General features: G+C 33.9%; 91 protein-coding genes, 2 tRNA genes and 1 pseudogene (2 of these 94 cut by a window edge). 57 read left to right on the top strand and 37 right to left on the bottom strand.

The genetic code is table 11. The features are described from left to right. The 13 genes from AC5ZCW_RS05915 to AC5ZCW_RS05855 all read left to right on the top strand — a co-directional run. Positions 1-156, top strand: partial view of an NADH-quinone oxidoreductase subunit D gene (locus tag AC5ZCW_RS05915; RefSeq protein ID WP_343540498.1) — the 3' end only. 1083 nt of this gene lie to the left of the window's left edge; the window shows 156 of its 1239 coding nt (coding positions 1084-1239); its start codon lies off the left edge, out of view; its stop codon occupies positions 154-156. 56 nt (positions 157-212) lie between these two features. Further along, positions 213-743 (top strand): complex I 24 kDa subunit family protein, encoded by a 531-nt coding sequence (locus tag AC5ZCW_RS05910; RefSeq protein WP_057115709.1) that lies wholly within the window; start codon positions 213-215, stop codon positions 741-743. A 1-nt stretch (position 744) separates the two neighbouring features. Then, on the top strand, positions 745-2115 hold the full coding sequence (gene nuoF, locus AC5ZCW_RS05905; protein WP_496118468.1) for an NADH-quinone oxidoreductase subunit NuoF: 1371 nt from the start codon (positions 745-747) through the stop codon (positions 2113-2115). Positions 2116-2208: 93 nt separating this feature from the next. Beyond that, positions 2209-3240 (top strand): NADH-quinone oxidoreductase subunit G, encoded by a 1032-nt coding sequence (locus AC5ZCW_RS05900; RefSeq protein WP_111378915.1) that lies wholly within the window; start codon positions 2209-2211, stop codon positions 3238-3240. A 3-nt stretch (positions 3241-3243) separates the two neighbouring features. After that, a complete protein-coding gene (gene nuoH, locus AC5ZCW_RS05895) occupies positions 3244-4296 on the top strand; it encodes an NADH-quinone oxidoreductase subunit NuoH (RefSeq protein ID WP_496118466.1) in 1053 nt (350 codons plus the stop codon). 86 nt (positions 4297-4382) lie between these two features. Next, the gene (locus AC5ZCW_RS05890) at positions 4383-4928 is read left to right on the top strand and encodes a NuoI/complex I 23 kDa subunit family protein (RefSeq protein ID WP_177211332.1); all 546 of its coding nucleotides are present in this window, start codon (positions 4383-4385) and stop codon (positions 4926-4928) included. Then, the gene (locus tag AC5ZCW_RS05885; protein WP_177211333.1) at positions 4929-5468 is read left to right on the top strand and encodes an NADH-quinone oxidoreductase subunit J family protein; all 540 of its coding nucleotides are present in this window, start codon (positions 4929-4931) and stop codon (positions 5466-5468) included. It begins immediately after the preceding gene. Beyond that, positions 5468-5788, top strand: coding sequence for an NADH-quinone oxidoreductase subunit NuoK (nuoK, locus tag AC5ZCW_RS05880; protein ID WP_008466103.1), 321 nt, complete (start codon positions 5468-5470; stop codon positions 5786-5788). Before AC5ZCW_RS05885 ends, nuoK begins: the two co-directional genes overlap by 1 nt. A 6-nt stretch (positions 5789-5794) precedes the next feature. Beyond that, positions 5795-7678, top strand: coding sequence for an NADH-quinone oxidoreductase subunit L (gene nuoL / locus AC5ZCW_RS05875; protein ID WP_496118463.1), 1884 nt, complete (start codon positions 5795-5797; stop codon positions 7676-7678). A gap of 10 nt (positions 7679-7688) precedes the next feature. Next, on the top strand, positions 7689-9128 hold the full coding sequence (locus tag AC5ZCW_RS05870) for a complex I subunit 4 family protein (protein WP_496118461.1): 1440 nt from the start codon (positions 7689-7691) through the stop codon (positions 9126-9128). 66 nt (positions 9129-9194) lie between these two features. Continuing rightward, entirely contained in the window at positions 9195-10586 is a 1392-nt protein-coding gene (locus AC5ZCW_RS05865) for an NADH-quinone oxidoreductase subunit N (protein ID WP_496118459.1), read from the top strand. A 161-nt stretch (positions 10587-10747) separates the two neighbouring features. After that, complete coding sequence (locus AC5ZCW_RS05860) at positions 10748-11518, top strand: Bax inhibitor-1/YccA family protein (RefSeq protein WP_496118457.1); 771 nt, start codon at positions 10748-10750, stop codon at positions 11516-11518. A gap of 478 nt (positions 11519-11996) precedes the next feature. Next, entirely contained in the window at positions 11997-14849 is a 2853-nt protein-coding gene (locus AC5ZCW_RS05855; RefSeq protein ID WP_496118455.1) for a pectate lyase family protein, read from the top strand. A gap of 64 nt (positions 14850-14913) precedes the next feature. Here the strand turns inward: AC5ZCW_RS05855 and amaB are convergent, their stop codons facing one another. Continuing rightward, a complete protein-coding gene (gene amaB / locus AC5ZCW_RS05850) occupies positions 14914-16467 on the bottom strand; it encodes an L-piperidine-6-carboxylate dehydrogenase (RefSeq protein WP_198854887.1) in 1554 nt (517 codons plus the stop codon). A gap of 180 nt (positions 16468-16647) precedes the next feature. Here amaB and AC5ZCW_RS05845 point away from each other — a divergent pair, with 180 nt between their 5' ends. Beyond that, entirely contained in the window at positions 16648-17604 is a 957-nt protein-coding gene (locus AC5ZCW_RS05845; RefSeq protein ID WP_496118452.1) for an MBL fold metallo-hydrolase, read from the top strand. Between the two features lie 131 nt (positions 17605-17735). Here the strand turns inward: AC5ZCW_RS05845 and AC5ZCW_RS05840 are convergent, their stop codons facing one another. Both AC5ZCW_RS05840 and AC5ZCW_RS05835 read right to left on the bottom strand, forming a co-directional pair. Next, positions 17736-18275 carry a 3-hydroxyanthranilate 3,4-dioxygenase gene (locus AC5ZCW_RS05840; protein ID WP_286971470.1) on the bottom strand — a complete coding sequence of 180 codons (540 nt, stop codon included), beginning with the start codon at positions 18273-18275 and terminating at the stop codon, positions 17736-17738. A 116-nt stretch (positions 18276-18391) separates the two neighbouring features. Next, positions 18392-19489, bottom strand: a complete 1098-nt coding sequence (locus AC5ZCW_RS05835) for an endonuclease/exonuclease/phosphatase family protein (protein WP_496118451.1) — start codon at positions 19487-19489, stop codon at positions 18392-18394. Between the two features lie 129 nt (positions 19490-19618). On the opposite strand from AC5ZCW_RS05835, the gene AC5ZCW_RS05830 reads away from it, so the two are divergent. The 12 genes from AC5ZCW_RS05830 (at position 19619) to AC5ZCW_RS05775 (ending at position 38847) form a co-directional block, all read left to right on the top strand. Next, positions 19619-20692, top strand: coding sequence for a serine hydrolase domain-containing protein (locus tag AC5ZCW_RS05830; RefSeq protein WP_496118449.1), 1074 nt, complete (start codon positions 19619-19621; stop codon positions 20690-20692). A gap of 154 nt (positions 20693-20846) precedes the next feature. Next, complete coding sequence (locus AC5ZCW_RS05825) at positions 20847-21746, top strand: S66 peptidase family protein (protein ID WP_343588664.1); 900 nt, start codon at positions 20847-20849, stop codon at positions 21744-21746. A gap of 173 nt (positions 21747-21919) precedes the next feature. Then, the gene (locus tag AC5ZCW_RS05820; RefSeq protein WP_496118447.1) at positions 21920-22291 is read left to right on the top strand and encodes a YraN family protein; all 372 of its coding nucleotides are present in this window, start codon (positions 21920-21922) and stop codon (positions 22289-22291) included. Between the two features lie 120 nt (positions 22292-22411). After that, positions 22412-23068: a hypothetical protein gene (locus tag AC5ZCW_RS05815; RefSeq protein WP_008466087.1), complete on the top strand. Its 657-nt coding sequence runs from the start codon at positions 22412-22414 to the stop codon at positions 23066-23068. A 379-nt stretch (positions 23069-23447) separates the two neighbouring features. Continuing rightward, complete coding sequence (locus AC5ZCW_RS05810; protein ID WP_496118444.1) at positions 23448-24011, top strand: RNA polymerase sigma factor; 564 nt, start codon at positions 23448-23450, stop codon at positions 24009-24011. A 426-nt stretch (positions 24012-24437) separates the two neighbouring features. Beyond that, positions 24438-25616 carry a FecR family protein gene (locus AC5ZCW_RS05805; RefSeq protein WP_496118442.1) on the top strand — a complete coding sequence of 393 codons (1179 nt, stop codon included), beginning with the start codon at positions 24438-24440 and terminating at the stop codon, positions 25614-25616. Between the two features lie 190 nt (positions 25617-25806). Beyond that, positions 25807-29028, top strand: coding sequence for a TonB-dependent receptor (locus AC5ZCW_RS05800; protein WP_343540514.1), 3222 nt, complete (start codon positions 25807-25809; stop codon positions 29026-29028). 8 nt (positions 29029-29036) lie between these two features. Next, positions 29037-30530: a RagB/SusD family nutrient uptake outer membrane protein gene (locus tag AC5ZCW_RS05795; protein WP_343540515.1), complete on the top strand. Its 1494-nt coding sequence runs from the start codon at positions 29037-29039 to the stop codon at positions 30528-30530. Positions 30531-30629: 99 nt separating this feature from the next. Further along, on the top strand, positions 30630-31709 hold the full coding sequence (locus tag AC5ZCW_RS05790; protein ID WP_343540516.1) for a SusE domain-containing protein: 1080 nt from the start codon (positions 30630-30632) through the stop codon (positions 31707-31709). Between the two features lie 119 nt (positions 31710-31828). After that, positions 31829-33226 (top strand): alpha-amylase family glycosyl hydrolase, encoded by a 1398-nt coding sequence (locus AC5ZCW_RS05785; protein ID WP_343540517.1) that lies wholly within the window; start codon positions 31829-31831, stop codon positions 33224-33226. A 39-nt stretch (positions 33227-33265) separates the two neighbouring features. Then, positions 33266-35446, top strand: a complete 2181-nt coding sequence (locus AC5ZCW_RS05780; RefSeq protein ID WP_496118439.1) for a glycoside hydrolase family 97 protein — start codon at positions 33266-33268, stop codon at positions 35444-35446. 284 nt (positions 35447-35730) lie between these two features. Then, positions 35731-38847 (top strand): Ig-like domain-containing protein, encoded by a 3117-nt coding sequence (locus AC5ZCW_RS05775; protein WP_496118437.1) that lies wholly within the window; start codon positions 35731-35733, stop codon positions 38845-38847. 215 nt (positions 38848-39062) lie between these two features. Here AC5ZCW_RS05775 and AC5ZCW_RS05770 read toward each other — a convergent pair. Then, positions 39063-39617: pseudogene (locus AC5ZCW_RS05770) on the bottom strand (DUF5683 domain-containing protein). Between the two features lie 181 nt (positions 39618-39798). On the opposite strand from AC5ZCW_RS05770, the gene AC5ZCW_RS05765 reads away from it, so the two are divergent. Further along, a complete protein-coding gene (locus AC5ZCW_RS05765; RefSeq protein WP_343540521.1) occupies positions 39799-39948 on the top strand; it encodes a hypothetical protein in 150 nt (49 codons plus the stop codon). Further along, positions 39932-40438: a DUF6169 family protein gene (locus AC5ZCW_RS05760; protein WP_343540522.1), complete on the top strand. Its 507-nt coding sequence runs from the start codon at positions 39932-39934 to the stop codon at positions 40436-40438. Before AC5ZCW_RS05765 ends, AC5ZCW_RS05760 begins: the two co-directional genes overlap by 17 nt. Positions 40439-40596: 158 nt before the next feature. Here AC5ZCW_RS05760 and mfd read toward each other — a convergent pair whose 3' ends face one another. Both mfd and AC5ZCW_RS05750 read right to left on the bottom strand, forming a co-directional pair. Next, positions 40597-43959 (bottom strand): transcription-repair coupling factor, encoded by a 3363-nt coding sequence (gene mfd / locus AC5ZCW_RS05755; RefSeq protein ID WP_496118434.1) that lies wholly within the window; start codon positions 43957-43959, stop codon positions 40597-40599. Then, entirely contained in the window at positions 43952-44560 is a 609-nt protein-coding gene (locus AC5ZCW_RS05750) for a hypothetical protein (RefSeq protein WP_281634491.1), read from the bottom strand. The genes mfd and AC5ZCW_RS05750 overlap by 8 nt, the downstream gene beginning before the upstream one ends. A gap of 323 nt (positions 44561-44883) precedes the next feature. Here AC5ZCW_RS05750 and AC5ZCW_RS05745 point away from each other — a divergent pair, with 323 nt between their 5' ends. Further along, positions 44884-45822: an L-threonine 3-dehydrogenase gene (locus AC5ZCW_RS05745; RefSeq protein WP_343540524.1), complete on the top strand. Its 939-nt coding sequence runs from the start codon at positions 44884-44886 to the stop codon at positions 45820-45822. A gap of 266 nt (positions 45823-46088) precedes the next feature. Here AC5ZCW_RS05745 and AC5ZCW_RS05740 read toward each other — a convergent pair whose 3' ends face one another. The 4 genes from AC5ZCW_RS05740 to AC5ZCW_RS05725 all read right to left on the bottom strand — a co-directional run bounded on the left by AC5ZCW_RS05740 (position 46089) and on the right by AC5ZCW_RS05725 (position 51540). Further along, complete coding sequence (locus AC5ZCW_RS05740) at positions 46089-47147, bottom strand: SDR family oxidoreductase (RefSeq protein ID WP_496118431.1); 1059 nt, start codon at positions 47145-47147, stop codon at positions 46089-46091. A 94-nt stretch (positions 47148-47241) separates the two neighbouring features. Further along, positions 47242-47826 (bottom strand): Crp/Fnr family transcriptional regulator, encoded by a 585-nt coding sequence (locus AC5ZCW_RS05735; RefSeq protein ID WP_496118429.1) that lies wholly within the window; start codon positions 47824-47826, stop codon positions 47242-47244. Between the two features lie 134 nt (positions 47827-47960). Further along, positions 47961-49841 (bottom strand): M1 family metallopeptidase, encoded by a 1881-nt coding sequence (locus tag AC5ZCW_RS05730; protein WP_496118427.1) that lies wholly within the window; start codon positions 49839-49841, stop codon positions 47961-47963. 64 nt (positions 49842-49905) lie between these two features. Beyond that, the gene (locus AC5ZCW_RS05725; RefSeq protein ID WP_496118425.1) at positions 49906-51540 is read right to left on the bottom strand and encodes a S8 family peptidase; all 1635 of its coding nucleotides are present in this window, start codon (positions 51538-51540) and stop codon (positions 49906-49908) included. A 303-nt stretch (positions 51541-51843) separates the two neighbouring features. On the opposite strand from AC5ZCW_RS05725, the gene AC5ZCW_RS05720 reads away from it, so the two are divergent. From AC5ZCW_RS05720 to AC5ZCW_RS05710, 3 genes are all read left to right on the top strand, one after another. Then, a complete protein-coding gene (locus tag AC5ZCW_RS05720) occupies positions 51844-58086 on the top strand; it encodes a T9SS type A sorting domain-containing protein (protein WP_496118423.1) in 6243 nt (2080 codons plus the stop codon). A 3-nt stretch (positions 58087-58089) separates the two neighbouring features. After that, positions 58090-58791, top strand: coding sequence for a glycoside hydrolase family 78 protein (locus tag AC5ZCW_RS05715; protein ID WP_496118421.1), 702 nt, complete (start codon positions 58090-58092; stop codon positions 58789-58791). 249 nt (positions 58792-59040) lie between these two features. Further along, positions 59041-64098 carry an RCC1 domain-containing protein gene (locus tag AC5ZCW_RS05710; protein WP_496118419.1) on the top strand — a complete coding sequence of 1686 codons (5058 nt, stop codon included), beginning with the start codon at positions 59041-59043 and terminating at the stop codon, positions 64096-64098. Positions 64099-64175: 77 nt separating this feature from the next. Here the strand turns inward: AC5ZCW_RS05710 and AC5ZCW_RS05705 are convergent, their stop codons facing one another. Both AC5ZCW_RS05705 and AC5ZCW_RS05700 read right to left on the bottom strand, forming a co-directional pair. After that, on the bottom strand, positions 64176-65033 hold the full coding sequence (locus AC5ZCW_RS05705; protein ID WP_496118417.1) for an MBL fold metallo-hydrolase: 858 nt from the start codon (positions 65031-65033) through the stop codon (positions 64176-64178). 81 nt (positions 65034-65114) lie between these two features. Next, entirely contained in the window at positions 65115-66035 is a 921-nt protein-coding gene (locus AC5ZCW_RS05700) for a DUF8428 domain-containing protein (RefSeq protein WP_496118415.1), read from the bottom strand. Between the two features lie 320 nt (positions 66036-66355). On the opposite strand from AC5ZCW_RS05700, the gene AC5ZCW_RS05695 reads away from it, so the two are divergent. From AC5ZCW_RS05695 to sufD, 5 genes are all read left to right on the top strand, one after another. Continuing rightward, the gene (locus tag AC5ZCW_RS05695) at positions 66356-66685 is read left to right on the top strand and encodes a HesB/IscA family protein (protein ID WP_012023267.1); all 330 of its coding nucleotides are present in this window, start codon (positions 66356-66358) and stop codon (positions 66683-66685) included. A gap of 85 nt (positions 66686-66770) precedes the next feature. Continuing rightward, on the top strand, positions 66771-68219 hold the full coding sequence (gene sufB, locus AC5ZCW_RS05690) for a Fe-S cluster assembly protein SufB (RefSeq protein WP_177211367.1): 1449 nt from the start codon (positions 66771-66773) through the stop codon (positions 68217-68219). A gap of 158 nt (positions 68220-68377) precedes the next feature. Next, on the top strand, positions 68378-69124 hold the full coding sequence (sufC, locus tag AC5ZCW_RS05685) for a Fe-S cluster assembly ATPase SufC (protein WP_008466070.1): 747 nt from the start codon (positions 68378-68380) through the stop codon (positions 69122-69124). Positions 69125-69174: 50 nt separating this feature from the next. Further along, positions 69175-69543 carry a four helix bundle protein gene (locus AC5ZCW_RS05680; protein WP_198854913.1) on the top strand — a complete coding sequence of 123 codons (369 nt, stop codon included), beginning with the start codon at positions 69175-69177 and terminating at the stop codon, positions 69541-69543. A gap of 118 nt (positions 69544-69661) precedes the next feature. Further along, positions 69662-70978 carry a Fe-S cluster assembly protein SufD gene (sufD, locus tag AC5ZCW_RS05675; protein ID WP_111368792.1) on the top strand — a complete coding sequence of 439 codons (1317 nt, stop codon included), beginning with the start codon at positions 69662-69664 and terminating at the stop codon, positions 70976-70978. A 103-nt stretch (positions 70979-71081) separates the two neighbouring features. Here sufD and AC5ZCW_RS05670 read toward each other — a convergent pair whose 3' ends face one another. Continuing rightward, a complete protein-coding gene (locus AC5ZCW_RS05670; protein ID WP_496118411.1) occupies positions 71082-72431 on the bottom strand; it encodes a serine hydrolase domain-containing protein in 1350 nt (449 codons plus the stop codon). Between the two features lie 220 nt (positions 72432-72651). Between AC5ZCW_RS05670 and AC5ZCW_RS05665 the strand changes: the two genes are divergently transcribed. The 7 genes from AC5ZCW_RS05665 (at position 72652) to AC5ZCW_RS05635 (ending at position 77434) form a co-directional block, all read left to right on the top strand. Beyond that, positions 72652-73866: an aminotransferase class V-fold PLP-dependent enzyme gene (locus tag AC5ZCW_RS05665; protein ID WP_343540538.1), complete on the top strand. Its 1215-nt coding sequence runs from the start codon at positions 72652-72654 to the stop codon at positions 73864-73866. Positions 73867-73878: 12 nt separating this feature from the next. Continuing rightward, positions 73879-74304, top strand: coding sequence for a hypothetical protein (locus tag AC5ZCW_RS05660; protein WP_496118409.1), 426 nt, complete (start codon positions 73879-73881; stop codon positions 74302-74304). A 2-nt stretch (positions 74305-74306) separates the two neighbouring features. Beyond that, complete coding sequence (locus AC5ZCW_RS05655) at positions 74307-74732, top strand: SufE family protein (protein ID WP_281634477.1); 426 nt, start codon at positions 74307-74309, stop codon at positions 74730-74732. 181 nt (positions 74733-74913) lie between these two features. Next, on the top strand, positions 74914-75324 hold the full coding sequence (locus AC5ZCW_RS05650; RefSeq protein WP_496118407.1) for a GxxExxY protein: 411 nt from the start codon (positions 74914-74916) through the stop codon (positions 75322-75324). A gap of 83 nt (positions 75325-75407) precedes the next feature. Then, positions 75408-75731, top strand: a complete 324-nt coding sequence (locus tag AC5ZCW_RS05645) for an SUF system Fe-S cluster assembly protein (protein WP_012023258.1) — start codon at positions 75408-75410, stop codon at positions 75729-75731. 164 nt (positions 75732-75895) lie between these two features. Continuing rightward, complete coding sequence (locus AC5ZCW_RS05640; RefSeq protein WP_177211372.1) at positions 75896-76405, top strand: DUF2480 family protein; 510 nt, start codon at positions 75896-75898, stop codon at positions 76403-76405. A 78-nt stretch (positions 76406-76483) separates the two neighbouring features. Beyond that, entirely contained in the window at positions 76484-77434 is a 951-nt protein-coding gene (locus AC5ZCW_RS05635) for a DUF3078 domain-containing protein (protein WP_281634476.1), read from the top strand. Between the two features lie 142 nt (positions 77435-77576). Here AC5ZCW_RS05635 and hflX read toward each other — a convergent pair whose 3' ends face one another. The 7 genes from hflX to AC5ZCW_RS05600 form a co-directional block, all read right to left on the bottom strand. Further along, entirely contained in the window at positions 77577-78809 is a 1233-nt protein-coding gene (gene hflX / locus AC5ZCW_RS05630; protein WP_343540544.1) for a GTPase HflX, read from the bottom strand. 165 nt (positions 78810-78974) lie between these two features. Then, positions 78975-79832, bottom strand: coding sequence for a hypothetical protein (locus AC5ZCW_RS05625; RefSeq protein ID WP_343540546.1), 858 nt, complete (start codon positions 79830-79832; stop codon positions 78975-78977). Between the two features lie 137 nt (positions 79833-79969). Beyond that, positions 79970-81304: a DUF5689 domain-containing protein gene (locus AC5ZCW_RS05620; protein WP_496118403.1), complete on the bottom strand. Its 1335-nt coding sequence runs from the start codon at positions 81302-81304 to the stop codon at positions 79970-79972. 17 nt (positions 81305-81321) lie between these two features. Beyond that, positions 81322-84141, bottom strand: coding sequence for a carboxypeptidase-like regulatory domain-containing protein (locus tag AC5ZCW_RS05615; RefSeq protein WP_496118401.1), 2820 nt, complete (start codon positions 84139-84141; stop codon positions 81322-81324). Between the two features lie 216 nt (positions 84142-84357). Beyond that, positions 84358-85578 carry an MFS transporter gene (locus AC5ZCW_RS05610; protein ID WP_177211378.1) on the bottom strand — a complete coding sequence of 407 codons (1221 nt, stop codon included), beginning with the start codon at positions 85576-85578 and terminating at the stop codon, positions 84358-84360. A gap of 611 nt (positions 85579-86189) precedes the next feature. Beyond that, positions 86190-87233, bottom strand: coding sequence for a Gfo/Idh/MocA family oxidoreductase (locus AC5ZCW_RS05605; RefSeq protein WP_496118398.1), 1044 nt, complete (start codon positions 87231-87233; stop codon positions 86190-86192). A gap of 80 nt (positions 87234-87313) precedes the next feature. After that, positions 87314-88384 carry an NADH:flavin oxidoreductase/NADH oxidase gene (locus AC5ZCW_RS05600; RefSeq protein WP_496118396.1) on the bottom strand — a complete coding sequence of 357 codons (1071 nt, stop codon included), beginning with the start codon at positions 88382-88384 and terminating at the stop codon, positions 87314-87316. A 200-nt stretch (positions 88385-88584) separates the two neighbouring features. On the opposite strand from AC5ZCW_RS05600, the gene rseP reads away from it, so the two are divergent. The 3 genes from rseP (at position 88585) to AC5ZCW_RS05585 (ending at position 90198) form a co-directional block, all read left to right on the top strand. Continuing rightward, positions 88585-89928: an RIP metalloprotease RseP gene (gene rseP, locus AC5ZCW_RS05595; protein WP_343589615.1), complete on the top strand. Its 1344-nt coding sequence runs from the start codon at positions 88585-88587 to the stop codon at positions 89926-89928. Between the two features lie 83 nt (positions 89929-90011). After that, positions 90012-90085: transfer RNA gene (locus AC5ZCW_RS05590), tRNA-Asn, on the top strand. A gap of 39 nt (positions 90086-90124) precedes the next feature. Then, positions 90125-90198, top strand: a tRNA-Asn gene (locus AC5ZCW_RS05585). Positions 90199-90787: 589 nt separating this feature from the next. Here the strand turns inward: AC5ZCW_RS05585 and AC5ZCW_RS05580 are convergent. Together AC5ZCW_RS05580 and AC5ZCW_RS05575 are read right to left on the bottom strand one after the other, a co-directional pair. Then, a complete protein-coding gene (locus tag AC5ZCW_RS05580; protein WP_343540555.1) occupies positions 90788-91468 on the bottom strand; it encodes a hypothetical protein in 681 nt (226 codons plus the stop codon). Between the two features lie 119 nt (positions 91469-91587). Then, complete coding sequence (locus tag AC5ZCW_RS05575; protein ID WP_496118394.1) at positions 91588-91866, bottom strand: hypothetical protein; 279 nt, start codon at positions 91864-91866, stop codon at positions 91588-91590. Positions 91867-92041: 175 nt separating this feature from the next. Here AC5ZCW_RS05575 and AC5ZCW_RS05570 point away from each other — a divergent pair, with 175 nt between their 5' ends. The 3 genes from AC5ZCW_RS05570 to AC5ZCW_RS05560 all read left to right on the top strand — a co-directional run bounded on the left by AC5ZCW_RS05570 (position 92042) and on the right by AC5ZCW_RS05560 (position 93604). After that, positions 92042-92440, top strand: coding sequence for a helix-turn-helix domain-containing protein (locus AC5ZCW_RS05570; protein ID WP_496118392.1), 399 nt, complete (start codon positions 92042-92044; stop codon positions 92438-92440). Positions 92441-92583: 143 nt separating this feature from the next. Further along, positions 92584-93165, top strand: a complete 582-nt coding sequence (locus tag AC5ZCW_RS05565; RefSeq protein WP_496118390.1) for a Panacea domain-containing protein — start codon at positions 92584-92586, stop codon at positions 93163-93165. Between the two features lies 1 nt (position 93166). Further along, positions 93167-93604 carry a hypothetical protein gene (locus tag AC5ZCW_RS05560; protein ID WP_496118388.1) on the top strand — a complete coding sequence of 146 codons (438 nt, stop codon included), beginning with the start codon at positions 93167-93169 and terminating at the stop codon, positions 93602-93604. Positions 93605-93696: 92 nt separating this feature from the next. Here AC5ZCW_RS05560 and AC5ZCW_RS05555 read toward each other — a convergent pair whose 3' ends face one another. From AC5ZCW_RS05555 to AC5ZCW_RS05490, 14 genes are all read right to left on the bottom strand, one after another. Beyond that, entirely contained in the window at positions 93697-94893 is a 1197-nt protein-coding gene (locus tag AC5ZCW_RS05555; RefSeq protein WP_343540561.1) for a C1 family peptidase, read from the bottom strand. Positions 94894-95114: 221 nt separating this feature from the next. Continuing rightward, on the bottom strand, positions 95115-96275 hold the full coding sequence (locus tag AC5ZCW_RS05550) for a BamA/TamA family outer membrane protein (protein WP_496118386.1): 1161 nt from the start codon (positions 96273-96275) through the stop codon (positions 95115-95117). A 79-nt stretch (positions 96276-96354) separates the two neighbouring features. After that, entirely contained in the window at positions 96355-97323 is a 969-nt protein-coding gene (locus AC5ZCW_RS05545; RefSeq protein ID WP_496118384.1) for a SphA family protein, read from the bottom strand. A 45-nt stretch (positions 97324-97368) separates the two neighbouring features. Further along, positions 97369-98544, bottom strand: a complete 1176-nt coding sequence (locus AC5ZCW_RS05540; RefSeq protein WP_343540565.1) for a helix-turn-helix domain-containing protein — start codon at positions 98542-98544, stop codon at positions 97369-97371. Positions 98545-98674: 130 nt separating this feature from the next. Continuing rightward, entirely contained in the window at positions 98675-99253 is a 579-nt protein-coding gene (locus tag AC5ZCW_RS05535) for a DUF4136 domain-containing protein (RefSeq protein ID WP_111422276.1), read from the bottom strand. A 298-nt stretch (positions 99254-99551) separates the two neighbouring features. Beyond that, positions 99552-100952 (bottom strand): DUF2252 domain-containing protein, encoded by a 1401-nt coding sequence (locus tag AC5ZCW_RS05530; protein ID WP_496118382.1) that lies wholly within the window; start codon positions 100950-100952, stop codon positions 99552-99554. Between the two features lie 41 nt (positions 100953-100993). Continuing rightward, positions 100994-101797, bottom strand: a complete 804-nt coding sequence (locus tag AC5ZCW_RS05525; protein WP_496118380.1) for a hypothetical protein — start codon at positions 101795-101797, stop codon at positions 100994-100996. A 65-nt stretch (positions 101798-101862) separates the two neighbouring features. After that, the gene (locus AC5ZCW_RS05520) at positions 101863-102876 is read right to left on the bottom strand and encodes an HAD family hydrolase (RefSeq protein ID WP_343540571.1); all 1014 of its coding nucleotides are present in this window, start codon (positions 102874-102876) and stop codon (positions 101863-101865) included. 61 nt (positions 102877-102937) lie between these two features. Continuing rightward, positions 102938-104617 carry an arylsulfatase gene (locus AC5ZCW_RS05515; RefSeq protein ID WP_343540572.1) on the bottom strand — a complete coding sequence of 560 codons (1680 nt, stop codon included), beginning with the start codon at positions 104615-104617 and terminating at the stop codon, positions 102938-102940. 609 nt (positions 104618-105226) lie between these two features. Next, positions 105227-106660: a pyruvate kinase gene (gene pyk, locus AC5ZCW_RS05510; RefSeq protein ID WP_343540574.1), complete on the bottom strand. Its 1434-nt coding sequence runs from the start codon at positions 106658-106660 to the stop codon at positions 105227-105229. 5 nt (positions 106661-106665) lie between these two features. Then, a complete protein-coding gene (locus AC5ZCW_RS05505; protein WP_095930692.1) occupies positions 106666-107154 on the bottom strand; it encodes an IPExxxVDY family protein in 489 nt (162 codons plus the stop codon). Positions 107155-107279: 125 nt separating this feature from the next. Further along, positions 107280-108020, bottom strand: coding sequence for a ribonuclease III (gene rnc / locus AC5ZCW_RS05500; RefSeq protein WP_177211413.1), 741 nt, complete (start codon positions 108018-108020; stop codon positions 107280-107282). Positions 108021-108029: 9 nt separating this feature from the next. Then, the gene (gene fabF / locus AC5ZCW_RS05495; protein WP_343540575.1) at positions 108030-109283 is read right to left on the bottom strand and encodes a beta-ketoacyl-ACP synthase II; all 1254 of its coding nucleotides are present in this window, start codon (positions 109281-109283) and stop codon (positions 108030-108032) included. A gap of 237 nt (positions 109284-109520) precedes the next feature. Further along, entirely contained in the window at positions 109521-109757 is a 237-nt protein-coding gene (locus AC5ZCW_RS05490; RefSeq protein ID WP_007137004.1) for an acyl carrier protein, read from the bottom strand. 175 nt (positions 109758-109932) lie between these two features. On the opposite strand from AC5ZCW_RS05490, the gene purN reads away from it, so the two are divergent. Both purN and rnhA read left to right on the top strand, forming a co-directional pair. Then, on the top strand, positions 109933-110496 hold the full coding sequence (gene purN / locus AC5ZCW_RS05485; protein ID WP_343540577.1) for a phosphoribosylglycinamide formyltransferase: 564 nt from the start codon (positions 109933-109935) through the stop codon (positions 110494-110496). 150 nt (positions 110497-110646) lie between these two features. Further along, the gene (gene rnhA / locus AC5ZCW_RS05480; RefSeq protein ID WP_281634457.1) at positions 110647-111123 is read left to right on the top strand and encodes a ribonuclease HI; all 477 of its coding nucleotides are present in this window, start codon (positions 110647-110649) and stop codon (positions 111121-111123) included. A 51-nt stretch (positions 111124-111174) separates the two neighbouring features. On the opposite strand, the gene AC5ZCW_RS05475 is transcribed toward rnhA, so the two are convergent. Further along, positions 111175-111522 (bottom strand): DUF6249 domain-containing protein, encoded by a 348-nt coding sequence (locus tag AC5ZCW_RS05475; protein ID WP_343540579.1) that lies wholly within the window; start codon positions 111520-111522, stop codon positions 111175-111177. Between the two features lie 328 nt (positions 111523-111850). Between AC5ZCW_RS05475 and AC5ZCW_RS05470 the strand changes: the two genes are divergently transcribed. The 5 genes from AC5ZCW_RS05470 to AC5ZCW_RS05450 all read left to right on the top strand — a co-directional run. Next, complete coding sequence (locus AC5ZCW_RS05470; protein ID WP_343540580.1) at positions 111851-112438, top strand: RNA polymerase sigma factor; 588 nt, start codon at positions 111851-111853, stop codon at positions 112436-112438. After that, complete coding sequence (locus AC5ZCW_RS05465; protein ID WP_496118375.1) at positions 112422-112826, top strand: hypothetical protein; 405 nt, start codon at positions 112422-112424, stop codon at positions 112824-112826. Before AC5ZCW_RS05470 ends, AC5ZCW_RS05465 begins: the two co-directional genes overlap by 17 nt. A gap of 8 nt (positions 112827-112834) precedes the next feature. Beyond that, complete coding sequence (locus tag AC5ZCW_RS05460; protein ID WP_496118373.1) at positions 112835-113737, top strand: alpha/beta hydrolase family protein; 903 nt, start codon at positions 112835-112837, stop codon at positions 113735-113737. A gap of 288 nt (positions 113738-114025) precedes the next feature. Beyond that, the gene (locus AC5ZCW_RS05455) at positions 114026-114949 is read left to right on the top strand and encodes a PfkB family carbohydrate kinase (RefSeq protein WP_177211420.1); all 924 of its coding nucleotides are present in this window, start codon (positions 114026-114028) and stop codon (positions 114947-114949) included. An 83-nt stretch (positions 114950-115032) separates the two neighbouring features. Then, positions 115033-115343, top strand: partial view of an amidophosphoribosyltransferase gene (locus AC5ZCW_RS05450; protein WP_496118371.1) — the beginning only. 1588 nt of this gene lie beyond the right edge of the window; only the first 311 of its 1899 coding nucleotides appear in the window; the start codon lies at positions 115033-115035; the stop codon falls past the right edge of the window.

Raw genomic sequence — 115343 nt, 5'->3', positions numbered from 1 at the left:
ACTGACGGAAGTAGAACTCCATATAGATTACATTTCAGAAGACCATGCTTTATCTATTATCAAGCATTCCCCGAAATGATTAAAGGTGCCATGCTTTCTGATGCAATTATCATTCTTTCAAGTTTGAACGTAATTGCAGGAGAATTAGACGCCTAAACAATTTAGATTAAAAAAATTGTGCCTTTGTGCCCTTGTGGCAAAACAAGAATAAAATGGAAAGAAAACATTACAAACAAGAAATAAATATGACTGAGGCATTGATGAATCGCATCAATGAATTAATCAGTCATTATCCTGAGGGCAAACAAAAATCGGCTTTATTGCCTGTTTTGCACGAAGTTCAGGATGCACACAACAACTGGCTTAGTATTGAACTGCAAGATAAAGTTGCTGAGATTCTTCAGATCAAACCAATCGAGGTTTATGAAGTGGTAACTTTCTACACAATGTTCAACCAAAAGCCAATTGGTAAATACATGTTTGAGTTCTGCCAAACTTCTTGTTGCTGCTTAAGAGGTGCCGAAGATTTGATGGATTATACTTCTGAAAAACTAGGCATTAAAATGGGAGAAACAACTCCAGATGGAATGTTTACCATTGCTGGTGTAGAATGTTTAGGCGCTTGCGGATACGCTCCGATGATGCAATTGGGAGATTTCTACAAAGAAAAACTGACAGAAGAAAAAATCGATCAGATCATTGCTGATTGTAGAGATGATAAAATAATATTACACGATAAATAAGATGTCACAAAAAATATTATTAGATAAAATCAATATTCCTGGAATTAAAACCTACGAAGTATATCGCCAAAATGGTGGTTATGCTTCTGTAGAAAAAGCTTTAAAAACACTTACTCCAGACGAAGTTACTGAAGAAGTAAAAAAATCAGGATTACGTGGTCGTGGTGGTGCAGGTTTCCCTGCGGGAATGAAATGGAGCTTTATTGACAAAAAATCAGGAAGACCAAGACACTTAGTTTGTAATGCCGACGAATCTGAGCCTGGAACATTCAAAGATCGATTCTTGATGGAGTATATTCCTCACTTATTGATTGAAGGAATGATTACTTCAAGCTACGCTTTGGGCGCTAACCTATCATATATCTACATTCGTGGAGAATATATGTGGGTTTTCAAAATTTTAGAAAGAGCAATTGCCGAAGCAAAAGCTGCCGGATGGTTAGGAAAAAATATATTAGGTACAGGCTATGATCTTGAACTTCACGTACACTGTGGAGCTGGAGCTTATATCTGTGGAGAAGAAACAGCATTAATCGAGTCATTGGAAGGTAAAAGAGGAAATCCTCGTATTAAACCACCTTTCCCAGCGGTTTCTGGCCTTTGGGCAAATCCAACTGTGGTAAACAATGTTGAAACAATTGCGACTGTGCCGTGGATTGTAAACAATTCTGGTGATGATTATGCAAAAATTGGAATTGGACGTTCTACTGGAACTAAATTAATTTCTGCTTCAGGACACATCAAAAATCCTGGGGTTTACGAAATTGAATTAGGCTTAAGTGTTGACGAATTCATGAATTCTGACGAATATTTAGGAGGAATGTCTTCTGATCGTCCATTAAAAGCATTTGTCCCAGGAGGTTCTTCTGTGCCAATCTTACCTGCTGACTTGATTTTCAAAACAGCAAATGGCGAAGATCGTTTAATGACTTACGAATCTTTAAGTGATGGTGGTTTTGCTACTGGATCGATGTTAGGTTCTGGAGGATTTATTGTTTACAACGACACTGCTTGTGTGGTTAGAAACACTTGGAACTTTGCTCGTTTCTATCACCACGAATCTTGCGGACAATGTACACCTTGCCGTGAAGGAACAGGATGGTTAGAAAAAATCTTATGGAGAATCGAAAACGGTCAAGGCCGTGAAGAAGATATCGAATTATTGTGGAGCATTCAAAGTAAAATTGAAGGAAACACAATCTGTCCGCTTGGTGACGCTGCTTCTTGGCCAGTAGCTGCAGCAATTCGTCACTTTAGAGATGAGTTTGAGTATCACGTTCGTTTCCCAGAAAAAATCAAAAATAGAGATCACTTTGTTGCCGAGCCTTTCTCACAAGTTAAGCATTTAGTTGGCGGTAAAGTAATCGTATAAATATAAAAAGCAGAAAGTTATAAAGTTCATAATGTTAAAAAGGACAGCAATTCTTTTCAATATTTCGACTTTCAACATTCAAATCATAAAGAGATGAAAGTAACCATAGACGGTCAAAGTATAGACGTAGAACCAGGAACAACAATCCTGCAGGCTGCACGTATGATTGGAGGGGATTTAGTACCGCCAGCCATGTGCTATTACTCAAAATTAAAAGGCAGCGGCGGTAAATGTCGTTGTTGTTTAGTTGAAGTTTCTAAAGGAAGTGAAGCTGACCCACGACCAATGCCAAAATTAATGGCATCTTGTGTAACAGGATGTATGGATGGTATGGAAGTAAACAGTAAATCGTCTGCAAGAGTAACTGAAGCCCGTAAATCTGTAACAGAATTTTTATTAATCAATCACCCTTTAGATTGTCCTATTTGCGATCAAGCTGGTGAATGTGATTTACAGAATTTAAGTTTCGAGCACGGAAATCCAAAATCACGTTACATTGAAGAGAAAAGAACATTTGAACCAGAAGATATTGGTCCAAATATTCAACTTCACATGAACCGTTGTATTTTATGTCAGAGATGCGTACAAGTTGCAGATCAATTGACAGACAATAGAGTTCATGGAGTATTAGATCGTGGTGATCACGCTAATATTTCAACTGGTATTTCTAAAGCAATCGACAATGAGTTCTCTGGAAATATGATTGACGTTTGTCCGGTTGGAGCTTTAACAGATAAAACTTTCCGTTTTAAATCAAGAGTTTGGTTTAATAAACCTTATAACGCACACAGAGAATGTACAACTCCGGGATGTTGTGGTAAAACTACAGTTTGGATGTTTGGTGGAGAAATCCAGCGTGTAACTGGTCGTAAAGATGAATACCATGAAGTGGAAGAATTCATCTGCAACAGCTGTCGTTTTGATCATAAAAACGTAAATGACTGGGTAATTGAAGGACCAAGAGAATTTGAAAAAGATTCTGTTATCAATCAAAACAACTACACTCAGAAATTAGAGAAAGTTGAAATCGATACTGAGAAAAATATCCTTTTAGGTAGAGATATTGACCGTAAAAAAATTAGTATGGCAGCAATTCCATTAACTGATAATGATAAAAAAGTTTAAGAAATGGAAAGTGCATTTATTATAGAAAAGAGTGTTGTAATTGTTGTCGTTTTTGCGGTAACAATGATCATGGCAATGTATTCTACTTGGGCAGAACGTAAAGTTGCTGCTTTCTTGCAAGACCGTGTTGGACCAAACCGTGCAGGATGGGGAGGTTTATTACAGCCTCTTGCAGATGGTATGAAATTATTCTCGAAAGAAGAATTCGAACCTAACACTCCTAATAGATTTTTATTCTTCGTAGGTCCAGCGATTGCAATGAGTACCGCTTTGATGACAAGTGCTGTTATTCCTTGGGGAGATCGTTTACACCTTTTTGGAAGAGACATCATTCTTCAAGCTACAGATGTTAACATAGCTATATTATACATTTTTGGAGTTCTTTCTGTTGGAGTTTACGGCATCATGATTGGTGGATGGGCTTCTAACAATAAATTCTCTTTGATGGGAGCTATCCGTGCTGCTTCTCAAATGGTTTCTTACGAGGTTGCAATGGGATTATCAATAATCGCTTTATTGATGATGACTGGAACAATGAGTTTAAAAGTAATTTCTGAACAGCAAGCTGGAATGAATTGGAATGTTTTCTATCAGCCATTATCATTCTTAATTTTCTTAATCTGTTCATTTGCAGAAACAAATAGAACTCCTTTCGATTTAGCAGAATGTGAAAACGAGTTAATTGGAGGTTACCACACAGAATATTCATCAATGAAAATGGGATTTTATCTATTTGCTGAATATGCAAGTATGTTTATATCGTCTACCATTATTTCTGTATTGTTCTTTGGTGGCTACAACTACCCAGGAATGCAATGGATGGTAGAAAATGTAGGTGTAAATACAGCTAACTTATTAGGAATTGCGGTATTATTTGTAAAAATATGTTTCTTCATATTCTTTTACATGTGGGTGCGTTGGACGATTCCAAGATTTAGATATGACCAATTAATGCATTTAGGCTGGAGAATTTTAATTCCGCTTTCGATCATTAATATCATGATTACGGGTGTTGTTATTTTAAGACACGAAATCTTAGTAGCTTTAGGATTCTAAGAGTCACATCAAGCTTCAAATAAAAAACAAAATAGATTTTGAATTTGATTCATTCAAATTATAAATCATAAACTATAATAGTAAAAATGTCAATAGAAACTATATCATTATCGGGTAGAAAAAAGGTGGTGTCAAATAAGGACATGTCTTTTGTTGAACGATTGTATCTTGTGGCGATTATAAAAGGTCTAGTTATTACTGTAAAACACCTTTTTAGAAAAAAAGTTACGATTCATTATCCTGAGCAAGTTCGTGAAATGAGCCCAGTTTATCGTGGTCAGCATATGCTGAAACGCGACGAACAAGGTAGAGAAAACTGTACTGCTTGCGGATTATGCGCTTTATCATGCCCTGCTGAAGCTATCACTATGAAAGCTGCAGAACGTAAGCCTGATGAAAAACATTTATATAGAGAAGAGAAATACGCTGAAATTTATGAAATCAATATGCTTCGTTGTATTTTCTGTGGTTTATGTGAAGAAGCTTGTCCAAAAGATGCTATTTATTTAACAGAATCTAAAGTATTGGTTCCTGCTAATTACAATAGAGAAGATTTCATTTTTGGGAAAGATAAATTAGTGATGCCTTTAGAAATGGCTATGAAAAATGCTCAACTTAAAAACGCTAACTAAATGATACATATTCCAGATTTTGCACACGCAACAACTATTCAAGTTATCTTTTGCTTTTTAGCGTTCATTACCGTTATTACTGCTTTCTTGACTATTTTCAGCAGAAACCCGATTCATAGTGCCATCTATTTGGTAATTTGTTTCTTTTCTATTGCTGGTCATTATTTACTATTAAATTCTCAGTTCTTAGCTGTTGTACATGTAATAGTCTACTCCGGAGCTATTATGATTCTGTTCCTGTTTACCATCATGTTGATGAACCTGAACGAACAGCGAGAAGTTCACCGTCCTAGAATTACGCGTTTAGGTGCTATTGTTTCTTTCTGTTTAATACTGATTGTTTTAATCACAATCTTTATCAACTCAAAACCAATTGTGGGTGAATACGATTCTACTGGAGAAGATTTCCAATCAATTAAAGTTTTAGGTAAAATATTATTGAACGAATATATGGTTCCGTTCGAATTTGCTTCAATCTTACTTTTGGTTGCTATGATTGGAACAGTTCTATTGTCTAAAAAAGAAAAATTAAATAAATAATGGGTAATATATTAAATCAAATAGGTATTGAAAACTACATCTTTTTGAGTGTTGTACTTTTCTGTATTGGAATTTTTGGTGTATTGTACAGACGAAATGCTATTATCGTTTTCATGTCTATCGAAATTATGTTGAATGCGGTAAACCTTTTATTTGTTGCTTTTTCAACTTATCATCAAGATGCACAAGGACAAGTTTTTGTGTTCTTCTCGATGGCGGTTGCTGCAGCCGAAGTTGCGGTAGGATTGGCCATTTTAGTTTCTATCTTTAGAAATATCGGATCAATCAGTATCGATAATTTAAAAAATTTAAAAGGATAATCAGAAATGGATACCAATTTAGCTTTAATTATAGTTTTAACTCCTTTACTAGGTTTTCTAGTAAATGTCTTTTTTGGAAAAAGCTTAGGCAAAACAGTTTCTGGTGCAATCGGAACTATTGCCGTAGCAATTTCTTTTGTTGTTTCTCTTTTACTTTTTAATCAAATAACTTCAACCGGAAAAGGAATCGAAGTTACTTTATTTGATTGGATTCAAATTAGCAACTTAAAAATCAATCTTGGATTTTTATTAGATCAATTATCTGTTCTTTGGTTACTTTTTGTAACGGGAATTGGTTCTTTGATTCACTTATACTCTATCAGTTACATGCATGATGATGAGAATATGCATAAGTTTTTTGCTTATTTAAATCTATTCGTATTCTTTATGATTACACTTGTAATTGGAAGTAACTTATTAGTTCTTTTCATTGGATGGGAAGGTGTTGGACTTTGTTCTTACCTATTAATTGGATTCTGGCATAAAAACCAAGATTACAATGATGCTGCAAAAAAAGCTTTCATCATGAACAGAATTGGAGATTTAGGTCTATTAATCGGAATGTTCATCATTGGATCAATGTTTTCAACATTAGATTATGCAACTTTAAAAACTGCAATTGCTGGAGCTACAAATTTAAATTTACCTTTACTTTCTTTAGCTGCTTTATGCTTGTTTATTGGAGCTTGTGGTAAATCTGCTCAAATTCCATTATACACTTGGTTACCTGATGCGATGGCTGGACCAACTCCAGTTTCTGCTTTAATCCACGCGGCTACGATGGTTACTGCTGGTATTTTTATGGTAACAAGATTAAACTTTGTTTTTGACCTTGCAACAGATGTTCAATCTGTAATTGCAATTATTGGAGCAATCACTTCATTAGTTGCGGCTACAATTGGATTAGTTCAAAACGATATCAAAAAAGTATTAGCTTACTCTACAGTTTCTCAATTAGGTTTAATGTTCTTGGCATTAGGATTTGGAGCTTATGAAGTAGCAGTTTTCCACGTAATCACTCACGCTTTCTTTAAAGCTTGTTTATTCTTAGGATCTGGATCTGTAATTCACGGATTACACGGAGAACAAGATATGCGTAAAATGGGAGGTTTGCGTAAAGCAATGCCAATTACATTCTGGACAATGTTAATTTCTTCATTAGCAATTTCTGGAGTTCCATTTTTCTCAGGATTCTTTTCTAAAGACGAAATCTTATTGACTGCTTTCCACCACAGTATTCCATTATATATTGTTGGATCAGTTGCTTCAATCATGACAGCTTTCTATATGTTCCGTTTGATGTTCTTAACTTTCTTCAAAGAATTTAGAGGAACTGAAGAGCAAAAACACCATTTACACGAAAGTGGTTCATTAATTACTATTCCGCTTATCATCTTAGCTATTTTGGCAACTTTTGGCGGACTAATTAGTTTACCTGGAAACAGTTGGTTAAATGGATATCTTGCTCCTCTTTTCACAAAAGTGGCTGGAGAAGAACATCATTTAGGCACAACTGAATATACTTTAATGGGTGTTGCCGTTCTAGGTGGATTATTAGGAATTTTAATTGCTTACGTAAAATACTTTAAACAAGATAATGTTCCAGAATCTGACGAAAATATTACTGGATTCAGCAAAGTGTTATACAACAAATACTATGTAGACGAAATTTACGACGCTGTATTTGTAGTACCAGTTAATAGTTTATCTAAATTCTTTAGAGATTATATCGAGACAGGATTGTCTGCTCTTGTTTTCGGATTAGGTAGAATAGCAAACGAGATTGCTTTCCAAGGAAAAAAATTACAAACCGGAAGTATAGGATTATATCTATTTGTATTTGTTTTAGGACTTTGTGCAATTGTTTCCTATATATTTTTAGCTCAATAATATTATTACTATGAACGTTTCTACTATATTAATTATACTTTTAATTGGTGCATTTGCCACTTATTTTTCTGGTGACAAACTAGCTTCAAAAGTTGCTTTACTTTTCAGTTTAGCCGCTTTAGGATGTTCAATTGTATTATTGAATAATTATAATGCAGGTGAAAATATCAGCGTAATCAACAGCTGGATTAATCAACCAAAAATTTCATTCGCTTTAAACGGTGATGGACTTGGACTTGCAATGGTTTTATTGACCGCAGCTTTAACTCCGATAATCATATTTTCTTCTTTCGGAAATGAATATAAAAATGCAAAAGGCTTCTATGCTCTAATCTTGTTTATGGCTTTTGCTATGACTGGAACTTTCTTAGCTGCTGATGGTCTTTTATATTATATTTTCTGGGAGTTAGCACTTATTCCAATCTACTTTATTGCTTTGATCTGGGGTAATGGCGATGCTGAAGAGCGCAGAAAAGCAGTGGTTAAATTCTTTATTTATACACTGGCAGGTTCGTTATTTATGTTAACTGCGTTTATTTATTTATACCAAAAAGCAGGTTCTTTCTTAATCGAAGATTTATACAAAGTAAACTTATCTGCTTGCGAGCAATTCTGGATTTTCTTGGCTTTCTTCTTAGCTTATGCTATCAAAATTCCAATTATTCCTTTCCATACTTGGCAGGCAAATGTGTACCAAAAAGCACCAACTGTTGGAACAATGCTTTTATCTGGTATCATGTTAAAAATGGGATTGTACAGCGTACTTCGTTGGCAATTGCCACTTGCGCCAGTTGCGGCTAAAGAATACATGTATATCTTTATTGGTTTAGGAATTGCAGGTGTAATCTACGGTTCAATCGTTGCATTGAGACAAAAAGATTTAAAGAAATTATTAGCTTATTCTTCTCTTGCCCACGTTGGATTAATCGCTGCAGGATCTTACACTTTGACTCTAGATGGTTTTAGAGGTGCTGTTATGCAAATGATTGCTCACGGTTTTGTTGTAGTGGGATTATTCTTTGCTGCTGAAGTAATTTTCAGAAGATTCGAAACTAGAGAAATTTCAGAAATGGGCGGTATCCGTACACAGTCTCCAAAATTCACTTCAATGTTTTTAATCTTAGTATTGGCTTCTGTTGCTTTACCAAGTACATTTAACTTTGTTGGAGAGTTTACAGTATTATACAGTTTGTCTCAAATCAATATCTGGTTCGCGATCCTTGGTGGAACAACAATCATTTTAGGAGCTTACTATATGTTAAGAATGTTCCAGCATGTAATGCTAGGAGAAACAAATGCAAAAACTTTTGCTGATGTTACACTTAACGAAGGAATTTCATTTGCCGTAATTATCGCTGTTTTATTATTCTTTGGTTTCTATCCAAAACCAATTACAGATTTGATTACACCAAGCTTGGAAAACATTTTACAAGTTATCAATAAGAACTAATATTTTAAACAAAAAATAAATTAGGATTGCATTTAAAAATTGAAATCCTAAATCAAAAAGATAAAAATGAATACATTAATAGCTATAACAGGATTGGGTATTTTCTGCCTATTGTTTGAAATTCTTAATTTAAGAAAGGCCATTATTCCTATTACCATTTTAGGTTTATTAGGTGTATTGGCACTTAATTATTGCGAATTTGGAACAGAACAAAGTTATTACAACAATATGATAGCAGTAAGCAAATTTTCTACAGCTTTTTCATCATTGTTTATCATTTTGACGATTTTCCTTGTAGCATTAAGTCATAATTTCTATCAAAATCATCAAGCAAAAATTTCAGACTTCGTTGCTATTAAAATATTTTTACTGGCTGGAGCTGTTGCAATGGTTTCTTTTGGAAACTTAGCGATGTTCTTTTTAGGAATTGAAATTTTATCTATTGCTTTATATGTACTTGCTGCTAGTGATCGTTTGAATATCAAAAGTAACGAAGCTGGTATGAAATACTTCTTAATGGGATCATTTGCTTCAGGAATTATCCTATTCGGAATCTGTTTGATTTACGGTGCAATGGGAAGTTTTGACATTAGTGAAATTCACGAAAGTGCTTTATCTGCAGAATTGCCAATCTGGTTTCCAATCGGAATGATTTTAATGGTTATTGGAATGTTATTTAAAGTAGCGGCAGTACCTTTTCATTTCTGGGCTCCAGATGTATACGAAGGTTCTCCAGCTTTAACAACTGCTTTAATGAGCACATTGGCAAAAGTTGTAGCAATTGCAACTTTATTTAAACTGATTGCTGGTATGAATTTCATTTCTTCACTAGATAATCAAGACCTATTGCATACTTTTGAAGTGATCGTTGTTATAATTTCAATTGCCTCAATGTCTGTTGGTAATATTATGGCGCTAAGACAAGTAAACGTAAAACGTATGCTTGCTTTCTCTGGAATCTCTCATGCTGGTTTTATGTTAATGACATTATTAACGGTTTCTGCTTCAGCTGGAGTTTTATTATATTACACTACTGCTTATGCATTAGCTGGAATCGCAGCTTTCAGTGTTATTTTATACGTTTGCAGAGATCGCGATAACGAAGACATTACAAATTTCCATGGTTTAGGAAAAACAAATCCGTTATTGGCAGCAATCCTTACCGCTTCATTATTATCAATGGCCGGAATTCCTATTTTCTCTGGATTCTTCGCTAAGTTATTCTTATTCAATCAAACTATTCAAGCAGGATATATTGGTTTAGTAATTGTTGCTGTGATTAACTCTATTATTAGTGTTGGATATTATTTCAAATTAATCATCGCTATGTATTCAAAAGAACCAAACGAGGAAAGAACAGGCAGACCATTCCTTATTTATGCAACGGCTGTAATATCAATTGTTCTAAACATTGCATTAGGTTTATTCCCATCATTAGTTTTAGATTTATTGAAATAATATAATCCTTTACCTAAAATACAAAATCCATCAAAAAACATATTTGATGGATTTTTTTTATGCTCTAAATTAAGAACAGAAATTCATGTTAAAAAATTCCATCCAACAATTGCACTTCAAAAAATCTCCATATATTTGAGTTCAATTAAATGTATTAAAATATGAACTTTAATTCAAAAAATCCATTTTTAAACAGTAAGCGTTTTTCATCAAATGCTGAGCCAAGAACAGAAGTACACCACGCCCAGATTATTGATTACAATCAAGAAATGACGGTGTCTGGAACAATCAACAAAACAGCAATCTTATTTCTTATTTTATGCGGTGCTGCTATGGTGACATGGTGGATGACTTTTAACGGAATAAACCCTATGCTGCCTACAATTGGGGGAGCAATTGTTGGTTTCATTTTAGTATTAGTTTCTTCATTCAAACCACAATTATCTCCTTATCTAGCACCAGGATATGCTTTATTTGAAGGATTATTTATAGGAGGTATTTCTGCAATATTTGAATTAAAATTTCCAGGAATCGTAATTAACGCAGTTGGAGCAACTCTTGTTACTTTCTTAGTCTGCCTTGGTTTATATAAATTTAAAATTGTTAGAGTTACTGAACAGTTCAAATCTGTTGTAGTGGCTGCAACATTGGCAATTGCGACTTATTATTTAATTTCTTGGGTTGTGTCAATGTTTTCAAGCTGGACACCTGTTCATTACGGAAATTCTATGATGAGTATTGGTATCAGCGTTTTTGTTATTATTATTGCTGCGCTTAACCTTTTCTTAGATTTTGATTTAATTGAAAAAGGAGCGAGAGAAAAAATGCCAAAATTTATGGAATGGTATGGAGCAATGGGATTAATGATTACATTAGTTTGGTTGTATATCGAATTTCTAAGACTTTTAACAAAAATTTCTAGTAGAGACTAACACGTTTTTTTAAATAACATAAGAGCCCTTTTGAGTAAAATCAAAAGGGCTTTTTTATTGCTGTAGATTAAATTTTGAATACCAAATCGATATTCTAATTAAATCTTCTAAGAATAATCTGTTAATCAAAACACAAAAATAGTCCATTTCCTACAAAAAAGTAAAATGTAATTTATGTAATAAAAAAAAATTACAGTCCCTTTTTATTCTTTTTGTTTAACGCTTTAAAATTTAAAAAAGCAAGAAAAATACGGCTTTCCGTACTCGACATGCGATGTGCAATAAATTACAATTAATGCAATTTATTACATTTTTATTATTTTAAAAGCAAAATATTTTAAGTATATTCTTTTTTTTAGCAAAAAAATTATAGTATTAAAAATTAATATATAATTTTGTGTAATCGATTACAATTAAACCACTTGGAATCGAAAGTAAAACCACTTACTTTTTTTATTAACTATCTTAAACAAACCTTATGAAAAAAAACCTACTTTTCATGGCTGTCTTCCTCATGACAGTTCAATTATGGGCCCAAACTATCCAAATTAACGAAGCTTCTGGCTGGCTGGAATCTGCTTTTGTAAAATGGCAGCCTGTCAGCGGTGCCCAAACGTACAATGTCTATTATACTGGTAATGGATTTACAGACAAAAAAATAGACGACCAGCTTATTAGAAGTTACGGATCTTACTATCGCGCCGACATTCCTGGCCTTAAAGCCGGAACATACACCGTAAAGGTAAAACCTGTAGTGAATGGCACAGAAGGAACGGGAGCCACAACTGGCACTCTAACCGTAAGCGCACAAGACAGAAATGGATTTGCTTTTGAAGGCGGTCGTGTTCCTGGAGGATACAAAGCAGACGGAACTCCGAAAGACAATGCCGTAATTCTGTACATTACCCAAAACACGAAAAACACCATTTCAATGAATATTACAGGTGCAAGTGCAAATCCTTGTATTGGCCTACAAAATATTCTTTATGCTATCAAGAAAGGGAAAGATACGCGTCCGTTTATTATTCGTTTAATTGGAAATATTACGGATATGACTGTTATGGAAGGTGGTGATGTTGTTATTGAAAATTCAAATAATGCTTCGAGTTATGTTACCATTGAAGGTGTTGGAGACGACGCTGTTGCAAATGGATGGGGAGTTCGATTAAAATCGGCTTCAAACATCGAAGTCAGCAATCTTGGATTTATGAACTGCGATAGTACGGCAGGCGATAACGTAGGAATGCAACAGGATAATGACCACGTTTGGGTTCACAACTGCGACTTGTTCTACGGAAATGCAGGAAGTGATGCTGACCAAATAAAAGGTGACGGAGCATTAGACAATAAAACTTCGACTTACATTACGATGTCTTACAACCACTTTTGGGATAATGGAAAAGCGAGTCTTCTAGGATTAAGCGAAGGGACAACTTCAGGTTTATATGTAACTTATCATCATAACTGGTTCGATCACTCAGATTCTCGTCATCCTCGTGTACGCTATTATTCAGCTCACATTTACAACAACTACTATGACGGAGTTTCAAAATACGGAGCAGGTTCTACTATGGGATCTTCACTTTTTGTTGAAGGAAACTATTATAGAAATAGTAAACATCCTATGTTAACATCTCTTCAAGGTTCTGATATTTGGGACGAAGCCAACCAAGTGAATAACGCGGGAACTATGGGAACTTTCTCTGGTGAAGCTGGAGGAAGCATTAAAGCATTCAATAATACTTTTGATGCCTCAAACGGAACAAACAATATGCGTTTTGTAGCCTATAATGATCCAAATCCGTTGTATAATATCTCTGGAAAAATAAGCTCTACAACCGATTTTGATGCTTATGTTGCAGCAACAAGAGGAGAAGTGGTAAGCAGTTCTGTAAAATCTAAATCTGGTGCTAATGTCTATAACAACTTCGATACAGATGCAAATTTGTATGTAAAAAATTTAACAATCGATACTCCGGCAGCGGCAAAAACAAAAACGACTCAATATGCAGGACGTGTTTCTGGAGGAGATTTAAAATGGACGTTTAATAATGCAACAGATGATACTTCTTCTTTAGTTATTACAGCATTAAAAACAGCACTTACAAATTATACTGGAACTTTAGTTGCCGTACAAGGAGAAGGGAATCCGCCTGCTGGAACACAGACTTTAACTTTAACTTCTGCTTCAAACAACAATCAAACGGTTGTAAGCGGAACAGCAATTTCTTCAATTGTATTTACATGGGGAGGAGATGCAACTGATGCAACTGTAACTGGATTGCCTGCTTCTGGATTAACTTTTGTAAAAAATACTACAGCTAAAACAATAACTATTTCAGGTACGCCAACTGCAACAGTTTCGTACTCCATTGCAACTTCTGGAACTAGTGGTTCCCCAGCTACTGGTTCTGGAACTGTAACAGTAACTCCAGCTGGAACGCAAACATTAACTTCATCTGGCAATAACAGCCAAACAGTTGCTTCTGGAACTGCTATTGCTTCGATTGTATTTGCTTGGGGCGGAAATGCTACAGATGCATCTGTAACTGGATTACCAGCTTCTGGATTGTCTTTTGTAAAAAATACAACTGCAAAAACTATAACTATCACCGGAACTCCAACTGCAAATGTTTCTTATACTGTAACCACTTCAGGAACAGCTGGAACACCAGTATCTGCATCAGGAACGATAACAGTTACTACAGGTTCAGATGGCGGATCTGAATTACATAATTTTACTACATCGGGTAAAACAAGTACATTCTACTCTATTACAGGAAATATGAATTCAACTCCAGGTTCTGTAACCTACAATGGACTAACACTTACTGAGCGTCTAAAAATCGAATCAAGCACATCAATAACGTATACCACAACGAGTGCATCAACTTTGACTTTGGTTTTTGATTCTACTTTTACAGGAAGCATTAAAGTAGACAATGTTTCTTATACTGCATCTGCTGGTATTGTAACAGTTTCTGTTGCCGCAGGTTCTCACTCTATCACTAAAAATTCTGTTGCCAATCTATTCTATATAAGCACAGTTTATGGTGGAGGCACACTAAAAACGGCTGCAGTTGCAGATTCAGCAATAACTACTGAATCAACAAAAATAGTTTTATACCCTAATCCTGTTTCAAGCACTTTATATTTAGCAGATCCTGAACAAAAAGTGCAAAAAGTACTTATCTATAATATATCTGGAAATCTTGTGATTAATTCTGGAAATTCTCAAAGCATTGATACAAGCAGCTTAATTCCTGGCACTTACCTAGCCAAAATTTATACTGTCGATGGATCATTTAACCAAACACTAATTAAAAAATAAAAACTAACTTAACTTAAAAAGGCTTCCAAAATTGGAAGCCTTTTTTAATTTCAAATATTATGAATTACAAATCAAATTTAATCCCCTGTGCCAACGGAAGATTTGTTGTGTAGTTGATTGTATTCGTTTGACGTCTCATGTAAATTTTCCACGCATCAGATCCTGACTCACGCCCTCCTCCGGTTTCTTTTTCACCTCCAAAAGCACCTCCAATTTCAGCCCCAGAAGTTCCTATGTTTACGTTTGCTATTCCACAGTCAGAACCTGTTGCAGATAAAAATCTTTCGGCTTCACGTAAGTTATTTGTCATAATTGCAGAAGATAATCCCTGTGCAACACCATTTTGAATTTCTATCGCATTTTCTACATCACCAGAATATTTAATTAAATATAAAACTGGAGCAAAAGTTTCATGCTGTACAATTTCAAATGAATTTTCAGCTTCGGCAATTGCTGGTTTAACATAACAGCCGCTTTCATAACCTTCACCAGACAATACTCCTCCTTCCACAAGGATTTTTCCACCTTCGGCAACTACTTTATTTAATGCTGCCGCGTACATTTCTACAGCATGAGTATCAATTAGCGGTCCAACATGATTCTTTTCGTCAAGCGGATTTCCGATTCTTAATTGTTTGTAAGCTGCAACCAAGGCATCTTTTACTTTATCATAAATACTTTCGTGAATAATTAGTCTTCTAGTAGAAGTACAACGTTGTCCAGCAGTTCCGACAGCGCCAAAAACAGCACCAATAACAGTCATTTTAATATCTGCGTCTGGAGTAACAATAATGGCGTTATTTCCACCTAATTCTAACAACGATTTACCTAATCGTCCTGCCACAGTTTGCGCTACAATTTTTCCCATTCTAGTTGATCCTGTTGCCGAAATAAGCGGAATACGAGTATCTGCAGTCAACAACTCTCCTATTTTATAATCTCCGTTTATTAAACACGAAATTCCTTCTGGAAGATTGTTTTCTTTTATAACTTGAGCAATTATATTTTGGCAGGCAATACCGCAAAGAGGTGTTTTCTCAGAAGGCTTCCAAACACAGACATCACCAGAAATCCACGCTAAAGCTGTGTTCCAAGACCAAACCGCAACTGGAAAATTAAATGCCGAAATAATCCCAACAATTCCTAACGGATGATATTGTTCGTACATTCTATGCCCTGGTCTTTCAGAATGCATTGTTAATCCGTGAAGTTGGCGTGATAAACCAACTGCAAAATCACAGATATCTATCATTTCCTGAACTTCACCATATCCTTCTTGCAATGATTTCCCCATTTCATAAGAAACCAACTTACCTAGAGCCTCTTTATTTTGTCTCAATTTTTCTCCAAACTGACGCACAATTTCACCACGCTGTGGCGCAGGAATTAATCTAAAGGTTTTAAAAGCTTCTGCTGCGGTTTGAATTGCTTTTTCGTAATCTGCTGCCGTTGACATTTTTACCGAAGCAATTAATTTTCCATCAACTGGTGAATAACTTTCTAAAATTTCTCCAGAAGAAAAATTATTAATTCCTGTTGATGTTCCTTCATTTATTGTCTTGATGCCCAATTTATCAAGAGCTTCCTTCATTCCAAATTGCGATGCTATTGTTGTCATTGTAACTTTTTTAGTTAAAATTGTTATATTTTTATGTAAAGATATTGTTTTAGAATTAATTTTTGATTGAAGTTAATTCATAAATGAACGTAAATTTAAGCTTATTTTATAGTATTAACAGAAACGAAACCTCAATATTGAATTTATTTAATGAAATTTGCAGTACTTAAAATTAAAAATATGACTCATTATTGTAGGCTTCTGCTTTGTTTTCTTTTAGTCTCAACAAATATATTTTCTCAAAAAGCAAAAAACTCTTTTTCTGTAGTTCCATTAGGTGTAATGGGCGGTATTGACGAAAAAAATCTTTCTGCTTATTTAATCGCTCCGGCCAACACAACTGATTATATCTCCCTTGACGCTGGAACCATAAACGCTGGAATTGAAAAAGCGATCGAAAAGAAAACTTTTAAAGTTTCTACAAGCGAAGTTTTACGAAAATACATCAAAGGGTATTTGATTTCTCATGCACATTTAGATCATGTTTCGGGTTTGATTATTAATTCTCCTGCCGATTCTTCGAAAACAGTTTATGCTACAAATAAGTGTATGGAAATGATGGAAAACCATTATTTCAACGATCAGACTTGGGCTAATTTTGGAGACGCAGGACCAGGATTTCCTTTAAAAAAATACCATTTTCAAACTTTAAATTTGGGAGAAGAAACTTCTTTGACGAATACCAAAATGACCGTTAAAGCATTTTCTCTTAGCCATGTTAATCCGTTTGAGAGTACTGCTTTCCTAATTAAAAACGACAATAATTATGCGTTATATTTAGGAGATACAGGACCAGATGAAGTAGAAAAAAGCAACAATCTTCGCGATTTATGGACCTCAATTGCTCCATTGGTTAAGGCCAAACAATTAAAAGGAATCTTTATTGAAGTTTCGTTTCCAAATGAACAGCCAGATAAATTTTTGTTTGGTCACTTAACTCCAAATTATTTAATGAAAGAACTTCATATTCTAGAGGATTTAGCTGGAAAAGGTTCTCTTGAAAACTTTAAAATTATCATCACACATTTGAAACCGCCTGCAAAGAATATTGCAAAAATTAAAGAGCAATTAAAAACTCAAAACGATTTAGGATTGAAGATTATTTATCCTGAACAGGGGAAAAAGTTTGAATTGTAGTTTTATTTTGCCACTCCCGATAGCTATCGGGATAAAAGGATTAAAAGGATTTATTTTAATTTCTAAATACAAAACATAATTAAACCCGACAGGTTTTTAAAAGCCTGTCGGGTTTTCTATTTCTATCAATATTATTTTTTAGCCGTGAATCTCGGATCAGTTTCCATAACAGTTCCGCAATTATCACAAGTTCTTAATTCTTCTGAATTGTAGAAGTGTTCAAAATGAGGAAGGAAATCTTTTTCGATATTATGAAGTTCAAAATACACTTCATACAATTTATGATTGCAATTATCACAATGCCAAAGCAAACCATCTGTAAAGCCTTGTCCTGCGCGTTTACGTTCTATTACAAGTCCGATAGAACCTTCTGAGCGAACAGGAGAATGTGGTACTTTTGCAGGATGGAGGTACATATCGCCCGCATTTAATTCCATTTCTTTACGCTGTCCATCTTCTTGAATGACAACCTTAATGCTTCCTTCTAATTGATAAAAAAGTTCTTCTGTTTCGTTATAATGGTAATCTTTTCGTGCATTTGGTCCCGCAACAATCATTACAATATAATCTCCAGAATCAACATATAAGTTTTTATTTCCAACAGGCGGTTTAAGTAAATGACGGTTTTCGTCAATCCATTGCGTCAGGTTAAAAGGTTTTGCTATAGCCATTTTTATTCAAAATTTATGAAAAGCTAAGGTAGTGAAAAGTATTCAGTCTCAATCGCGGTTTTCAGTTTTACTGATACTGATTACTATGGCTGAAAACTGCGACTGAGACTGAATACTTATTTAAATTCTTTTATCAAATAAATATAAACCGGAAGATGATCACTAAAACCTGCCTCGCTGAGTGTGTTTCGCAAGGGATAGCCTTTATAAGCTCCAGAATTTTGAATAAGATACGGTCTGTTGAAAATACCTGATTTCCAAAAATTAAAAGTCGAAAAATCAGATTTAACCAGAGAAGCTGTCATGATAATTTGATCAAATATGTTCCAAGAATCGCGATAAGCAATGGTTCCTAAACCTTTACTGGCAAGCTCTTCAAACGGATTAAAAACATCAAATTCAACAACTTCAGCTTTTGCACCCTTTGCTCCTAATTCTTCTTTTATGCTTTTATTAAATGGTCCATCGTTAAAATCTCCCATTGTCAATACTTTTGCTTGTGGATTAATTTGCTGTAATGAATCGATAATTTTTCGGTTTAATTTTCCTGCAGCTTCGCGAAATATTGTTGTTGCTTTTTCTCCACCAGATCTCGAAGGCCAATGATTTACAATAATATGTATTTCTTCATTCTCTAAAAATCCTGAAACCAAAAGCTGATCTCTGGTAAAAACCCGGTTTTTATTTTCTTTTTTAATTTCAACTTCATCATCTAAAACTTCTAATTGTTCCTCTTTTTTTGCAATTTCTTTTTTATAAATGATTAATGGAATATTAGAAAAAGAAGTTGGTCTGAAATATTTTTTCTGATAAAGCAAAGCGACATCGATACCTCGTTTGTCTGGTGAATCAAAATGAATGATTCCAAAATCCAAAGCTTGCAATGCTGGTTCTTTGATTAAATCTTCCAAAACGTTACGATTTTCGATTTCAGCTCCTCCAATTAAAGTTGGAGCGTTTGAATTTTCGGGTGTACCAATTTCAGCTATCACTCTAGCCAAATTTTTTAATTTCTGCTGGTATTTCTCTATTGTCCAATGCTGCGCTCCATTTGGCGTCCATTCATCATCATTTGTAAATTCATCATCTACAGTGTCGTAAAGATTTTCGAAATTGTAAAAGGCTACGGTGTGTATTTTGTATTTTTTGGGTTGGCTAAACAGAATAGTCAACGAAAAAAGAAAAATCAAACAGAATTTAGATTTCAATGGCATATAGAAGATTTTTAAAAAGTCAAATTTAATTATTTTGTAAGATTTTTACCTGAATAAAATTTAAAAATATTACATTTCGTTTCTAATAAAAGTCTTGTACCTTGCACAAAAACTCTGATAATTTATAACATGAAAAAAATACTGTTTTTTGCTTTTTTCTTAAGCTTTCTAAATACATTTTATGGGCAAAAAAACAGTTTCAGAGCAGAAGAAATCAGAAAACAATATAAAATTCCAGAATTGGCTTATGCCGTAGTTTCATCAGATTCTATACTTAAAATTGAGGCTTTAGGATTTCAACGTTACAAATCTTCTCATAAAGCAAAAATTAATGATATATTTCGTTTAGGATCTATCACAAAAACGATCACAAGCTATATAGCAGCGACGTTAGTTAAAGAAGGAAAAATAGAATGGAATACTAAATTTTTTGATTTATATCCTGAGTTAAAAGCAGCAAGTAATCCGGAAATTTACAATGTAACTTTGCAAGATTTCTTGACATTTCGAGCCCCAATTCCAACTTGGTCTTATGGAAATGAAACTCCAACGCGGAAAGAAATACAAGGAAATAGCCAAGAACAACGTTATCAATTTATTGCTTGGTTTTTTCAGCAAAATACAATTCCTGAAAAACAAGAAATCTATTTCTCAAATCCAAGTTTTGTTGCGGCAGGTTTAATGCTAGAAAAAGCAACTGGAAAAAGTTATGAAACTTTAGTACAAGAATTGGGTAAAAAGTTAAGCATTAACTTCGGTTTTGGACAGCCAAACGTTACTGATATGAACCAACCTTGGGGACATGATGAAAATTTAGAGCCTGAAAAACCATTTGTAAATTATAAATTAAATTGGCTTTCATCGGCAGGAAATATCAATGTAAATCTTCCTGATTTTTGCAAATTTACGCAGATGCAATTACAAGGTTTGTTAGGGAAATCAAAAGTATTGTCTGAAGAAGAATTTCATAAAATGCATTTTGGTTTTCCTGAATTTTCTTATGGATGGTATTCTGAAATAAATGAAAAATCAGGTCTAAAATATTCTTTTCACTACGGAAATCCAGGAACATTTTTAACCAAAGTGTATATTTGCAAAGATATCGATAAAGCTTTTATACTATTTGCAAATGTGCAATCTGAAGAAGCTGACAAAGGTTTAATGTTGCTTCTTGCTGAATTGCAAAAACAATATGGAGGTTAAATTATTAAACCTTAAAAATTAATTTTATAATTTTAAGCAAAAGAAAAAAATGAATAAAAACTGCTTTCACTATATAAAGAGACACTTTGTCTTTTGTAAACTCGCATTTCTTATTTTTGCTTTACAATCATTCAACTGTCAATCTCAACAAAACATGATAACACCGCCTTATTTACAAAAAGGAGATACTGTGGCACTTTTGGCAACAGCAAGAAAAAACATCGACGACAATTTAAAACCAACAATAGATTTATTGCACAGTTGGGGTTTAGAAGCCGTAATCGGATCAACAATTGGTTTAGATTATCATCAATTGGCTGGAACAGATGAACAGAGAGCTGCCGATTTTCAGAAACAAATGGACAACCCAAATATTAAAGCCATTTGGTGCGTTCGTGGCGGATATGGCACTGTTAGAATGTTAGATTTACTGGATTTTACCAAATTCAAACAGCATCCAAAATGGGTTATTGGTTTTAGTGATGTAACGGTTCTTCATAATCATTTGAATACGATGGGCTATAAATCTATTCATGGTATTATGCCAGTAACCGTTCCTAGAGCAACTCCAGATGCGGTAAGTTCATTAAAAGCTGCTTTGTTTAACGAACCTATTTCCTACTCTATCAGCCCAAGTCCGATGAATCGTTTGGGAAGTGCAACAGGAGAATTGGTTGGAGGTAACTTATCTATTTTATATAGTTTATTAGGATCTCCGTCTGCAATTGACTGCAAGGATAAAATTTTATTTATCGAAGATTTGGATGAATATCTGTATCACATCGACCGTATGATGATGAATCTAAGACGTAACGGATGCATCGAAAATTTAAAAGGAATTATCATTGGCGGAATGACAAGTATGAAAGACAATGAAGTGCCTTGGGGGAAAAATGCTTTAGAAATTATAGATGACGTAACCAAAAAATACAATATTCCAGTAATTTTTAATTTCCCAGCCGGCCATATTAGAGATAATAGAGCCTTAATTATGGGAAATACCGTTTCTATAGAAGTTACTGCTTCTGGAAGTACGGTTACTTTCAAAAAGTAATATCGCATTGCTTATGATATAAGCAAGTCCAACAATACCACATAAAATCTCGCAAAGACGCGAAGTCGCAAAGTTTTAATATTCTTTGTGGCTTCGCGTCTTTACTTGCAAAAAACATAAAACCATTATCCACTTTTCAACAACCTGAAACTTGAAACAAAAAAACAAATCTCATGGCAGAACACAACGACTTAGGAAAATTAGGTGAAGATCTCGCAGCTTCACATCTCGAAGAAAATGGATATTCAATTCTAGAACGAAACTTTGTTATCCAAAAAGCAGAAATAGATATAATTGCACAAAAAGATAATGTTTTGGCCATTGTCGAAGTTAAAACTCGTTCGAGTTTAGATTTTGGTTCTCCGCAAGATTTTGTGAAGCAAAAAAAGATTCAATTACTTATTAAAGCAGTAAATGCCTACATAAACGATAGGGAAAAGGATTTTCAGGAAGATTTAGAAATCCGTTTTGATATCGTTGCGGTCCATAAAAGCGGGGAATCATTTGCAATTGAACATCTTACCGACGCTTTTTATCACTTTTAACATAATTTTTCATTGTTATAATTGTAACAATTTGTTTTTTTATTTATATTTGCAAAGAATTATAACATCGCAATGTTAAATTAACAAACCAACTCAACTGTTACCAAAAAAAAAAGAATTATGAAAACTGTTTCTTCTATTGTAGAAAACTACATTAAAACAAAACCATTTTTATTAAATGCCCTGTCTCTCGGAATTATTAACCTAACATCACTTTCGCGAAATATTATGACCGAATTAGAAAGTGAGTTTGGTAAAGAAGTAAAACAAGGCGCTGTAGTAATGTCTTTAAAACGACTGACGGAAGAACTAGATTTTAAACTGAACCACAAAATCAATAAAGTAATTAAAAATATTGGTGAAATTACGGTTCGTTCTGAACTTACAGATTACACTTTCGCAGCATCTGAAACTGTCTTAAACAAACAAGCAGATTTGATCTCTGATATTAATGCTTTATCTGATATTTTTTATACCTCATCTCGTGGAGTAAATGAAACGAATATTGTCGTGAGCAGCAGTGTTAATCACTTGGTTGAAAAACACTTTATGAGAGAAAAATTAATCCAGAAATTGGATAATTTGGCTTCTATTACTGTAAAATTACCAAAAGAAAATATTGTTGTTCCTGGTATTTATTACTTCATCTTCCAGCGTTTGGCTTGGGAAGGAATCATCATCAACGAGGTAATTTCGACATCAAATGAATTTACTATTTTAGTTGGAGAAGATCAAGTAGATGTTGCTTTTAAAGTAATTAAAGACTTGAAAAACTAATTTAGAAAATAGATTCAAATTAAAGTTTATAAATAACAAAATCCTTTCGTCTTTATGTAAAGATGAAAGGATTTTTCTTTTGAAATAAATCGAAATAAGCCCCTCAATTCTATATTTCTTAAATAAGAATATTCTCAAAAGCCAAATTCACAATTAAATTTTATTTATCAATAGCGTCAAAATAACACTTACTAGTGCGACTGCGACTTAACAAGAGTTTTTATTTCTTTCTTTAAAAAACTAACAAAAAATCCGAATTAAGTTTTTTTATATATAATTTGTTGCGAATAATATTTTTATATATTTGCGAAGAAGTCAGACATCAGACCTCGCATTTTGATAGTTTAATACCACTGGAATTAAATAAACGCAATTTAAATTGTTAGAAGCTGCCAACCATAGTGAAAAGTTATTGGTAAGTGAACTCAAAAAAGGAAACGAAAAAGCCTTTCGCCAGCTTTTTGATTTATACCGCCAAGATATTTATGGATATAGCATTAGTCTTCTAAAATCAAAAGAAGCTGCTGAGGAAAATGTTCAGGATGTTTTTATGAAAGTCTGGCTCAATCGCGAAAGTTTAAATGTAGATCAATCTTTTAAAGCCTACATTTTTACCATTGCAAGAAATCAGGCTTTTAATGTTTTAAACAAGGCTGCAAATGAAATTTTATTAAAAGAAGCCGTTTTCTACGAAAGTCAGAAATCACATGAATACGGAGATTATGCTGTTCGGGAAGCCGATTGCAAAAAACTTCGAAAACAAGCTATAAAACAGCTCCCGCCAAAACGACGGCAGATTTTTAAAATGTCGCGGAAAAAAGGAATGAGCTACGAAGAAATAAGCGAGGAACTCGGAATCTCGATAAACACAGTCCGGAACCAAATGAGTAAAGCGCTCGAATCGATGCGCGGTTTTTTTCAACTTCACGATGAAATTATCTAACCAAAACCACAAATATTGCCCTTAAAATCACTCTTCGGAGTGATTTTTTTTTGATTTTTTTCTAGCCACAGATTTAAAGGATTTTACAGATTTTTTTTTTAAAACCAACAGATTGAAATCTTTTTAATCTATTAATCTGTGGCTAAAAAAATCAATTGCCTCTAAATAATTTTGGCTAAAGCCTAATTTGAGACTGAATTTTATAACCTCCAGTTAAAACTGGAGGCAATTGAAAAAACAAGACAACAAAAGATTACAAAATGCATTTAATCATTATTTCTTCAAAAAAACGAATTTTCTTATTTTATTAAAAATCAATACGTTAAATAATTAAAAGTGTTAAAATTTAAAAATTTATAACGTTTGAGTAGTACTCAATTGCATCTCAACTGTATTATAGAAACACAGAACCTAAAAACATTCTTAATGAATTCAAATTCTGAAATAAAAACGCTTTTAGAGAAATTTATTTTAAATCAATGTACTGCCGAAGAAACAGAACAGGTTATTGCCTATTGCCGCAATAATGATCTTACTAATGATTTTCCAACGGTTGAAGAAGTGAAAAATCTGTTGGATGAAATGCCGAAAATGGATGAGCAAAAAGCTGATTCTATTTTCAACAATATTCTAGCAGCAGCAAAAGAGCAAGAAACGGTTATAGAATTACAACCAAGAAAATCAAATTATAGAAAATACATTTCTATTGCAGCTTCTGTCTTGGTTCTTTTGGGAGTTGGTTTTGCTTACAAACAAGGTTTCTTTACTAAAAGTACAGAAATTCCATTCGATTTTAAAAGTTCTGACATTGTCTTGCAAATGGAAGATGGAACTGTTCAGATTATTTCTGAAAATGGAAAAGTTCAGGTTCATGATAAAAAAGGGAATGTTGTTGGAAATCAAGATGGAGATAAATTGGTTTACGAAAATCAAGCTGATTCTGATAAATTAGTATATAACATCCTTAAAATCCCATTTGGCAAAAAATTCCGTCTGCAATTGTCTGATGGAACGATGGTTCATTTAAACTCTGGAACTACTTTAAAATATCCTGTAAAATTTATTGCTGGCGAGAATCGTCAGGTTTATCTAGACGGAGAAGCTTTTTTTGATGTTGCAAAAGATAAAAAACACCCTTTTATTGTAAATGCTGATGCACTGAATGTACGCGTTTTAGGAACTCATTTTAATGTTTCTAATTATCCTGAAGATGCCGTTACCGATGTAGTTTTGGTTGAAGGTTCTGTTGGAATGTACCGTTCAAACGAAGAATTTGATGCTTCTAAAAACACAATCTTAAAACCGGGTTATAAAGGAAGTTTCAACAAAGAAAATGCTTCGATTTTTACAAAACCAGTAATCACCGAAATCTATACTTCTTGGATTGATGGCGGGCTGACTTTTAGAAACATGACTTTCAAAAACATTATTACCAAACTGGAAAGACGCTACAACGTAACCATTATTAATAAAAATGAAAAACTGGCTAACGAGAAATTTAATGCCAGCTTTAAGGAAGAATCAATTGAGAATGTGATGAGCTATTTTAACGATATTCATGGCATTAATTACACCATAAAAAACAATCAAATACTAATTAAATAACCACTAAAACCAATACAATATATGATGAGATAACATTACGGGAATAAAAAAATCGGAAAGAGCTGCGAACAATTTCCGATTAACTAAGTGATTGAATATAACGAATTAACTACAATCAATTAACAAAATTATGAAAAAAAAATCTAAGAATAATGGGTTTCTATACTCATTGTTCCAAAATGACCTAAAATTGAAATTAACTACTCTACTTATTTTGGTCGCCATGTTTAATATCAAAGCAAGTACTTATGCCCAAAAAACAAAAGTTACTCTTGAATTGAACAATTCAACAATCGAAAAGGTTATTGAGACCATTGAACAAAAAACAGATTTCAGATTTATCTATAAAATGAATGATGTCGACTTAGATCGAACGGTTTCCATTTCTGTAAAGGAACAATCGATATATGTAGTTTTAGACAGAATTTTTAAAGGAACTCCGACCGAATTTAAAATTCGCGACACACAAATTATCCTAAAAAAACCTGATTTAAAAACACAAAATATTGGCGACGAAAAAGAAACAATTTCTGGAATTGTTACCGACGAAAATGGTGCCCCACTTCCGGGAGCTTCTATTATCGAAGAAGGAACAAAAAACAGTGTTGTAACCGATTTTGATGGTAAATTTAAATTTACTGTCGAAAGCAGTTCTTCTATAATTGTGGTAAGTTTTGTGGGTTATAAAACAAAAAAAGTTCCTGCTGGAAATGGCGTTTTAAATATTCAATTGGAGCCAGATGCTACCAACTTGCAAGAAGTTGTTTTGGTGGGTTACGGTTCTTTGTCTAAAAAAGACGTTACTGGAGCTGTATCTACAATCAATGCAAAAGACATGAATCAAGGAGCACTTGTAAATCCGTTGCAATTGATTTCTGGAAAAGCGGCTGGTGTTAATATCAACCAGATTGGTAGCGAACCAGGAGGTGCTCCAAGTGTGCGTATTAGAGGTATTTCTTCTCTTATCGGTGGAAACGATCCGTTGGTTGTGGTAGATGGAATTCAGGGAAACTTAGATTTATTAAATCAGATTCCACCAACAGAAATCGAGAATATTGACATCTTAAAAGATGCATCGGCGACAGCTATTTATGGTTCTCGCGGTGCGCCTGGAGTTATCATTGTTACTACAAAAAAGAATAAAGCAGGAAAAACTACAATTGAATATATTGGCTCTGCATCTGTAGATTTTATTCCAAAAAAATTAGATATGCTAAGTGCTGATGAATGGTGGACAGCGGCTCAAAATGTTGGCGTTCCTGCATCTGCAAACCACGGTTCTGATACAGACTGGTACGGAATTTTGACTAAAACTGGAGTTACACAAAACCATACATTATCTTTTGGAGGAGGAGCAGAAAAATTCAACTATAGAGCTTCGATCAGTGCAATTTTGCAAGATGGAGTTGTAATCAATTCAAACAATAAAAAATATATTGCACGTGTTCAGGCATCGCAAACAGCTTTGGACGGAAAATTGAGACTGACTTATAATTTAAACAACGGAACAGATTATACCACCTCAAGTATTCAATCTATCGGACGTGTAAATTATGTTTCTAACTTAATTACAAATGCTTATTTAATGCGTCCGACTGATCCTGTTTTCAATACAGACGGAACGTATTTTACAGATCCAAACGTTTTTCAATACTTAAATCCTTACGCTGCACAGCAGGAAATTACAAATGAATCTCAAGCTGATAATTTGTTTGGAAGTTTAAAAGCTGATTTGGATTTATTTGACGGATTAACAGCTAGCTGGTTCGGAAGCTGGAGAAAAACAAACAAAACGATTGGTTTTTATAATCCCTCATCATCTACAGATTCTCATGCAATCGATCAGAAAGGTTTTGCTAACATTAAAAATGACAGACAAAACGAAAGATTAATGGACATCAGTCTTAATTATAAAAAGACTTTTGGAGCACACAGCATTAATGTTTTGGCATTGTATGAGTGGCAAAATCAATTGTATCAAGGAAATTATGCTCAAATAAGAGGTTTTGTTGATGATATGACAACGTACAATAATCTAGAATTGGGAGACATTTCGAAAGTACTTCCTGGAGATATGAAATCGTACAAAAATGACAGAACAGTTGTTTCTTTCTTAAATCGTATTAACTACTCTTATTTAGATCGTTATTTATTTACAGGTAGTATTAGAAAAGATGGTGCATCTGTATTTGGCGCTAACAATAAATGGGGCTATTTTCCATCTGCATCTGTTGCGTGGAATATTTCAAAAGAAAATTTTATGTCTAAACAAACTTTGGTTAATGACTTAAAATTAAGAATTGGTTATGGTGAAACTGGTAATCAGCAAGGATTAGAGCCTAATAAAACACAGCTTTTAGTTGGTAGTAGTGGAAGTACTTATTTTGGTGGTTCTCAAATTAATAATTTCAATATTGCTCAAAATGCAAATCCTGATTTAAAATGGGAAACTAAAAAACAAACCAATATAGGTCTTGATTTTGCTATGCTAGACAACAGATTAAGAGGAACAATTGATGTTTATACTTCAACAACAGATAACTTATTATTTGATTATACCGTACCTCAGCCTCCATATCCTTTCAATAAAATTAAGGCAAACGTAGGTAGCATTTCAAACAAAGGTCTTGAGATTTCTCTTGGATATGACGTAATCAGAAACGAAAACACCACTTTTACACTTGCTGGAAATGTTTCTTTAATGAAAAACGAAGTGCTTAACTTAAGTGGCAGTATTAATGGAGTTCCTTTAAATACAGATTATGTTGCTTGGGGAGGTGCAGGTTCAAGTTCTTACTTAATAAAAGGACAGCCAATTGGCACGTACAATATTTTACATCATACAGGTGTAGATGCCGCCGGAGTTGAAACAGTAGAAGATCGTGACGGAAATGGCACTATTGATCAAGGTGACAGAAGTGCAGACAGAGTTATTAGAGGATCTGCTTTACCAAAATATACTTATGCTTTCAACCCCACCTTTACGCACAAAAACTTTGACGCATCAATGTTATGGAGAGGTTCAGGAGGAAACAAAATCTACAACCAAGTACGTGCTAACATAAGCAAACTGGAAAATATTGGTAAATCTAACATTCTGGCAAGTGCTGTAGATGAAGGCATTTATACTTCTCCTTACGCATCTGATATGTACTTAGAAGATGGTTCATTTTTGCGTCTAGAAAATGTTACTGCTGGATATAATTTTCGTTTCACTGATGTTAAATACATCGAATCTGTTAGAATCTCACTTACAGGAAACAACCTTTTACTTATCACAAATTACTCTGGTATAGACCCTGAAGTAACTTTGAGCGGAAGTGGAAAACCTGAAGACAACTTTGGTTCAGATAGAGGAATTTATCCTCGTACCAGAAGTATCGCTATCGGTTTGAATGTAAAATTTAAATAGTAAAAGAAATGAAACTTAAAAATATATTAGTATTAGGAAGTGTATGTTTCCTATCTCTTGTTGGCTGTACCAATGTAGATGAAAATATTTATGATAAATATCCTGCCGAAGATTTCTACGGAACTCCAGCTGGTGCAGATGTTGCCCTTGCTAGTGTATATGCACAAGTAGGCGGAAACTGGGATGGTGTAGGATACGCTGGTGCAGATAATGGCTGGTACGATTTGAACAGTATGGCTGCAGACGAACAAGTAATTCCGCACAGAAATACTGGCGACTGGCAGTTGGACTTTGCTCGTGTTTACACACACAAATGGCTTCCAACAGATTTGATGGTAAACAATACTTGGAACTGGCTTTACAAATCAATTTTTAGTGCCAATTTAGCCGTTTCTCAGTTAGAAACTGCCAATGCAGAAAAGTCTAAAATTGCAGAAGCAAAAGTATTACGTGCGTTTTTCTATTATTTATTAATGGATGATTACGGAAATATTCCATTCTATACAGACAATAACATTACCGTTGATAAAATTCCACAAGCAAGCCGTCAGCAAGTTTATGATTTTGTGATAAAAGAATTGACTGAAAATGTTGAATTGCTTTCTGGAGAAAAAGGAGGAAATTATTATGGAAGATTCAATAAATGGGCTGGTTATACATTATTAGCAAAAGTATATTTGAATGCAGAAGTATACATAGGCCAGGCGAAATGGGCAGAATGTCTTGCTGCTTGCCAGAAAGTTTCTGAAGGAAATTTTAGTCTTCACCCAGCTTCAAACAATGCTGCAAGTCCGCTTGGAAACACTTATTATGAGTTGTTCGGAGATGTACTTCCAGCTGATGAAACTATTCTTTCAATTTATACTACTGTAGATGTTGTTTCTAGAAACATTCTTAGTGTAAGAAGTTTATACGGACCACATTGCCAAGCTCTTTTTGGGTACAGCGGATGGAATGGTACAATTGTTCCAAAAGATTTCTATCAAAAATATACTGATAGTGACATTCGTAAAAAACAGTTTTTAATTGGAGAACAGCCAGGCGGAACAAATTACACACTTGATATCAGTTCATTAGACAATCCTGGAGCTGGTGCACAAGAAGGAGTTCGTAACGTTAAATTCTATCCTGTAACTCCTAGAAATGGCGGAGGTGCATCAAACGACTTCCCTATTTACAGATATGCAGACGTTCTTTTAATGATGGCTGAATGTAATGTTCGTCTAAATAATCCTGCTGCAGCAAAACCATTTATCGATGCTGTTAAACAGCGTGCTGGTTTAGGCGCTTTGGATAATGTTCCGACTCTAACAGATATTTATAACGAAAGAGGTCTTGAGCTAAACTGGGAAGGTCACAGAAGACAAGATATGATCCGTTTTGGAACTTTCTTAGCAGCAAAACAATTCATGGACAGTTCAGAAGAATATAGAAAAATCTATCCTATTCCAACTTCGGCTTTAAACGCAAATCCAGGTCTTAAACAAAATCCAGGTTACTAATTAAAAGTATTTTATGTGAAATCGCCGTTCTTCAAAAACAAGTTTAATACATGAAGTACGGCAGTATCATGGTACTTTAAAAACAAATAATAACTACATATGAAAAAATATATAAATAGATTATTTGCACTTACAGCCTTGCTTATTGTTGGAGCTGCTTGTGAAAATGATGCCGAATTGACCTATCTAAAAGATGTTCAGTTTCCATCAGATATAAAAATTGCTCCAAGTACAACTTTTGTGCTTCTGGAAGACAATGCAGATACAGATGCTATTACCATTTCTTGGGATAAAGTTACTTTTCCTGTTGAAGCGCCTGTAACTTATGCAGTGCAGTTTGATGTTCCCTCAGATATTACAGGTTCAAATGCTTGGCTGCATGCCACACGTATAGAAGTAGGACAAGATGTTTTAACGAAAACTTTTACAGTAAGAGATTTCAATAAAATTGCAACAGATTTAGGTCTTCCAGTAGATAAAGCCAACAAACTTATTGTACGAGTTGAAGCTTTAATGGACAGAAAAGTGTTTTCTAAAAATGTTGAGTTAACGGTTACTCCTTACGAAAAGGCAGTTGTTTTTGGTGAGATTTTTATGCCTGGAGATTATCAAGGTTGGGCAGTTGAAACTGCTTCTGCTTTAACTGCAATAGAAAAAGGAATCTACCAAGGATACATGACTGCTGAAGGTACTGCATTAGCATTCAAATTAAATACTGCCAGAACATGGGCCGAATTTTATGGTGCAGGTGCTACTAATGAAGATCTAGTTAGAATGGATGATGATAATTTATTTCTTCCAAGTGCAGGTTCATACCAAATTAAAGTAAATTTGAACACGCTAAAATGGTCTGCAACTCCTTATGCATGGGGAATTGTTGGAACAGCTCAAACCGGAGGATGGGACAATAGTACTCCTATGAGTTACAATCATCAGACTAAAACGTGGAAAGTAACAGCAGATTTAGTTCCTGGAGCATTGAAATTCAGATTGAACAACAAGTGGGACGTTAATTACGGACCAAAAGATGCTACAACAAATACTATCAATCGTGACGATCAAGGTTCTTATACCATTACTGAAGCGGGAACTTATGAAGTTACGTTTACTATTGAAGAAACAGATCCAAATACAAATGGCTATCCTGCAACAGCAACTTGCAGTATAGTTAAAAAATAATCTAGCACATTCATACTTGTTAGATTAGTTTTGAGTGATACCTGCCTTTCTGAGCAAAAGGCAGGTTATCTAAAAATAAAACTCCTGCTCAAAACCTATTTAATTTAATTTTTAAAATTATGAAGTCTAACTCCAACATTTTTCTTGCTTTACTGCTTTCAATAGCTTTTGTATCGTGCAGTTCTTCTGAAGAAAATCCGAAACCTGAGCCAAATCCACAGCCTGGAAACGAATATCAGCAGTATGGATCACCATTTGATAAAGTTGCAGCCAATGAAGATGCCGTAATTTATCAGGTAAATGTGCGCTCTTTCAGTCCGGAAGGAAACTTAAAAGGTGTTCAGAAACGACTTGGAGATATTCAGAAACTAGGTGCAAATGTCATTTATCTCATGCCGATTTATCCTGTTGGAAAAGTAAAAATGGCTGGAAAATTAGGTTCACCGTATTCTATTAAAGACTACAAAGCCGTTAATACCGATTACGGAACATTAGAAGATCTTCGAGCTTTAGTAACAGAAGCACATAGCAAAAATATGGCGGTGATTTTAGACTGGGTTGCCAATCATACTTCTTGGGATAATCAATGGATAACAGCTCATCCAGACTGGTATCAGAAAGACGGTAGCGGCAACATTATCATTCCGCCAGGAACAAACTGGCAAGATGTTGCACAGTTAAATTATACCAATGTTGAAATGAAAAAAGCCATGATCGATGCCATGTCATATTGGGTTTACAATGCCAATATTGATGGTTTTAGATGTGATGCTGCCGATTTTGTTCCTGTAACTTTCTGGTCAGAAGCAATAACTAAAATTCGTAAAATCAAAAACCAAAGACTGATTTTAATGGCCGAAGGCTCAAGAGCCAATCATTATGATGCTGGATTCGATTATACTTTTGGTTTTGCTTATTTCGGCGCTTTAGAAAAAGTATTCTCAGAAGCACAGCCAGCAAGTTATCTTCAAACAGAAAGTTCTAAAGAATATGGGCAGTTAGATGCTTCAAAACGAATTGTGCGCTATACTACAAACCACGATGTTAATCTTTCTGACGGAACTCCGCTTGAACTTTTTGGAGGCAAGAAAGGATCTCTTGCAGCTTTTGTAATTGCATCGAGTATGAAATCTGTTCCTATGATTTATAACGGTCAAGAAATTGGATACAACAAACGTATTGATTATTTCGACAATGTGCCAATCGATTGGTCTACTGCAGATAATGACATGCTTTTGGAATATCAAAAAATAATTGCTTTTAGAAATTCAAGTGAAGCGCTTCGAAAAGGAAAACTGACTGGTTACAGCAGTAATGATGTGAGTGCTTTTACCATGGAAACTACAGCTGATAAGGTTTTAATTGTTGCTAATATCAAAAATAAAAATGTAAAATATACTGCTCCTACTGCTTTGGCCAACACCAATTGGACAGATGCATTGACTGGAAATCAAATAGCAATTGGAACAGAAATCAATTTAGAAGCTTATCAATATTTAATCCTTAAAAAACAATAACGCTTCTGATACAAATAGATTTGTAAAAACTAAAAAAACATGAATTTTCAATCCCAAAAAATACTGTTCCAAATTCGTTTGGACAGGAAAACTGCGCTTTTATTTTTCCTCTGCCTCTGCTCTTTAGCGGTTAACGCACAAGAAATAACTTCGCCAGACAAAAATCTTTCCTTAAAATTTGAATTGAAAGAAGGTGGAATTCCGTCTTATCAATTATCATACAAACAAAAACCGGTTATTAAACCTAGTTCTTTAGGTTTAGAACTTCAAAATATGCCTTCGTTTTTGGATGGTTTTACCGTTACAAATACAGCACAATCTTCTGTTGATGAAAGTTGGAATCCGGTTTTAGGTGAAGAAAAAACAATTCGAAATCATTATAACGAATTGGTTGTCACTTTAGCGCAAGCAAAAAACAATAACAGATTTATTAGAATTCGTTTCCGTTTATTCAATGATGGATTAGGATTTAGATACGAATTCCCAAAACAAAATGACCTGAGCTATTTTGTAATTAAAGAAGAACGTTCGCAATTTAACTTAGCTGGAAATCATAAAATTTTCTGGATTCCAGGGGATTATGATACTAACGAATATGCTTATACTACTTCAAAGATTTCAGAGATTCCTTCGCTGATGAAAAAAGCCACAATCGAAATCAATTCGCAGTGGCCAATTGCAGCATTATCGGTACAAACGCCGTCAATGATGAAGTCTGATGATGGTTTGTACATCAACATTCACGAAGCAGGATTAATCAATTATCCGGCAATGTATCTTGAAGTTGATCCTGTAAACAATAAAATGATCAGTCATTTGGCGCCCGATGCTGTTGGTGCAAAAGGTTACATGCAAACCGATGCACAATCTCCTTGGAGAACTATTGTAGTAAGCGATAAAGCGACAGATATTTTAGCTTCAAAATTAATTTTAAACCTTAACGAACCTACAAGTTACAAAGACGTCTCATGGATTAAACCCGTAAAGTTCATTGGAATTTGGTGGGAATATTTTGTTGCAGGAAGAAGTACTTGGGCTTTCGGAAAAGAAACCAATGTAAAATTAACCGATGATTTTACCAAACTTACTCCAAACGGAAAACATGGAGCCACAACAGAACGTGCAAAAGAATACATTGATTTTGCTGCTAAAAATGGTTTCGATGCAATTCTTATTGAAGGTTGGAATATTGGTTGGGAAGATTGGATTAATAACTGGAAAGAAGAAGTTTTTGATTACGTAACCGCTTATCCTGATTTTGATGTAAAAGCGGTTCATGAATATGCCGCTTCAAAAGGCGTAAAAATCATCATGCATCACGAAACTTCTGGATCGGCGACCAATTATGAACGTCGTTTGGATCGTGCTTTTCAGTTTATGAATGATAATGGTTATGATGCTGTAAAAACAGGTTATGTTGGAAAAATTATTCCGCGTGGAGAACATCACGACGGACAATGGATGGTGAATCATTACATCAATGTTGCCAAACGTGCCGCCGATTATAAAATCATGATTGACAGCCACGAAGCCGTTCGCCCTACAGGATTAAACAGAACTTATCCAAACTGGATTGCTCAGGAATCGGCACGAGGAACGGAATTTGAATCTATGGGAGGATTGGCTCCAGATCACACCACCATTTTACCTTTTACAAGATTAATGGGTGGACCGATGGATTACACTCCGGGAATTTTTCAGACCGATCTTTCGTATTATGGAACAGGAAGTACACAACGCGTAAATACAACTTTGGTAAAACAGTTGGCTTATTACGTAACGATGTACAGTCCATTGCAAATGGCGGCTGATATTCCGGGGAATTACGAACGTTTTCCAGATGCATTTCAGTTTATTAAAGACGTTGCTGTTGATTGGGACAACAGTTATATTCTGGAAGCTGAACCGGGAGATTATATCACAATTGCCCGAAAAGCAAAAGGGAAAAATGAATGGTTTATTGGCGGAATTACAGATGAAAATGCAAGAACAGCAAACATTTCATTTGATTATTTACCTGCAGGAAAAAATTTCGTTGCCACTATTTATGCCGATGCTAAAGAGGCCAATTGGAATCAGAATCCACAAAAATATACGGTTACTAAATTTATCGTAAACTCAAAAACAAAATTAAAACAGTATTTAGCTCCAGGCGGAGGTGTTGCCATAAGCATTAAAGAAGGAACTGCTGCAGAATTAAAAGGATTGAAAAAGTTATAACTTAAGGTTCTAAGGTTCTGAGCCACTAAGTTTCTAAGCTTTTTGCTACGACTCGAGCGATAGCGAACAGGCGAAGCAATTACACGAATTAGCACAAATTATTATTTAAAAAATTAGTGAAAATTAATGCAATTCGTGGCAGAAAAACTATGCTCATTTTTGAGCAAAAAAAACTTACTATTTTGAAAACTATTAACCACAAATGTTTGTCGAATTTAAATACAATGCGAGTGAGAATGAATTTTAGTTAAGAAATGCCGACAAGCATGCAAAAAACTACTATTATGAAAATCAAAATTACCCCAAGATTATTTCATATTACCAAAGCATTAGTTTGCTTTCTATTATTATTTGCAAGTTCAGTTTATGCGCAAGATCCTCCGCAATACGGAACACCTTTTGCTGGTGTACCAGACACGAGAGATGTCAATATGTATCAAGTGCATATTCGCCCGTTTAGTGCCAACGGAGATTTAGCCGGAGTAACCGCCCGATTAGACAATATAAAAGCACTTGGAACAAATGTTATTTATTTAATGCCGATTTTTCCGCATGGCACCGATTCCCGAAGTTCGGCTTCACCTTATTGTATCAAAGATTTTAAAGCCGTTGGATCAGAATATGGATCTTTAGCCGATTTAAGGACTTTGGTTGATGGCGCTCACAGCCGCGGAATGGCTGTAATTCTAGATATTGCCATCAATGGAACTTCTTGGGACAATGTCTGGATTGCTTCACATCCTGAATATTACAAGAGAACTGGCACAACAATTCAGCAATTAGGAAACTTCTCCGATATTGCGGCGCTTGATCTTAATAGCTCTGCTACACGAGCAGCTATCAAAGATGCCATGCGTTACTGGATTTTTGCCGCCAATATTGATGGTTACCGTTGCGATTATGCCAACAATCCGCCTTTAGATTTCTGGTCGGAAGTGAATTCAAATCTTCGAAGCATAACTTCTCACAATTTATTGATGTTAGCAGAAGGTGACCGTCAAGAGAACTTTCAGGTTGGTTTCGATATGAATTATGGAGACAGATGGTTTCATAGTGGTTTATATGATATTGCTAATGGAGGTCCTGTTTCTCAAAGAATCCAAGATCAGACTACTTATGAATATGCTAAAGCGACCGGAAATCAGCAAATCGTGAGATACACTGGTAACCATGATACTTACACCAATGATGATGGCGTAAGAAGACCGTTTGTTGTATTTAAAAATCACAACGGAATTGTTGCCAATTTCTTAGTTTCAGCTTATATGAGAGGAGTTCCTTTTTTAATGAGCGGACAGGAAATAGATTACGAACCAAAAACCGACTGGCCGTGGACAAACTTTAAATTCAACTGGTCACAAAATCCAACGGCTGCTGCAGATTTTGCCAAAATCTTAAACTTTAGAACTACAAGTGCAGCAATCAGACGAGGTGATTTAACAACTTATGCAAATGATGACATTAGTATTTTTACAAAAACATTAGGTTCAGAAAAAGTAATCGTAATGTCGAATTTGAGAAATGCTGCAAAGTCGTATGTTATTCCAGCAGCTTTGGCAGGAACTTATGTTAATCCTTATAACAATAATGCTTCTGTAACTTTAACCGCAGGTTCTACGCGTAATTTTGCTGCCTACGAATATTTAGTTTTAACCAATACAAATGCACCTGTTGTTGCGGTAACGGGAGTTTCTGTTAGTCCGACAACAGTAACAGTTGGTTTAGGATCAACACAGCAGCTAAATGCAACGATTGCTCCAGCAAATGCAACCAATCAAAATGTAACTTGGACATCGAGCAATACAGCTGTTGCAACTGTAAATGCTTCTGGTTTAGTTACGGCTGTTGCTGCAGGAACAGCAACAATTACAGTAAAAACAGTTGACGGAAATAAAACAGCAACTTCGGCTATAACTGTTGCTGCAATTCCAGTTTCTTCTGTAGCGGTATCTCCTACCTCAGCAAGTTTGTATGCAGAAAATACACAACAGCTTACAGCGACAATCTCGCCTGCAAATGCAACAAACAAAAATGTAACGTGGAGTTCAAGCAATACCGCAATTGCAACGGTGAATTCAAGCGGACTTGTAACAGCAGTTGCTGCGGGAAATGCAACGATTACAGCAACGACACAAGACGGAAACAAAACAGCTTCGGCTACAATTACGGTTAATCCGAATACCAATTTTACTGTTTATTTCTACAAACCATCAAATTGGGGAACTGGAATTAAAATCTACTATTGGAATGCTTTACCAACAGGAGTATTGGCAACTGTAAACTGGCCAGGAGTAAACATGACCGATGCTGGAAATGGCTGGTACAGCTATACTTTTACCAATGTAGCTTCGACCAATTTAATTTTCAATGATGGAACAAACCAAACAGCCGATTTAAGCAGAGATAAAAACGGATGGTACATGAACAGCGCTTGGTACGATTCTAATCCAGGAACTGGTGTTGCGGTTACTAGTGTTAGTTTAAGTCCAACGACAGCTTCATTAAACGTTGGCGGAACACAGCAATTAACCCCAACAATTCTTCCTGCAAATGCAACTAATAAATCGGTAACTTATAGTTCAAATAATACAGCTGTAGCAACTGTAAATGCTTCTGGTTTAATTACCGCTGTAGCGAATGGAACAGCGACAATTACTGTTGCAACTGTTGACGGAAACAAAACTAGTACATGTCTGGTATCGGTTACAACAGCTTCTGGAGGAGGAAATTATTACACGATCAAAAACAGATGGACTGGCGCTTATTTATCTGATGCAGGAGCAAACACAGGTTACGGAACAACCGTTTCTGGCAACAACTATAAATGGCAAAAAATAGCAATTGATGCCACTTATTTCGTTCTTAAAAATGTAGCAACTGGCGAATTGATGAATATTGAAGGCCAAACTGGAACGGTTCAATGTAATATTACCGATACTACTTTCTGGAGCGCACAATGGTCTAGCGATTACATTGATGGAACTTGGGTTCGTTTAAGAAACAGATGGCAGACAGGAAATATTATTCATATTGAAAACCAGACAGGAACTGCACAATACGGAAATTCACAAGACGGCTGGTACAGCGCGCAATGGCAATTGGAGCCAACAACAGTTGGAACATCAAAAATGGCTTTAAATGTTGAAGAAGTTTCTACAACAGAACCGTTAATTGGTATTTACCCAAATCCAGCAACAAACAATGTATTTAATATTTTAATGCCAGAATTAGCAAGTGGAGATGCTGCAGAAATTTTTGTTTCTGATTTGAACGGAAGAACTCTTCTAACTGAAAGACTTTCTTCTTCAGGGCAAGTAAATCATCATTTATCTTCTGGAGTTTATATTGTAAATATTATTTCTAAAGATTTTAATGTGACCAAAAAGCTGATTGTTAAATAAGCTGATTTTATCTGAAAAATCAAAGGCGTATGAAAATTTCATACGCCTTTTTTTATTTTATTTTGCCACAAATTGCAAGAATTGGCACGAATTTATTTAAAACTATATTGTCACAGATTAAAAGGATTTAAATGATTTTTTAATCTTCAAATCATTTAAATCTTTGGCAAAAAAAGAATTCGTGAAAATTTGTGGAATTCGTGGCGAATCTTTTTTTAAAACGAATAATTCAGAGCAACTCCAAAATCATTCTTTAAATTGATATCATTTTTTATGATTGCAGGTTTAAACTCTAATCTTTCATCTACATTAAATTGAGACAAAGCAGCATCAACATTGGCATCGATTATATTTAAAATATAAAAACCCACCATAAATAAAGCAGATAAATCTCTGTTTCTCTGATAGCCTTTTTGAGCCGTAATTAATTAGCTTTCGCTTAAACCAGCCAAAAATTCCGAATTACTTTTTTTTCCTTCCAATCTGCTTTTATATTCATCTCTGTACAAATTATAGTTTTTCTGATTATCAATATACAAATATGCACTTGTACCAATTGCGCCATAAAATAAAGGAAGTTTCCAATATTTTTTATTGTAGATCTGACCTAAACCAGGCAAAACAGCCGAATAAAATGCAGCCTTTGCAGGACGAAGCGGGTCAATGGTTTCCGATTTTAGAGAATCTTTTAAAATGTTTTTATTTTTTCCCTGAGCGAAGATTGTAGTTAATGCTAAGAATAGAAAAAGAAGAATAAATTGGTTCTGCATATAAAGTTATCTTTGAAAATTTGACTCAAAGAAAACTTTTTAATTCTAAGATTTTTCTTAATTAAAAGATAAAGAAAACTTAATTTTTCAAACCATACTAACACTCAACACGATACACTTATAAAATAAAAATAATACTACAAAAATTGCAATATTCAACTTAAATCTGTTACTTTGCAATATGAAAATTACATCAGTAAATAAAGAGGTTATTAAAAAAGCAATTATCAAAATGAGAGAAGATAAGGTTGCTGTACGCTCTTTTTTACAAGGAAAAACTTCTGCCGAAACCTTAACTTCTAAAGGTATCAAACTTGTTAAAACAATATAATTATACTTTTAATTCTGATTCTGGGTATTACAGTTTTTTCACTAAAAGGCAAATTGAATACAGAGTTGCTTTTTATGAAGATTTCACTTTAGCATCTTGCATTAATGAAGATACAGAATTGGGAAATGTTTATCAAATCACTATAGATAAAATTAGCAGTCAGCCTGCACCATTTGACGTATTGGTTTCAGAAACAATCAAGAACATTATAATCGCTTTTTTTGAAAGTATTCAAGATGCACTGATTTATGTTTGCGATGATAATGACAAAAAAGCCTTTCAAAGATTTTCTGCTTTTGACAGATGGTATACTAAAAGTTCTATGACTGATTATATCAAAAAACTTAATAATATCATCGAATTTAATTCTGATAATGAAACCATAAAACTTTATACCTCTTTAATGTTTCATAAAAAAAATGTCAATATTAAAAATATTGAAGATGCATTTAATAATATCAGTAATACTTTAAATGGAGAAAAACCATAATTTAAAATAGAAATGGCGCATGAGGTTTTCATACGCCATTTCTATTTCATTTTGCCACAGATTAAAAGGATTTAAATGATTTTTTTAATCTTCATAATCTTTTTAATCTGTGGCAAAAAAAATCGTGTGAATTCGTGCAATTCATATCAAACTTTATTTTACTCCTCAAACAATTCCATCAACTCCAGCGCACGTTTTATCGACTTCACATTTTCAAAAGTCAACAATAAACGTAATCCGTTTACGGTTTGTTTTTCTTTCATTTTGCAAAGATTACTATGCTTTTGAACAAAGTTTAAAACGTTTCTGAACTTCACAGATTGATAATAATCTGATTGCTGATCGGATACGAAATAACCAATCATTTTTCCTTGCTTCAGAACTAATTTTTCGATTCCTACTTTAGTTGCAATCCATTTAATTCTGATACTGTTTAATAAAGAAACAGCAGGTTTTGGCAATGGCCCGAAACGGTCAATTAGTTTTTTCTCAAATTCCTGTAATCCGGCTTCGTATTTTATTGCACCTAATTCGTTATATAAAACCAAACGTTCTGAAACATTATTGATGTATTCATCTGGAAATAAAAGCTCAAAATCGGCATCGATCTGAATATCTTTTACATATTCCTTCGTATCGATGTCATTTTCTTCTGGATACAAATCTTTGAATTCGTTTTCCTTCAATTCTTCAATCGCTTCGTTCATGATTTTTTGATACGTATCAAAACCAATTTCGTTAATGAAACCGCTTTGTTCACCACCTAATAAATCTCCTGCTCCACGAATCTCAAGATCTTTCATCGCAATGTTGAAACCGCTTCCGAGTTCGCTGAATTGTTCCAACGCCTGAATACGTTTTCTCGCATCTTCGGTCATCGACGAATATGGCGGACAGATGAAATAACAGAATGCTTTTTTATTGCTTCGACCGACGCGCCCGCGCATTTGGTGCAAATCTGATAATCCGAAATTGTTAGCATTGTTGATGAAAATCGTATTGGCATTTGGAACGTCCAAACCACTTTCTATAATTGTGGTTGCCACCAAAACATCAAAATCTCCGTTCATGAAACCTAACATCAATTCTTCAAGTTTGGCACCATCCATTTGTCCGTGACCAATTCCGACTCTTGCATTTGGAACCAAACGCTGAATCATTCCGGCCACTTCTTTAATATTTTCGATTCTATTATTGATAAAGAAAACCTGTCCGTTTCTTTGAATTTCATACGAAATCGCATCACGAATAATTTCTTCATTAAAACCAACCACATTAGTTTCAATAGGATATCGATTTGGCGGAGGCGTTGTAATTACCGATAAATCTCGAGCTGCCATCAACGAAAACTGAAGCGTTCTCGGAATTGGCGTTGCAGTCAAAGTCAGCGTATCGACATTTGCCGCAATAGTTTTCAATTTATCTTTTACGTTTACTCCAAACTTTTGCTCCTCATCAACAATCAATAAACCTAAGTCTTTAAAAACCACATTTTTATTTACCAATTGATGTGTTCCAATAACAATATCTAGCTTTCCTTCGGCTAAATCTTTTAAAGTCTGTGTTTTTTGTTTTGCCGTTCTAAATCGGTTTAAGTAGCCAATTGTAACAGGCATATCTTTCAAACGTTCCGAAAAAGTTCTGTAATGTTGGTAAGCCAAAATTGTTGTCGGAACTAAAACGGCTACTTGTTTGCTATTATCAACCGCTTTAAAAGCTGCACGAATCGCAACTTCCGTTTTTCCAAAACCAACATCACCACAAACCAAACGATCCATTGGGCGATCACTTTCCATATCGGCTTTTACTTCTGCCGTCGATTTCATTTGGTCTGGCGTATCTTCGTAAATAAACGAACTTTCCAATTCGTTCTGAAGATAACTGTCAGGCGCAAACTGAAACCCTTTTTCTAAACGACGTTTTGCATAAAGCTGAATCAAATTGAACGCAATATGTTTGACACGTGCTTTGGTTTTTTGTTTTAAAACCTTCCAAGCATTCGAACCAAGTTTATAGATTTTCGGAGGCGTTCCGTCTTTTCCGTTGTATTTCGAAATTTTGTGAAGCGAGTGAATGCTCACATACACAATATCATTATCGGCATAAACCAATTTTATGGCTTCTTGAGTTTTGCCTTCCACCTGAATTTTCTGCAGTCCGCCAAACTTACCAATTCCGTGATCGATGTGCGTTACATAGTCACCAACCGAAAGTGCAGTCAATTCTTTTAAAGTGATATTCTGCTTTTTCGAATATCCGTTTTTAATGTTGAATTTATGATAACGCTCAAAAATCTGATGATCGGTATAAGCCGTTATCTGATTTTCCTCGTCAATAAATCCTTGATATAAAGGCAGTACAATAGTATTATAATGTTTACGGATATTCTCTGAATTAGCTTCATCTAAAGATTCAAAAATATCATGAAAACGCTTTGCTTGTGTATCATTCGAACAAAACAGATAATTCACATATCCGTTAAAATGATTTTCGCTTAGATTATTCAGCAATAAATCAAATTGTTTATTGAAAGATGGCTGTGGCTGAATATGAAATTCGAATTTCTTCGTCGTTTTATAAACTGGTTTTGACAATTCGACTATAGAAAAATCCAAAGATCGTTTAATAAATGAAGCCTGATTTAAAAATAATTGTTCCGGAGTAGCGTGTTTTATTTCTTTCGAAAGTTTCTCAAAAGCTTCTTCCGCTCTAGCGAATTGTTTGTCCAACTGACTAAAAAGTCCTTCAGTATTTTGAATAAAAAGAACCGTTCTTTCTGCAATATAATCTAAAAAACTTTCGCGATTTTCCTGAAATAGTTTGTTTTCTACATTCGGGATAATCGTGATTTTTTTATGTGTCTGAACTGATAATTGCGTTTCGACATCAAAAGTTCGAATGCTGTCTACTTCATTTCCAAAAAATTCAATTCTGTACGGATGATCGTTTGAGAAAGAGAAAACATCGACAATTCCTCCACGAACCGAAAATTCTCCGGGTTCTGTAATAAAATCGACTCTTTTAAATTCGTATTCGAATAAAACTTCGTTGATAAAATCAATTGAAATTTTATCGTTCAAAGCAACCTTTAAAGTGTTTTTATCTAGTTCTCTTCGGGTTACTACTTTTTCAAAAAGTGCTTCAGGATACGTAACAATTACGGCTGGTTTTTTTCTTGAATTAATTCGGTTTAAAACCTCCGCGCGAAGCAGAACATTGGCGTTGTCAGTTTCATCAATCTGGTACGGACGGCGAAATGAAGCTGGATAAAACAATACATCTTGTTCTCCAATCATTTGTTCTAAATCGTTTAGATAATATGCCGCTTCTTCTTTGTTATCTAAAACAATCAGAAAAGGCAGTTCGGTTTTCCTGAAAACAGAACGTATTATAAAAGAAACAGCAGATCCCAACAATCCGCTGATGTTCATTTTTACCTGATTTCCTTCCAGTAAACTTTTAGCAATCTGCTCGGCTTTTGGCAGATTATCGTATGTAGTATATAAGGCGTTTTTACTCAACTCTTGGTATATTTTTATCTAATGGCGGTGCCGAACTCGGAATCGCACGTGTTGTATCTAACATTCTAAGGAAATCTTCTTCTCCTTGTTCTTTAGGAATCTTGGCTTTTTCGACAATTTTATCCATTTGTCTTTCCAAAGAAATCAGTTCCTTATTGATTTCCTGAATTAAAAAAACCACTTTATCATCTGGAATGTTGCTTAAATGAATAAACAAATCCAGCATTTTAATTTTAGTAATCAAAATAGAAATACGGCTCTTGATCTGAGGCTGATTAAACTGAGCCGGTATATTATTATTAAGAGCCATCGCTTTTTTGGAAATAGCTGCAGATTTTTTCTGAAACGCACCAATGGTCTTTCTAGGCTTTTCACCTATTTCTTTTATAAATTCACGCCATTCTGTCCAAGAATTCAATTGTGATTCTGAAATCTCATTAATGGGCTCGTCTAAAAAAGTCCAGCCTTTATTTATATTGTTAAAAATAGCTTCTTTCTTTTTCGCTTCTTTTGCATTTTCTGCAAGGCGTTTTTCATTTTCATTTTGGCAAGAAAATAATACAGTTGTCAAAAGCAGAAAAAGAGATATTTGGTATTTCATTGATTAAAACAGTTAGGCTGCAAAGTTACGAAGTAAATTTACAATTATGAATTCTGTTTTTTGCTAAAGATTCTATAAATCAAGGTTATTTTTTTGTCTTTTTATTACTCTCAGAGAATCAATTATAACAATTTTTATTTGATTAGTATAGCAATAAAATGGCGCTTTTTCAGCGGTTTTCAAAAAAGGCACAAAGACACACTTTTAAAAGAGAATAATATAACAAACAAACTTTTTAATTATTGAATTTATAATTTACCATCCAAAAAAGCGCAAGTAATTGCGAAAACGTTATATTTGTATTCTCTAAAAATCATCAAGAAATGAACCCTAAAATATTGATCATTGGCGCTTGCGGTCAGATTGGAACAGAGCTGACTCAAAAACTGCGTAAATTATACGGAACCGAGAATGTTATCGCTTCTGATATTAGAAAATTAAATACTGATGTTGTTAATTCGGGACCTTTTGAAGTGGTCAATGCTTTAGATTTTAATCAGATCGAACATTTGGTCGAAGTGCATAAGATTACAGATATATATCTGATGGCAGCACTTTTATCTGCAACTGCTGAAAAAAACCCAGCTTTTGCTTGGGATTTGAATATGAATTCTCTTTTTCATGTTTTGAATTTAGCAAAAGCCAAAAAGATTCAAAAGATTTTCTGGCCTTCGAGTATTGCGGTTTTCGGCCCAACAACTCCAAAAGAAAACACGCCACAATATACAGTAATGGAGCCTTCAACTGTTTACGGAATCAGTAAACAAGCGGGCGAAAGATGGTGCGAATATTATCATAATATTTATGGCGTAGATGTTCGCAGTATTCGTTATCCAGGCTTAATCAGCTGGTCTACTCCTCCAGGCGGCGGAACTACAGATTATGCAGTTGATATTTTCTATAAAGCTATTGCCGATAAAAAATACGAATGCTTTTTGTCTTCTGAAACCAAAATGCCAATGATGTATATGGATGATGCAATTGACGCGACAATTAATATCATGAAGGCGCCAGTTGAAGAAATCAAAATACATTCTTCATACAATTTGGCTGCGATGAGTTTTACTCCAACTGAAATTGCTGCAGAAATTAAAAAGCATATTCCTGAATTTGAGATTACTTATAATCCAGATTTCCGTCAGAAAATTGCAGACAGCTGGCCAGCTAGCATAGACGATTCTTCTGCTAGAAAAGACTGGGGATGGAATCATAAATTTGATCTTGAAACTATGACAAAAGATATGATTGAGCATTTGAGTTAAATTCTTCTCAGCACAATTTGTTTACTATCATTAAAAGGCAAATAATCAATTGCCTCCAACTAAAGTTGGAGGTTTTTTGTTATAAAAATAAAAGGCTTTAGCCAGACTTTTATGGTTTGGCTAAAGCCTTTTTTATTCTCATTTTTGTTCCTCCTGCTAAAGCTGAAGGCTATTCAAAAAAACGTTACGCTTTAAAAGAAAAAGTCCCGTTTATCAACTTATATAGTGCTTTTTCTTTCCTATTTATTTCAAAAAACCATTCTTATTTATGGTATAATTCTTTCTTGGCGCAATTGATCAAAAAGACTAAAAAACATTTCTTCTGTATCTATAAACTCATAAAAACCTAAACGTCTTGCTTTGGTTCCATCAGCAAAAAAATCATAATCCCAAGAAAAAACAAAATCTCCAAAGTTCCAACTGGCCAATTTTTCATAATCATGTTTTTCTAAATTGTATTTTTCCTGAATATTTTCCCATAAAACCTTTTTGTCGGCCATTACTGTTTTTAATTCCATTTGAAGTGGAGGCGCAACAGGAATATCAAAATAAGAAGCTATTTTAGGCCAAAGTTCTGTCCATCGAAACAGATCTCCATTTGTAATATTAAAAGCCTGATTTGCGCATTGCGGATTTGTTGCTGCCCAAACAGTTGCTTTAGCCAAGAGTCCTGCATCGGTCATTTCCATAAGTTTATCGTAAGCTCCTGCTTTTCCCGGAAATCGAAGCGGTAGATTTAATTCTTTAGAAATTGATGCATAAACAGCTATCAAAAGTGCCAGATTCATTGGGTTTCCTATAGCAGTACCACCTACAACAGAAGGTCTAATAGCACTCCAATTCCACTTTTTTCCTTCTTTCTTTTTTTCTAAATATTGCTGCTGGTCAATGTTAAATTCTGGAGGCATGTGACCCGCGTCTGTTTCTTTTGCTGGAGTTTTAAAAGGCCCTAAATGAGCTCCATAAACTTTGTATCCCTGCATCAAACTAATATGCTGTAAGTCTTTAGCTATTGGCTCAATTATCTCCACTACATTCTTGAGCATATTAAGATTCGGTTCAACAAGCTCAGACCATGATGGACGATCTTGATAAGCGGTGTAAAATATATGCGTAATATTTGTGAGATCAGATAATTGCTTTTTACTGTTTTCAGTATCCAATAAATCAACTGAAATGTATTTCAGATTAGGAGCATTTGCACCTCCTTTTCTGGATAATCCTATAATATTCAAGTTGTTAGTAGACAAAAGATATTCTATAAGATTTGCACCGATAACGCCATTTGCGCCAACAACCAATGCTGTGTTTTTATTTGCTGTCATTTTCTTTGTATTTAAAATTGTTTTACAAAGTTCAGACAAGCTAAAGAGCTATAAAATGAAGTGGGTTATGAAATAACGTTGAACTAGTTCAAGTTTATTTTTTCAATTTATTGTTTTTTATTTTCGAAAGAAATTCTGTTGTCATCCCTAAATAAGAAGCCAATGCATATTGAGGTACTCGATTTGCGATTAAAGGGAATTGGTTTGTAAATTTATCATAACGTTCTTCTGCCGAAGAGGTGAGATTTGTAATAATTCTTCGTTGAAAAAATGCTGCGGTACGTTCTGCTGTAATACGAAAAAAAGTTTCAAATTTTGGATTAGCCAGTTTTAATTTTGCTTCCGTTTCGAAATCTATTTGCAGCAAAACTGCATCTTCTAAAGCCATAACAAACATCGTGGCTGGCTGCTGATAAATATAGCTATTATAGTCAGAAATCCACCAATCTTCAATAGCAAAGGCAATCGTGTGTTCCTGACCTTCATCATTTACAACATACGCTCTTAAAGCACCTTCTACCACATAGTTTCTATGCTTAGCCACAAAATCTGGCTGCACTATAAACTGACGTTTCTTTATCTTTTTTATTTTAAAATTAGAAACAAATTGATTCGTTTCTTCCTCAGAAAGCTCTATCCGGTCTTGCAAATGTTTTATTAAAGATTCGTATTGTGCCATTCTTTTTGGATTTAAAATTTCAATCTACAAGATTACTATTGTATCAAAATTACAATTCTTTTAAATTTATTAAGCAAAAAAAAATCCAAAGCCAGAAACTAGCTTTGGATTTTTTTATTTAACATTTTTGAATCTTACTTCACTTCAAAAACATTATTAGTTTGTTTTACATCAGCCATTAATCCGCTTGGATCGATCGTGATTTTTTTGATTGACGTTTTGTTTTTATCAATTGTAAAACTATAGTTTTGCTGTGCCCAAGCCCAGTCTTCTAATACTGTTCTTTTTTCGTTCGGGTTTGGATTTGGTTTAATGAAGTTCATCATTCTTAACGGAATATAGAATGTCTCAGATGTTCCGTCTGTATAATCTACTTTTAAATCAATTGGCATTGGCATTCTTCCAATTCTTTCTAAAGAAACCGTTGTTTTTCCTGCATTATCTGCTACGTCTTTAATTCCGTAATCGATCGTATTTGTAGTTTGTGTCCAATCAACCAAATACCAATCTAACTCAGCTCCAGAAACTCTTTCAGCTGTTCTTTTAATATCGTTTGGTGTTGGATGTTTGAATTTAAAATCGTTAAAATATCTTTTTAAAGTCGCATCAACATTCTCTTTTCCGATTACGTATTCTAACTGAGAAAGGAAAAGGCTTCCTTTAACATAAGACGAAATACTGTATGGACGGTTCTCATCGTAACGATCCCCATGAGTTGTCTGAGGCTGTTCTTTACCAGAATTTACTAAACTGTAATATGCCTTGTAATTCCCAGCAAAAGGATTTACTTCTTTTTTATCTCCTTTTAATTCATTCAAAGCACTGTCTTCGATATACGTTGTAAAACCTTCGTCCATCCAAGGGTGTTTTGATTCGTTTGAAGCTAAAATATGCTGGAACCAAGAGTGCCCTAATTCGTGCGTTGCTGTTCCAAGAATTCCTTCTAGAGTTCCGTTACCTAACATTAAAGTACACATTGCATACTCCATTCCACCATCTCCACCTTGAATAAATGAATATTGTTTGTATGGATAAGCTCCTACTCTCTGGTTGTAATAATCCATTACTTTAACCATTAACGGCTCTAACTGTTTCCAGTTTGCGGTTGTTTTTTCGTTGTTTTTGTAGAAGAAATGCAAATCAACATCGTTTGGTCCTTTTACAATATCGTGTGTATATTCTTTATCGGCAGCCCATGTAAAATCGTGAACATTTGGCGCAATAAAATGCCAAGTCAACGTTTTAGCTTTTTTAGGATATGTAACTGTTACACCTGCATCTTGGTAACCGTGACCAATTGAATTTTTATCTTGTAAATATCCAGAACCACCAATTGTGTAATCTTTGTCAATTGTAATTTTTACATCAAAATTACCCCAAACACCGTGAAATTCTCTCGCGATGTACGGATCTGCATGCCATCCTTCAAAATCAAATTCGGCTAATTTAGGATACCATTGTGACATCGAAAGCTCAACTCCTTCAGAATTGTTTCTTCCTGAACGACGAATCTGAACTGGCACCTGTCCGTCAAAATCTAAAGTGAAAGTTGTTTTCGAATTTGGAAGGATTGGTTTTGCCAAAGTCACTTCTAAGATCGTTCCTGAAACTCTTGTTTGAGCTGTAACGCCATCTTGCTTGAAGTTTGCGATTTTTAAGTACCCAACTTCGTTTGGTTTTAAAGTTTCAATACGGCTTTGTTTTATTTCTTTTCCGTCAGCTTGTTTTACTTTGTTTACCATTCTTCCGTCTGGGTCTTTAATAAAATGGAGACGTGCATCCATTTCGCTTCCTGGCTGAAAAGCGTTTGGATATAAATGATAGAATACTTTTTTAAGAGTATCAGAAGAATTGTTAGTATAAACCAATTCTTGTTTTCCTTTGTACTGATAGTTTTTTACATCCATCGAAACCTCCATTTTATAGTCAGCGTGCTGCTGCCAATATGGGGCGCTTTGTGCAAAAGCCGAGTTAAAACCTAAGCTTAGGAAAGAAAGTAAAATAATTTTTCGCATGTTAATATGTAATAGAAAATGGAAGGGCTCTCGCCCTTCCATTGGATTAATAGTGTACTATAGTTTATTTTTTAGACATTTTTTCTGCCATTAATAAAGCGTTGTAAGCATTTACCATCTTAGCTGTTTTTGATGATTCTGCAGAAGAAACAGCTGCTGGTTTTTCTCCAGGATTTTCACCTTTTCCTAAAACAACCGTTGAAGGAAGCGCTACTCCAGAGTCCATCAAAATCTTTTTAACTTGAGCTGCCTTTAATTTTGGATAGTACGAACGAATTAAAGCTGCAACACCAGCTGCATTAGGAGATGCCATTGATGTTCCTTGCAAATACTTGTATTTATTGTTTGGAACCGTTGCATAAATTTCTTCACCTGGGGCAAAAACGTCTACGTTTATTTTCCCAAAGTTTGAAAATGAAGCCACAACATTTTCTCCGTATGATTTATTAATAGCTCCAATTGTAATTAAATTATCTGCAAATTCTTTTACGTTGTCTTTAGAATCGTTTGGATAATTGATGTTTTTTGTTTCATCGATATTGTAACCATCGTTACCAGCCGCATGAACAATTAAAACGTCTTTTTTAGCTGCATAGGCAATGGCATCATAAACCCATTGTTTGTGCGGAGAGAAGCTTTTTCCAAAACTTCCATTGATTACTTTTGCTCCATTGTCTACCGCATAACGAATTGCCAAAGCAATATCTTTATCGTACTCATCTCCGTCAGGCACAGCTCTAACTGTCAAAATTTCAACGTTATTTGCTACACCGTCTCCTCCTAAATTATTTCCTCTAACTTGGGCAATAATTCCGGCAACATGAGTTCCGTGAAGTGCTTTTTCTTTGTCTGGACCAAAAACAACATTATTACCATAATGGCTGTTTTTAATATCTTCTGGATTATCTCCTACGATTTTTCTTCCGTCGTATTCTTTGTTTAAATTGTATTTTAACTGATCTTCAACTTGCTCACTATACTCTGTCAATTCAGATTCTGGATTAAAAGTTGGCCCGGCATTGGTAAAAATCTGAGTCATAATTGCTTTACTTCTTGCCACTTTTGGATCTGTTGAAGTAACTGCGCTTAAATCTTCGAGTTTATAGTCTGATTTATTAAGTTCTTTTTTAATTGTGTTATGAACATCAAGTAAAAAATCTGCTTGCTGTTTATCTTGAAGAGCCTCTTCATACTTTTTAGTATATTCTGCCAAAGCTGCTTTGTATTCTGCAGAACCATCATCGGCTTTTTTAACGATACGTGTCAATTCTAGATTTTCGTGAACAGCATCTCCAAGGAAATTCCATCCGTGAACATCGTCTATAAATCCGTTTTTGTCATCGTCGATTCCGTTTCCTGGAATTTCTTTTTTATTTGTCCAGATCATTCCCTGTAGATCTTCGTGCTCGATATCGACACCAGAATCTACAATTCCTACAATTACTTTCTGCCCTTTTTTACCTTGCAGTAATTCAGCATAAGCTCTATCAACACTCATTCCTGGAATTGAGTCTTTTATTAAATCAAGATGGCTCCATCTTTTTAATTCATTTTCGTTAAGAGGTGCTTTTTTTACAACTGCCGCTGGTGCTTTAATAAACTCTTTTGAAGTGGAAACCTGCGCCTGAACTGTAGCGTTGCAACCTGCTAAAACAAGTAATGCAAAAGCAGATAATTTAAGAGGTTTTATATGACTCATGTATGTATAAATATAAGTAAAGTTAAAAGATGGGTCTAAATTATGCTTTTTTGTTACAAAAAACTAACTGTTAACAATGTGTTATGAAATTTTGACGAAAAATACTAAAAACTACAATATCCGCAAACTTTTAACAATCAAATCATTATAAAACAAGACTATAGATTAAAAAATATACTTATAAGCAATTATTTGTTTTAGAATTGAAAAAAAATCAACAAATAATATAGTCTTTACGGCATCCCGTAAGGTTTGGCCACTTAAATCGAGTATACTTGCGCGACCTAATCCTAAAATTATTCTATGAAGACAAAACTACTCTTATTGCTCTTACTGGCAAATTTTTCCATTTATGCACAAACCACAGCTATACCTGACATTAATTTTGAGAAAAAATTAATTGCTCTAGGAATTGATTCTGGCACTCCAGATGGACAAGTGCTTACATCAAAAGTAGCATCAATAACTAGACTAGATGTTTCATTTAGCTCCATTGCAGATTTAACTGGTATTGAATCTTTTTCTTCCTTAACAGAATTAACCTGTTATTATAATTCCTTAACTTCTCTTGATGTTTCTAAGAATACCAAATTGCAGACATTGTATTGTTCAAATAATCTATTGGCGACTCTAAACGTATCTAGCAATTTAGATTTATCAACTTTAAATTGCGATCAAAATAAATTAGCAATTTTAGATGTAACGAAGAACAGTATTTTAAGCACCTTAAACTGCTCTTATAACAAACTGACAACTTTAGACCTTTCTAATAATAAAGCTCTTAAAGATTTATATCTATACAATAATCAAATAACGAGTCTTGATGTTTCAAAAAGCATTTTGCTTAAAAATTTAAATTGTCAAAACAATGCCTTAACAAGTTTAAATGTTTTAAGTAACACTAACTTAATGGACTTAAATGCTGGAAGTAACCAATTTACCAGTTTAGATGTTTCTAAAAATTTATACTTGCAAAAACTTCAACTTTATTCTGGATCTTTAACTACACTAAATGTTTCAAAAAATATCTATTTAACATCTTTAGATTGTTCAAGCAATAGATTAGCAAGCTTAGATGTTTCTAGTAATACTAACTTAACTGCTATCGATTGTTCTGGCAATCTATTATCAACTCTTGACGTAAGTAAAAATGTAAAGTTATCTAGTTTATCCTGTGGTAATAATTCATCAATTACGACTTTAAACGTCGCAAGCAATCCTTTCCTAAGCATTTTAAACGCATATGGGTGTAAACTAACTTCTTTAGATCTTTCTTCAAATCCAAATTTGACTTTATTAAATGTAAGTTCAAACAAATTATCTAGCCTAAATCTTTCGACCAATATAAATTTAAAAAACCTAAGTTGTTCGAATAATCTATTAACAAGTTTAGATATTACAAAACTTAGTTCATTAAATAATTTAGAATGCAACACTAATCAATTAACTGATTTGAATGTTTCTAATAATTTTGATTTAAAAGTCATTACTTGTTTTAATAATCTACTGACAAAATTAGATTTATCTAACAATAGAGCATTAACAGAATTATCTTGTCAGTCTAATAAAATTGTAAGCCTTGATTTTTCTAAAAATCTATCATTAATCAATTTAGATTGTTCTAAAAATAATCTATTAAATTTAAATTTAAAAAATGGGAAGAATACCCTAATGACTAAAGATTTTTTAAATCTATCAACAAATCCATCTTTACTGTGTGTTCAGGTTGACGATGCTACTTTTTCGAGCTCAAACTGGACCAAAAAAGATGCAACTACTAATTTTAATGTAAATTGTAATCAATACACCGCCATTCCTGATAGCACTTTTGAAAATAAATTAATTAATTTAGGAATCGATACTGATGGTAAAAATGGATTGGTTTTAACCGCAAATATTACAGCGATAACTTCTCTTAATGTTTCAAATAGCTCTATAACTAATTTAACTGGTATTGAAGGATTTATTAGCCTTAAAGAATTAAACTGCTCTGGCAATTTATTAGAAAGTTTAGATCTTTCTAAAAACACAGCAATAAATTCTTTAAATAGCACTGCCAATAAAAACTTAACATGCATTCAAGTTGCAAATGTTTCAGACACCAATAATTGGACTGTTGCCAAAGATGCCACAACGAGTTTTGGTATCGATTGTAATGTTTACACACTTATCCCTGACCCTAAATTTGAAGACAAGCTTATTTCTCTTGGGATTGATACAGATGGAAAAAATGGAAAGGTAATTACCAAAAACATTTCTTCAGTAGTTAATTTAAATTTAAATGATGCTGGAATAGCTGATTTGACTGGTATTCAAGACTTTGTATCTCTTAAAGAATTGTCTTGTTCTAGAAATGAATTTGAAACTGTTGATCTTTCAAAAAACATAGCTTTAACGACTTTTGTTTCTACTGGTAATTCAGGCAGTTCTGAAGGTGGTGGTAATGGTAAATTAAAATCTTTAGATTTTTCTAAAAATGTTAATTTAAAAACCGTAAGCTGCGGATATAACAAAATTAGTACTCTTAATGTTTCAGGATGCAATCAATTAACCAGTTTAGATTGTGCTATTAATGTTATATCATATCTAGATATTACAAGTACTCTACTTACTTCTTTAAATATTTATGGCAATCAACTTACTGCAATTGATGTAAGCAAACAGTTTAATCTTACTTATTTAAACATTGGGTATAACAAACTGAAATCTATAAACTTAACTAACAACCCTGCGTTGAATGTTTTTTATTGTAATTATACTAGTATTACTTCTTTAGATATTTCAAAATGCCCTAATGTTGTTTACTTCGATTTTTCAGACAATCCTTTATTATTAAATTTAAATTTAAAAAACGATAATAATAGAAAACTTGAAACAGGCAATACCGGAAACGATTTCAAAAACAATCCTAAATTAACCTGTATTCAAGTGGATGATGTGGCTTATGCAAACGCTAATTGGAGTTTATTAAAAGATACAACGGTAACTTTCTCTGACTTTTGTGAGCCTGTAGTAGCTTATACTGATATACCTGACAGTAATTTTGAAAAAAAACTTATCGGATTAGGTATTGATACGGATGGTGAAAATGGAAAAGTGGCTACTGCAAGTATTCTTAACATTACTTCTTTAAATATTTCGAATTCAAATATTAAAGACTTAACTGGAATTAAAGATTTTGCAATGCTAAATTCATTAGACTGCAGTAATAATCAATTAACTGTTTTGGATATTTCTCAAAACAATAATCTTAAAAAAATAAATGCCAGTAAAAACAAATTATCAAAACTTGCTTTAGATAAAAACGTAGTATTAAATGAGCTAAACATTAGCAATAATAGTTTTGCCTCAATAGACATTTCAAAAAACACTAACTTAAGTGTTTTTAGTTGCAGTTATAATAATCTTATTCTTCTAAATACTGCTAGCAACACCAATCTTACTTTTTTAAGTTGCGGATTTAATAAACTAAGCAATTTAGATGTTTCTAAAAATACAAATTTAAAAGAGTTGGAATGTTCTAACAATAACATTTACAATCTTAACTTGAAAAACGGAAACAATGCTAATATGCAAAGGATGATATTTGGTAATTTTACCAATAACCCTAATTTAACGTGTATACAAGTAGACAACGCCGCTTTTTCTACTGCCAATTGGATTGCAAAAGATAGCAACGCTTCCTACTCTGAGGCATGTGCAGAAAATGTTCAGTATACTCTTATTCCTGATGTTAACTTTGAAAACGCATTAATCGCTCAAGGATATGATTCTGGCGCAGCAGATGGAAAAGTATTAACGTCTAAGATTAATATGATTACCTATTTGAATGTGAGCAATAAATCTATTTCTGATTTAACGGGTATTCAGGATTTCATCTCCTTAAATTCATTGTATACCACTTTAAATCTATTAACTACGTTAGACGTTTCTAAAAACACGGCTTTAACCGCTTTAGGGGCAGACAGAAATAAACTGACTTCTCTTGATATTTCTAAGAACACTTTGTTGGAAGGTCTATCTCTTGATTCTAATCAAATACAGAATATAGATGTTTCTAGTGCACCGTCATTAACCTCTTTAACTATTTCTAGCAACCAAATAAGCAATATCGATCTTTCTAAGAACTTAAAATTATCATATTTGAATGTTAATTCTAATAAGTTCGCCTCAATAGAACTATCAAAAAATACAGCTTTAACTTCATTCTATTGCTCTTCTAATGCATTAACAAGCTTAAATATTTCTAAAAACACTAATCTGACCTTTTTGAATCTTTATAATAATAATTTAACAAGTTTAGATGTTTCGCAAAACACTGCTCTGCTTAATTTAGATTGCACATATAATAAATTAAGTAGCATTGATGTCTCTAAAAATAAAGCTTTGACTACATTTTATTGCCATACAAATAAGATAGTAAATTTAGATGTTTCAAATAATACTGCTCTGACCAAAATATCTTTTGGCAGTAATAGCTTAAAAAGCATCAATTTAAAAAATGGAAATAACACCAAGTTAACCGAAGTAGGCTTTACAAACAATCCAAATTTAAGCTGTATACAGGTTGATGATGTTGATTTTGCCAATACCAATTGGAGTACAAAAAAAGATAAAACAGCTAATTTTAATGTAGACTGTGCCTTTTCTACTTTAATACCTGATCCTGCTTTTGAAGATAAATTGATTGCTTTAGGAATAGATACTGATGGTAAAAATGGAAAAGTCTTGACTGCTAGTATTTCGAACATAAACTCTCTAGATCTTTTTGATAGTCAAATCAATGATTTAACCGGAATTGAAGATTTTACAAATTTGGAATCTCTTGATGCTAGCAAAAACAATTTGACTAAAATTGATTTATCGAAAAACCAGAATTTAGCTCGTTTAAATGTTGGACAAAACAAATTAACCGTATTAAATTTGATTAATAATACATCTCTTCAATCTCTTTACTGTAATAATAACTTACTTAAAACATTAGATTTATCTAAAAATGTGAATCTAAGTGAAATTTATTGTCCAGATAATAGTCTTATATCGCTAAACTTAAAAAACGGCAACAATACTGCTAGTAATGGGCCTAGTATCAAAAATTTTACGAATAATCCGAATTTAACGTGTATCCAAGTTGATGATGTTAATTATTCAAATACCAACTGGTTATATTTCAAGGATAGCACCGCAAATTATAGCACAAACTGTGATTATTTCACTGCCATTCCTGATGCTAAATTTGAAGAAAAATTAATTGCATTAGGTATTGATACAGATGGGAAAAACGGAAAAGTAGCAACGTCTAATATTGTCTATGTTACCGATTTAGATGTCTCTTCAAGTTCTATCACCAATTTAACAGGTATAGAAGACTTTGTTTCACTTGGTCGATTAGTTTGTAAATCAAATCAGCTTACAAGTTTAGATTTAAGTAAGAACACTGCGCTTTATAGTTTAAATGCCGATTTTAATGCCTTAACAAATCTAAACATTACTAACAATATTGCCTTAACATCGCTATCTTGTTATTTTAACAAAATAAGCACTTTAGATATTTCTAAGAATACATCTTTAACTAACTTAGACCTTGGCTACAATCAGCTTAAAACTTTAAATGTGTCTAACCATAAGGGGTTAACTGTATTTAAAGTTAACAATAATCAATTAACAGAATTAAATTTAAAGAACGGCAAAAACACATTGCTGACTTCTGAAAATGTGCTTTTTAATGGAAATTCAGTTCTAACTTGTATACTAGTCGATGATGTTAACTATGCAGTTACAAACTGGTCATCAAGAAAAGATGCAATTGCAACTTACAATATCGAATGTACCGGAGAATTGGTTCTGCCTGCAAATAACTTCGCAATAGAAACTAAAGGAGAATCTTGCTTAGGTGAAAATAATGGAGAAATCAGTATTGTTGGAAAAACTTCATTTGCTTACAATGCAACGATAAATGACAAATCGTACACTTTTACAAATAATGCTTTAAAGGTTTCTGCATTAACTCCAGGGGTTTACAAAGTTAAGATCACTATTCCTGAAATGATTTTTGAGCAAAATTTCAATATAACTATTCAAAAAGGCGCAACAATTACAGGAAAATCTGACGTAAGTGCTAAAAGCGTAAATATTGAAATTACCGAAGGAACGGCTCCTTTCACCGTATTTGTTGATGGTACAGAGCAATTCCAAACAACAGACACTAATTTTATAGTTTCTCTAGATAAAGCAGGATTAGTTGAAGTTGCAACCGCAAAAGCTTGCGAAGGTGTTTTTGCTAAAAAAGTTACTTCTTATGAATTAGGAACAATGCTTTCGGCTTATCCAAATCCTACTTCTGGCAGTATCGAAATCGAAATTCCTAGCTCAAAAACTGAAGTTGTTATTGATTTATACAATTTTAGCGGTCAGTTAGTTTCTCACGGAACTTATAATATTGAAAGTGGAAGAGCGCTTTTAAATCTTGAAAAATTGCCTTCAGGAATTTATGCTGCTAAAATCAATTTAGAAACTCCAGAATACATTAAAATCATAAAAAATTAAGAAATGAAGAATTCTATATATTTATCAATAATCTGTTTAGTATTTGCAGCCTGCGGAAGCGGGGGCGGAGATGATCCCGTTACTCCACCAGCAGCAAACACAGCTCCTACTGTACCTGTGTTAACTACTCCAGCTGACAATAAATTATGCCAAGATAATAATGTTTCTTTTCAGTGGAGCGCTTCAACTGATGCTCAGCAAGATGCTATCGTATATCAGATTCAAATTGCAAAAGATAACGGTTTTACTCAAATCGTGAATACGCTTGACAATTCATCTCTTTCTACAAGTGCATTAGCATTAGAGAAAAATACCGCTTACTATTGGAGAGTTAAAGCAACTGATAGCAAAGGTCTAGCTAGCGCTTATTCTTCAACATTTAAGTTTTATACTGCAGGAACAGCAGTAGTGAATCATTTGCCGTTTGCTCCAGAATTAATATCTCCAGCAATCAATGCGGCTTTAAGCACATCAACTGCAACTTTAACATGGAACGCTTCTGATGTTGACACTGCAGATGTTTTGACTTATGATGTTTATTTTGGAACGGCAAATCCGCCAACGGCAAAAGTGAGCGAGAATGCAAGTTCAAAATCATTTGAGGTTACGCTTCAGCCAACAACACAGTATTACTGGAGAATTGTGGTTAAAGACAATAAAGGTGGTGAGACCGTAGGCCAGGTTTGGAAATTTAAGACAAACTAAGTTTAGAAAATTACAATTAGTTAAAACAAAAAATCCCGTTTTCATTCAGTTGAAAGTGGGATTTTTTTATAACACACTGATTCTATTTTATTCCGTTACGTCTTTCCGTAAAGAAATCTAAAGCAAAATCTGTATAATTGCTCTGGCAAAATCTATGAACAGTTTATAAAAGCCAAACTGCTTGTTGCTGTTTTTAAGAAGTTTTTAAATATAAATTCGTCTCAATTAATTAACCCAAATATTAACTCTATGAGGAAAATTTTACTTTTAATTTTAATTCTTTCTTTTTCACAAATAAATGCCCAATGCTGGCAAACAGTAACTTCTGGATCCAGCTATAATATTGCTCTAAAAACAGATAATAGTTTGTGGAGCTGGGGCAACAATAAAGATGGGCAGTCAGGAGATGGTACTTTACTAAACAATTCTTCGCCAAAAAAAATCGGAACAGATACTGATTGGAAAACAGTAGTCACCGGAACTAATCATACAGTTGCTTTAAAAAATGATGGCTCCTTGTGGGCCTGGGGTAGCAATCAATATGGGCAATTAGGAGACGGTACCAGCGTAAACAAAAGTATCCCTACACGTATAGGGTCTGCTAGTGATTGGCAAACAATTGCAGCAGGAAATCAATATACAGTAGCCTTAAAAAAAGATGGAACTTTATGGGCCTGGGGCGATAATTATTTTGGACAATTAGGAAATGGTACCAGTTCAGGACCTGGCGTCCCTAAACAGGTTGGAACAGATAAAGATTGGAAAACGATAACGGTAGGCTATCATCACACAATTGCCCTAAAAACAGATGGGAGCTTATGGACTTGGGGAAGTAATGATGATGGAAAATTAGGAGATGGCACTACTAAAGATGGTTATTCACCAAAAAAAATCGGAACAGATACTGACTGGAAGACGATCTGTGGAGGAGGAAGTCATACCCTTGCTATAAAAACAGACGGATCTTTATGGGCTTGGGGACAAAATACATATGGTGAGTTAGGAAACGGTACAACTATGAGTAGCTATATTCCGATAAAAATAGGAATATCTACAGATTGGAAAACTTTAGGTGCGGCGGGAGATCATTCAATTGCAATAAAAACTGATGGCTCTTTATGGACTTGGGGATATAATTCACACAACGAATTAGGAAATGGTAAATATTCAAACAGTCTTACACCAGTACAAATAGGGACAGGAAAAAGCTGGCAGGCGGTAACTGCAGGTTGGTACTACACAACTGCAGTAAGTACTGATGGTGTCATGTGGACTTTTGGAGATAATGCAGAGGGACAATTAGGAGATGGTACAACTGTTAATAAAAATGTCCCTATAATTGTTCCTTGCTCTGACATGTTGAGTCTTAATATAAATGTGGTAAATGTATCTTGCTTAGGTATGCATAATGGTTCTGCAACTGCTATTGCAGGAGGAGGAACCGCTCCTTACACTTATTTATGGTCTAACGGAGGAACAGGTTCTTCCGTAAAAGATTTAGCACCCGGCACATATACGTGTAAAGCAACAGATGCGTCTTCATTAACAACTATTAGCTCCTTTACAATTACTGAACCCAATCTTATCTCTTTTAATACAACAAGCATTGGTGCGTGTAATGGTAATAACGGAAATATCACCATTATCGCAAATGGAGGAACAAAACCTTATGAATACTCCATTTCAGATGGTATGAACTTTCAAGATTCAAATATCTTTAATAATTTATCGGCAGGAAATTATTCTGTAACGGTAAGAGACGTCAATGGATGTATCACAATGTCGAATTTTGTAATGGTCGATTCAAACACTACTCAACCGCCAACGGCAAATTCACAAACATTTGATGAAGGCGCAACCGTTTCCAATTTAGTAGCCAATGGCACAAACATTAAATGGTATGCTGATCATGTATCGTCGAATGTTTTAAGTTCATCAACTGTTTTACAAACTGGTACATATTATGCATCGCAAACAATCAACGGATGTGAAAGCTCTTCAAGAGTAGCAATAACCATAACTATTAAGCCAATTCAGATTGATGAAAAAATACCTACAAATGGTTTAGTTGCGTATTATCCATTTAATGAAAATGGGAATGATGTCAGCGGTAATAAAGCGCATGGAACTGTTTTTAATGCTGCTTTAACAACGGATAGATTTGGAAATATAAATAGTGCTTACAGCTTTAATGGTCTCACTGATTATATCAACGCAACCATACCGAATATTCCTCAAGGCAATTCTCCAAGAACAATTTCTGGTTGGTTTAAAACAGATAAAGCTTTCGCTGATCCAAATAAATCTGAAACTTGTATTTTTAATTATGGCGAGTTAGAAAATTTACAAAGACTTTCTCTGTCAATTTACAGTAAAGGTTATCTTAATATTACTACGGGACCAAATTTTTCAAGTAATGATTTTTACCTAAATAATTTTAATTATGCTGATGATAGTTGGTACTTCTTTACTCTTACTTACGATGGAGATACTATTTCAATATATATAAATAGCCAGCTTATAGATAAAAAAGCTTTAAAATTAAATACTACTACAAATAATCTTTTTAGAATTGGGCAAAGGTTACCAGACAATAAAAATGAAGCCTTTAAGGGTAAAATTGATGATATTGGTATCTGGAATCGTGTTTTAACTCCCGAAGAAATTTCAGCAATGTATACTCCTGGGGAGCAGCCAGCTTATACTTTAATTCCGGATCCGAATTTTGAACAAAAATTAATCAATTTAGGATTGGATAATTTTCCGCGTGATGGAAAAATCCACACATCTAGTATTAACACCTTAACTTCCTTAGATGTTAGTAAAAGTAATATTTCAGATTTAACAGGAATACAAGACTTCGTATCATTAACTGATTTAAATTGTAGTCAAAATTCATTAACAGCATTAAATATAAGTAAAAATACCGCTCTAACTACTCTAGATTGTAGTACCAATAGAATAACCTCTCTAGACGTAAGTAATAATATTGCTTTGCTTAATTTGAGCTGCTATTCGAATCAATTAACATCTTTAAATGTTAAGGCAAATAAGGCGCTAACAAAATTAGATTCGGGTTCAAACCAATACACTTCTTTAGATGTAAGCTCAAATACTGCCTTAACGTTTTTGGGCTGTAATACAAGTCAATTAACCACTTTAGATGTACGTAATAATACAGCTTTAAAACTTCTTGATTGCCGCGAAAATAAATTAACCTCATTGGATGTTTCTAACATTACTACTCTAACAGAGCTATATTGTCAATCTAATCAATTAACAAATTTGAATATAAGCAAAAATAAAGTTTTAGAATTTGTAAACTGTTCAAAAAATCAGCTAACCTCCTTAGATGTTAGCGCAAATACTTCCTTAGTTGGATTATATCCTAATTCCAATCAATTAACGAGTCTAAATTTAAAGAATGGAAATAATGATAAACTTACCTATCTAAATTTTGTTAATAATCCAAATTTAACTTGCATACAGGTCGATGATGTGGCGTACGCCAATGCAAACTGGTCTAGCAAAAAAGATCTTACTGCAAGCTTTAATACGAACTGTAATGACGGCTATACTTTAATTCCTGATCTGAATTTTGAAAAAGCCCTAATTGCCAAAGGAATTGATTCTGGAACTCCCGACGGAAAAGTCCTTACCTCAAAAGTAGCTTCGGTAATTAACTTATATATTAACGAAGAATCAATCAGTAGTTTATCTGGAATTCAAGATTTTAAGTCTATAAAAACTCTTTTTTGCGATGGAAATCAAATTACCAGCATCAATCTTTCTAATAATACTGCTTTAGAAAATTTATCTATAGGCGATAATCAGTTAAAAGATTTAGATGTTTCTAAAAATATAGCTTTAAAAAGTCTCTATTTTCACAACAACCAAATAGACAGCATAAATGTTTCACAAAATACAACTTTACGATCGTTATATATGCCTGGAAATAAGGTAAGAGATTTAAACGTTTCAAAAAATACTGCTTTAGTGCACTTAACCTGTAGTTCCAATTTATTAACTACTCTTGATCTTTCTCAAAATAAAGCTCTTGAAGATTTAATTTGTGATCATAATCAATTAACAGAATTAGACATTACTAAAAATATTTTACTGAACGGTTTGTATTGTAACAGTAATAAACTAACCGCTTTAAATACTTCAAAAAATACTAATCTAATCAGGATCGAATGTGATTCTAATCAAATTACTCGTTTAGATACTTCTAATAATCCTTTATCAGGAGGTTTGAACTGTAGTTCTAATTTATTAACGTCTCTTGATATTTCAAAAAACACTTCTTTAGATTATCTAAAATGTGCTTCCAATCAGTTAATTAGTCTTAATTTAAAAAACGGAAACAATACCAAATTCATCAATACCACTATGGTTGATAACTTAAAAAATAACCCAAATTTAACTTGCATTCAAGTTGATGATGTAGACTATGCGAATAAAAACTGGATGAATGCTAAAGATTCTTGGGCTTCGTACAATACTACTTGTACAGTAGAATATGTGGCGCTTCCAGACACTAATTTTGAGCAAAGGTTAATTGATTTAGGAATTGACACTGATGGTCTTAATGGAAAAATCACAATTGCTAATGCAAGTTCGATAACAAGTTTGGACCTTTCAAACAGTAATATTAAAAATCTAACTGGTATTGAATATTTTACTTCATTAACAACTTTAGATATAAGCAATAACCAAATTACTTCTCTTGACGTAAGCACCAATTTACTTCTAGAAACGCTAGATGCTTCATCAAATCAGCTTACTACATTAGATTTATCCGAAAATACTAGGCTCAGAATTGTATATGTTGTGAATAATCCTTTGGTTTATTTAAATCTTCGAAACGGAAACAATGCTAATTTTATTCTGCCATCAAATACTGGAAAAAAATCTGCTTCTGGATTATATACCACTTTCTTAGGACTTACAACACTTAGTTGCATACAAGTTGATGATGAGAATTATTCAAATACAAACTGGTCAAACATCAAAGAATCAACCACTACGTATTCTAATACTTGTAAGAGTCTAGGCATTGACAAATCTGAGTTTAGCCAAGTTATTTTATATCCAAACCCAACAAAAGGAGAAATAACGATTAATAATATTACATTAGACCAAGCAACAGTTTATAACGCGTTAGGACAATTTGTAAAATCTTTTACTTTAAATAATGTAAATACAAATAATACGATCGATTTATCTGGCTTACCTAGAGGAGTTTATTATGTGTATCTAATCAATGGAGATGCCGCTTCTGCTAAAAAAGTTATAGTAGAATAATCGTCCCTTTTTCAAAAAATAAAAATCCCATTTTCAATATTAGAAAATGGGATTTTTTTATGTCTAATTTATTCTGTTTAAAGAATCTCTTCGCAAGTAAGAACATCTTTCAATCGAACACCTTTTTCGGTATGCTCAACAGTAATAATTTGATTGTGTGCATCGTGTTCTAAAAACAAATAATGATTATTATCTGTTGCCAAATTCAAAAATTTTGATTTCTCCGGCATTGTCAACAAAGGTCTTGTGTCATAACCCATCACATACGGAAGCGGAATATGCCCCGCTGTTGCTAATAAATCGGCACAAAAAACAATCGTTTTATCTTGGTATTTTATATACGGAATCATCTGTTTTTCGGTATGCCCGTCAACATAATAAATATCAAAACCAAGTTCTTTTGCAAATCCAAAATCAGATTCTGGTCTTTCAATAAAATTCAGCTGACCGCTTTCTTGCATTGGCAGGATATTTTCAGACAAGAAAGAAGCTTTTTCTCGAGCATTGGGTTTTGTTGCCCATTCCCAATGGTTTTCGTTTGTCCAGAATTTGGCATTTTTAAAAGCTGGCTCATAACCCGTTTTGTCGGCATTCCATTGAACGCTTCCTCCGCAATGGTCAAAATGAAGATGTGTCATAAAAACATCTGTAATATCGTCTCGATTAAAACCATATTTCGCTAGAGAATTATCTAAAGAATGTGATCCCCAAAGCGAATAATATCCAAAAAACTTTTCAGATTGCTTATCGCCCATTCCAGTATCAATTAAAATAAGACGATTTCCGTCTTCAATCAATAAACATCGAGCAGCAATATCAATTAAGTTATTAGCATCGGCAGGATTTGTCTTGTTCCAGATTGTCTTGGGAACAACGCCAAACATTGCGCCTCCGTCTAATTTAAAATTTCCGGATTCTATTGGGTAAAGTTTCATGAGAATAATTTTCTAAAAGAACAAAGCTAGAAAATTCAAATCCCTTTTGCTAAAATTTAAAGCTAAAAACAAATTTTCTAATTATTCTAATGTAATCGAAGTGCTTCCCATTATTTCCTGCTTATCAAAATAATTCACAAAATAAGTGCCTTTCTTAAACTGGTCAGCATTCAAAATTCCATAAGCATTTACCGATTTGCCTTGAAAATCTGCACTTACTATAAAACTATAAACAAGCGCTTTATCATTACCAAATTCAATCAGTTTATTATCTCCCAGAACCGTATTTTTCTGATCTAAAACCTGAACATAAAAAACTCGTTTTCCTGTTTTTGCAACAGCATTTCCGTTAACCGTAAAACTAATTTTAAGTTTTTTTGTATTCTTTGCTTTTGTCGTTTCCAATTCAGCACCAGAATTTTTTTCACGAAGTGCAATAGCTTTAAAATTGCTTAAATACAATTTTGAAGCATCTTTTAAAGTCGTTTCTAATTTTTTCTGTTTAGAAACCAAAGTGTCATTTTCTACTTTTTGATTGTACATGACAACATTCTGGCTTTCTATTTCTGTCAATAAATTTTTATTCTGAGATTTCAGTTTTCTAATTTCCTGAATTCTTCCTACTAATGACGAATTCAAATCTGAAAGCTGATTTCGATAAATTCTAATTTGCTCCGCCGATGGATTATTAGAAGCTTTAATAATAGCTACTAAATTCTCAACATTTTTACGCTCTAACTCTAATTCTTTAGATAAAGCTGTTTTTTCTAAAATAGCCTGATCATATGCGTTTTTTAATGTGTTTAAAGAATCCAAAATATTCTTTTGCTCACTTGCTTCTTTACTTTCAAATGGCATTATATTGGTAATGCTTTCCTTTTTAGCTTCACTATTATTCTTATCAGGTTCACTGCTAAAAACCAAGACTACAGCACCTAATCCTAAAACAAAAATTATAGCAAACAAAGGTTTAAACCACTTTATTTCATTTTGTTTTTTCATAATTACTCCTAATTTTCTGCAAAAATATTGAATAAAAAATGGCTATTATCAGTAGAAATACTTGTTTTTTAACATTTAGGAGCGATATTTGCAGCTATTTCTAAAATAAAGATCCATTTGGCCATTTTAAGACCAATTTTATCAAAATAAGTAATATCTATTTTCACATTTGTTATAATAATGTGAACCGTTATGGAAAAAGGTTTTTAAGTCGTATCTTTGCCGATAATTTCTATTTAACATTGAAAATTAGCGTTTTAAATCTGTACTAAATTCATTACAGAGAAAAAATGCTCATTAAAAACAAACATCTAAGAACAATGATAAAAGTTTCAGATACTGCCAAAAAGAAAATCATCGACCTGATGACTGATGATGGTTTTGACGCCGCAAGCGACTACGTTAGAGTAGGTGTAAAAAGCGGTGGATGCTCTGGTTTGTCTTATGATTTAAAATTTGACAAAACCAAAGGAGAAGACGACAAAATATTCGTTGACAACGACATACAAATTGCTGTAGAAAAAAAATCATTCTTATACCTAGCCGGAACAATTTTAGAGTTCTCTGGCGGATTAAACGGAAAAGGATTTGTTTTCAATAACCCAAATGCAAGTAGAACTTGCGGATGCGGAGAATCATTCTCTCTTTAGTCAAAAGCTGAAAGTTGTAAAGTCATAAAGACTTCAATTGACTTTCGAACTTTAGACTCCAAAACTTTAGACAATAACAAAAATAATGAGCAAATACACCGAAGACGATTTAAAGATCGAACTGGAAACTAAAGAATATGAGTACGGATTTTATACCGATATAGAATCTGAGACTTTCCCTATTGGCTTAAACGAAGAAATTGTAAGAGCTATTTCTCTTAAAAAAGAAGAACCTGAATGGATGACCGAATGGCGCATCGAGGCTTTCCGCGCTTGGAAAGAAATGATCGAACCAGAATGGGCAAACGTACATTACGAAAAACCAGATTTTCAGGCTATTTCATATTATTCAGCTCCAAAACAAGTAGATCCTAACAAAACGCTGGACGATGTTGATCCAGAATTATTAGAGATGTACAAAAAGTTAGGAATTTCGATAGACGAGCAAAAAAAGATGAACAATGTCGCTATGGATATTGTTGTCGACTCTGTTTCGGTAGCTACGACTTTCAAGAAAACTTTGGCAGAAAAAGGAATTATTTTCTGTCCGATTTCTGAAGCAATTAAAGAACACCCTGAATTAGTAAAAAAATATTTAGGAACTGTTGTACCTCAAAAAGACAACTTTTATGCAGCATTAAACTCAGCAGTTTTCTCTGATGGAAGTTTCTGTTATATTCCAAAAGGCGTAAAATGTCCAATGGAACTTTCAACGTATTTCAGAATCAATCAAGCAGGAACTGGGCAATTCGAAAGAACTTTAGTTATTGCAGATGAAGGAAGCTACGTTTCTTACCTTGAAGGATGTACTGCTCCAAGCCGTGACGAAAACCAATTACACGCCGCTGTGGTTGAATTAATCGCTTTGGATGATGCTGAAATTAAATATTCTACAGTTCAAAACTGGTTCCCAGGAAACAAAGAAGGAAAAGGTGGAGTTTACAACTTCGTAACTAAAAGAGGTTTATGCGAAACAAACGCTAAAATTTCTTGGACGCAGGTTGAAACAGGTTCTGCTGTAACTTGGAAATATCCTTCTTGTGTATTAAAAGGAGATAATTCAGTAGGAGAATTTTATTCTATTGCTGTGACCAATAATTTCCAACAAGCTGATACTGGAACAAAAATGATCCATTTAGGTAAAAATACTAAATCGACTATTATTTCTAAAGGTATCTCGGCTGGAAAATCACAAAATAGCTACCGTGGTTTAGTGCAAATCTCGCCAAGAGCTGAGAACGCAAGAAACTTTTCACAATGTGATTCATTGTTAATGGGTAACAATTGTGGCGCACATACTTTCCCTTATATCGAAAGTAAAAATCCAACAGCAAAAATCGAGCACGAAGCAACTACAAGTAAAATTGGAGAAGACCAAGTTTTCTACTGTAACCAAAGAGGAATTCCGACTGAAAAAGCGATTGCCTTAATTGTAAACGGTTTCAGTAAAGATGTGTTGAATAAACTTCCAATGGAATTTGCTGTTGAAGCTCAAAAATTATTAGAGATTTCTTTAGAAGGATCTGTAGGTTAAAAAAGTTTCATGTTTCAGGTTTCAAGTTTTTGATCCGAAACTTACTTTTGCAACCATTAAAAAAGAATTTTATATCATATTAAAATAAAAGATTTTTCAAAGTTTCGCTTTTCAGCACAACTGAGAACTTGAAACTTGAAACTTTAAACAAAAAAAAGATGTTATCAATAAAAAACCTTCACGCCGCAATTGGTGATAAAGAAATCCTTAAAGGAATTAATATAGAAGTTAAAGCTGGAGAAGTTCACGCTATCATGGGACCAAACGGTTCTGGAAAAAGTACACTTTCTGCTGTTATCGCAGGAAACGAAAACTACGAAGTTACAGATGGAGAAGTAATTCTTGACGGAGAAGATCTTGCTGATTTAGCTCCAGAAGAAAGAGCACACAAAGGTGTTTTCCTTTCTTTTCAATATCCTGTAGAAATTCCTGGAGTTAGCGTTACAAACTTCATGAAAACTGCTATCAATGAAACTCGTAAAGCAAATGGGCAAGAAGAAATGCCAGCTAACGAAATGCTGAAAGTAATTCGTGAGAAATCTGAATTGTTAGAAATCGATCGTAAATTTCTTTCTCGTTCTCTTAATGAAGGTTTTTCTGGAGGAGAGAAAAAAAGAAACGAAATCTTCCAAATGGCAATGTTAGAGCCAAAATTAGCTATCCTTGACGAAACCGATTCTGGTCTTGATATCGATGCTTTAAGAATCGTTGCAAACGGGGTGAACAAATTGAAAAGCGACAAAAACGCTATTATCGTAATCACGCACTACCAACGATTATTAGATTATATCGTTCCTGATTTCGTTCACGTTCTTTACAACGGAAGAATCGTAAAATCTGGCGGAAAAGAATTGGCTTACGAGCTTGAGGAAAAAGGATACGACTGGATCAAAGCAGAGAACTAATTCTAAGTCGTAAAGTCGAAAGTCAAAAGTCGTAAAGTCGAAAATACAATATGAGTAAATTCAAATCTTTTGAAGAAATAAATTCCTGGCAAAAATCTCGAATCTTCAATAAGAAAATATATTTGATTACTGAAAATTCTAATTTCAAAAAAGACTTTGATTTTGTTAGACAAATAAGACGTGCATCACTTTCTATATCATCAAATATAGCAGAAGGTTTTGAGAGAAATACAGACAAAGAGTTTATTTACTTTTTATATGTAGCCAAAGCATCCGCAGGAGAAGTAAGATCTCAATTATATTTAGCTTTTGATTTAGAATATATTATAAAAGAAGAATTTGAAATGCTTTTAGAATCGGTAACAGAAATATCGAAATTATTAAGCGGTTTCATTAAATATTTGAGCCCAAAGTCATAAAGTCGAAAGTGATAAAGTCAAAAACTTTATGCTTTAATTCTTGACCTTTTGGCAAAAAACAGTCGACAATCCAAAGTCTTTCGACTTTCGACTTTCGACTTTAAGACTAAAACAGAAAATGGATTTAAAAGAAAAATTAGTATCGTCTTTTATGGCTTTTGAAGAGCGTGTCGATGTACATTCAGATTTACATGACATACGCACAAATGCTTTAAAAAATTTCGAAAATAAAGGTTTCCCAACCAAAAAAGAAGAAGCTTGGAAATATACATCGCTAAATGCCATCTTAAAAAATGACTTTACGGTTTTTCCAAAGCAAGAAAATGCAATCGAATTCAACCAAGTAAAAAAATACTTTTTACACGAAATTGATACGTACAAATTAGTATTTATTGATGGCGTTTTCAGTTCGCATTTGTCTTCTACAACGCATGATGGAATCGATGTTTGCTTGATGTCATCGGCATTGACCAAACCAAAATACAAAATGGTTATTGATACTTACTTTAATCAAATTGCAAGTAAAGATGATAGCTTAACTTCATTAAATACTGCTTTTGCTATTGAAGGTGCTTTCATCAATATTCCGAAGAAAAAAGTAGCTGACAAACCAATTGAGATTATGTACTTCTCAACTGGAAACGAAGCAGCTTTGATGGTTCAACCAAGAAATTTGGTAATTGTGGGTGAAAATTCGCATGTTCAAATTATTGAGCGTCACCAAAGTTTGAACGAAAATCCAGTTTTAACAAACTCTGTTACTGAGATTTTTGCTCAAAAACGTGCGATTGTTGATTATTACAAAATTCAAAACGATAATAGCGAAGCGAATTTAATTGACAACACTTATGTTTCGCAACAACAAGAAAGCCACGCTTATGTGCACACTTTCTCTTTTGGTGGAAATTTAACTCGTAACAACTTAAACTTTTACCATTTTGGCGAAAGATTGACAAGTACGCTTAACGGAATTTCGATCTTAAACGACAAACAACACGTTGATCATTATACTTTGGTAAACCACGCACAACCAAACTGCGAAAGTTTCCAGGATTATAAAGGAATTTTCTCTGATCGTTCGACTGGAGTTTTCAACGGAAAAGTTTTGGTTGAAAAAGAAGCTCAAAAAACAAATGCTTTCCAAAAAAGCAACAATATTTTATTGAGTGATAAAGCAACTATCAATGCAAAACCACAATTAGAGATTTTTGCAGATGACGTAAAATGTTCTCATGGTTGTACTGTTGGACAGCTTGATGAAACAGCAATGTTCTACATGCAGTCTCGTGGAATTCCAAAAAAAGAAGCAAAAGCTTTATTGATGTACGCATTCTCAAATGCCGTTATCGAAAGCATCAAAATACCGGAATTAAAACAAAGAATTACTAAAATCATTGCTACCAAATTAGGTGTGAATTTAGGATTTGATTTGTAGTCAGGTTTTACCGCAAAGACACAAAGGTTACGCAAAGTTCGCAAAGTTTATTACAAAACTTTGCGAACTTTGCGTTTTTACTTGGCGTCTTTGCGGTTAAATTTTATTTTTTTACTGAAGAAATGACATCTTTCAGAAAACCATTAAAATCAAATCCAGGTTCTTCTTCCTTCACTCCCATTCTAACAATTACCATATCCAAAGACGGAATAATCGCTACCATTTGACCTTGGTAACCACTGCAATAAAACATATCACGAGGAACATCTGGAAATTTCCCTCCAGCGTTTAGCCAAAATTGCGCTCCATATTTCCCCTCAGAAGTATTGGTTGGAGTTGCTGTGTATTTTACCCAGCTTTCGTCAAGGATTTGTTCGCCGTTCCAGTTTCCTTTATTCAGATACAATAATCCAAATTTTGACCAGTCTCTTGGTGTTGCCCATCCGTAAGATGAACCTACAAAAGTTCCTGACATATCCTGCTCAACAATCATCGAGTTCATTCCGATTTTGTCGATTACAGCGCTATACCAAAAATCAAGATATTCTTGTTGGGTTTTAAATTGGCTTCTTAAAATTCTCGATAATAAGTTTGTCGTTCCTGATGAATAGTACCAATGCGTGTTTGGTTTATATTTCGCAGGTTTGTCCATTTGCACTTTCCCCATATCTGCAGACTGAAAAAGCATTTGTGTCGCGTCGCAGATTGTACTATAGTTTTCTTCCCATTCTAAACCGGAATTCATGTGAAGCAAATCGTTAATCGTAATATTTTTGCGTTCGTCATTCTGCCATTCTTTGATAGGCGCTGGTTTATTAATGTCAATTTTTCCTTGTTTAGCCAAAACTCCAAAAGCCGAACTTGTGATACTTTTTGTCATCGACCAGCCTAAAATTTTACTGTCTTTATTGAATCCCGTATCGTATTTTTCGCCAATTAATTTGTCTTTATATAGAACTACAACAGCACGCGTGCGTTTTGCCTTTCCTCCATCTTTATCAAAAGAATCATCAATTGCTTTTTTCAATTTTGCGTAATCCACATTCGCGAAAGCGGTATCTTTCGGTTCATTATTCCCATATGGAAAAGGGAGATTATTTACCAATTTTGTTCTTTTCGGAAGCAAATAAGGTTTCGAAATATCGTACTCATCATTAATTAATAAAGCACCTAAACCTTCTCTATAAATCGCTTTTCTTTCTTTCAAGCCATAAACAGATGAAATAGCATATTTTCCTGCATCATCAATGGAGTTTTTCGCCAAATCAATCATATCGATATCATTGTCGGTTTTCTGAATTAAATCCAATGGGCGATTATCTATAAAATGTCCAGAAGCGACACTTTTGGCAGAAAAACCGGAAATCAAATCAAGTTTCGGATACGTTGTAAATCCGAAATACAAAAAAGCAAGAACCACAACAAGTAAAAGTACTTTGAGAAATTTTTTCATGATATGTTAGTTATTTTTATTGCAATATAAATAATTTATGTTCACGATTTTAGAACTCAAATAACAAATCTGATTGGAATAATGCAGGAAATTGAATTGATTTTTAAGGAATCAGCATTTGCACCTTGTAACAATGGCGCCATAAAAGGAAATTATAGAATTAATGTATAAACAAATTTAGTTTTAGTACTTTTGTAAATAGATTTTTTCTAAATAAGACATGCTAGATATTCAAAAAATAAGAGCTGATTTCCCGATACTTTCTCAAACTGTAAACGGAAAGCCATTAGTATATTTCGACAACGGAGCTACTTCGCAAAAACCACAAGTTGTAATTGATGCTGAAGTAAAATATTATCAGGAAATCAACGCCAATATTCATCGTGGCGTTCACACTTTAAGCCAGTTAGCAACTGATGCTTACGAGATTTCTCGTGGAAAAGTAAAAGATCACATCAATGCAAAACATGCTCATGAAGTGCTTTTTACTTCGGGAACAACGCACGGAATTAATTTAGTTGCAAACGGATTTGCTTCAATTTTAAAACCTGGTGACGAAGTAGTTGTTTCTTCATTAGAACATCACAGTAACATTGTGCCTTGGCAAATGTTATGCGAAAAAACAGGTGCTGTTTTAAAAGTTATTCCAATCAATGACAATGGAGAATTAATCATTGAGGAATTTGATAAACTGCTTTCAGATAAAACGAAAATCGTTACTGTAAATCATATTTCAAACGCATTGGGTGTGATAAATCCAATCAAATATATTATTGATAAAGCACATTCAGTTGGCGCTGCAGTTTTAATTGACGGTGCTCAAGCAGTTCCGCATTTAAAACCAGATGTTCAGGAATTAGATTGCGATTTTTATGCTTTTTCAGGACATAAAATGTGCGGCCCAACGGGAACTGGAATTCTTTATGGAAAAGAAGCTTGGCTAAACAAACTTCCTCCATATCAAGGTGGTGGCGAAATGATCAAAGAAGTTACTTTCGAAAAAACAACTTATGCCGATCTTCCTCATAAATTTGAAGCAGGAACACCAAATATCGCTGGCGGAATTGTTTTAGGAACTGCTATTGATTATTTAAACGAGATCGGTTTTGATAAAATTCATGAATATGAAAATGAATTGTTAGAACACGCTACAAAACGTCTTAACGAAATTGAAGGCATCCGAATTTACGGAAATACCAAAAATAAAGCATCTGTAATTTCGTTTAATATTGACGGAATTCACCCGTATGATGTTGGTTCTATTATAGATAAATTAGGAATCGCGGTTAGAACAGGACACCACTGTGCCCAACCAATTATGAATTTCTTCTGTATTCCGGGAACGATTCGTGCTTCTTTCTCATTTTACAATACAAAAGAAGAAATTGATGCCATGGTTGATGCTGTTAAAAAAGCACAAACCATGTTAAGCTAAAAAACAAATTATATGCGAATAGTATCATTATTGCTCCTGACACTTTTTATTGCTACGGGATGCTGCAGTCAAAAAAAAGCCGATATGAAATCGACTCAAATTGAATACTCTGCGCTTTCTAGAGGTTATTATAAAGTAATAACAGTACAAAACAAAACGGTATCGGTTGTTAAGGAACGTAATGCTGAAGCTGTTAAAAGCAATATTAATGATGCAAAATGGAACGAGATTGTTTCAGCATATTCAAAAGTTAATTTAGACAATCTTTCTACCTTAAAAGCACCGACAGACAAACGCACTTATGATGGCGCCGCTATCGGAAATTTAAAAATAACTAAAGACGGAAAAACATATGAAACAGCAGGTTTTGACAATGGCTTTCCGCCAAAAGAAATCGAAAAACTAGTTAATTTATTAGTTGATTTTTCTAAAGAATAATTATGACGATAAAAGAAATACAAAACGAAATAATAGACGAATTTTCAATGTTTGATGATTGGATGCAGCGTTATGAGTACATCATCGAACTAGGAAAAAGTCTTCCGTTAATTAAAGAAGAATACAAAACCGATGATAATTTAATCAAAGGCTGTCAGTCTAAAGTTTGGCTGCAAGGTGAACAGCAAGATGATAAAATTGTTTTTACGGCAGATAGTGATGCTATTTTGACTAAGGGAATTATTGCGATTTTAATTCGTGCTTTCTCCAATCAAAAAGCAAAAGATATCTTAGAAGCTGATACTGATTTTATAGACGAAATTGGCTTAAAAGAACATTTATCTGCAACACGTGCTAACGGATTGGTTTCGATGATAAAAAACATCAAAATGTACGCTTTGGCTTTTGATGCTAAAAACAAAAATTAAATTTTAATTAACCATATAAGTGATATAAGAAAATTTAAGTTTTGAGCTTAAATTATTCATACAGTAAAATGTAAGAAATTTATGCAAAACATTTGAATGAACTTACATTTCTTATATAGCAAAAAACAAATAAAGTAAGTTTTATCTTTCTTTTTTATTTCTTATAATTGCTAAAAAAGCAATGATTACAAAGAAATATTTGACTGATTTAATTTATCAGGTTAATGGAGCCGCAATTGAAGTTCATAAAAGTATTGGAGCAGGACTTTTAGAAAGTATTTATCATCAATGCATGATCAAAGAATTATCATTAAGAGGAATCAATTTTAAATCCGAATTGGTAATTCCTATTGAATATAAAGGTTTAGAACTAGAGTCAAATCTAAGATGTGATCTATTCATCGAAAATTGTTTAGTTCTTGAATTAAAATCTGTTGATCAAATTGTACCTGTTCATGTTGCAAAACTGATGTCTTATATGAAACTTTTAAAGTCACCAATAGGTTTAATGATAAACTTCAATGTGACAAATATCTATCACGAAGGACAAAAAACATATATTAACGAGTTATATCGTTGGTTAGAAGATTAAACATAAAAACAAACATCATCATTAATTTTTAAGTTTAGTTTTAAATGAACTTATATGACTTATATGGTGGAAAAAATAACAAAATGGAACAAGAAATAGACACAAACGAATTAGGAGAATCAATCGTAAGAGTTTTAAAAGGAATTTACGATCCAGAGATTCCTGTAGATATTTACGAATTAGGATTAATTTATGACGTAATGGTAAATACAGATTACGAAGTAAAAATCCTGATGACACTTACATCTCCAAACTGTCCAGTTGCAGAAAGCTTACCAAGAGAAGTTGAAGAAAAAGTAAAAACAATCGAAAACATTAAAGATGTAGACGTAGAAATCACTTTTGATCCACCTTGGAGCAAAGATTTAATGAGCGAAGAAGCGAAGTTAGAATTAGGAATGCTTTAATTTAGTCGTAAAGTCAAAAGTCGAAAGTCTAAAAGTCAAGGACTTTATAATTTTTGATATTTGACTTTAATACCTAAAAAACAATTAGTTATAATGCCGGAAGTCATAAAGTCGAAAGTAAAAGACTTTATGACTTTTGACCTTCGACTTTAAGACTACAAAGAATGGAAGAAATCATCAATAAAGTTGCCAATAGTGCTTTAGAAGTTTTTGATCTTGAGGATTATTATCCAAAAGGAATGCGTGTGCAAATTGACATTTCGCAATGGCTTTTGGAAGGATTTTTATTGAAAGAAAAAGACTTTAGAGAGCATCTTAAAAATCACGATTGGTCGCAATATCAGGATCAATATGTTGCTGTACACTGTAGTACAGATGCTATAATTCCCGCTTGGGCATTAATTTTGGTTAGCGTTCATTTAGCGCCTTTTGCAAAAAAAGTAGTCAACGGAACTATTGAAGATCTTGACGCAAGCCTTTATGAAGAAATTTTAAGCAAAATTGATTATTCTGTTTACCAAAACAAACCCGTAATTGTAAAAGGCTGTTCTAGAAAACCCGTTCCTATGCGTGCGTATATTTTAGCTACAAACTATTTACAGCCATTTGCCCGCAGTATTATGTACGGCGAAGCATGTTCTGCAGTGCCATTATACAAAGAATCTAAGAAATAACCTGCATTAACAGTATAGTAATCTTTAACTTTCCATTGGTTTTTAGTATATTTGATTATACACTCTAAACTAAAAACCATGAGAAAGCTAACTCTATTACTTTTCATTTTAGTAAACTTCACGTTTGTACAAGCCCAAAATTCAGAAAAAGAGTTAATTCAGAATACTGAAAAGGCAGTAAAAAAAATTAATGATACTATCGAAGGCGAAGGCTGGAAAACAAAAGGAACTGTTTCGCTTTTACTGAATCAATCGAGTTTTAACAATTGGATTGCAGGAGGTGAAGATAGCTTTTCTGGAACATTAGGAATCAATTACGATTTCAATTACAAAAAAGATGGCTTAACTTGGGACAACAAAATTTTAGCATCGTACGGTCTTCTTCAAACTAAAAACGATGACTTCACAAAAAAAACAGATGACCGCTTAGAGTTCAATTCCATAGTTGGAAAAAAAGCTTTTGGAGAATGGTACTACTCCTACTTCCTAAATTTTAGAACACAATTTTCAACCGGTTATATTTATGGTCAAGATGACAATGGAAAGCAAATCAGGACTGAACAAACCAAATTTATGTCTCCTGGATATCTTACCACAGGTCCTGGTATTTACTGGACAAAAGATGACAATCTTAAAATAAATTTTGCACCGCTAACTTCAAAATTTACTTTTGTAGACAGTGCTTATACAACTGGAATTGATAGATTTACTGGACTACCATATGTAGATGGCAGTTATTTTGGTGTTGACGAAGGCAAAAGTATCCGTTACGAGCTTGGTTTTTATGCTTCTGTTTATTACAAATTAGCAATCATGACAAACGTGACTGCCGAAAACACGCTTAATCTTTATTCAAATTATTTGGAAGATCCTCAAAATGTCGATATCAATTATTCGCTAAATATTATAATGAAAATCAACAAGTTTTTATCTGCTAATTTATCGTTTCAGGCTATTTATGATGATAATGCATTTGCAGGACTTCAAACAAGAGAAGTATTTGGCTTAGGAGTTAATTTTGGATTTTAATTATCCATCGTACTAGATTCCGGCATATAAAATTATTAATGCCACAGATTAAAAGATTTAAAAGGATTTTTCAATCTAAATAATCCCTTAATCTGTGGCAAAACAAAAAAGCTTTTGAATTTATCAAAAGCTTTTCTTCATTTTATTCTTCGTCATCTTTTTCAATTGCATCCTTATAGTCAGGATACAAGAAATTATTATAAGGAAAACGTGTTATATGAATCTGGCGAACAGCTTCATAAACTGTTTCTCTGAATTCTTCGAAATTTTCTTTGTTTCTAGCCGAAATAAACAGTGCTTTATCTTGACCAACGTTGCTCATCCAAGTTTGTTTCCATTCATCAAGCGTCCAGTGTCTTCTCGTTCTTTCAGTAATCAAATCATCTTCGTCGATAGTAAGATGTTTGTAAGCATCGATTTTATTAAAAACCATAATCGTTGGTTTATCGTTGCTTTTTATTTCCTGCAAAGTCTTGTTTACAGATTCGATATGATCTTCAAAATCTGGATGAGAAATATCTACAACATGCAACAATAAATCGGCTTCACGAACCTCATCTAGTGTACTTTTAAACGAATCTACCAATTGTGTTGGCAGTTTTCGAATAAATCCAACCGTATCAGAAAGTAAAAAAGGAAGGTTTTTAATCACCACTTTTCTAACTGTTGTATCTAAAGTTGCAAACAATTTATTCTCTACAAAAACATCGCTTTTACCAATTGCATTCATCAAAGTCGATTTCCCAACATTGGTATATCCAACCAAAGCAACTCGAACCATTGCACCTCGATTGCTTCGTTGAATGCTCATTTGCTTGTCGATCGTTTTGATTTTATCTTTCAATAATGAAATTCGGTCACGCACAATACGTCTATCGGTTTCAATCTCTGTTTCTCCAGGTCCACGCATACCAATACCTCCTTTTTGACGCTCAAGGTGTGTCCATAAACCAGAAAGTCTCGGAAGCAAATATTGGCATTGCGCCAATTCTACCTGCGTTCTAGCGTATGAAGTTTCGGCTCTCTGCGCAAAAATGTCTAGAATTAAGTTGGTTCTGTCTAGAATTTTGCAGTCAATAATTCTTGAGATATTTTTTTGCTGTGATGGCGTTAGTTCATCATCAAAAATTACAGTCGATATTTTGTTTTCTTTTACAAAAAGATTGATGTCATCAATTTTTCCCGTCCCTACGAAAGTCTTAGGGTTAGGACGTTCCATTTTCTGCGAAAAGCGTTTTATAACTTCACCTCCTGCGGTAAAAGTTAAAAACTCCAATTCGTCTAAATATTCATTTAGCTTTTCTTCACTTTGATTCTGAGTAACGATACCTACAATTACTGTTCTCTCAAAATTTATAACTTCTTTTTCTAACATAGTCTTGAATAAGGTGCAAATTTAATCATTTGTCTGCTACAATCAATTATACAATTTTGTTTTTACATTTATATTAAGAGAATAGACTCCAAAAAAAAATGGAACCTGTCAAGATAAACTCAACAAGGTTCCACTTAATCAATAAATGGTCTAAGTTTAAAACTTTTATTCGTAAATAAAAGTTTTTTCCGTTTTCACAATTCCGTTTTCCTCTATTTGAGAGCAAGAAATTGGGTAATTTAATTTATTGTATTTGTATTTTCTGCTCACCGCAACTAAAGCTGTTGAGGATGGACTAAAATTCATTTCATTATTATAAGAAATCGATTCAAACTCAAATTCTTCTTCATGATACGAAATCATCGGAACAATTACTTTGTAATTATCTCCAAAAAGATTTTGAACGATTAACTGATCAACCGATTTTTTATCATCGTAAGTATATGATTTTGAGATTTTGTCTCCAACCAAACCTTTGTGTCTTGACACGTTATCGTTTACATAAACATATTCTAATTTTCCAATAATTGCCTTGTTTCTATCACGAGAAGTACGTCTTACAATAATTCCGTTTTCAACAAGATATTCAATATCATCTACTAAATTCTGATGATTAGTGCTCTTTTTCGTTGTTACTTTTACCCTCGCTCCTTCGTATACAAATGATACTACTTTTGTAATATAATTAGGCCCTTCCTGATATTTTTTTACAAATTTGGTAATGTTGTTATCAGCGTCATAAGTATAATTTATTACTTCTTTCCAGTCGCTTCCCACTTTATCTTTTACCGACATATCCAGCAAGCCATTTTTGTTATAGTAGAAATGCTGTACGACATCTGAAGTGGTAATCGTTTGAAGTTTACCATCTTTAAAGGCCATTGTTTTGTTAACAATTTCGCCGTCTTTAGAGTTTTGGTAATTTGTTTTTACAATGTTAATCTGCTTTAGTCTAACGTTGTCTTGACTGTGCATCAAGAAAGGAAACACCATCATTAAGATGGCAATAAAGTAGGTTTTCATGTGGTATTTGTATTTGATTTGGGATGACCAAAGTACGAAATTCAATTAGATTTTAACAATTTGAAATACAAAAACTACAAACTTTTCAATAACACCTTAAAAATCAATAGTTTATTTCCGTTCTTTTAAATTATTTTTTATTTCTCCCCAAATATCTTAATGTCATCAACCATAAAAGCACCATTTAATGTTTTGTCTTTTCCTGAGCCGATGTATTTAAAAGCAATATTTATATTTCCAGAATAGGAAGAAAGATCAATTCCTCCAGAACTGATAAACTCACGAGAAGGTGTTGAAAGCGTTGGAACTTTTGCTTGCAATTTTGTCCATTTCGCTTTGGTCACGCTTGCACCATCAAAATTGGTTGAAATGTAAACTTCGAGTGTATTTAGCGGAGAATCGATTTTTAAATCGTGTTGCGCACTTCTAAACGAAAGCACTGCGTTTTTATACCCTGTTAGATTTATTTTAGGAGAAACAAGCCAAGCCACATTCTCGGCTGCGGTTGTACTTGTAGTATTAAATTCGGCATATCCATTTCCTCCATAGACGATGCTTTTCCATAGCTTTGTTGCTTTCTCAACAATATTACTCCAACCTGGAAGCACAAAATTGACATTGTTTTTAACCGATTGAAAATCTTCTGCAAAAAATGGGGTATTTCTTTTTCCGTTCATTATAATATCACTTTCGTAACGAACCATAAATTGATAATCCGTCCCAAATTTTGTTAGAATTCCTTTGACTTTTCCGCTTCCTTCTGGCACAGCATGATCTGCAAATTTTGCATAACTGCTGGTTCTAAAAATAATCTGATTTCCTGTTTTATCTCTCAAATACCAGTTCGTCGAACCACCAACATTATTGGATTCTTCAAAATAATGGCGTCCTAATGCTGCTTCAGTAAACTCTACATCATTTAACTCTATCAAAGTATTTAACTTAGAATCTGAAAGCGCCTCTTCTACAGAAAGTGATTTAACCAACTGATTCTCATCAATATTTGTACATGAAGCGTTTAATACATTTTTGTAGTCATTTTGCGAAATTCTTCCAATTGTTGGATCACCGGCATTGCTTACATACAAACTTCCTATCCTTAATCCTCCATAATATAAATCTGTAAATTGGTTTTTAAGTTTTACAAACACTTTATTTCCCAAACGATAATCAATGTAAGTATTTGTTGCACCAACTGGAACACTAAAACCAATCGCAGGGATTCCATCAGTTTCTCTTGTCTGCAATGAAATCGTTTTAAAAAAATTGCCTCCCTCATCACTTGAAACTACATAAGCTTCTATAATATCATCGTACAAATATTGCTTCGCTGTTGTACCCGAAAGTTCATAGACTTTTTCTACGCTTTTATTTACCGTAAGGTTGGGTTGAGTGCAGGTTAATTCTGGAGTTTCAACATCTTTACTGCAACTGATTAAGAATAATACAAAAAATAAAATTAATTTTTTCATGAGAAATAGCTTTCAGTTTATAACCCGATTGTGAGATTTAGAAAATAAGTTCGGCCATAGCCATAATAATATCTCGGACCAAAAGATGGTGTTCCGCTTGAAGCATCTTGATTTAGCGCTCTAAAATTGGCATTTCTTGCCTGTTCGAAACCACCTGTTTTATATATTAAATCCAAGACATTATTTACACTGGCAAAAAGTCCCACATACATTTTATGCATACGCCAAGATTTACCTCCACTTAAATTCAGCAATGTAATAGGCTTAAATTTTTCTTGTTTTAATAGTTCATTCCCTCTTTCTGAAGTTGCTTCAGGAAAAGGAAAACCATTGGTTGGATTGATGTAAAATTGAGATGTTCTCGAAATTGGAGAAACATCTATATAACTTTCTGCCAAATAATTAATATTCCCCCCAATCCACCAAAACTTCGGATTGCGATATTCCAATCCAAATGAATAGGCTTGCTGTGGAGTTCCTGGCTGTTTATAGTTCTTTAAATAAGCGGATCCAAAATCAAAAGTGGTTTGCGCCCCATCCTTTGCTCTATTGGCATCGTTTGTAATCATCACATTCGGATTACTATTATAAATGTAATTTCCAAATGCTGCAGATAAAGTTGTTTTTAAAGTTGGCCAAACCTGATACTCAAAACTCAATTCTGCTCCAGTATTTTTCTTATCCAAATTGGTTAGGGTCTGACTTACAAATGCATTTGTAGCATCATACCCAGAACCGTTATCAAAAATTCCTTCGGCATAGAAATATGAAGTTTTCGAAGTATTTTTAATGGCAGCATAATAAGCAGTTAAACGCAATTTAAGCTTCGCCAATCGGTATACGTAATTAACCTCAGCGCTGCTAATATTTTCACTTTCGATTCCGTCAACGACAGTATTATTTAAACGTGAATTTGAAAATGTATTTCGAAGCGAAGGTGCTCTAGTAAAATGTGCCGCATTAAAAAACAACAATTGTCTTCCTGATATTTTATAGGTGAAACCTCCTTTGAAACCAAAATTCTCAAAATTTACTTTCTCACTTTTACCTAACGAATTTGTTGGATATAATCCGTTTTGATATAATCCTTCTCTTTGATAATCTGACATAGAATACGATTGTGCCAAGAAGAATTCTGTTTTGTTATAACTAAATTTAAATTGTGCAAAAACATCTAAAGTATTGGCCAGTAAATTATAGTTATATCCGTAAATATCTCCTTTTACAACTTGACGATCTGGATGCTGTAAGTCAGATTGAGATAGGCTTCCTTTGTAAAACGAATCGATATCTTCGAAGTATGCTCCGCCAAGAAGATCTAATAAATACTGAAAATTATGCGATTTTAATTTCTTAAAAGTAAATCCGCCATCAAAAGAAATATTAGGAGTTATCTGTGTATTCAGATTTGAGTTTACGGCTAATGTCTGATCATCTGTTCTGTCTTCATAAAGCACATAATGACTTTTAGCCGGCTCATAACCATTCTGTTCTATTTTTTGATTAGCAAAATACATTTCGTCCCAATTGATTTGTGGATGTTCCAAAAAAGCTATTTTGTTTTTTTCTACATTTTCATAATCTGGAGTAAATTCACCTGAAAATTCTCCACGATCTTTAGCATAAAGCGAACTAAAATAACTTGGCATTTTCCTGTAATAAACAGGATCTGGACTGTCTGCATTTTGGTAATCAATATTGCTGTTTCCGACTTTTCCAAATTGATACATAATTGCAGAATTCAGATTGGTTTTATCATCAATTTTAAAATAATGATTCAGGATAAAGAGTGGCTCTTCTACATTTTTCACTCTTGCATTTCTCTTTTCACCATTCTGAAATCCCCAGTACGAATTGTATTTTTCGCCCATTAAATCGGTAACCTCAGCTGTATTAGAAGAATTCTTCCCTCGAAAATTAGGCGTATAAAACCCTGTAAAATTGATTGAATTTCTGCTGTTTAGTTTCTTTTCGACACTAAGAAAAAATGACGCTGCGTCAAAATTTGTACCTTCAAAATAGCCTTCATCTGCCCAGCGTTTTCCTGCCGAAACCACAAAAGCCCAACCAGAAGCACTCATTCCCGAAGCATATGTTCCGATTGCCCGCCATAAATAAGTGGTATTACTTCCCGAAAACGTTAGTGATGTTCCTTTTCTATACAAAGAAGCTCGAGTAAAAATCTGTTGTGTGCCTAAAATTCCGCCAAATGTATAATTGGAAGCTGCTGTTCCGACCGAGAATTCCTGATTTCGAAGCACATTGTTTAAACCTCCCCAATTTCCCCATTGTGGTCTGCCATCGTAGATTTTATTCATTGGCATTCCGTTAAGCATCGTGATTGCATTTTCGCTGTCTAAACCACGCATACGAAACCGAGCCTGCCCCCAATTGAATGCCGAGGCCTGCATAAAAGCATCTCTTGACGATTGCAAAAGTCCGGATGTCATTTCAGACGAACTGTTATCATCTGAAAAATCATTATCCGAGAGTGTAATCAATGCTGCTGGTACTTCATCTGAATAAGTATCTTCTAATTGTAAAATGCCTAGATTGATATTCTGCTCTAAATTAGACTGAACTTTTAAAAGAAAATCTTTGTATCCCTGACTTCTGAGTAAAAGTAACTGCTCTTTTTTGGGAAATATATGAAGTTCAAATTTCCCTGTTTTTGACGTAAGCTGCATTACAGCCGTATTCTGTATTGTCACCACTACACTTTCCAATGGATTCTGTGTTCGGGCATCAATAACAATTCCTGTTACTGTTATTTCTTTCTGCGAAAAAGCAAAATTAAAGAACCATAAAATAAAGAAGAATGCATATTTTTTTACCATTAAAACCTATTATTAACTTTGAATATATTCTAGGATTAGAATCCTTAATTCAAAAGATAAAATTGGTTTTTGGAAAAAAGAAAATTTCAAATCTCAGTGCTTGGAGTTTGAAATTCAAAAATAAATAAAATATTTAATTATGAGTAAATTCTTTCAAATTTATTTTGATATAATGAAAGAGTGGTCAAAATAAGGCATTTTTACAAAGGTCAATTATTATTGTTCTGTTCTAATTTTAGAAACCATAAAAGCGATTAGAACACCAAAAATTCCGATAAAGGCAAAAGAAAACTGAAGCCCGAAACTTTGAGCAATGTGCCCAATTACTGGAGGTCCCATTAAGAAACCAAGGAAGCTTACACTCGAAACAATAGTTAAAGCTTCTCCCGCAGGAACGGTCGGGTTTTTACCTGCAATACTATAAACAGTTGGTACAATTGTGGCAACGCCCAAACCTACAAACATAAAGGCTATGGTACATGGAATAATATAAGGAAGAAAAACAGCTGTAAAAAGTCCAGCCGAAATCATAACACCGCTAATCTGCATAACGCGTTCGCGTCCAAATTTATTGATTAATCCGTCGCCTAGAAATCTTCCGCTTGCCATCATAATCATAAAAGAAGTATAACCTAGAACTACCAAAGGTCCAGGTGCTTTTACAATATCTTTAAAATAAACCCCGCTCCAGTCAAACATAACGCCTTCGCTGGCCATGCTACAGAATCCGATAACCCCAAGCCAAAGCAAAGCTGTATCAGGTTTTACAAATAGTTTTTTGCCTTCTTCTTTCGGTTTCTTTTTTTCTTTGGCTCTAACCAAAAATTTGAAATTAAAAGCGACCATCAATAAAACAATTCCGGCTACAATAATAAAGTGATGCAACGGACTTAATTTTAAAGCCAGCATTCCTAAACCTACCAGCGCACCGGTAAATCCTGCAAAACTCCACATTCCGTGAAAAGAGGACATAATTGTTTTTTTAAACAAAACTTCGGTATAAACGCCTTGTGTGTTTACGGCAATATTGGCAAGATTTCCGAACACACCAAACAAAAATAATCCTAATGATAATTGTAAAGATGTTGTCGCCAATCCTAAATTGATTAAGCACAAAACATACATTATTAAAGAAAAAATTAGAATACGATGGCTTCCAAATTTGGTAACCATTTTACCCGAAAAAGGCATAATAATCAGTTGTCCTACCGGAAGTGCAAAAAGTATTGAACCCAAATCGCCTTCAGTTAAATGCAAAGCGGTTTTAATATCTGGAATTCTGCTTGCCCAAGTGGCAAAACTTAAACCCATTCCGAAATAGAACATTCCGACAGCAAAACGAATTCGATTTAAATAAGACGCTTTGGCTTCTCTAAATACTTTTTTGATTTTGGCTTTGGTCTGAAAAAGCGATAATGGATTAATGTTTATCAGCATATTGAATTTTATTGGAATGTTGTCAAAAATACTAAAAACGCTCGTCAAAGTGCATAAAGCCTTAGGTTATCCACAATATACAACGTTATTGTTTATAAATTCAAAGGTTTTTAATTGAATTTAGCTTATTAAAATTACGATTTTTCGGGTTTACTAGAATTATAATTTGTTTGATTTTTTTTAGAAAATAAAAAGGGATTATCTCAAAAATTGAGATAATCCCTTTTTATTTATATTTCATTGTTCCGTAGGAACATTTGATCGGTAGAAAAAAAAATATCGTTGTCAATATTTTACGTTCCGTAGGAACGTTTGAGACATTAGATCATTAAAAAATAATGCGCAAAATCAAACGTTCCTACGGAACGTAAATGCGGATGAATATTATTATTTTCTACCAATGAAACATTCCTACGGAATGTGTTATGATATGCCTATTACTTTTTGCTGTGCATTACTCGCAATTGCGGTTTCTATAACCTGCATTACTACCAATGAGACATTCCTACGGAATGTGTTATGATATGCCTATTACCTTTTGCTGTGCATTACTCGCAATTGCGGCTTCTATAACCTGCATTACTACCGACGAGACATTCCTACGGAATGTGTTATGATATGCCTATTACTTTTTGCTGTGCATTACTCGCAATTGCGGCTTCTATAACCTGCATTACTTTTACACCTTCATCTGCCGTAACAGGCTCTTTTTTATCGTTTGCAATCGAGTCGTAAACACCATCGAAGAAACTAAAATAATTACCTTGAAGCGTCGGGATTTTTTCTCGTACAATTTTACCGTTTATTTCGGTGTGCAAAAGTCCTTGCAAGCTTTCATCTTCTGTTCCCCAAGAATCTAGATTTGGCTTTTTACCAACTTTCAATTCATCTTCCTGAACATCTCCTCGAGGCTTTAAGAAAGAGCCTTTTTTTCCGTGAAGAGTATATGCCGGATTGGCTTCTCTCACAAAAAATCCTGCTTTTAGACGAACTCTGAAATTAGAATAAAACAAAGTTAAATCGATCCAGTCGTCTACCACTGAATTTTCTCTAGTTACTCGAATATCTCCAAAAACTGCTTTTGGACAGCCAAATAAACTTACTGCCTGATCTATGATATGCGGGCCTAAATCTTTTAGAACTCCTGCACCATCATTGGCGGTTTCTTTATGTGCTTTTGGGCTCAATAACGGATTGTATCGGTCAAAATGAAATTCGGCTTCTACCAAATCTCCTAAAACGCCATCATCAATTACTTTTTTAACGGTTTTAAAATCGCTGTCCCATCTTCTGTTTTGGAAAACAGCCAATTTCAAACCTTTTTCTTTTGCAATTTTTGCCAATTCTTTTGCTTCTGAAGCAGTTGTTGTAAATGCTTTTTCTACAACGGCATGTTTTCCTGCTAGAAGCACTTTTTTAGCATATTCGTAATGCGTTCCAACTGGCGTATTTACGATTACTAAATCTACATCGTCGGCTAAAAGTTCGTCAAGAGATGCGTAACTTTTTACGTATGGATAATCTTCCTGAATTAGCTTTTTGCTTCTTTCCCAAGAACCTAATAATTCAAATCCTTCATGAATATCTAAAAACGGAGCATGGAAAACTTTTCCCGACATTCCGTATGATAATAGTGCTGTCTTTATCTTTTGCATTGGTTTTGTTTTAGTTTATTCGCCACGAATTCACGAATTTATTTTTTTTTAATTCGTGAATTCGTGGCGGAAAAAAATATTTAAAGTTTAGCTCTTTCGTATTGTTTTGGCCATTGAATATCGTCGTTAAGTTCTTTAGCAAAATCCAAAGGCAAATTCGGGTTTCTTAAAGATTCTCTGGCAAATAAAATCAGGTCGGCTTGACCGCTATTTAAAATTTCTTCTGCTTGTTTGGCTTCTGTAATTAAACCAACTGCACCTGTTGAAATTCCCGCTTCTTTTTTCACTTTTTCTGCAAAAGGAACCTGATAACCTGGCCCTAATGTAATTTTCTGATGCGAAACCAATCCGCCAGACGAAACATCGATTAAATCTACTCCTTTTTCTTTTAATATTTTAGAAAGCTGTACAGATTCTTCTGGATTCCATCCGTTTTCTGCCCAATCAGTTGCCGAAATTCTAACAAACAAAGGCAAATCTGATGGCCATTCTGACTGAACCGCTTCTACAACTTCCAACGTAAAACGGATTCTATTCTCAAAACTTCCGCCATATTCATCTGTTCTTATGTTTGTTAAAGGCGATAAAAACTGATGCAATAAATAGCCATGAGCCGCATGGATTTCTACAACCTGATACCCTGCTTCGACTACTCTTTTGGTTGCTGTTTTAAAATCCGAGATCACTTTCTCGATTCCGTTTTTGTCTAAAGCCTCTGGAAGAAATGGTTCATTGTCATGATACGGAATCGCACTTGATGCCACGGTTTGCCATCCGCCTTGAGCGAAATCTAATTTTTTATTTCCAAGCCACGGAGCTGAAACACTCGCTTTTCTTCCTGCATGCGCTAATTGAATTCCTGGAATCGAATTTTGAGAAACTATAAAAGCGTTAATCTGCTTTAGTTTTTCAATATGTTCGTCCTTCCAGATTCCTAAATCGGCAGGAGAAATTCTGGCTTCGGGAGAAACTGCTGTTGCTTCCTGAATAATAAGTCCGGCGCCACCGCTGGCACGGCTTCCTAAATGAACCAGATGCCAATCGTTTGCAAATCCGTCAACTGCAGAATACTGGCACATGGGCGAGATTGCAATTCTATTTTTTAAGGTGATATTTTTTATAGTAATAGGAGAAAATAATTTCGTTGCCATAAACTTGTAACTTTTAATGAGTTTATACTACCAATTAGTAAGGCAGTGTTCGAAAAGTAAAGTTACGGCATCTTGTTAAAAAGAGAAATCGAAATGTTTATTAATTAACAAACATTTAAAACCTTAAACACTATCTTGCACTCTTATATTAAAATAGAAAACGCTACTTTTGTGCGTTAAATACGAATTAAAAACAACAAATGGATATAGTTATCAAACTCTCTCAATTTCTATTGAGTTTATCTTTACTTATTATTCTTCATGAATTAGGGCATTTTATCCCTGCTAAATTGTTTAAAACTAGAGTCGAAAAATTTTATTTATTTTTTGATGTTAAATATTCACTTTTCAAAAAGAAAATCGGAGAAACAGAATACGGTATCGGATGGCTTCCTCTTGGTGGTTATGTGAAAATTTCTGGAATGATTGACGAAAGTATGGATAAAGAGCAAATGGCGCTTCCGCCTCAGCCTTGGGAATTTCGTTCTAAACCAGCTTGGCAGCGTTTAATTATTATGCTTGGTGGTGTTACCGTAAACTTTATTCTAGCTTTTATTATCTATATCGGAATGGCATTTGCTTACGGAGATACTTATATTGCAAACTCTGACTTAAAAGACGGTGTTGCAATTGAAAATCCCGCAATGCTTAAAGCAGGTTTTAAAACTGGAGATAAAATTATTTCTATTGATGGAAAAGCGGTAGAAAACTTTGACAGCGATATGAACATGAATGTGATCATGGCAAAACACGTTTTGATCGAAAGAGACGGAAAACAGCAAACGATTACTATGCCAACAGATTTTGTTGATCAGCTTTCTAAAACAGAAAAAGGCTTATTAATTGGCATTAGAATGCCTTTTGTTGTGGGCAAAATTAGTGAAGAATCTGAGAATACTGCTCTAAAACCAAAAGATTTAGTGGTAAGTCTGAACGGACAAAAAATTAAATATTTTGATGAAGCTAAAGCTATTTTGGAAAATAATAAAGGAAAATCTATTCCTGCTGTTGTTTTGCGTGATTTAAAAGAAACTCCTATTACTGTAAAAGTATCTAATGCAGGGAAACTTGGAGTTGCTGTTGGCGGTTTAGGAATGGATTCTTTAGAAAAATTAGGTTATTATAAAGTAAGTAAAAAAGAATACGGTTTCTTCGAATCTATTCCGGTTGGTCTTCAAAAAGGAAAAGATCAATTGGTAGGTTACGGAAAACAATTGAAAATGATTTTTAATCCAGAAACAAAAGCTTACAAACAAGTGGGTGGTTTTGCGGCGATTTACAACATTTTTCCAAGTTCTTGGAGCTGGGAAGTATTTTGGTCAATCACAGCTTTATTGTCAATTATGCTTGGAGTTATGAATTTATTGCCAATTCCGGCACTTGATGGCGGTCACGTAATGTTTTTATTGTATGAAATTGTAAGTGGCAAAAAACCGAGCGATAAATTCCTAGAGAATGCGCAAATGGTTGGTTTTGTTTTACTTATTTCACTACTACTATTTGCTAATGGTAACGACATTTACAAAGCCATTGTAGGCAAGTAAAAAAAAGTCAAAAAAAGAGTGAAAATGTTTTTGAGAAACTAAAAATAGTTTTATATTTGCACTCGCTAAAAAGAGCAACACTTTCCTCCTTAGCTCAGTTGGTTAGAGCATCTGACTGTTAATCAGAGGGTCCTTGGTTCGAGCCCAAGAGGGGGAGCAACTTTTTTTAGCAAACATATTAACCTTTTAAGGTGATTCCTCCTTAGCTCAGTTGGTTAGAGCATCTGACTGTTAATCAGAGGGTCCTTGGTTCGAGCCCAAGAGGGGGAGCAAAAAGACTATCAGAAATGATGGTCTTTTTTTTTGCCCAAATTCCAATATTATAGGACTGCTTATTTAACCGCAAAGAACGCAAGGGTTTTACGCAAAGTTCGCAAAGATTTAACGCAGAGGGCTCTAAGAGTTTTTTATCCGAGACTTAATAGGAATCTATAAAAGAGATCGCAAAGTCTGCCAATCTTTGTCGATACGCGAGTGTGATCCTTCGTTCCTCAGGATGACAAACTGTAGGTAAAACAAAAAAATTCGCAAAGCATTATCTACATAAAACTTTGCGAACTTAATCTTTAGATTTTGGCTAAACTCCACATTAAAATAACCTTTGCGAACTTTACGTAAACCTTAGCGTTCTTTGCGGTTAGAAAAACTTTCCATAAAACCTTAGCGCTCTCTGCGGTAAAAAAAACTTCACATAATAAAGAAAGACAAACTGTAGGTAAAACAAAAAAATTCGCAAAACTTTATAAACATAAAGCTTTGCGAACTTAATCTTTAGATTTAACTCAAAAAATAATCTTAGCGAACTTTGCGTTAAATCTTTGCGCTCTTTGCGGTTAAAAAAACACACAAAGAAAAAACCTTATTTCATTGTCAAAGTTTCGCTCTTAAACCTTTTCATTAAAGTATTTGCTTTTTCATTTTCATTTATTGCTTTTAAGGACTGAGCATATCTATAATAGTAAATAACCTCTAAATCTTTGGCTTCGTCAAATAGTTGCGTATAATAGCCCGCCGCAGCACTAAGATTGCCTTCAAAATAAAAGCGGTCTGCCACTTTTTTCAGCATATCGATAGATTTATACCCTTTATCAATCACTTTTTCGTAGGTGTCAACTACATTAACGCTTACAAATTTTGAGGATATAGTTGAAGGAGCCGTAACTTCTACCTTAACTGGTTCTAGAGAAGCAGACGAACTTGCAACAAGCGCTTTGGCTTCAATTTTATTTGGAGCTACTTTAGGTTTTCTTTTTACGTAATTCGGAATTACCGTTCTTGTATTATTTGGCCCAAGATCGTAAGTATCGACCATGTCCAGCTTTGAAACTTGGTAGGTAATAATTCTACCTCCAAAAAGCTTATTTATTCTTTCTTCGACATAATAAGATTGTATGACATAATCACCCGTAGAAAGACTATCCGTCAATAGTGTCGTTTTTCCTGTTGCTGGAGAAGCGGAGGCATGGTTGGTGCGCTGAGCAAAACAGCCGAGAGAAAATACGAACGCAAGTGTACATAAAATTGCTTCATACTTTTTCATGATTTTTAAATAAAATTAGATGCCCCAATTAAAAAACTCAGCCTAAAGTTACTGATTTTCTTTTAGTTAGCTTTTGTTCTAACCATGAATTACGTAGAAAACCGATAAAATACTTCTTTTTATCCATTTATCATTTTAACGCAGGCTTTTTGTATCTCTTCGTCTGAAAATGGTTCCAGCGCTTTTGCCAGCATTTTACTAGTTCTAATACAGCTTAACATTTTAATTCGTAAAGAACGGCTGTCTCCCGATTCTGTTTCTAGAAGATGCTCAAAAATCTCGTTTAAATATTCTGTATGGTTTTTATATTCTCCGTCGAAACAAAGATCTGATACCAATCTCGCTACCGATTCTATTATTTTGTTTTGATTTGCATTGTTTTCGTTTTCTGTTTTCATGGCGTTTATTTATGGTTTAGGTTACGAATAATTATTGAAAGAAAAATCGTATTTTTATTTCAGCTAAATAAACGATAGAATACATTCTAACAAAACATCTGGTTTGGTAATTCACCAAAAAAGATAGTCTTTCACCAATATCCTAATTTTTAAGGATTTTTAATATCTTTGAAGTATGAGCACAGCAACAAAACCAAAACATATCGGGAGAAACATAAGCCGCATTCGTGAGCTTAGAGGAATGAAACAAGAAGCACTTGCCATTGCTATTGGCATGAGCCAACAGACGATTTCTAATATTGAAGGAAGCGAAACCGTTGATGATGAAAAACTAAATGCCATTGCGGAAGCTTTGGGTGTTTCTGTTGATTCAATAAAAAGCTTCTCAGATGAAGGCGTCGTTAATTATTTCAATAATGTATATGACAACGATATCACTGATAGCATTTTTAATGCAAATGCAATAGAATGTACTTTCAACCCGATTGATAAAATTGTAGAACTTTATGAGCGTTTGGTTCAGGCTGAAAAAGATAAAGTGGAGTATTTGGAGAGGTTGATGAAAGAGAAATAAGAATTTCTGTTTCCTTGTATTTGTAATTTATAAGAATCTACTGATAAGACTGCGGAGGTTATTGGCGTTCTCAAATAATAATCGTAAATTTGCCACTACAAATCTAAATTTAACATGCAAAAAAACAGCATGTTGCAATCTATATGCATTTTAAAAACGACATAGAAAAAATTGGGAATACAATCATTTATCTAGCTGATAAAATTGATGATTTATCTAAAACTAAACTTTTAAAAATTCTCTATTTATTGGATGAATTTTCTATTAAAGAGTTTGGATTACCTTTTCTAAATCTAAAATATGAAGTTTGGCAATTAGGACCTGTATCGCAAGAAATATTTGTGGACCTTTCTGACGATCCAATAATTTTAAAAGATTATATCGAAATAAATACTATAGAGAACAAAAGATATATCAAATCTAAAAAAGCGTTTAATGATGATGAGTTTTCAGACAATGAATTAGATCTTTTGGAAAAATTAACTGAAACAGTAAAGAATCAACCTGCCTATGTTCTAATTAATTTTACCCATAAAAAAGATTCTTTATGGTACAACACTGCATGTCGTCACAATCTGCTTGAAAAATTTGAAATGGGTGTAAAAAATAGTTCGAATGTTGAATTGAATTTTGAGGAAATTCTACAAAATGAACCCGTAAAGCTTTCTATTTATAATCATCATAAAAAGCTTGAATCAAGTTTGAGCGGATTTAGAATTCGTTAATATGAAAGATGGAACTTTATTACATATTCCTAATTATGTTTTCGAAAATGGTGATTCAAAAAATAAATTCTTTTTACTTTTAAAGGAAGTAAATGGTGCACAATTAATAATTTCATTGCCATCAAGCATTGAATACTTTCCATCTAATACAACAATAGATCATGGCTGTATAGACTTAATTCATGCTCAACAAACTACATATTGTTTCAAAGCAGATTACATTTTGGATTCAAACAGTAACTTCTCCTTTCCCAAAAACACTTATTTGCATGGCTGTTGGTTAAAAGAAATCGACAAAACACTTTTCTTTCAAACTTATCCAATTCCAGATTTCCATTACGAGATTAAAGGAATTTTAGATCAAAAAGAACTTGACGCAGTAATTGAATGTTTTAAAAATTCTCCATCTGTTAAAAGAAGAATAAAAAAATTACTCTAATTTCCTTAAAAAAAACAAGGTTTTTAAATAAAAAAAGCGCCGCAATCCAAAGATTACGGCGCTTTTCTATTTTCTATAAAACTCTAAGGTAATTAAACCCCTAATTTCTTAGCAATTTCAGCAGGAATTCCTCCTTTGTTTACTAGAAGTGCAGTAGTTTTATATTTTACGAAGTTCTTAGTTACAAACAAGAAACCTTTGTAATCGTTTGTTTCTCCCCAAGAATTTTTTACGATATAGTATTCTTTACCCGTTTGATCTTTTGCTAGACCAATAATGTGCATTCCGTGGTCGTCTGTTGTAGTGTAGTTATCAAACGCAGCTTGACGCATTTCTGGAGTAATTTCTGGTTCTGCTTTTGGTCCGTTAAACATGTCTGCTTTTTCTTCAGCCGTCATATCGTCGAATTTTTTAGATGCTACGTAAGCCACACCGTTTTTCCAGCTAAAGCTTTTCTCGCTAACATCTGTTGCCCAAGCTACAGTGTATCCTTTTTTAAGTGCATTGTCGATAACGTCTGTCATATCGTTCAATTTTACGTTGTAAACTTGATCCAATGACCAGTTGTCTGGCACCATCATAGTGGTTTTTTGGTAGTATGGAGCATTTGTAAAAGATGACATCTCTACATACTCGTCTGGGTTAATTCCTACTACTTCTTTAGCAAAAGATTGTGGCGTATAGTTTTTTCCTTTATAAGTAAAGTTATCTGGCACTTTTCCTAAATAAGAATCAATAACAGCTGAATATGCTTTTTGCCAGTTTGGAGTCAATTCTCCGTTCGGGTTTTTCACCACTGCTGCAAGAACACCTTCGATAAGAGCGCCCATTTCAGCAAATTTGTTTTTGTCTGTTCCGTAGTTTAATCCTGTGTAAACTTCTCTAGGCACAGTTCCGTATTTTTTGTACATGTTAATTACATCATGTAAAGCTCCTCCATCTCCAAGTGTAATTGCTCCGTGCATACGAACATAGTTAATCCCTTTTTCTACATACACGTTTCTTGCAGAATAAATTTGAGAAAGCTCAACAGGCTGTTTTCCTAAACGAATCATTTCTGACTCTAAGAATGAGTTAGTTGAGTAGCTCCAGCAAGTTCCAGATGATCCTTGAGATTTTACCGATGTTGTTCCTAGGTTGATTACTTCTGTAAATTTGAAGTTCTCTTTACTTTTGTCGCTAGCATTTAGTTTAAGTGAATTTACTAAGACGTCTTGCGCAAAACAGCCTGCAGTTCCAGCCAAAAAGATTGAAGCGGCAAACACTGATTTGAATGAAAATGTATTCATAAGTTATGTTTAAGATTTAACAAAATTAGTCTCCAATGTTTCCAATTTGTTACAAAACAATTAAATATTATACAATTTGTGCAATGTTTAATTGTTAATATTTTCTTAACGGCATAAATTATTAAGGTATTTAACACAAAAAAGCCTCAATAACACGTTATTAAGGCTTTTTAGGTTTATTATTTATAAATTAACTTCTTACAAGTTTTTTGCTTTTCTGGCTATCGCATCCAGTTACTTCCAAAAACGATATAGTACGCCCATTCTTCATTTCCTTTGGCCACATCGACTCCCATACGAAGTTTGAATTTTCTGGCAATGAGGTATCTAAAACCAGTTCCGTAGCTGTAAACAACGGGTTTTGCAAAGGCTTGATCCCAATCGTTAAAGGCGCTTGCGAGACCTCCAAATCCCATGAGGCTCCATCTTCGGTACAAATCCCATCTAAATTCGAGTTCAGATACAATGCTTGTTTTTCCCATATAACGGGCAGCAGGAATTCCTCGCATGTTAATTCCAGGCTGTAAATAAAAAGGCGGACTCCCCAACGCCTGCTCTCCTTCAATCCTTAGTCCGCCAATTAGAGTTTTCGCCAACGGATAATATCCAATTGCCGATAAATTGATACGCCATGCCTGATAATCGCTTCCCAGTGCTTTATCTGACCAGAAAAAATCGGTTTGGACTCTTACTCCTTTATCTGGCGTAAATATATTGTCGCGTCCGTCAAACTGGAGCGCGGCTCCAAGCTGACTTATGGTGCTTTTAATATCTTTAGGATCTACAAATGGTGGCGGAAGATCTAAATCGGGCAAGTTTATTTTAGAATTTAAAAATAAGTACTGCGGTCCAGCGCTCCATTTGGCATTATTAAATTGTTTGAGCCATTGCGTATAAAAAATAGTCGATTTAAAATTGAGCTTAAATTCTTCGTCATTATGATTCGGCAGATTATTGGCATAAAAAGATAAATTCATATCGCCATAAGCCGCAAAAGCTCGATAAAGAATTTTAGGTTTTACAAGCGTTGCAGATCTAAAAGCTCCTGCAAGCCAGCTTTTGTTGGCCGTATACATTCCGATTCCTCCTGTAATATCAGGATTTACAAATCGTTTTCTTCCGTCTGCTTCGATTACGGGAGCGCGTTTTTTTAGAAAAATTGGGGCAACTGCACCTCCAAATCCTCCTACGGCCGGTTCTGTAATAATGGTTGGCACGACTATGAATCCGTTGGCATAAATAAGAAAATCACTTAAATCGAAAGCTCCATCTAAAGAATCTTTTAAAACAGTTTGATGCTTTTGTGCATTTAAAAAATTAAACGATACAATCATGCAAAGCAAAAACAGAACGCTTCTTTTTGTTGTTTTTTTGTTTTTCATAGACTATTTATCGTTTTAGATTTAAATTTTTATTTCATCGCAAAAAAATCTTGAAATCTACTGAAATACAATTCAGAAATTATTTTTTATTAAAGTTGAAAACGTGTGCCAACGTTATAAAAAAGGTATTTCCCTGAAATCTGTTTACTGCATTTACTTCTCCAATCCATCTAAAACCAGCCGATGTCATACTGCCAAGATGCAAGTAATTCACCTCAGCTCCTAGTCCGCCCACTTTATCTTTGTCTGGTTCAATAACCAAAATGCTCCCTACAGGAATTCTGTCGTTTGACACTTTATATTGCAGGTAATAAATCAAACCCGCATTGAATATGCCTTTTGGTGCGGTTTTTTCGGCATTCATGCAATAAAATGTTTTTCCTAAACCGCCTTCAATGCTTAAAATATCACCTGTTTTAATATCGGTATCTTTCTTTCTTCCGTTGATTTCATAAGCAGCCAAAGCTGAAAAATGGAATGTTTTCTTGTCATTAAAATATAAAGTTGTTCCTGCCGAAAATTCATTCATGAACATTCCTAAACCGCTGTTGTTGCTAGCTCCCAATTCATATTTTCCTGTTGGCAGATACAATTGATAACCGAAAACAAAGTCGGCTCTTTTATTGTGCCAGCCTAACTGAACGGGCTGTATGTACATATCTGTAAAAGCAAAATCGCTTTTAGAATCAACATAACTTCCTTGAATAGTGTTAGAAGCACCCGCCAGCAAAATTGTGGCTCCGTAATTGGCGCCCAAAATTTTAAAATCGGTTACATAATTAGCTCCAACACCTGTTATGAACATAGTAAGATCGGGATTTCCAATATTGTCTCCGTTGCCATTTCGCAAAGAAGATGCGGCATAAATATAACCTGGAATATAGACGCTCAAGGTTTTCTCTGGAGCCTGAGTTCCCGATTGCAATCCCATAGCACCAAGAATATGTCCTCCTTTTAATTGTGCATTACAATAAACAGAAATCAATACCATTATTACCGCAAAAACTGACTGCACTTTTCTTCCCGAATTATCAATTTCTAATTTCATGGCAGAATATTTTAAATTAAGATGATGCAATAGCCATTACTAATTTTACTTGAAGTAATATGATCCTGTACGATCCGGATTTATTCTGATGGTTTTAAAATATTCGGAAGGAGATTTCCCTGTATGCTTTATAAATGCTCTAAAACAAGTTGTTCGGGATTTAAAACCAGAACCCCAAGCCATGCCTTCTAACGATAAATCTTTCCATTCTGGATCGTTTATTTTGTCTTTAAAATATTCAATCCTTTTAAGGTTTACATAATCCTGAAAATGAAGTCCGAATTCAGAATTAATCAAATTGGATAAATGGTGTACCGATATTCCTGTTTCGTCTGCCAAATCTCTGATTACGAAATCTTTCTTTAAAAACAGATTTTTAGAGTTTAAAACATAATCCAGTTTTAAAAGGTATTCTTCTCGTTTTTCTAACGTTAATTCGTTTGTTATTGGCAGTGTATTTTTAGTTTCTTTTGTTTTTACCACTACAGTATTGTCTACCACAAAATCGAATGTTTCTTCTTCGTCGTGAAAAATCTGAGGTCTGAAATAAAGCCATCCAACAGTAAAAAACAATACAGATGAAATCAAGAAATAACAAGAAAGGTCTACAACTCCAACTTTTCTTGATAAAAAATGATGCACAAAAAGTGCCGAGAAAAGAAACAAAATCATAAGGTTATAAACCCTGATCCAGTTGATTACTTTGGCTCGATGAAATTGGTTGCCTTTAAATTTTTTCAGATCATAGTTTAAAATCAACATGGTTTGAAAAAAGACATAGGAAAGCCAAATGGTCAAGGTCAAAATAGAAAACGGATTTCTGATTTTTGCTGCTATAAAATCGACGATTTTTAGATTAGTAAAACTTCCAATGTATACAAAAAGCGTTAAGGTGAAGTATACTGTAAAAGGAATAAAATGCATCCAGTCGTATTTTCTGAAACTTTTGTCTAACGTTAAAATATTTCGAACATATAAAAAAGAACAAGGTGCTGCCAGAAAAATAAAGGATTTTGTAATAATAAATAAATCTGGAAATTCTTTGAAGATATTGGCCGATAAATAAAAATTGTAGATACTCACTACCGCCAAACTCAGCAGAAACATTCCTAAAAAGAAACTTTTTGAGTAATTTTTTTTTGAAAATAAAACCATAATTGCAGTAGCAAGGCCAGCAATTGTGGCTATAAAAAAGAAAAGGGAAAGTAAAATATCGATCATTTTTTTAAGCTTAATTTGAGTAAATAATTATTTTTCTTAAAATCTTAAAAATAGAATACGATGGGGGCGTATGTAGGAAGAGAAACACTGTACTTGCCGAAGTATGGCAAGTACAAATGTTTTATTGCAATTATTTCTTAACTGCTCCTGGAGGGAAACCAGTTAATATTTTTTTGATTGCGTCGTTTATAAATTGTTCGGGATTATCTGGTCTGCTGTCAATCTCGGCATTTCCGATTCCTTGCCAAACCAGCTTGTCTGTTTTTGTAGATACGATATCTATAACCAAGGAACCATCAACATAATCGTAAGTATTAAATGTTGTATTGGCACCGCCCATCATAGCACCACCTCCCCAATATCCGTATGGCCGATACATTCCGCCATAACCGTAAAAGTCTGTGTTAGCACTAACCGATGTTTTGTTTTTTAGGATAGAAACGGCATTCACTTTTAAGTCAGGATTACTAGATTCTGTAAATCCTTTTGCCAGCATTTCGTTTCGAATTGCTTTTGCAACACGATCAACATTTAACTGATTTACTTGGCCTTGCTGCGCTTTTAAGTCATAAACCGCAAAAGTTTTGTATTCGCTGAAGTTAGCAGAATGATCATAATCAGTTGTAACTTTTACAGTTGGAGAGCAGCTGTAAAATAAACCCAAAAATAAGACTGGGATTATACGAAGACTTGTTCTTTTAATATTCATGTTGTGGTATTTATTAAATTAATAATTAAATCAGTTTAACTCATGTATTAAAATCGTAAAAATCTTGAACGTGGGGCGGAACAGATGTCAATAATTGCTCATATAACACAAACCATTACTAAACAATTACTTAGATCACTCTCAAAGATAAATCATTTTCTTTAATTAACAGTATTAAATAAATAAAATCTTACTTTGTGGTTTTCAAGCATATTTTGTTCAATATTTTAAGATTTTTTAAAGTTTTATTTACTTTGTACAGCTACATATCTGTCCTATTCCTTTTAATTGTAAAGAATCAGATTTCTGCAGCTATTGGTAGTTTTCCATGCTTTATCGCTTCGAGCATTTTATTATAATCCGATTCGTTTTGATCGGCGTACAAAACCGAAAATTCTGAAATGGCATCGGCAAACTCGTTTGTATCTCCAATATAACCCGAAATTAAAGACGGATCTCCCGAACGTGCGTGAGCTCTTGCAAGCGCCCATCCACAAGCTTTGGCATATTCTGCCATATTTTTGGACTTCATAACTTCTAGAACCGGTTTTACTTTGGCATCTCTTAGCTGACGGATGTAGAAGAATCTATTTTTGCTATCGTCTGTCCATCCTAAAAACATATCCGATGCAGACTGCATTAGCTTTTGTCCCATTACAATACGTTCGCCTTGATGGCTGTATTTTCCTTTTGCTTTTACATTTCCTTCCAAGACGCTTTTTCGGGCTTCTTTAAACTGTAAAAAAATAGGTTCTCCTGTTGCCGACATTAGCAGACTAATGCCACACAATGTTCCAACACTGCCAACACCCACTACTTTTATAACAATATCATGAAGCTTATATCTGCTTAATAAAACCTGTTTTTCTTCCGAGAGGGATTCCAAATATCTATTATGAATAATTTCGCCTTCTTTTGCCACTTGTTTTTCAAGTTCTCCTGTTGGGTGAAATATCAAGGGTGGATCGTCTTTTATACGTGCTCTAGCTCCGTCAAAATAGGTCATCTTTGCAAATTCCTTTTCGTGAGCGGTATACTCTGATGCCTTTTTAATTCTTTTCTGGTCAAATTCTTTAAATTCTTTATCTCGGCCTAATTCGATCAGTTCTGCCAAATCAATATCGGCATACCAGATTTGAAGTGCAGACAATTTACTATAATCCAACATATGCCTTTTATAGCTATCTGCAACATTCCAAGCAAATTCTTTACAGTTTTTATGGGAGAATTTTCGCCATCTTCCGGCAATAACAAAACTTGCAGCCAGTCTTTTTACATCCCACTCCCACGGTCCAGGAAAAGTTTCGTCAAAATCATTAATATCAAAAACCAATTTGCGTTCTGGAGTTGCAAATCCGCCAAAATTCATCAAGTGGCAATCACCGCAAAGCTGGAGATTTATTCCAGATACAGGAGTATGAGCCAAATCGGCAGCCATGATAGCAGCGGCGCCTCTGTAAAATGCAAAAGGAGATTCCATCATTCTTCTATACCGAATAGGCAACAGACTTTCAACTCTTCCTTCGCCGGTCTGAATCAAAATATCTACTGGATTTTTACGGCTTTTAAAAGAATTCCATTCCCTGTGTTTCTCCAAAGGAATTTTCTTTCTAATCGAAGCTCCTTTTTCATAACGTTCTGCCTTTGATGCAATCGGGTTAAATGGGGTTTCGGCTGTATGTTTTGAATCTTCTTCCATAATTCCGATAAATAATTAAAAAGACCTTTTAAACGGTTTTATTATTGTGGAAATATAAATGCTACGACCGCTCTTAATCCCCAATCTGGTTTTATAGACTGGTGTCCAACGATTGGTATTAAAGGCATAACAGCAAATTGCATCGTCTGACCTCCTAATTTTGTAATTGCACCAACGTTTGGACTAAGAGTTATAAGAGTTGTATTTCCTTGCCAGTTTTGCGTTATTTCTGAAGTAACACCTAGACTTGCGCCACTTTTATAGCTATGTGTTAGAAATATTTGGGTATAAAACTGGTTGAAATCTGCTCTGTCGGCATTTCCTGCAACAGACCAAATTTGATTGGCCAAAAAACCTATAGAAAGCCCTTTGCCTTGATGCATGACCAAAACGCTTGGTCCAATTCCGAATTTTTCGGTTCCTAAAAGTTTTTCTGTAGCAGTTGGCACTAAAAAAGCAGGACCAATTCCATAAATTAATTTTTTACTTTTTGGCGCAAAAAAAGCTGTTACTGTCGCATCGCTTAAACCAAATTCATGAGTGTTTTCTCCTGTAACATCTTGCTGATCTACAACCGGAAGAATATAACGTGTAATTAAATTTAAATTTTCACTCAGCTTAAAAGGAACAACAGGCTGTATATTGATCTGGTATTTTATTCCATTATAAGGACCAATTCCATAAGTAAGATTATTTTGCAGCGGAACGCTAATCAAACTCGCCACGGGATTTGCCATTTTATCGGCAAGTTCTTGTGCACTGTTTCCTGATTTTGCAGCTTCTTCCTGAGCCGAAATTGTAAAAGTTACAAGCATCAATGCTATTGCTAAAAAAGAATTTTTCATACGGCTTAAATTTATTTACTAAAAAAACTTCGACTCTTTAACCTTTATACGGCAAACTTTTTTATTTAATCTGCAAAAACTTTTTTCCAATCTTTCTGCATATCTACAACATGCCACTTGTTTTGAGCTGCAGCATTTAATGATGTATTATCCTTTTCTTGATATTTATATTCTCTTATAGAATCATTATGATTTACAAGCAATTGAAAAGAAGGATATTTATTTCCTTGAGAATATTTCAGCATCGCAATATCGCCTGCACCACCTTCGTTACCACAAGCAAAAACAGGTCGCTGTCCAATGTGCAACTGAATACCAACTGGTTTTCCTTCTTTATCATTAAAATGATCTAAAGCTGCTTCTCGCTGTACTGCATTTTTAGCTGCATCATATTTATATTTAAAAGAAGTTCCTACCACCTGATCTTTCGGAATTCCATAAAAATCTTGAGATATTGCTCGTACGACTTCGATTGTTCCGCCAGTAACGATATAGGTTTTGAATCCGTTAGCACGGAGATAGTTCAATAGCTCTAATTGAGGCTGATAACGCATTTGTTTTACTGGAACATTTTTACCCGGATATTGTGCCGTTTTAAAAAAGTCATTAACAGAAGCTTCAAATTCATCTTCGGTCATTCCAGTATGAGTTGCTGCAACGAGTTCTATAAGTGCTTTATCACCTCCTTTTTCGAAGAACGTTTTGTCTTTCTCTATAACTGCCTTAAAAGGCTGTTTTTGTGCCAATTCAGGTTTTGTTTCTACCATCTTTTTAACTCTATAAAAAGCAAAAAGTTCTTGAACGTATGGTTTTTCAGCCCATAAAGTCCCATCGTTATCAAAGGTCGCAATTCTGCTTTCTACCGGAATAAAATCTGGACTTCCTTCTTTGGTTACTTTTTCAACATAAGCAATAATATCTTTTTTTAACGCTCCATCATTCCAGCTTGGCAACGGATCACCATTTGTTGCAGTAGTTTCTGCTTGTTTATTTTCTGTTGGAGAAGTTACTGTATCCGATTTTTTACAGGAAAAGAAAAACAAAACCACCAACGACAATATATATATACTTTTTTTCATGATGTTTTTATGTTAGTAAAAGAGATTCAGATTTTTCAACCTGAATCTCTTTTTAGATTATTTATTTTTTCTTTTTTGAAGCTGTCTCTTCTTCTTTTACTTTAGGCAAAACATTTTTCTCTATATATTGTTTTGCTTTGATATCTTTCATAGCTTCTTCCATAATAGTATAAGCAGAGAAGCTTGGAGGAATTGATCTTGGAGGATATTCTTTGAATGTTTCTGCAAAAACAACTACATCTTGTATTGCTCCGTACATCATTTGCACATGATTTAATTGCCATTCCCAAAATGAATTTGAAGTTATATCGGCTCTTTCATAAGGATCTTGGTACAAATTAAATATCTTTTGCAGACGAAGTTTTGTAAACGGCTCTGCCCAAACTCCCATTGTACCTTCTAAGCGTTGCTCCGCAAAAACATATTTATAATCTCCTTCTCTCAAACCTACCAAAAGTCCGTCATCATCTGTATAAAAGAATTTATCTCTAGCACTTTTTGGAGTTTTACCTTCTAAAAATTTACTTTGATCAAAACCGTCCAAATGCACTTTGTATGTTTTTCCATTTGCGGAGTAACCTTTTAAAAGTTTATTGACAATATCTGGCTCTCCTGCAATTGAAGCGAATGTAGGAATCCAGTCATTATGGCTCATCAATTCAGTAGTTACAGTTCCTGGTTTGATATGCCCTGGCCAGCGTACAATACATGGTACACGGAAAGCTCCTTCCCAGTTAGTGTTTTTTTCTGAACGATATGGTGTCATTGCTGCATCTGGCCATGTATTCATATGAGGACCATTATCTGTAGAATACACTACAATCGTATTATCAGCAATTCCTAAATCATCCAATGCTTTCAAGATGCTTCCAATAGTTTCATCATGTTCGATCATACCATCAATATATTCGCTATCTCCATGCGTATATCTTCCTCTATGCTCTTTTCTAACATGCGTACGCAGGTGCATACGAGTAGCGTTGAACCAGCAGAAAAATGGTTTTCCAGATGCACTTTGTCTCTTGATAAAATCGATTGCTGCTGCAGAAGTTTCATCATCAACGGTTTCCATTCTTTTTTTAGTAAGTGCTCCTGTGTCTTCAATTTTTTGTTTTCCTACTCTACCAAAGCGAGGATCAGTTGTTGGATCATCAACATTTGTTGCTGTACATTTTAAAACCCCTCTAGGTCCAAATTTTTTCAAATATTCTGGATCTTTTGGATAATCTGGTAATTCTGGCTCTTCTTCCGCATTTAAGTGATACAGATTTCCAAAGAATTCATCAAAACCATTAACTGTTGGTAAACTTTCATTTCGGTCTCCTACGTGATTTTTACCAAATTGTCCCGTTACATATCCTAAGCTTTTCATAATTCCTCCTACAGATGGATCTAGCTGACTCATTCCCATGGGAGCTCCAGGAAAACCTACTTTTGTAAGACCAGTACGAAGACCATGCTGTCCCGTTAAAAATGCCGCACGTCCGGCAGTACAGCTTTGCTCTCCATAATAATGTAAAAACCTTAGTCCCTCATTAGCCAAACGGTCAATATTAGGGGTTGTATATCCCATAACTCCATCACTATAGGCACTAATATTAGTCGTTCCAATATCATCACCCCAAAGCACCAGAATATTTGGTTTTTTGCTCTGTGCTGTAACAGAAACTCCCGAAAAAAACAGCAATGCCAATACCTTTAAAGTATCTGCAAATCCGCACTTAAATTTGACTTGTTTCATGATAATAAAAATTCGTTAATGATTCTTGTTATTTATATGAGCTTGAAAATCCAAAAAAAACAAATGGGGAAAATGGTACGCTTTCAAAAAATACTCTCCAACAAGGTTGCATTTTTTTGATGTGTTTCAAATTCATTTTATTTTAAAATCTGAAACAGAATATTTTTAACTTTTTCTTAAGTATCTCAAATTAACTAATAAAAGAGCGAACAATCGTGTTTATTCGGCATGAGCTTGTTTCATTTTATAAAATGAAACAAGATAATTGGAGAATCTGCACCAAAATGTTTCATTTTACAAAATGGAACATATCAAACTAACAGAAAATTAAGAAGTTAGATCTTTAGTTATGACAGAGTGGAAAGAGAGCAAAAAATAGCTTGAGATGATTTTCTGTATAGATATTTTTTGAAATTTTAGTGAAACGAAACAAAAAATATCTTTTTTTTCGTCTAAAATTTTGTCAGATTACCAGAGAATTAAGTCCTAAAATGATTCAAAAAAAACAAAATATCAAATTCGAAAAGTATTTTACTTTTATAAAAAAGTTTAAAAAAACAAAAAGCCGCTTAAAAAATAAGCGGCTTTTTAAAATTATTTGAAGGATTGTTATTCGATTTCAGAAACTCTCATCGTGTTAACCATTCCTTTATCTTTAATTGGCATTGCAGCAAGGTTGATTAAATAATCTCCTTTTTGCGCATAACCTTTCTCGATTGCAATTTGATTTACATCTGTCACAGTATCGTCTGTACTTTCTTCATTATCATAGTAGAAAGATTTAACTCCCCATAATAAATTCAATTGTGTTAAGATTCTTCTGTTTGAAGTAAATACTAAAATATGAGCTGTTGATGGTCTCCAAGCCGAAATTTGGAACGCCGTATAACCGCTATTTGTCAAAGTACAAATTGCTTTAGCTTCGATTTCATTTGCTAATAAAGCTGCTTGGTGGCAAACTGTTTTAGTAACGAAACGTTTAGTTTTGATTTGTGGTGTATTTTGAGGAACTTGAATAAGCGGAGAGTTTTCTACAGCTTCGCAAATTTGTGCCATTCTTTGAATTACTTGTACTGGATAGTTTCCTGTAGCAGTTTCTCCAGATAACATTACAGCATCAGCTCCGTCCATTACTGAGTTAGCAACGTCGTTTACCTCTGCTCTAGTTGGAGTTAAACTTGTAATCATTGTCTCCATCATTTGAGTCGCAACGATAACAGGAATTCTAGCCGTTTTAGCTCTTCTAATCAAATCTTTTTGCACCAACGGAACTTCGTGAGCTGGAAGCTCAACACCAAGATCTCCACGAGCAACCATTAAACCATCACAATATGCTACAATTTTATCCATGTTCTCAAGAGCTTCTGGCATTTCAATTTTAGCAACGATTGGAATTTTAACATCTGAATGTTTCGCGATTAATTCTTGTAAATCTTGTAAATCACGTGGTGTTTTCACAAATGAAAGTGCGATCCAGTCTACTTTTTGCTCAACGGCAAAAATCGCATCTGCAATATCTTTTTCAGTTAAAGCTGGTAAAGAAATTTTTGTGTTTGGAAGATTAACTCCTTTTTTAGATTTTAATTCTCCACCTTGAATAACTTTAGCAACAACCTCAGTTTTTTTATCTGTAGAAACAATTTCGAAAATAAGTTTACCATCATCAAGCAAGATACGCTCTCCTGGGTTCACATCATTTGGGAAATTTTGATATTTCATGAACACTCTTTTTGATGTTCCGATAATATCTTCAGCAGTTGTAAAAGTGATTTCGTCTCCATCATTTACAACAGTACCTTCTTCCATTACACCAACTCTAAGTTTTGGTCCTTGCAAATCCCCAAGGATAGCAGTTGTGTAACCAAACTCTTCGTTTAAGCCTCTAATGATATTGATTTTTTCTTTTACTCCTTCATAATCTGCATGCGAAAAATTGATTCTAAACACATTAACACCTGCATCGATCATATCTTTAATGATCTCTCTTGTACTACAAGCGGGGCCAAGTGTAGCAACAATTTTGGTTTTCTTGTTTGTTAACATTTTTTTTAAAAAATTAGATTGTTTTTTGATTTTATTTTATCAGTATCCACAGCATAAATAGCCGCAATACTTTCTATTGTGTTTAATTTTTGTTGAATTTCTGAAAAATTAAGCGCCTCTTCGCTATTATCAATTTTCAGGAAAAAATCGACTTTCTTGAATTCAGGAAGTAAATGAATTGTTGTAGAAACCTCACTTGTTTCATTAGAAAACAAATTCTGGAAATCATTTGTACTCACAGAAATGATTTCATTTTTATTCTGAATTAAATTCCAGGAAACAGCTTTTTCTTCATCATAATAATAGAATCTAGAAAAATTTGCTTCACCTTCCTTAGTTTGAGCATGGATCTCGTTTTTGCTCTTACTTAAGTTGATCGGAAGGATTTTATTGATAAAATAGGCCAATCTATAATCTTCTAATGAAGTATGAATTGCCATTAAATAATAATCAATTTCGTCAAATTCGTCTAAATCCAATTTATGAATAGCCATGTCTTGAAAAATCAAGTTGTAAATATACTATTTCTAAACGGAGCTTCAACAGTTATGACATGCTTGTTTTGTTAAATTATAAACGAAAACGTTGTAGCATTGTGATAGTTACAACATTTTTGCAGCTATTTCTTGTCAATTTTTTCTTGAAACGCAAAATAAGCTCTCTGAGAGGCTTTCTCTTCGGCTTTCTTTTTTGAAGTTGCTCTTGCTCTCGCAACAACTTTGTCATCAATACTTAATTTAACACCAAATAATCGCTGGCCGTCTATTCCGTTATCTTCAAAAATGTCATAATGAAAAACTCTTTTTTCTTTCTGGCACCATTCGATAACGAGACTTTTATAACTAATAACTTTTCCTTCTAGTCGCGCAATATCGACATAAGGTGTCACTACTCTTTTTTGAATAAATTTTTCGCAAAAAGAATAGCCTTTATCTAAATAAATAGCTCCTATAAGAGATTCAAAAATATTACCGTGAATGTTTTCTCCAAAATGCTGAATTGGCACTTTGCTTTCTACAAATTGCACTAAATTTAAATCTTTACCTAATTCATTCAAATGTTCACGGCTCACAATTTTAGAACGCATTTTGGTTAAATAACCTTCATCGCCATTTGGAGCTTTATTAAACAAATGCGCAGCAATGACAGCACTTAACATAGCATCTCCTAAAAATTCTAAACGCTCATAATTAATAGGATGCCCATTCTGATCTAATTTATTAGATGAACGATGTGTAAATGCACGTCTGTAAAAATCTATACTTGAAGGCTGAAAACCAAGAATTTTCTGAATAGTGTCAAAAAAAATCCCGTCTTCTAGAGAACGGGATTTAGAAAATATTTTTTTGATAATATTCATATACAGAAATTAGTCAACTAATTTTTTAAATAATACGCACGCATTGTGTCCACCAAAACCAAATGTATTACTCATAGCAACATTTACTTCTCTTTTTTGAGGTTTGTTTAGAGTAAGGTTTAAAGATGGATCAATATTTTCGTCAACAACTGTATGGTTAATCGTTGGAGGAACAATTCCGTGTTGCATGGCCAAAATCGAAGCAATTGCTTCAATAGCTCCAGCCGCACCCAATAAGTGTCCTGTCATTGATTTTGTAGAGTTGATGTTGATGTTTTTAGCGTGATCTCCAAAAACTTTGCTAATCGCTTTTAATTCAGCAACGTCTCCTAATGGAGTAGAAGTTCCGTGAGTATTGATATGATCAACTTGATCAGGAGTCATACCAGCATCTCTCAATGTGTTTTCCATTACTGCAATAACTCCAATTCCTTCTGGATGTGGCGCAGTTAAGTGGTAAGCATCAGATGACATACCTCCACCACCAATTTCGCAGTAGATTTTTGCACCTCTGGCTTTAGCATGTTCGTAGTCTTCAAGAACTAAAGCTCCTGCTCCCTCTCCTAGAACGAAACCATCTCTGGTTGCATCAAAAGGTCTTGAAGCTGTTTCTGGACTTTCGTTTCTTGTTGATAAAGCGTGCATTGAGCTAAATCCTCCCATACCAGCAATTGTAACAGCAGCTTCAGAACCACCAGAAACAATAACATCGCACATTCCTAAACGAATGTAGTTGAAAGCATCGATTAATGCGTTTGCAGAAGATGCACAAGCAGAAACCGTAGTATAATTTGGTCCCATATACCCATTACGCATAGAAATATGTGCAGGAGCAATATCGGCAATCATTTTAGGGATAAAGAAAGGGTTGAACTTTGGAGTTCCATCACCTTTTGCATAATAAAGCACTTCATCTTGGAAAGTTTCTAAACCTCCAATTCCAGCTCCCCAGATAACACCAACTCTTTGTTTGTTTACGTTATCATTTGTGATTCCTGCATCTTTAATAGCTTCATCACTGGCAGCAATTGCATATTGTGCAAATTTATCTAATCGACGAGATTCCTTACGATCCATGTAATCTTCAATATTGAAGTTTTTTACTTCGCAGGCAAATTTCGTTTTATGCTTTTCTGTATCATAATATGTTATAGGAGCCGCTCCGCTAACCCCATTCACAAGTGCGTTCCAATATTCTTGGATATTATTCCCGATAGGAGTAAGTGCACCTAATCCTGTTACAACAACTCGCCTTAATGCCATAAATATGTGTTTTGTACTTTAAACAAATAAAACCCACGCTTTCTTAACTTATTGTTACTTAAGAGCCATGGGAATTACAATATAAATATATCTTTTTGATTGAAAACCAATCGAAATTTAAATTTTAAAAAAATAATAACACCCGATCCTTAAAAATTTCAAAAATCAAAAATCAAAATCCAACCTGGAATTTGGAATTTCAAAAATTGGGACTTTTAGAAATCGGGTGTGGTATTATTATTTTTTTGCTTCTTCGATATAAGAAATAGCTTGACCAACAGTAGCAATGTTTTCTGCTTGATCGTCTGGAATTTGAATATCAAATTCTTTTTCGAATTCCATAATAAGCTCAACAGTGTCTAATGAGTCAGCTCCTAAATCATTAGTGAAGCTTGCTTCTGTTACAACTTCGTTTTCGTCAACACCTAATTTGTCTACGATAATCGCTTTTACTCTTGATGCAATGTCTGACATAATCTTTAATTTTAGAATTTAATTTGTTGGCAAAAATAAAAAACTTTATTTTAAAACAACTATTTAGTTTATAAATGTGACACTAATTTATAAAATTAATTTCAAGAAAGGTCTTTTAAAGCTATTTATTTTCAATTTTTATTCCGTTTTTTGCAGTCTTAAAACACGCAGCTTTATGAAAAAAATTATCGTTTTTGCCTCAGGATCAGGAACTAACGCAGAGAACATTATAAAATATTTTTCGAACACCGAAATTGCAAAGGTCGTTTCGGTCTTTACAAATAATGCTTCGGCAAAAGTGATTGAAAGAGCAAAAAATCATCAAATTCCAGTCGAAATCTTCTCAAAAAACGAACTTTTGGAGAGAAATGTATTACAAAAAGTACAAGAAATCGACCCAGATTTGATAATTCTGGCTGGTTTTTTATTGAAGTTTCCCGAAAACATCATCGAACAATATCCAAACAAAATAATAAACATACATCCGGCACTTTTACCTAATTATGGTGGAAAAGGAATGTACGGAATGCACATACATAGAGCTATAGTTAATAATAAGGAAAAAGAAACCGGAATCTCAATTCATTACGTTAATGAAAATTATGACGAAGGCGCTATTATATTTCAAGCAAATGTGGCCTTAACAGACCAAGACACTCCAGAAACCGTTGCAGAAAAGATTCATGAACTGGAACAAAAACATTTCCCAGAGATTATTCATAAAATATTAGAACAATAAATTGTTTAGATTGTTAGACTTCTTAGACATAAGACTTCTTAGCTTTTATATTTTTCGAATAAAAACTTAAGACCCTCTTTTATCTGAAATTCTAATAATTCAACAATCTAAGAAGTCTAATAATCTAAAATTCTAAGAAGTCTAAAATAAATGAATCACGAAGTACATATATATACAGATGGCGCGGCAAAAGGAAATCCTGGCAATGGCGGTTACGGCGTGGTAATGGAATTGGTTGGCACTCCTCATAAAAAAGAATTTTACGAAGGTTTTCGTCTTACTACAAATAATAGAATGGAACTTCTGGCTGTAATTGTGGGATTAGAAAAATTAAAAAAGCCAAATATGAAAGTTTTGGTCATTTCTGATTCAAAATACGTTGTAGATTCTGTTGAAAAAAAATGGGTTTTTGGCTGGGAGAAAAAAGGCTATAAGGATAAAAAAAATCCAGATTTATGGAAACGTTTTCTAATTGTCTACCGCAAACACCAAGTCGATTTTAAATGGATTAAAGGTCACAACAATCATCCGCAAAATGAGCGCTGCGATCAATTGGCCGTTATGGCATCCATGCAACCTAAACTTTCGGTTGACGTATATTACGAAACCATCGGGTCTAAACAATAAAAAAACGCATCAATTACTTGATGCGTTTTTTGTACTAACTTTATTTCTTATTTATTCTTTATCTAAATCTTTAGCAGTTTTAAAACCCGTCAAAAGTCCAATTCCTGCCATGATGAAAATAATCGAAGGATAAACGGCACCATCATCTAGAGAGGTATAAGTTGTAATTAATAACGCTAGAAAAATTCCAACACCCGACCCTATCAATAGGAAAGCTATATTTACAACAAACACTTTCCAGGCCGGAACCCCGTTTCCTTTTCCTTGTAAAAAGATACTTGCATCTACTCCTTTTTCTATAAGAGCCAAACGCTCTCTGTTTCTTGTTGAATAAATTAAATAAACAATCCCGAAGATCATTAAGAAAAGACTGATTGGAATTAAAATTTTTTCGTCCATGATATTTTATGTTTTTAATTGATTGATATACCTCATATGACGAGACTTTTTAAAATGAGGTTACAACTTTTGGTGAAAAATTTCAATTTTTAAATCCAAAATTCCAAAACTAACTGATTATCAATTAATTTTGAATAAAAATCAATTGATCACCGCAACTTTGACAAAGTTTAAAACTTTGACAAAGTTCAACTCCTATACTTTATTATATATTAAAGATTGGAATTTGGACCCGAGCGATAGCGAACGGGCGAAGCAATTTAAAAAGTTTGGAATTTATTTTCCAATTTCTTGTAACCTAAACAAGCAAACTATCGTCCTATATAATATGAGCACAATACATGATCAACATTATATCGATAAAATTTTGCAAGGCGAGACCAATGCATTTGCCGTTCTTGTGGATCGATATAAAGATATGATCTTTACTTTAGCTCTTAAAATGGTTAAAAATCGTGAAGAAGCAGAAGAAATAGCTCAAGACACTTTTATAAAAATTTATAATTCATTGACAAAATTTAAAGGCGAATCTAAATTTTCGACCTGGATTTACAAAATTGCTTATAATACCTGTCTGGATCGTTTGAAGAAAAACAAGAAAGAAGATTTGAATATTTCTATTGATGATTTTTCTTCTCATTTAATTAAAACAATGGACAACGCTTTGAGTGCTTTAGAAGAAAAAGAACGAAAGTATACCATTCAGAAATGTTTAAATTTATTACCGAGTGATGAAAACTTCCTTTTGACCTTATTTTATTTTGATGATCAAAATTTAGAAGAAATTGGAAAAATCATGAATATATCGGCCAACAATGCCAAAGTAAAGTTATTTAGAAGCCGTCAGAAATTAGCTGTAATTTTGAGACAGCAGTTAGAACCAGAAATAATAGAATGTTATGAAAGAGAGCGATAAAAATATAGAACAACTTATTGAGAAAATGATGGCGGAAGACAAACTGCAGTCTCCATCAATAGATTTTACTTCTAAAATAATGGCTGATGTTCATCTTTTAGAAGAGAAAAAACTCAAAACATACAAACCTTTAATTTCTAAACCAATCTGGATTTCGATTGGATTAGCTGTCGCAGCATTAGTAATTTATGTTTCTCTATTCTCTGTTTCAGAAACTGATTTCAAAATTGACGAAGTCGGGAAATTATATTCAGATCGAATCTCAACGGCATTTTCTGAAATTCATTTTTCTAAAAATATCTTGTATGCCATTTTGATTGTTCCAATTATGATTTTGGTTCAAGTTGGAATTTTGAAGAATTATTTTGACAAAAAATATCAATTATAGCTTTAAAGATGAAAAATAAAACAACGGTTTTTAAACACTCTCTAAGAACAAAAAAAACATACACACATTCTATTATAATGTTGTTGTTATTTATTACAAATTATGCGTCAGCAATTCCATCAAACTTTACCACTAAAGAAATAAAATTTGTTAGCGAAGGAGTTTCACTCGCTGGAACTCTTTTTATACCCAACAATGCACAAGCAGCCGTTGTGATTGTTCATGGATCTGGACAAGAAAAAAGAATGACAGACTTTGCTACAACTCTAGCCAACAATGGAATTGCAGTTTTAACGTATGACAAACGCGGAGTTGGAGAATCCGCTGGTGTATATGCCGGACCTGAAGTAGGAACCAACAATGTTGATTTCTCAAATCTAAATCTTTTGTCTTTAGATGTAAGTGCTGCTGTAAATACTTTATCTAAATCCTTATCAAATAATAAAATATCAATCGGTTTAATCGGAGGCAGTCAAGCTGGATGGATAATTCCATTGGCCGCAGAGAAAAATAAGAAAGTTAAATTTATGACCATCTTTAGTGGCGCTCTTATATCGGTTAAAGAACAATTGAGATTCCAATTCTATACAAATGGAGATAAAAATTTTTGGGACACACATTCAGAGGAAGAGGCAAGAAAACATGTATTCAATGACCCAGATAAATACGAATTTGTTGACACAGACCCTAAAGGTATTCTTGCTAAATTATCAATTCCAGGAATATGGATTTTTGGAGGTAAAGATATTCAAGTCCCTGCGAATCTATCAATCGAATATCTTGATGCATTAAAATCTAAAGGGAAACCTTATGACTATAAATTATTTCCAAACTTGGGTCACAATACAGCTTTTTCAAAGTCTGAAGAGCCAATGAACGATGCAATCAATTGGATTAAAAATATAAAATAAATTAAAAATCATTTTTCGTGTTTTAATCGAAAAAAGAAAATTCTCTTCATTTAAAAAAATAAGATGGAGGAATCAGGTGTAAATTATTCGCAATTATTATCAAAAAAGTTGCATCTTAAATTCAAAAAACCTATTATAAACACTGCGAAAAATCAATTTTAATTCATTCATTTACAATAGTTTTACTTCAAAAACACCTTCATTTTTTTAAGAAAATTTTGAGACCCTAAACCGTTGCAAGATTGTAACTTATGAAGTATCTTTGCACCCTAATTCGAAATTCATAAAATGAATAAACTATTGATTGTTGGAACAGTTGCTTTCGACGCGATTGAAACTCCTTTCGGAAAAACAGATAAAATATTAGGTGGTGCTGCAACCTACATCGGATTATCGGCATCATTTTTTAACTTGCAATCGGCCATTGTTTCTGTAGTTGGCGACGATTTCCCTCAAGAACATTTAGATCTTTTAACTTCAAAAAATATTGATATCTCTGGTATCGAAATTGTAAAAGGAGGAAAGACTTTTTTCTGGAGCGGTTTATACCACAACGATTTAAATTCTAGAGACACTCTTGTAACAGAGTTGAACGTTTTAGCTGATTTTCAGCCAAAAGTTCCTCAAAACTACAAAGATGCTGATGTTGTGATGTTAGGAAACTTACATCCTTTAGTACAAAGCAGTGTTCTGGATCAAATGGAGAAAAAACCAAAATTAGTAGTTTTAGACACTATGAACTTTTGGATGGATTGCGCTCTTCCAGAATTATTAGACGTTATTAAACGTGTAGATGTTATTACAATCAATGACGAAGAAGCTAGACAGCTTTCTGGCGAATATTCATTAGTAAAAGCAGCTTCTAAAATCCAAGATATGGGACCAAAATATGTGGTGATCAAAAAAGGAGAACACGGAGCGCTTTTATTCCACAACAGAGAAGTTTTCTTTGCACCAGCTTTACCATTAGAAGATGTTTTTGATCCAACAGGAGCAGGTGACACTTTTGCAGGTGGTTTCTCTGGATTTATTGCACAGAGCGAAAACATTTCATTCAACAACATGAAGAATGCAATTATTTACGGTTCAAATTTAGCTTCGTTTTGCGTTGAGAAATTTGGAACCGAAAGGATGGAATCATTAAGTAAAGCCGAAGTAGCGATTCGATTACAGCAATTTAAGTCGTTAACTCAGTTTGACATAGAAATATAATGCCTAAGAGCCTCGATAAAACGGGGCTTTTTTTATTACGTTAATACACACAACTTACAACAACACACAAATAACAAAAAACAATGAGCGACGCTTTAAAACACGAATGTGGTATAGCCTTAGTTAGACTACTAAAACCGCTTGAATATTATAAAGAAAAATACGGAACTGCTTTTTACGGAATTCAGAAGATGTATTTAATGATGGAAAAACAGCACAACCGCGGACAAGACGGAGCTGGTTTTGCTAGCATTAAATTTGATGTAGAACCTGGACAGCGCTACATTAGCCGAGTTCGTTCTAATCATTCGCAACCAATCCAAGATGTTTTCAAACAAATCAATGAGCGCGTTAGCGAAGAACTAAAAGCGCATCCTGAACTTGGAGACGATAT

The sequence above is a fragment of the Flavobacterium sp. PLA-DH12 genome (genome assembly GCF_059511845.1).
This window is presented reverse-complemented; position numbering and strand designations above follow the sequence as displayed.

Bases quoted from the DNA above. Each gene is read 5' to 3' on its own strand.
- AC5ZCW_RS05910 (WP_057115709.1), top strand. From the start codon at position 213: ATGGAAAGAAAACATTACAAACAAGAAATAAATATGACTGAGGCATTG.
- nuoF (WP_496118468.1), top strand. From the start codon at position 745: ATGTCACAAAAAATATTATTAGATAAAATCAATATTCCTGGAATTAAA.
- AC5ZCW_RS05900 (WP_111378915.1), top strand. From the start codon at position 2,209: ATGAAAGTAACCATAGACGGTCAAAGTATAGACGTAGAACCAGGAACA.
- nuoH (WP_496118466.1), top strand. From the start codon at position 3,244: ATGGAAAGTGCATTTATTATAGAAAAGAGTGTTGTAATTGTTGTCGTT.
- AC5ZCW_RS05890 (WP_177211332.1), top strand. From the start codon at position 4,383: ATGTCAATAGAAACTATATCATTATCGGGTAGAAAAAAGGTGGTGTCA.
- AC5ZCW_RS05885 (WP_177211333.1), top strand. From the start codon at position 4,929: ATGATACATATTCCAGATTTTGCACACGCAACAACTATTCAAGTTATC.
- nuoK (WP_008466103.1), top strand. From the start codon at position 5,468: ATGGGTAATATATTAAATCAAATAGGTATTGAAAACTACATCTTTTTG.
- nuoL (WP_496118463.1), top strand. From the start codon at position 5,795: ATGGATACCAATTTAGCTTTAATTATAGTTTTAACTCCTTTACTAGGT.
- AC5ZCW_RS05870 (WP_496118461.1), top strand. From the start codon at position 7,689: ATGAACGTTTCTACTATATTAATTATACTTTTAATTGGTGCATTTGCC.
- AC5ZCW_RS05865 (WP_496118459.1), top strand. From the start codon at position 9,195: ATGAATACATTAATAGCTATAACAGGATTGGGTATTTTCTGCCTATTG.
- AC5ZCW_RS05860 (WP_496118457.1), top strand. From the start codon at position 10,748: ATGAACTTTAATTCAAAAAATCCATTTTTAAACAGTAAGCGTTTTTCA.
- AC5ZCW_RS05855 (WP_496118455.1), top strand. From the start codon at position 11,997: ATGAAAAAAAACCTACTTTTCATGGCTGTCTTCCTCATGACAGTTCAA.
- amaB (WP_198854887.1), bottom strand. From the start codon at position 16,467: ATGACAACAATAGCATCGCAATTTGGAATGAAGGAAGCTCTTGATAAA.
- AC5ZCW_RS05845 (WP_496118452.1), top strand. From the start codon at position 16,648: ATGACTCATTATTGTAGGCTTCTGCTTTGTTTTCTTTTAGTCTCAACA.
- AC5ZCW_RS05840 (WP_286971470.1), bottom strand. From the start codon at position 18,275: ATGGCTATAGCAAAACCTTTTAACCTGACGCAATGGATTGACGAAAAC.
- AC5ZCW_RS05835 (WP_496118451.1), bottom strand. From the start codon at position 19,489: ATGCCATTGAAATCTAAATTCTGTTTGATTTTTCTTTTTTCGTTGACT.
- AC5ZCW_RS05830 (WP_496118449.1), top strand. From the start codon at position 19,619: ATGAAAAAAATACTGTTTTTTGCTTTTTTCTTAAGCTTTCTAAATACA.
- AC5ZCW_RS05825 (WP_343588664.1), top strand. From the start codon at position 20,847: ATGATAACACCGCCTTATTTACAAAAAGGAGATACTGTGGCACTTTTG.
- AC5ZCW_RS05820 (WP_496118447.1), top strand. From the start codon at position 21,920: ATGGCAGAACACAACGACTTAGGAAAATTAGGTGAAGATCTCGCAGCT.
- AC5ZCW_RS05815 (WP_008466087.1), top strand. From the start codon at position 22,412: ATGAAAACTGTTTCTTCTATTGTAGAAAACTACATTAAAACAAAACCA.
- AC5ZCW_RS05805 (WP_496118442.1), top strand. From the start codon at position 24,438: ATGAATTCAAATTCTGAAATAAAAACGCTTTTAGAGAAATTTATTTTA.
- AC5ZCW_RS05795 (WP_343540515.1), top strand. From the start codon at position 29,037: ATGAAACTTAAAAATATATTAGTATTAGGAAGTGTATGTTTCCTATCT.
- AC5ZCW_RS05790 (WP_343540516.1), top strand. From the start codon at position 30,630: ATGAAAAAATATATAAATAGATTATTTGCACTTACAGCCTTGCTTATT.
- AC5ZCW_RS05785 (WP_343540517.1), top strand. From the start codon at position 31,829: ATGAAGTCTAACTCCAACATTTTTCTTGCTTTACTGCTTTCAATAGCT.
- AC5ZCW_RS05780 (WP_496118439.1), top strand. From the start codon at position 33,266: ATGAATTTTCAATCCCAAAAAATACTGTTCCAAATTCGTTTGGACAGG.
- AC5ZCW_RS05775 (WP_496118437.1), top strand. From the start codon at position 35,731: ATGAAAATCAAAATTACCCCAAGATTATTTCATATTACCAAAGCATTA.
- AC5ZCW_RS05765 (WP_343540521.1), top strand. From the start codon at position 39,799: ATGAAAATTACATCAGTAAATAAAGAGGTTATTAAAAAAGCAATTATC.
- AC5ZCW_RS05750 (WP_281634491.1), bottom strand. From the start codon at position 44,560: ATGAAATACCAAATATCTCTTTTTCTGCTTTTGACAACTGTATTATTT.
- AC5ZCW_RS05745 (WP_343540524.1), top strand. From the start codon at position 44,884: ATGAACCCTAAAATATTGATCATTGGCGCTTGCGGTCAGATTGGAACA.
- AC5ZCW_RS05740 (WP_496118431.1), bottom strand. From the start codon at position 47,147: ATGACAGCAAATAAAAACACAGCATTGGTTGTTGGCGCAAATGGCGTT.
- AC5ZCW_RS05735 (WP_496118429.1), bottom strand. From the start codon at position 47,826: ATGGCACAATACGAATCTTTAATAAAACATTTGCAAGACCGGATAGAG.
- AC5ZCW_RS05730 (WP_496118427.1), bottom strand. From the start codon at position 49,841: ATGCGAAAAATTATTTTACTTTCTTTCCTAAGCTTAGGTTTTAACTCG.
- AC5ZCW_RS05725 (WP_496118425.1), bottom strand. From the start codon at position 51,540: ATGAGTCATATAAAACCTCTTAAATTATCTGCTTTTGCATTACTTGTT.
- AC5ZCW_RS05720 (WP_496118423.1), top strand. From the start codon at position 51,844: ATGAAGACAAAACTACTCTTATTGCTCTTACTGGCAAATTTTTCCATT.
- AC5ZCW_RS05715 (WP_496118421.1), top strand. From the start codon at position 58,090: ATGAAGAATTCTATATATTTATCAATAATCTGTTTAGTATTTGCAGCC.
- AC5ZCW_RS05710 (WP_496118419.1), top strand. From the start codon at position 59,041: ATGAGGAAAATTTTACTTTTAATTTTAATTCTTTCTTTTTCACAAATA.
- AC5ZCW_RS05705 (WP_496118417.1), bottom strand. From the start codon at position 65,033: ATGAAACTTTACCCAATAGAATCCGGAAATTTTAAATTAGACGGAGGC.
- AC5ZCW_RS05700 (WP_496118415.1), bottom strand. From the start codon at position 66,035: ATGAAAAAACAAAATGAAATAAAGTGGTTTAAACCTTTGTTTGCTATA.
- AC5ZCW_RS05695 (WP_012023267.1), top strand. From the start codon at position 66,356: ATGATAAAAGTTTCAGATACTGCCAAAAAGAAAATCATCGACCTGATG.
- sufB (WP_177211367.1), top strand. From the start codon at position 66,771: ATGAGCAAATACACCGAAGACGATTTAAAGATCGAACTGGAAACTAAA.
- sufC (WP_008466070.1), top strand. From the start codon at position 68,378: ATGTTATCAATAAAAAACCTTCACGCCGCAATTGGTGATAAAGAAATC.
- AC5ZCW_RS05680 (WP_198854913.1), top strand. From the start codon at position 69,175: ATGAGTAAATTCAAATCTTTTGAAGAAATAAATTCCTGGCAAAAATCT.
- sufD (WP_111368792.1), top strand. From the start codon at position 69,662: ATGGATTTAAAAGAAAAATTAGTATCGTCTTTTATGGCTTTTGAAGAG.
- AC5ZCW_RS05670 (WP_496118411.1), bottom strand. From the start codon at position 72,431: ATGAAAAAATTTCTCAAAGTACTTTTACTTGTTGTGGTTCTTGCTTTT.
- AC5ZCW_RS05665 (WP_343540538.1), top strand. From the start codon at position 72,652: ATGCTAGATATTCAAAAAATAAGAGCTGATTTCCCGATACTTTCTCAA.
- AC5ZCW_RS05660 (WP_496118409.1), top strand. From the start codon at position 73,879: ATGCGAATAGTATCATTATTGCTCCTGACACTTTTTATTGCTACGGGA.
- AC5ZCW_RS05655 (WP_281634477.1), top strand. From the start codon at position 74,307: ATGACGATAAAAGAAATACAAAACGAAATAATAGACGAATTTTCAATG.
- AC5ZCW_RS05650 (WP_496118407.1), top strand. From the start codon at position 74,914: ATGATTACAAAGAAATATTTGACTGATTTAATTTATCAGGTTAATGGA.
- AC5ZCW_RS05645 (WP_012023258.1), top strand. From the start codon at position 75,408: ATGGAACAAGAAATAGACACAAACGAATTAGGAGAATCAATCGTAAGA.
- AC5ZCW_RS05640 (WP_177211372.1), top strand. From the start codon at position 75,896: ATGGAAGAAATCATCAATAAAGTTGCCAATAGTGCTTTAGAAGTTTTT.
- AC5ZCW_RS05635 (WP_281634476.1), top strand. From the start codon at position 76,484: ATGAGAAAGCTAACTCTATTACTTTTCATTTTAGTAAACTTCACGTTT.
- hflX (WP_343540544.1), bottom strand. From the start codon at position 78,809: ATGTTAGAAAAAGAAGTTATAAATTTTGAGAGAACAGTAATTGTAGGT.
- AC5ZCW_RS05625 (WP_343540546.1), bottom strand. From the start codon at position 79,832: ATGAAAACCTACTTTATTGCCATCTTAATGATGGTGTTTCCTTTCTTG.
- AC5ZCW_RS05620 (WP_496118403.1), bottom strand. From the start codon at position 81,304: ATGAAAAAATTAATTTTATTTTTTGTATTATTCTTAATCAGTTGCAGT.
- AC5ZCW_RS05615 (WP_496118401.1), bottom strand. From the start codon at position 84,141: ATGGTAAAAAAATATGCATTCTTCTTTATTTTATGGTTCTTTAATTTT.
- AC5ZCW_RS05610 (WP_177211378.1), bottom strand. From the start codon at position 85,578: ATGCTGATAAACATTAATCCATTATCGCTTTTTCAGACCAAAGCCAAA.
- AC5ZCW_RS05605 (WP_496118398.1), bottom strand. From the start codon at position 87,233: ATGCAAAAGATAAAGACAGCACTATTATCATACGGAATGTCGGGAAAA.
- AC5ZCW_RS05600 (WP_496118396.1), bottom strand. From the start codon at position 88,384: ATGGCAACGAAATTATTTTCTCCTATTACTATAAAAAATATCACCTTA.
- rseP (WP_343589615.1), top strand. From the start codon at position 88,585: ATGGATATAGTTATCAAACTCTCTCAATTTCTATTGAGTTTATCTTTA.
- AC5ZCW_RS05580 (WP_343540555.1), bottom strand. From the start codon at position 91,468: ATGAAAAAGTATGAAGCAATTTTATGTACACTTGCGTTCGTATTTTCT.
- AC5ZCW_RS05575 (WP_496118394.1), bottom strand. From the start codon at position 91,866: ATGAAAACAGAAAACGAAAACAATGCAAATCAAAACAAAATAATAGAA.
- AC5ZCW_RS05570 (WP_496118392.1), top strand. From the start codon at position 92,042: ATGAGCACAGCAACAAAACCAAAACATATCGGGAGAAACATAAGCCGC.
- AC5ZCW_RS05565 (WP_496118390.1), top strand. From the start codon at position 92,584: ATGCATTTTAAAAACGACATAGAAAAAATTGGGAATACAATCATTTAT.
- AC5ZCW_RS05560 (WP_496118388.1), top strand. From the start codon at position 93,167: ATGAAAGATGGAACTTTATTACATATTCCTAATTATGTTTTCGAAAAT.
- AC5ZCW_RS05555 (WP_343540561.1), bottom strand. From the start codon at position 94,893: ATGAATACATTTTCATTCAAATCAGTGTTTGCCGCTTCAATCTTTTTG.
- AC5ZCW_RS05550 (WP_496118386.1), bottom strand. From the start codon at position 96,275: ATGAAAAACAAAAAAACAACAAAAAGAAGCGTTCTGTTTTTGCTTTGC.
- AC5ZCW_RS05545 (WP_496118384.1), bottom strand. From the start codon at position 97,323: ATGAAATTAGAAATTGATAATTCGGGAAGAAAAGTGCAGTCAGTTTTT.
- AC5ZCW_RS05540 (WP_343540565.1), bottom strand. From the start codon at position 98,544: ATGATCGATATTTTACTTTCCCTTTTCTTTTTTATAGCCACAATTGCT.
- AC5ZCW_RS05535 (WP_111422276.1), bottom strand. From the start codon at position 99,253: ATGAATATTAAAAGAACAAGTCTTCGTATAATCCCAGTCTTATTTTTG.
- AC5ZCW_RS05530 (WP_496118382.1), bottom strand. From the start codon at position 100,952: ATGGAAGAAGATTCAAAACATACAGCCGAAACCCCATTTAACCCGATT.
- AC5ZCW_RS05525 (WP_496118380.1), bottom strand. From the start codon at position 101,797: ATGAAAAATTCTTTTTTAGCAATAGCATTGATGCTTGTAACTTTTACA.
- AC5ZCW_RS05520 (WP_343540571.1), bottom strand. From the start codon at position 102,876: ATGAAAAAAAGTATATATATATTGTCGTTGGTGGTTTTGTTTTTCTTT.
- AC5ZCW_RS05515 (WP_343540572.1), bottom strand. From the start codon at position 104,617: ATGAAACAAGTCAAATTTAAGTGCGGATTTGCAGATACTTTAAAGGTA.
- pyk (WP_343540574.1), bottom strand. From the start codon at position 106,660: ATGTTAACAAACAAGAAAACCAAAATTGTTGCTACACTTGGCCCCGCT.
- AC5ZCW_RS05505 (WP_095930692.1), bottom strand. From the start codon at position 107,154: ATGGCTATTCATAAATTGGATTTAGACGAATTTGACGAAATTGATTAT.
- rnc (WP_177211413.1), bottom strand. From the start codon at position 108,020: ATGAATATTATCAAAAAAATATTTTCTAAATCCCGTTCTCTAGAAGAC.
- fabF (WP_343540575.1), bottom strand. From the start codon at position 109,283: ATGGCATTAAGGCGAGTTGTTGTAACAGGATTAGGTGCACTTACTCCT.
- AC5ZCW_RS05490 (WP_007137004.1), bottom strand. From the start codon at position 109,757: ATGTCAGACATTGCATCAAGAGTAAAAGCGATTATCGTAGACAAATTA.
- purN (WP_343540577.1), top strand. From the start codon at position 109,933: ATGAAAAAAATTATCGTTTTTGCCTCAGGATCAGGAACTAACGCAGAG.
- rnhA (WP_281634457.1), top strand. From the start codon at position 110,647: ATGAATCACGAAGTACATATATATACAGATGGCGCGGCAAAAGGAAAT.
- AC5ZCW_RS05475 (WP_343540579.1), bottom strand. From the start codon at position 111,522: ATGGACGAAAAAATTTTAATTCCAATCAGTCTTTTCTTAATGATCTTC.
- AC5ZCW_RS05470 (WP_343540580.1), top strand. From the start codon at position 111,851: ATGAGCACAATACATGATCAACATTATATCGATAAAATTTTGCAAGGC.
- AC5ZCW_RS05465 (WP_496118375.1), top strand. From the start codon at position 112,422: ATGAAAGAGAGCGATAAAAATATAGAACAACTTATTGAGAAAATGATG.
- AC5ZCW_RS05460 (WP_496118373.1), top strand. From the start codon at position 112,835: ATGAAAAATAAAACAACGGTTTTTAAACACTCTCTAAGAACAAAAAAA.
- AC5ZCW_RS05455 (WP_177211420.1), top strand. From the start codon at position 114,026: ATGAATAAACTATTGATTGTTGGAACAGTTGCTTTCGACGCGATTGAA.